The organism is Streptomyces sp. NPDC016845, from assembly GCF_044332585.1.
Lineage (GTDB): Bacteria > Actinomycetota > Actinomycetes > Streptomycetales > Streptomycetaceae > Streptomyces.
Genome location: NZ_JBIRPI010000007.1, coordinates 224,832 through 325,760 on the forward strand (window position 1 = coordinate 224,832; position 100,929 = coordinate 325,760).

Annotated in this window: 84 protein-coding genes, 4 tRNA genes and 1 pseudogene; 37 read left to right on the top strand and 52 right to left on the bottom strand. The window is 71.2% G+C overall.

From position 1 onward, the window contains the following. Nucleotides 1–48 precede the first annotated feature (48 nt). From ACH4RC_RS20570 to ACH4RC_RS20600, 7 genes are all read left to right on the top strand, one after another. Complete coding sequence (locus ACH4RC_RS20570; RefSeq protein WP_398202740.1) at nt 49–1,203, top strand: ROK family protein; 1,155 nt, start codon at nt 49–51, stop codon at nt 1,201–1,203. A gap of 94 nt (nt 1,204–1,297) precedes the next feature. Then, nucleotides 1,298–2,167, top strand: coding sequence for a hypothetical protein (locus ACH4RC_RS20575; protein ID WP_398202741.1), 870 nt, complete (start codon nt 1,298–1,300; stop codon nt 2,165–2,167). 70 nt (nt 2,168–2,237) lie between these two features. Continuing rightward, complete coding sequence (locus ACH4RC_RS20580; protein ID WP_398202743.1) at nt 2,238–3,005, top strand: GntR family transcriptional regulator; 768 nt, start codon at nt 2,238–2,240, stop codon at nt 3,003–3,005. Nucleotides 3,006–3,137: 132 nt separating this feature from the next. Continuing rightward, the gene (locus ACH4RC_RS20585) at nt 3,138–4,220 is read left to right on the top strand and encodes an ABC transporter ATP-binding protein (RefSeq protein ID WP_398202745.1); all 1,083 of its coding nucleotides are present in this window, start codon (nt 3,138–3,140) and stop codon (nt 4,218–4,220) included. Beyond that, nucleotides 4,213–5,124 carry a 2-aminoethylphosphonate ABC transporter permease subunit gene (locus ACH4RC_RS20590; protein WP_398202748.1) on the top strand — a complete coding sequence of 304 codons (912 nt, stop codon included), beginning with the start codon at nt 4,213–4,215 and terminating at the stop codon, nt 5,122–5,124. Before ACH4RC_RS20585 ends, ACH4RC_RS20590 begins: the two co-directional genes overlap by 8 nt. Further along, complete coding sequence (locus ACH4RC_RS20595; protein WP_398202751.1) at nt 5,111–5,908, top strand: ABC transporter permease; 798 nt, start codon at nt 5,111–5,113, stop codon at nt 5,906–5,908. The genes ACH4RC_RS20590 and ACH4RC_RS20595 overlap by 14 nt, the downstream gene beginning before the upstream one ends. 48 nt (nt 5,909–5,956) lie before the next feature. Then, nucleotides 5,957–7,024 (top strand): 2-aminoethylphosphonate ABC transporter substrate-binding protein, encoded by a 1,068-nt coding sequence (locus tag ACH4RC_RS20600; protein ID WP_398202753.1) that lies wholly within the window; start codon nt 5,957–5,959, stop codon nt 7,022–7,024. 27 nt (nt 7,025–7,051) lie between these two features. Here ACH4RC_RS20600 and ACH4RC_RS20605 read toward each other — a convergent pair whose 3' ends face one another. Further along, nucleotides 7,052–7,831 (bottom strand): HAD-IIA family hydrolase, encoded by a 780-nt coding sequence (locus ACH4RC_RS20605; protein ID WP_398202755.1) that lies wholly within the window; start codon nt 7,829–7,831, stop codon nt 7,052–7,054. A gap of 167 nt (nt 7,832–7,998) precedes the next feature. On the opposite strand from ACH4RC_RS20605, the gene ACH4RC_RS20610 reads away from it, so the two are divergent. From ACH4RC_RS20610 to ACH4RC_RS20620, 3 genes are all read left to right on the top strand, one after another. After that, on the top strand, nt 7,999–8,640 hold the full coding sequence (locus tag ACH4RC_RS20610) for a hypothetical protein (RefSeq protein WP_398202757.1): 642 nt from the start codon (nt 7,999–8,001) through the stop codon (nt 8,638–8,640). 9 nt (nt 8,641–8,649) lie between these two features. Continuing rightward, nucleotides 8,650–9,321, top strand: a complete 672-nt coding sequence (locus ACH4RC_RS20615; RefSeq protein ID WP_398202759.1) for a class F sortase — start codon at nt 8,650–8,652, stop codon at nt 9,319–9,321. A gap of 652 nt (nt 9,322–9,973) precedes the next feature. Then, a complete protein-coding gene (locus tag ACH4RC_RS20620; protein WP_398202761.1) occupies nt 9,974–10,975 on the top strand; it encodes a glycoside hydrolase family 6 protein in 1,002 nt (333 codons plus the stop codon). 70 nt (nt 10,976–11,045) lie between these two features. On the opposite strand, the gene ACH4RC_RS20625 is transcribed toward ACH4RC_RS20620, so the two are convergent. The 4 genes from ACH4RC_RS20625 to ACH4RC_RS20640 all read right to left on the bottom strand — a co-directional run bounded on the left by ACH4RC_RS20625 (nt 11,046) and on the right by ACH4RC_RS20640 (nt 16,253). Then, nucleotides 11,046–12,983 (bottom strand): galactose oxidase-like domain-containing protein, encoded by a 1,938-nt coding sequence (locus tag ACH4RC_RS20625; RefSeq protein WP_398202764.1) that lies wholly within the window; start codon nt 12,981–12,983, stop codon nt 11,046–11,048. Further along, on the bottom strand, nt 12,980–14,911 hold the full coding sequence (locus tag ACH4RC_RS20630) for a glycosyltransferase family 2 protein (RefSeq protein WP_398202767.1): 1,932 nt from the start codon (nt 14,909–14,911) through the stop codon (nt 12,980–12,982). Before ACH4RC_RS20630 ends, ACH4RC_RS20625 begins: the two co-directional genes overlap by 4 nt. Nucleotides 14,912–15,269: 358 nt before the next feature. Next, complete coding sequence (locus tag ACH4RC_RS20635; protein WP_398202770.1) at nt 15,270–15,962, bottom strand: FadR/GntR family transcriptional regulator; 693 nt, start codon at nt 15,960–15,962, stop codon at nt 15,270–15,272. A 217-nt stretch (nt 15,963–16,179) separates the two neighbouring features. After that, nucleotides 16,180–16,253 (bottom strand) — tRNA-Lys (locus ACH4RC_RS20640). A 207-nt stretch (nt 16,254–16,460) separates the two neighbouring features. Here ACH4RC_RS20640 and ACH4RC_RS20645 point away from each other — a divergent pair. The 5 genes from ACH4RC_RS20645 to ACH4RC_RS20665 all read left to right on the top strand — a co-directional run bounded on the left by ACH4RC_RS20645 (nt 16,461) and on the right by ACH4RC_RS20665 (nt 21,868). After that, nucleotides 16,461–17,759, top strand: coding sequence for a peptidoglycan-binding protein (locus ACH4RC_RS20645; RefSeq protein WP_398202957.1), 1,299 nt, complete (start codon nt 16,461–16,463; stop codon nt 17,757–17,759). A 71-nt stretch (nt 17,760–17,830) separates the two neighbouring features. Further along, nucleotides 17,831–19,165, top strand: coding sequence for an SPFH domain-containing protein (locus tag ACH4RC_RS20650; protein WP_398202773.1), 1,335 nt, complete (start codon nt 17,831–17,833; stop codon nt 19,163–19,165). Between the two features lie 149 nt (nt 19,166–19,314). Further along, nucleotides 19,315–19,914: a lytic polysaccharide monooxygenase gene (locus ACH4RC_RS20655; RefSeq protein ID WP_398202774.1), complete on the top strand. Its 600-nt coding sequence runs from the start codon at nt 19,315–19,317 to the stop codon at nt 19,912–19,914. A 165-nt stretch (nt 19,915–20,079) separates the two neighbouring features. Continuing rightward, the gene (locus ACH4RC_RS20660; RefSeq protein WP_398202777.1) at nt 20,080–21,747 is read left to right on the top strand and encodes an AMP-binding protein; all 1,668 of its coding nucleotides are present in this window, start codon (nt 20,080–20,082) and stop codon (nt 21,745–21,747) included. A 47-nt stretch (nt 21,748–21,794) separates the two neighbouring features. Then, nucleotides 21,795–21,868: transfer RNA gene (locus tag ACH4RC_RS20665), tRNA-Lys, on the top strand. Nucleotides 21,869–21,938: 70 nt separating this feature from the next. Here ACH4RC_RS20665 and ACH4RC_RS20670 read toward each other — a convergent pair. The 5 genes from ACH4RC_RS20670 to ehuB form a co-directional block, all read right to left on the bottom strand. Further along, nucleotides 21,939–22,718, bottom strand: a complete 780-nt coding sequence (locus ACH4RC_RS20670) for an IclR family transcriptional regulator (RefSeq protein WP_398202778.1) — start codon at nt 22,716–22,718, stop codon at nt 21,939–21,941. A gap of 185 nt (nt 22,719–22,903) precedes the next feature. Further along, a complete protein-coding gene (gene ehuA, locus ACH4RC_RS20675) occupies nt 22,904–23,719 on the bottom strand; it encodes an ectoine/hydroxyectoine ABC transporter ATP-binding protein EhuA (protein WP_398202781.1) in 816 nt (271 codons plus the stop codon). Beyond that, nucleotides 23,709–24,326, bottom strand: coding sequence for an ectoine/hydroxyectoine ABC transporter permease subunit EhuD (gene ehuD, locus ACH4RC_RS20680; protein WP_398202958.1), 618 nt, complete (start codon nt 24,324–24,326; stop codon nt 23,709–23,711). The genes ehuA and ehuD overlap by 11 nt, the downstream gene beginning before the upstream one ends. A 47-nt stretch (nt 24,327–24,373) precedes the next feature. Further along, on the bottom strand, nt 24,374–25,123 hold the full coding sequence (gene ehuC, locus ACH4RC_RS20685) for an ectoine/hydroxyectoine ABC transporter permease subunit EhuC (protein ID WP_398202784.1): 750 nt from the start codon (nt 25,121–25,123) through the stop codon (nt 24,374–24,376). Then, a complete protein-coding gene (gene ehuB, locus ACH4RC_RS20690; RefSeq protein ID WP_398202961.1) occupies nt 25,120–26,025 on the bottom strand; it encodes an ectoine/hydroxyectoine ABC transporter substrate-binding protein EhuB in 906 nt (301 codons plus the stop codon). Before ehuB ends, ehuC begins: the two co-directional genes overlap by 4 nt. Before the next feature lie 131 nt (nt 26,026–26,156). Between ehuB and ACH4RC_RS20695 the strand changes: the two are divergent. Next, a pseudogene (locus ACH4RC_RS20695) lies at nt 26,157–26,672 on the top strand (DUF3830 family protein); the annotation flags it as partial. Nucleotides 26,673–26,749: 77 nt separating this feature from the next. Here the strand turns inward: ACH4RC_RS20695 and ACH4RC_RS20700 are convergent. Together ACH4RC_RS20700 and ACH4RC_RS20705 are read right to left on the bottom strand one after the other, a co-directional pair. Then, entirely contained in the window at nt 26,750–28,147 is a 1,398-nt protein-coding gene (locus ACH4RC_RS20700; protein ID WP_398202787.1) for an amidase, read from the bottom strand. A 17-nt stretch (nt 28,148–28,164) separates the two neighbouring features. Further along, nucleotides 28,165–29,151 (bottom strand): D-2-hydroxyacid dehydrogenase, encoded by a 987-nt coding sequence (locus ACH4RC_RS20705; protein WP_398202790.1) that lies wholly within the window; start codon nt 29,149–29,151, stop codon nt 28,165–28,167. Nucleotides 29,152–29,429: 278 nt separating this feature from the next. Here ACH4RC_RS20705 and ACH4RC_RS20710 point away from each other — a divergent pair, with 278 nt between their 5' ends. The 3 genes from ACH4RC_RS20710 to ACH4RC_RS20720 all read left to right on the top strand — a co-directional run bounded on the left by ACH4RC_RS20710 (nt 29,430) and on the right by ACH4RC_RS20720 (nt 32,416). Continuing rightward, nucleotides 29,430–30,251, top strand: a complete 822-nt coding sequence (locus tag ACH4RC_RS20710; protein WP_398202791.1) for an aspartate/glutamate racemase family protein — start codon at nt 29,430–29,432, stop codon at nt 30,249–30,251. A 3-nt stretch (nt 30,252–30,254) separates the two neighbouring features. Then, nucleotides 30,255–30,986 carry a decarboxylase gene (locus tag ACH4RC_RS20715; protein WP_398202794.1) on the top strand — a complete coding sequence of 244 codons (732 nt, stop codon included), beginning with the start codon at nt 30,255–30,257 and terminating at the stop codon, nt 30,984–30,986. Between the two features lie 332 nt (nt 30,987–31,318). Beyond that, a complete protein-coding gene (locus ACH4RC_RS20720; RefSeq protein WP_398202796.1) occupies nt 31,319–32,416 on the top strand; it encodes an LLM class flavin-dependent oxidoreductase in 1,098 nt (365 codons plus the stop codon). A gap of 39 nt (nt 32,417–32,455) precedes the next feature. On the opposite strand, the gene ACH4RC_RS20725 is transcribed toward ACH4RC_RS20720, so the two are convergent. After that, on the bottom strand, nt 32,456–34,270 hold the full coding sequence (locus ACH4RC_RS20725; RefSeq protein WP_398202799.1) for a putative bifunctional diguanylate cyclase/phosphodiesterase: 1,815 nt from the start codon (nt 34,268–34,270) through the stop codon (nt 32,456–32,458). Between the two features lie 297 nt (nt 34,271–34,567). On the opposite strand from ACH4RC_RS20725, the gene ACH4RC_RS20730 reads away from it, so the two are divergent. Continuing rightward, nucleotides 34,568–35,854, top strand: a complete 1,287-nt coding sequence (locus ACH4RC_RS20730) for a M6 family metalloprotease domain-containing protein (RefSeq protein WP_398202800.1) — start codon at nt 34,568–34,570, stop codon at nt 35,852–35,854. 262 nt (nt 35,855–36,116) lie between these two features. On the opposite strand, the gene ACH4RC_RS20735 is transcribed toward ACH4RC_RS20730, so the two are convergent. From ACH4RC_RS20735 to ACH4RC_RS20765, 7 genes are all read right to left on the bottom strand, one after another. Next, nucleotides 36,117–36,190: transfer RNA gene (locus ACH4RC_RS20735), tRNA-Lys, on the bottom strand. After that, complete coding sequence (locus ACH4RC_RS20740) at nt 36,181–36,813, bottom strand: bifunctional DNA primase/polymerase (RefSeq protein WP_398202803.1); 633 nt, start codon at nt 36,811–36,813, stop codon at nt 36,181–36,183. The genes ACH4RC_RS20735 and ACH4RC_RS20740 overlap by 10 nt, the downstream gene beginning before the upstream one ends. A gap of 160 nt (nt 36,814–36,973) precedes the next feature. Then, nucleotides 36,974–37,330 (bottom strand): hypothetical protein, encoded by a 357-nt coding sequence (locus ACH4RC_RS20745; RefSeq protein WP_398202806.1) that lies wholly within the window; start codon nt 37,328–37,330, stop codon nt 36,974–36,976. Between the two features lie 110 nt (nt 37,331–37,440). Beyond that, nucleotides 37,441–38,799: an AAA domain-containing protein gene (locus ACH4RC_RS20750; RefSeq protein WP_398202807.1), complete on the bottom strand. Its 1,359-nt coding sequence runs from the start codon at nt 38,797–38,799 to the stop codon at nt 37,441–37,443. 2 nt (nt 38,800–38,801) lie between these two features. Continuing rightward, nucleotides 38,802–40,394, bottom strand: coding sequence for a hypothetical protein (locus tag ACH4RC_RS20755; protein WP_398202810.1), 1,593 nt, complete (start codon nt 40,392–40,394; stop codon nt 38,802–38,804). Continuing rightward, nucleotides 40,391–41,572 carry a hypothetical protein gene (locus ACH4RC_RS20760; protein ID WP_398202812.1) on the bottom strand — a complete coding sequence of 394 codons (1,182 nt, stop codon included), beginning with the start codon at nt 41,570–41,572 and terminating at the stop codon, nt 40,391–40,393. The genes ACH4RC_RS20755 and ACH4RC_RS20760 overlap by 4 nt, the downstream gene beginning before the upstream one ends. After that, nucleotides 41,499–42,437 carry a phosphatase PAP2 family protein gene (locus tag ACH4RC_RS20765; RefSeq protein ID WP_398202814.1) on the bottom strand — a complete coding sequence of 313 codons (939 nt, stop codon included), beginning with the start codon at nt 42,435–42,437 and terminating at the stop codon, nt 41,499–41,501. Before ACH4RC_RS20765 ends, ACH4RC_RS20760 begins: the two co-directional genes overlap by 74 nt. Nucleotides 42,438–42,714: 277 nt before the next feature. Here ACH4RC_RS20765 and ACH4RC_RS20770 point away from each other — a divergent pair, with 277 nt between their 5' ends. Continuing rightward, nucleotides 42,715–43,314, top strand: a complete 600-nt coding sequence (locus ACH4RC_RS20770) for a histidine phosphatase family protein (protein WP_398202816.1) — start codon at nt 42,715–42,717, stop codon at nt 43,312–43,314. A 202-nt stretch (nt 43,315–43,516) separates the two neighbouring features. On the opposite strand, the gene ACH4RC_RS20775 is transcribed toward ACH4RC_RS20770, so the two are convergent. After that, entirely contained in the window at nt 43,517–44,938 is a 1,422-nt protein-coding gene (locus ACH4RC_RS20775; protein ID WP_398202819.1) for a tetratricopeptide repeat protein, read from the bottom strand. Between the two features lie 346 nt (nt 44,939–45,284). On the opposite strand from ACH4RC_RS20775, the gene ACH4RC_RS20780 reads away from it, so the two are divergent. Together ACH4RC_RS20780 and ACH4RC_RS20785 are read left to right on the top strand one after the other, a co-directional pair. Continuing rightward, the gene (locus ACH4RC_RS20780; RefSeq protein ID WP_398202822.1) at nt 45,285–45,734 is read left to right on the top strand and encodes a hypothetical protein; all 450 of its coding nucleotides are present in this window, start codon (nt 45,285–45,287) and stop codon (nt 45,732–45,734) included. Nucleotides 45,735–45,807: 73 nt separating this feature from the next. Then, a complete protein-coding gene (locus tag ACH4RC_RS20785) occupies nt 45,808–46,746 on the top strand; it encodes a spermidine synthase (protein ID WP_398202824.1) in 939 nt (312 codons plus the stop codon). 23 nt (nt 46,747–46,769) lie between these two features. Here ACH4RC_RS20785 and ACH4RC_RS20790 read toward each other — a convergent pair whose 3' ends face one another. Next, a complete protein-coding gene (locus ACH4RC_RS20790; RefSeq protein WP_398202962.1) occupies nt 46,770–47,330 on the bottom strand; it encodes a hypothetical protein in 561 nt (186 codons plus the stop codon). A gap of 186 nt (nt 47,331–47,516) precedes the next feature. On the opposite strand from ACH4RC_RS20790, the gene ACH4RC_RS20795 reads away from it, so the two are divergent. The 3 genes from ACH4RC_RS20795 (at nt 47,517) to ACH4RC_RS20805 (ending at nt 51,223) form a co-directional block, all read left to right on the top strand. Further along, nucleotides 47,517–48,236, top strand: coding sequence for a response regulator transcription factor (locus ACH4RC_RS20795; protein ID WP_398202827.1), 720 nt, complete (start codon nt 47,517–47,519; stop codon nt 48,234–48,236). Beyond that, the gene (locus ACH4RC_RS20800; protein ID WP_398202829.1) at nt 48,233–49,621 is read left to right on the top strand and encodes a sensor histidine kinase; all 1,389 of its coding nucleotides are present in this window, start codon (nt 48,233–48,235) and stop codon (nt 49,619–49,621) included. Before ACH4RC_RS20795 ends, ACH4RC_RS20800 begins: the two co-directional genes overlap by 4 nt. Before the next feature lie 150 nt (nt 49,622–49,771). Further along, nucleotides 49,772–51,223, top strand: a complete 1,452-nt coding sequence (locus tag ACH4RC_RS20805) for a cellulose binding domain-containing protein (RefSeq protein ID WP_398202832.1) — start codon at nt 49,772–49,774, stop codon at nt 51,221–51,223. Between the two features lie 150 nt (nt 51,224–51,373). Here ACH4RC_RS20805 and ACH4RC_RS20810 read toward each other — a convergent pair whose 3' ends face one another. From ACH4RC_RS20810 to ACH4RC_RS20840, 7 genes are all read right to left on the bottom strand, one after another. Then, nucleotides 51,374–53,029: a bifunctional aspartate transaminase/aspartate 4-decarboxylase gene (locus tag ACH4RC_RS20810; RefSeq protein ID WP_398202834.1), complete on the bottom strand. Its 1,656-nt coding sequence runs from the start codon at nt 53,027–53,029 to the stop codon at nt 51,374–51,376. A gap of 36 nt (nt 53,030–53,065) precedes the next feature. Further along, nucleotides 53,066–54,769, bottom strand: coding sequence for an aspartate-alanine antiporter (gene aspT, locus ACH4RC_RS20815; RefSeq protein ID WP_398202837.1), 1,704 nt, complete (start codon nt 54,767–54,769; stop codon nt 53,066–53,068). Between the two features lie 12 nt (nt 54,770–54,781). Next, a complete protein-coding gene (aspT, locus tag ACH4RC_RS20820) occupies nt 54,782–56,458 on the bottom strand; it encodes an aspartate-alanine antiporter (RefSeq protein WP_398202839.1) in 1,677 nt (558 codons plus the stop codon). Nucleotides 56,459–56,575: 117 nt separating this feature from the next. Further along, nucleotides 56,576–58,039 carry a GH1 family beta-glucosidase gene (locus ACH4RC_RS20825; protein WP_398202842.1) on the bottom strand — a complete coding sequence of 488 codons (1,464 nt, stop codon included), beginning with the start codon at nt 58,037–58,039 and terminating at the stop codon, nt 56,576–56,578. A 192-nt stretch (nt 58,040–58,231) separates the two neighbouring features. Beyond that, on the bottom strand, nt 58,232–59,149 hold the full coding sequence (locus tag ACH4RC_RS20830; protein ID WP_398202844.1) for a carbohydrate ABC transporter permease: 918 nt from the start codon (nt 59,147–59,149) through the stop codon (nt 58,232–58,234). Nucleotides 59,150–59,152: 3 nt separating this feature from the next. After that, nucleotides 59,153–60,154, bottom strand: a complete 1,002-nt coding sequence (locus tag ACH4RC_RS20835) for a carbohydrate ABC transporter permease (RefSeq protein ID WP_398202848.1) — start codon at nt 60,152–60,154, stop codon at nt 59,153–59,155. An 877-nt stretch (nt 60,155–61,031) separates the two neighbouring features. Next, nucleotides 61,032–62,372 (bottom strand): ABC transporter substrate-binding protein, encoded by a 1,341-nt coding sequence (locus tag ACH4RC_RS20840; RefSeq protein WP_398202851.1) that lies wholly within the window; start codon nt 62,370–62,372, stop codon nt 61,032–61,034. 256 nt (nt 62,373–62,628) lie between these two features. On the opposite strand from ACH4RC_RS20840, the gene ACH4RC_RS20845 reads away from it, so the two are divergent. Beyond that, the gene (locus ACH4RC_RS20845; protein WP_398202854.1) at nt 62,629–63,687 is read left to right on the top strand and encodes a LacI family DNA-binding transcriptional regulator; all 1,059 of its coding nucleotides are present in this window, start codon (nt 62,629–62,631) and stop codon (nt 63,685–63,687) included. Nucleotides 63,688–63,756: 69 nt separating this feature from the next. Here ACH4RC_RS20845 and ACH4RC_RS20850 read toward each other — a convergent pair. From ACH4RC_RS20850 to ACH4RC_RS20860, 3 genes are all read right to left on the bottom strand, one after another. Further along, nucleotides 63,757–63,829, bottom strand: a tRNA-His gene (locus ACH4RC_RS20850). Nucleotides 63,830–63,951: 122 nt separating this feature from the next. Then, nucleotides 63,952–64,554, bottom strand: coding sequence for an oligoribonuclease (gene orn, locus ACH4RC_RS20855; RefSeq protein WP_398202857.1), 603 nt, complete (start codon nt 64,552–64,554; stop codon nt 63,952–63,954). Nucleotides 64,555–64,657: 103 nt separating this feature from the next. Continuing rightward, nucleotides 64,658–65,941, bottom strand: a complete 1,284-nt coding sequence (locus ACH4RC_RS20860) for a GlxA family transcriptional regulator (RefSeq protein WP_398202860.1) — start codon at nt 65,939–65,941, stop codon at nt 64,658–64,660. A gap of 1,122 nt (nt 65,942–67,063) precedes the next feature. On the opposite strand from ACH4RC_RS20860, the gene ACH4RC_RS20865 reads away from it, so the two are divergent. Beyond that, on the top strand, nt 67,064–67,588 hold the full coding sequence (locus ACH4RC_RS20865; RefSeq protein ID WP_398202863.1) for a universal stress protein: 525 nt from the start codon (nt 67,064–67,066) through the stop codon (nt 67,586–67,588). Nucleotides 67,589–67,832: 244 nt separating this feature from the next. Here the strand turns inward: ACH4RC_RS20865 and glmS are convergent, their stop codons facing one another. Together glmS and ACH4RC_RS20875 are read right to left on the bottom strand one after the other, a co-directional pair. After that, nucleotides 67,833–69,650 carry a glutamine--fructose-6-phosphate transaminase (isomerizing) gene (glmS, locus tag ACH4RC_RS20870; RefSeq protein WP_398202866.1) on the bottom strand — a complete coding sequence of 606 codons (1,818 nt, stop codon included), beginning with the start codon at nt 69,648–69,650 and terminating at the stop codon, nt 67,833–67,835. Nucleotides 69,651–69,692: 42 nt separating this feature from the next. Continuing rightward, nucleotides 69,693–69,950: a hypothetical protein gene (locus ACH4RC_RS20875; RefSeq protein ID WP_398202868.1), complete on the bottom strand. Its 258-nt coding sequence runs from the start codon at nt 69,948–69,950 to the stop codon at nt 69,693–69,695. 211 nt (nt 69,951–70,161) lie between these two features. Between ACH4RC_RS20875 and ACH4RC_RS20880 the strand changes: the two genes are divergently transcribed. Next, nucleotides 70,162–71,733 (top strand): purple acid phosphatase family protein, encoded by a 1,572-nt coding sequence (locus ACH4RC_RS20880; protein ID WP_398202871.1) that lies wholly within the window; start codon nt 70,162–70,164, stop codon nt 71,731–71,733. A gap of 24 nt (nt 71,734–71,757) precedes the next feature. Here the strand turns inward: ACH4RC_RS20880 and ACH4RC_RS20885 are convergent, their stop codons facing one another. Next, nucleotides 71,758–72,657: a DUF4429 domain-containing protein gene (locus ACH4RC_RS20885; RefSeq protein WP_398202872.1), complete on the bottom strand. Its 900-nt coding sequence runs from the start codon at nt 72,655–72,657 to the stop codon at nt 71,758–71,760. A 154-nt stretch (nt 72,658–72,811) separates the two neighbouring features. Here ACH4RC_RS20885 and ACH4RC_RS20890 point away from each other — a divergent pair, with 154 nt between their 5' ends. Continuing rightward, on the top strand, nt 72,812–74,443 hold the full coding sequence (locus ACH4RC_RS20890) for a beta-N-acetylhexosaminidase (RefSeq protein WP_398202874.1): 1,632 nt from the start codon (nt 72,812–72,814) through the stop codon (nt 74,441–74,443). A 61-nt stretch (nt 74,444–74,504) separates the two neighbouring features. Here ACH4RC_RS20890 and ACH4RC_RS20895 read toward each other — a convergent pair whose 3' ends face one another. The 10 genes from ACH4RC_RS20895 to ACH4RC_RS20940 form a co-directional block, all read right to left on the bottom strand. Beyond that, on the bottom strand, nt 74,505–76,277 hold the full coding sequence (locus ACH4RC_RS20895) for an IucA/IucC family protein (protein WP_398202876.1): 1,773 nt from the start codon (nt 76,275–76,277) through the stop codon (nt 74,505–74,507). Next, a complete protein-coding gene (locus ACH4RC_RS20900) occupies nt 76,274–76,813 on the bottom strand; it encodes a GNAT family N-acetyltransferase (protein ID WP_398202878.1) in 540 nt (179 codons plus the stop codon). The genes ACH4RC_RS20895 and ACH4RC_RS20900 overlap by 4 nt, the downstream gene beginning before the upstream one ends. Continuing rightward, a complete protein-coding gene (locus tag ACH4RC_RS20905; RefSeq protein WP_398202879.1) occupies nt 76,810–78,090 on the bottom strand; it encodes a lysine N(6)-hydroxylase/L-ornithine N(5)-oxygenase family protein in 1,281 nt (426 codons plus the stop codon). The genes ACH4RC_RS20900 and ACH4RC_RS20905 overlap by 4 nt, the downstream gene beginning before the upstream one ends. Further along, nucleotides 78,074–79,540 carry a lysine decarboxylase DesA gene (gene desA / locus ACH4RC_RS20910; RefSeq protein ID WP_398202881.1) on the bottom strand — a complete coding sequence of 489 codons (1,467 nt, stop codon included), beginning with the start codon at nt 79,538–79,540 and terminating at the stop codon, nt 78,074–78,076. The genes ACH4RC_RS20905 and desA overlap by 17 nt, the downstream gene beginning before the upstream one ends. Nucleotides 79,541–79,717: 177 nt before the next feature. Then, the gene (locus tag ACH4RC_RS20915) at nt 79,718–80,596 is read right to left on the bottom strand and encodes a siderophore-interacting protein (RefSeq protein WP_398202883.1); all 879 of its coding nucleotides are present in this window, start codon (nt 80,594–80,596) and stop codon (nt 79,718–79,720) included. Between the two features lie 4 nt (nt 80,597–80,600). After that, nucleotides 80,601–81,647 carry an ABC transporter substrate-binding protein gene (locus ACH4RC_RS20920; RefSeq protein ID WP_398202886.1) on the bottom strand — a complete coding sequence of 349 codons (1,047 nt, stop codon included), beginning with the start codon at nt 81,645–81,647 and terminating at the stop codon, nt 80,601–80,603. Nucleotides 81,648–81,775: 128 nt separating this feature from the next. Then, nucleotides 81,776–82,930 carry an acyl-CoA dehydrogenase family protein gene (locus ACH4RC_RS20925; protein WP_398202887.1) on the bottom strand — a complete coding sequence of 385 codons (1,155 nt, stop codon included), beginning with the start codon at nt 82,928–82,930 and terminating at the stop codon, nt 81,776–81,778. A gap of 7 nt (nt 82,931–82,937) precedes the next feature. Next, the gene (locus ACH4RC_RS20930; protein ID WP_398202890.1) at nt 82,938–83,882 is read right to left on the bottom strand and encodes a hydroxymethylglutaryl-CoA lyase; all 945 of its coding nucleotides are present in this window, start codon (nt 83,880–83,882) and stop codon (nt 82,938–82,940) included. Nucleotides 83,883–83,994: 112 nt separating this feature from the next. Then, the gene (locus tag ACH4RC_RS20935; protein WP_398202964.1) at nt 83,995–85,956 is read right to left on the bottom strand and encodes a biotin carboxylase N-terminal domain-containing protein; all 1,962 of its coding nucleotides are present in this window, start codon (nt 85,954–85,956) and stop codon (nt 83,995–83,997) included. A gap of 95 nt (nt 85,957–86,051) precedes the next feature. Beyond that, nucleotides 86,052–87,674, bottom strand: coding sequence for a carboxyl transferase domain-containing protein (locus ACH4RC_RS20940; protein ID WP_398202891.1), 1,623 nt, complete (start codon nt 87,672–87,674; stop codon nt 86,052–86,054). A 151-nt stretch (nt 87,675–87,825) separates the two neighbouring features. Between ACH4RC_RS20940 and ACH4RC_RS20945 the strand changes: the two genes are divergently transcribed. From ACH4RC_RS20945 to ACH4RC_RS20960, 4 genes are all read left to right on the top strand, one after another. Beyond that, nucleotides 87,826–88,416 carry a TetR/AcrR family transcriptional regulator gene (locus ACH4RC_RS20945; RefSeq protein WP_398202894.1) on the top strand — a complete coding sequence of 197 codons (591 nt, stop codon included), beginning with the start codon at nt 87,826–87,828 and terminating at the stop codon, nt 88,414–88,416. 116 nt (nt 88,417–88,532) lie between these two features. Beyond that, entirely contained in the window at nt 88,533–89,690 is a 1,158-nt protein-coding gene (locus ACH4RC_RS20950) for an acyl-CoA dehydrogenase family protein (protein ID WP_398202896.1), read from the top strand. 49 nt (nt 89,691–89,739) lie between these two features. Beyond that, on the top strand, nt 89,740–90,627 hold the full coding sequence (locus ACH4RC_RS20955; protein ID WP_398202898.1) for an acyl-CoA thioesterase: 888 nt from the start codon (nt 89,740–89,742) through the stop codon (nt 90,625–90,627). A gap of 20 nt (nt 90,628–90,647) precedes the next feature. After that, a complete protein-coding gene (locus ACH4RC_RS20960) occupies nt 90,648–91,622 on the top strand; it encodes a cation diffusion facilitator family transporter (RefSeq protein WP_398202900.1) in 975 nt (324 codons plus the stop codon). Nucleotides 91,623–91,894: 272 nt separating this feature from the next. Here the strand turns inward: ACH4RC_RS20960 and ACH4RC_RS20965 are convergent, their stop codons facing one another. Beyond that, a complete protein-coding gene (locus ACH4RC_RS20965) occupies nt 91,895–92,698 on the bottom strand; it encodes a phosphatase (protein ID WP_398202902.1) in 804 nt (267 codons plus the stop codon). Between the two features lie 193 nt (nt 92,699–92,891). Between ACH4RC_RS20965 and ACH4RC_RS20970 the strand changes: the two genes are divergently transcribed. Genes ACH4RC_RS20970 through ACH4RC_RS20980 form a run of 3 tightly spaced genes read left to right on the top strand, consistent with a single transcriptional unit; the run spans nt 92,892 to nt 96,454 of the window. Next, nucleotides 92,892–93,734, top strand: a complete 843-nt coding sequence (locus ACH4RC_RS20970) for a nitrilase-related carbon-nitrogen hydrolase (RefSeq protein ID WP_398202904.1) — start codon at nt 92,892–92,894, stop codon at nt 93,732–93,734. 59 nt (nt 93,735–93,793) lie between these two features. Beyond that, nucleotides 93,794–94,765, top strand: a complete 972-nt coding sequence (gene speB, locus ACH4RC_RS20975) for an agmatinase (RefSeq protein WP_398202906.1) — start codon at nt 93,794–93,796, stop codon at nt 94,763–94,765. A gap of 21 nt (nt 94,766–94,786) precedes the next feature. Further along, the gene (locus ACH4RC_RS20980; RefSeq protein ID WP_398202908.1) at nt 94,787–96,454 is read left to right on the top strand and encodes a thiamine pyrophosphate-binding protein; all 1,668 of its coding nucleotides are present in this window, start codon (nt 94,787–94,789) and stop codon (nt 96,452–96,454) included. Nucleotides 96,455–96,498: 44 nt separating this feature from the next. Here ACH4RC_RS20980 and ACH4RC_RS20985 read toward each other — a convergent pair whose 3' ends face one another. The 6 genes from ACH4RC_RS20985 to ACH4RC_RS21010 are packed head-to-tail and all read right to left on the bottom strand — an operon-like array spanning nt 96,499 to nt 100,720. After that, a complete protein-coding gene (locus ACH4RC_RS20985) occupies nt 96,499–97,191 on the bottom strand; it encodes a contact-dependent growth inhibition system immunity protein (RefSeq protein WP_398202910.1) in 693 nt (230 codons plus the stop codon). Between the two features lie 13 nt (nt 97,192–97,204). Next, nucleotides 97,205–97,510: an RNase A-like domain-containing protein gene (locus tag ACH4RC_RS20990; protein WP_398202912.1), complete on the bottom strand. Its 306-nt coding sequence runs from the start codon at nt 97,508–97,510 to the stop codon at nt 97,205–97,207. A 9-nt stretch (nt 97,511–97,519) separates the two neighbouring features. Beyond that, nucleotides 97,520–98,185 (bottom strand): hypothetical protein, encoded by a 666-nt coding sequence (locus tag ACH4RC_RS20995; RefSeq protein WP_398202914.1) that lies wholly within the window; start codon nt 98,183–98,185, stop codon nt 97,520–97,522. 42 nt (nt 98,186–98,227) lie between these two features. Further along, nucleotides 98,228–99,943, bottom strand: coding sequence for an RNase A-like domain-containing protein (locus ACH4RC_RS21000; RefSeq protein ID WP_398202917.1), 1,716 nt, complete (start codon nt 99,941–99,943; stop codon nt 98,228–98,230). Then, nucleotides 99,943–100,254, bottom strand: a complete 312-nt coding sequence (locus tag ACH4RC_RS21005) for a WXG100 family type VII secretion target (RefSeq protein WP_398202919.1) — start codon at nt 100,252–100,254, stop codon at nt 99,943–99,945. The genes ACH4RC_RS21000 and ACH4RC_RS21005 overlap by 1 nt, the downstream gene beginning before the upstream one ends. A 58-nt stretch (nt 100,255–100,312) precedes the next feature. Beyond that, nucleotides 100,313–100,720 carry a WXG100 family type VII secretion target gene (locus ACH4RC_RS21010; protein ID WP_398202920.1) on the bottom strand — a complete coding sequence of 136 codons (408 nt, stop codon included), beginning with the start codon at nt 100,718–100,720 and terminating at the stop codon, nt 100,313–100,315. Between the last annotated feature and the right edge of the window lie 209 nt (nt 100,721–100,929).

Consider the following 100,929-nt stretch of genomic DNA (forward strand, 5'->3'; position numbering starts at 1 on the left):
CTTAAGCAACGCTGTTGCCAAAGGATCGCCGCGAGGGACAATGGAGAGGTGAACAGCGACGCAAGGCCCACCGCGGGCGCCAACCTGGCCGCTCTGCGCGGACACAACGCGGCCCTCGTCCTCGACCTCCTGCGCACGGCGGGCGAGCACGGGATCAGCCGCCTGGAGCTCGCCGAGCGCACCGGGCTCACCCCGCAGGCCGTCAGCAAGATCACGGCCCGCCTCCGCGGCGACGGGCTCGCCGTCGAGGCGGGGCGGCGGGCCTCCACCGGCGGCAAACCGCGCACCGTCCTGCGCATGGTCGCCGGTGCGGGACACGCGGTCGGCCTGCACCTGGACCGCGACGAACTGCGCGCCGTCCTGACCGACCTGGCCGGGACCGTCGTCGCTTGCCGCCGCTCGCCGCTCGACCTCGGCGCGGGCGCCGACGCGGTGCTCGCCGCCACCGCCCGCGAGGTGGACGCCCTGCTCGACGCGGGCCCCGCCGTGGAGGGCGGGCCGTCCGCGCTGGGCGTCGGGGTCGCCGTGCCGGGGCCGCTCGACCACGCGGGCGGGGTGCTGCACCGGGTCACCGGGTTTCCGCAGTGGGACGGGTTCCCGTTGCGGGACGCGCTCGCCGAGCGGCTCGGCCTTCCGGTCGTCGTCGACAAGGACACCAACGCCGCCGCCCTGGGCCTCGCCCTCGCCGCCGAGAGCGAGCCCGCCGTGCGCTCCTTCGCCTACCTCCACCTCGGGACCGGGCTCGGCGCCGGGCTCGTCCTCGACGGCGAGCTGTACCGAGGGGCGCGCACGGGCGCGGGCGAGTTCGGCCACCAGGTCATCCAGCTGGACGGCCCGCTGTGCGGCTGCGGCAACCGGGGCTGCATCGAGGCGCTGTGCCTCGCCGCGCTCGCGGACGGCGCCCCGGAAGGCGTTCGGGAAGCGGCGCGCGTGCTCGGCGAAGGTGCCGGGAACCTGGTCAGCCTGCTCGACATCGACGCCGTGCTGCTCGGCGGCCGGGCCGTCGCCACCGCGCAGGAGCAGTTCGTAGGAGGCGTCGCCGCGGTCCTCGACGCCCGCGCCCGGCGCGAGGGCTGCGGGCCCGCGATACCGGTACGGGCGGCGCCCGGCGGAGCCACCCTCGTCGTCGAGGGCGCCGCGCAGCTCATCCTCGCCCCGCTCTTCGGCCGCGGGAACGAGGCGGCACCCGCTGGGCCCCGGTGAACATCATCTGATCGGAGGGTTGTCGTACGGCCATCGAGCCGTACGAGGTGTGGCGCGCGGGGGCGCTCCGCGCGTGCGTGGCAGATTCCCGGCCATGGTTGTCGCCGCCCGCGGGCTCGCCCCGCTGCCGCTGTTCCTGACCGTCGCCGCCCTCACGATCACCGGCCCCGTCCCGGCCACGGCCGCACCCCGCGAACCGGCAGCCTGCGAAGCGGCCCCCGACAGCCGCGACTTCCCTCTCCGCACCGAGATCCATGACGGGCCCGACAGCTATCGCCCGGGTGGTGGTTGGCAGACCTGGTCGCTCGACCTCACCAACACGACCGGGGTCACGTGCCGCGACATCCATCCGGTCCTCGTCCTCGTCGACGAGGAGCGGAGGCTGCGCCCCGGCCAGATCCGGCTCGACATCTCCGAGGGCGGGCGCGGAAGTGAGCGCCGCCGTCCCCGCCACCGTCCCGTGCCGTTCGAGAGAACCGGGCACGACGAGAGCGTGGGCGTCTTCGACAAGGGACGCGCCGGCTTCACCCTCGGCCCCGGTGAGACGGTCACCGTAAGGGTGCGGCTCGCGTTCACCGCCGACACGCGGCCCGACCACGTCGTGGCGAGCGCCGCGCTCGTGCAGCGCCGCACCGCCGACGACGGCGACTGGGTGGGGGAGTCCCGCGACTACCCGTTCGACATCGTGCCCGGTGACGGCACCGGCTCCGCCTCCGACCCGGACGCGGACGCCACCCGCCCCGGCCACGTCCCAGGCGGCCACGTCCCCGGCGGCGACGGCCACCCCCGCGACCCGGGCCACCCCCGCGACCCCGGCCACCCGCTCCCGGACCAGCTCGCCGCGACCGGCCCGACCGTCCCCACCGGCTCGCTGCTGCGGCTCTCCGGCGCCGCCGCGGCCTGCCTGGCCGGCGGCGCGGCGCTGATGCTCGGCTCCCGACGGCTGGGCACGGGCAGCCGCTGAGCCGGGGCCACACCCCGTTCACCAGGGCCTGCGACCATCCCCGTTCACCACGGTCTGCGACCATCCCCGCGTGGACTATCCGAACGACCAGGCCCCCGGCGCCCCCGTGCGCGACGGCATCCCCGAGCACGGCCGCATCCCCAAGTACTACGCGGTCAAGGCTCAACTCGTGACCCTCATAGGGGAGTTGGGCAGCGGCGAACCCCTTCCCACCGAACGCGATCTCGCCGTCCGGTACGAGGTCTCCCGCGAGACCGTGCGACAGGCCCTGCGTGAGCTGCTGCTCGAAGGGCGGCTGCGACGACAGGGCCGGGGCACGGTCGTCGCGGGGCCGAAACTGGAGCAGCCGCTGTCCCTGGCCTCGTACACCGAGGGTGTCCGGCGGCAGGGCAGGCGGCCAGGGCGCCACCTCATCGGCCTCGACCGCTTCCCGTGCCCGCCCGCGCTCGCCGCCGAGATCGGCCTGGAGCGCGGCGAACCCGTCTGGCACATGGAGCGCGTCCTGCTCGCCGACGACGAGCGGGTCGGCCTGGAGTCCACGTACGTGGCCGTCGCCCGGGTGCCGCGGCTCGACAGCGACTTCGACCCCGACTCGTCCTTCTACTCGTACGTCCACGAACGCCTCGGCATCGACTTCGGCTCGGCCGACGAACGGATCGAGACGGTGCTCGCGACCCCGCGCGAGGCGCTGCTCATCGGGGCGCCGCCCGCGCTGCCGATGCTGCTCATCCACCGGGTCTCGTACGACACCGGGGGCCGGGCCACCGAACGGGTGCGGACGCTGTACCGGGGGGACCGGTTCTCGTTCACCACACGCCTGGGCGGCGACGCGCGCTGAAGTCCGGGGCATTCAGCAGACCCGTACGTATAACAGAAACGTAACGGGTCTAGGCCAAGCTTGGGTGGCAGTTCACCGTCCCGTCGGTGTCCTGACCCCTCCGGGACACCCGCCCCGAGGAGCGTGGCCGCCGTGAGACAGCAGAGCAGCGGCATACGTTTCGACGGGGTCTCCGTCACCTACGGCGGGACCACCGCCCTCGACTCCCTCACCCTGACCGTCGAGCCGGGTGAGGTGATGGCCCTGCTCGGGCCGTCCGGGTCCGGCAAGACGACGGCGCTGCGCGCGGTCGCCGGGTTCGTGCGGCCCACCGCGGGGCGGGTGTTCATCGGCGGGCGCGACGTCACGGACCTGCCGCCGTACCGGCGCGGGATCGGCATGGTCGTGCAGCAGTACGCCCTGTTCCCGCACATGCGGGTCGAGGACAACGTCGCGTTCGGGATGCGCGCCCGCAAGGTCCCCAAGCGCGAACTGCCCGCGCGCGTCGCGGAGGCGCTCGACATGACGGGCATGGCCGCGTACGCCAAGCGCTACCCGCGCGAACTCTCCGGCGGGCAGCAGCAGCGCGTCGCCATCGCCCGCGCGCTCGCCGTCCGCCCCGACGTGCTCCTCCTCGACGAGCCGCTGTCCGCGCTCGACGCCCGGCTCCGCTCCGGGATGCTGGCCGAACTGGCGCGGCTGCACCGCGACCTGCCGGACGTCTCGATCCTCTACGTCACCCACGACCAGATCGAGGCGCTGACCCTGGCCGACCGGATCGCCGTCATGGACCAGGCCCGGCTGCGGGACGTGGGCACGCCGCAGGACCTGTACCGCAGGCCGCGCACCGAGTTCACCGCGTCGTTCGTCGGCAACGCCAACCTGCTGCCCGTGACCGTGGGCGCCGAGCCCGGTTCGCTCTCCTTCGGCCGCGCCGAACTCAAGGTGGCCCCGCAGGACCTGGCCTCCGGCGTCACCGCCACCCTCTGCGTGCGCCCGCACCTCGTCGGGCTCGGCGACGGGCCCAACTCCCTCACCGGCGAGGTCACCGAGGTGCAGTGGCGCGGCTCGACGCACCGGCTCCACGTCGACGTGGACGGCCACCGCGTCAAGGCCGACCTGCGCGAACTGCGCGAGCCGCCCGCGCTCGGCGAACGGGTCACCGTGCACTTCGCACCCGAGGACGCGGTGCTGCTCAGCGCCGGGGTCGGCGCGGGGGAGGGCTCCCATGGCTAGCGCCGCCCTCACCACGACAGCGAAAGCCGTGGTCAAGTCCCGCAGAAAGGCACCCGGCTGGGTCTGGGCCCTTCCGCCGGTCATCGCCCTCACCCTCGTCTTCCTCTACCCCCTCTGCCTCGTCGTCCAGCAGTCCTTCCGGCCCGACACCGGCGGTACGTCCTTCGCGCCGTACGCCGACGTCTTCGCCTCCGCCGCGTTCCGCGAGGCGCTGGGGACGACCGTGTGGCTCGCCGTCGGATCGACGGCCGGCTGCCTGGTCCTCGGGTTCACGCTCGCGCTGGTCATCGCGTTCGTACCGTTCCCGGGCGGCAGGGCCGTCGCCAAGTTCATCGACGTGTTCCTCTCCTTCCCGTCCTTCCTGATCACGCTCGCGCTGCTCTTCGTGTACGGGCGGACGGGCCTGGCCAACGGCGCGTGGACCGGCGTGACGGGCGCGGCCACCGGCCCCTTCCAGTTCCTGACCACGCCGTGGGGCGTGCTGCTCGCCGAGATCACGTACTTCACGCCGTTCGTGATGCGGCCGCTGCTCGCCGCGTTCTCCGGGGTCGACACCGCACAGCTCGAAGTGGCGTCGTCGCTGGGCGCGCGGCCCGCCCGCGTCGTGCGGCAGGTCGTCCTGCCGGAGGCGCTGCCCGCGCTCGCCGCAGGCGGCAGCCTCGTCCTCGTCATGTGCCTCAACGAGTTCGGGATCGTCCTCTTCACCGGCGCCAAGGGCGTCACGACCCTCCCGACGCTCGTCTACAGCAAGGCGATCCTGGAGTCCGACTACCCGGGCGCCTGCGTCGTCGCCGTCGTCAACGTCCTGATCTCCGTCGGCCTCTACGGCCTCTACCGGACGGTGAGCCGCCGCGCCGGAGCGGGCCGGGGCGCACAGGAGGTGTCCTCACGTGCTCGTGCATAGCAAGAAGGGCAAGTGGACGGCGTGGACGGTGTTCTTCGTCCTCTTCCTGCCGGTCTTCGCCCTGCCGCTCCTCGTCGTCGTCGCCGCGTCCTTCGCCACCAACTGGTCCGGCGCCCTGCCCTCCGGCCTCACCGGCAGCCACTACCAGGCGGCCACCAGCGGCGACTCGCTCACCGCCCTCACCACCAGCCTCGTCACCGCCGTCACGGCGAGCGCTCTCGCTCTCGTCGCCGGCGGCTGGGCCGCACTGGCGGCGGCCGGCCTGCGCGAACGGGGGCGGCGCGCCATGGACGCCCTGTTCATGCTGCCCGTCGCCGTACCGTCCGTGGTCGTCGGGCTCGCCGTGCTCGTCGCGTTCAGCAAACCGCCGGTGCTGCTCAACGGCACCCGCTGGATCGTGATCATCGCGCACACCATCCTCGTCACCGCCTTCACCTACCAGTCCGTCTCGGCCGCGATCACCCGCCTCGACCCGGCCTACGGACAGGCCGCGGCATCGCTCGGCGCCCGGCCCGCGTACGTCCTGTTCAAGGTGGAGCTGCCCCTGCTCCTGCCCTCCCTCACCGCGGCCGCCGGCCTCAGCTTCGCCCTGTCCATGGGCGAGTTGAGCGCCACGATGATGCTCTACCCGCCGGACTGGATGCCGCTGCCCGTGCAGATCTACGCGACCACCGACCGCGGCGCGCTCTTCACCGGCTCCGCGATCGCGGTGGTCCTCATGGCCGCGTCGCTGCTCGTGCTGCTCGCCGTGGACCGGCTGCGCACCAGAGCCTCGTACCGCTGACACCCGTACCGACACCCGCTTGCCAGCCTGCTAGGAGTCCACCTCGCCATGCCCACGCACCCGCGCAGCCTCACCACGCTCACCGCCGTCACCGGCAGCCTTGCCCTCGCCGCCACCCTCACCGCCTGCGGCGGCAGCTCGGCCGCCTCGGACGCGAAGGCCGTCACCGTCTACAGCGCCGACGGCCTCAAGGGCGAGAACGGGGACGGCTGGTACGACCAGGTCTTCGAGGACTTCACCAAGGAGACGGGCATCGAGGTCAAGTACGTGGAGGGCGGCTCGGGCGAGATGGTGCAGCGCGCCGTCCGCGAGAAGTCCAACACGCAGGCCGACGTGCTCGTCACCCTGCCGCCGTTCATCCAGCAGGCCGACAGCAAGGGCCTCCTGCAGAAGTACGCGCCCGAGGGGGCGGAGCACGTGGACGGCGCGGACAAGGCCGCAGGCGGTACCTGGACCTCCGTCGTGAACAACTACTTCGGCTTCGTCTACAACAAGAAGGAGCTGAAGAAGGCGCCCACCACGTGGGAGGAGCTGCTCGACGGGTCGTACAAGGGCAAGCTGCAGTACTCCACGCCGGGCGTCGCCGGTGACGGCACCGCCGTCGTCGTCAAGGCCATGCACGACTTCGGCGGCAAGGAACAGGCCATGGAGTACCTGAAGAAGCTCCAGGCCAACAACGTCGGCCCGGCCGCCTCCACCGGCAAGCTCGCCCCCAAGGTCGACAAGGGCGAACTCCTCGTCGCCAACGGGGACGTGCAGATGAACTACGCCCAGTCCAGGACCATGCCGAACCTCGGCATCTGGTTCCCGGGGACCGAGAACGGCAAGCCGACCTCCTTCGCCCTGCCCTACGCGGCGGGCCTGGTGAAGAACGCCCCGCACACCGCCAACGGCAAGAAGCTCCTCGACTTCATGCTGGCCACGAAGCAGCAGCAGGAGGTCAGCTCCATCGGCGGCGGCTTCGCGGCCCGGCAGGACGTCGAGGCCCCCGACGAGAACGCCATCGCGCTGGCCGCCGTGATGGACGGGGTCGAGATCTTCGAGCCCGACTGGGACGACATCGACAAGAACCTCCACACGTACGTGGAGGACTGGAAGTCGGCGACCGGCAGCTGACCGCTCCTCAGGCTTCCCGGCAGGCGCTCAGATCCGGTCGACGAGGTCCGCGATCGAGTCGACCACCTCGGTCGGCCGGAACGGGAACCGGTCCAGCTCGGCCTCGCTCGTCAGCCCGGTCAGGACGAGGAACGTCGTCATCCCCGCTTCGAGTCCGGCGAGGACGTCGGTGTCCATCCGGTCGCCGATCATCGCGCTGGACTCGGAGTGCGCCCCGATCGCGTTGAGCCCGGTGCGCATCATCAGCGGGTTCGGCTTGCCGACGAAGTAGGGCTCCTTGCCCGTCGCCTTGGTGATGAGCGCGGCCACCGAACCCGTGGCGGGCAGGACGCCCTCGGTGGACGGTCCCGTGTTGTCCGGGTTGGTGGCGATGAACCGGGCGCCGCCGTTGATCAGCCGGATCGCCTTGGTGAGCGCCTCGAAGGAGTACGTGCGCGTCTCGCCCAGGATCACGAAGTCCGGGTCGGAGTCGCTGAGGATGTAGCCCACCTCGTGCAGGGCGGTGGTCAGGCCCGCCTCGCCGATCACGTACGCGGTGCCGTCCGGGCGCTGGCTGTCGACGAACCGGGCGGTCGCGAGGGCCGAGGTCCAGATGTTCGCTATCGGCACCTCGAGGCCGATGCGGTTGAGCCGCGCGTGCAGATCGCGTGCCGTGTACATCGAGTTATTGGTCAGGACCAGGAACGGCTTGCCGGAGTCGCGCAGCTTCCTGATGAACGCGTCCGCGCCCGGGATCGGCACACCCTCGTGCATGAGGACGCCGTCCATGTCGGTCAGCCACGACTCGATGGGCTTGGGCTCAGTCATGGGGCGGGCTCCTGCCGGTGTCGAACTCGATCTGGGGACGGCCATCGTATGCATGGTTTCCCCGGGTACCCCAGGATTCGCCCGGCGGCTCTCAGGATGCGGAAACCGGCCGGACGCGTGAACCTTCCAGTGTCAGGAGGTTCACGATGCGTGCAGGACCCTTTGCCGTGAGTGCCGCCGCCGCGGCCGTCGTTCTGGGGGCCGCTCCGGCCACCGCCGACCCTGGTGACGTGGGCGGAGCTCCCGGTGACTCGCGCCGGACCGTCTCCGTCGCCCCCGCCGCCGTACGGGCGGGCTCCGACGTCGAGCTGCGGGTCGGCGGCTGCGACGGCGCCACGGGAAGGGCCCGCTCCGACGCCTTCGCCGCGCCCGGCGTCCTCGGCCCCGCCGCGGACGGGGCCGCGCTCTCCTCCGGTCGGCCCACGCTCTTCACGGAGGCCCGCGTGCGGTCGACGGTCGCCCCGGGCACCTACCGGATCCAGGTGACCTGCGGCGAGACGCGGGCCTCCGAGCACGCCGAGGACGTCCAGGCCGACGAGGTCCGGGCCGAGGGCGTCCTCCGGGTCGTCGCCGAGGGCGGGGCGCCCGCCCCCGCGCCGACGCCGACCGCGCTGGTGCACGCCGGGGGAGGAGGCGCCGCGACGCGGCTCGCCGCGCATGACGACAGCCCGCGGGCGGCCCTCTCGGACGGGCCCGGCACCCGGCACGCCGTCATCGGCCTCGTCCTCACCGCGATCGCGGCGGTCGCCGTCGCCTTCCGCACGGTCCGGCGCCGGCGGATGCCGCAGCCGCCGCGGTCCCCGCGGTAGGGGCGCGCCATGAGCGACCGTTCGCACGGCGTGGGGCGGCTGGTCACCGGTGTGGCCTGGGCGGTGGTCCTGCTCGGCCTGTGGCTGTGGGGCCGCGGCATCACCGACCTGAACCTGTCGTCGCCGACCACCGGGGACGCGGCCGCCGTCGGCCGGCCCTTCCAGGTCCAGCTGCCCGCCGCGCACGAACCCGTCAAGGCGGCGAAGCCGCAGCGCGTCGACATCGCGTCGCTGCGCGTCCAGGCACCCGTCGTCGCCCGCGGCCTGGACGGCGGCGGCGCCGTGGACCCGCCGCCCTACGACCAGGCGGGCGTCGTCGGCTGGTACGGGGGAGGGGCGCGGCCGGGCGAGCGCGGCACGGCCGTGTTCGTCGGGCATGTGGACACCGAGAAGCGGCCCGCGGTCTTCTACCGGCTGAGCCAGGCCCGGTCCGGTGACACGGTGCGGGTGGTGCGAGACGACGGCTCCGTCGTCCGGTTCACCGTCGACGACGTGCAGGTCTTCTCCCGCAAGACGTTCGACGCGCACAAGGTGTACGGGCAGCACCACGAGGGGCGCGCGGAGCTGCGGCTCATCACCTGCGGCGGCACATTCGACAGAACGTCGCGGACGTACACCGCGAACGTGGTCGTCTCCGCCTATCTGACCGGAGTGGACGAGCCACCCGGAAAATCTCCCTGACATATGCGGCACCGAGCCCGGCCGGCGGCCCGCTCCCCCCGGAGCCGCCGACCGGACTGGTCCTCGACCGCGCGCGCAGCGGATTGCGGGAGTAACCCGGCGTCGGCGCGGGAGGTTCGGAGAGAATCCATCCGGTCCTGGAGTCCTGCGGGCCGAGGTCTGGGGCCACTGGCACCGACTGTAGAACGGATGTGCCGCTCAGCCTAGGGGGCGTCTGACGCCACGTGCGAACCCGGTCACCTTTCGTAGTCACCGCAGGTGACGGGCGGTTGCCAAGCGGATCCGGACGCACCGGTACCCGAACCGCCCACAACGCGTCTCGCGGCGCGGCGCGTCCAGCCCGGGTCGGCCGCGTACGAGCCCCGCATCCGCCCCGTACCGCCTCGACCTCGGACGGACGCCGTCCGGAGTGCGTGCGCGGGTCACCGCTCAGCACGCCTTTCGGGCGCGTGTCGGTCTGCTTCTGGCAAATGCGTCTGGCATCTGCCATCTCGCCGCCCTGTACAGCGCGTAAGCATCGTGGCACCGGACACAATGTCGAAAGAGCGGGGCGAAGCCTTTGCGATCGCCGACCCACACCGTTCCGCCGCCTGACCGACGAGGGCCGTATGCCACGATTGGGGATCAGAACAGTGCACCCAAGGGGGAGTGGATGTACCGGAAACTGAGGGCCGGGGCCGTCCTCGTGGGGGCGGCGCTGCTCGTCTCCGCGTGCTCCTCGGGAGGCGGGGACGGCGAGGACTCCGCGAATGAGCCGGTGACGCAGCGGCCCAAGGGCGAGGACCCGTTCTGGGTCAACCCGGAGAGCAAGGCCGCCAAGGCCCTCGCCGGCCTGGAGAAGGACGGCAAGAGCGACGAGGCCGCCGCCGTGCGCACCATCGCCGAACAGCCCAGCGGCGAGTGGATCCTGCCGGAGAACGCGGAGAGCCAGGCGCGCGGCTTCACCGAGGCCGCGCAGAAGGCGGACCGGGACGCCCTGCTCGTCCTCTACAACATCCCGCACCGGGACTGCGGCCAGTACTCGGGCGGCGGCGCCGCCGACGGGAACGCGTACCGGGCCTGGATCGACGAGGTCGCCGCCGGTATCGGCGACCGGCCCGCGACCGTCGTCCTGGAGCCGGACGCCGTCCAGCACATGGTGGACAACTGCACGCCGCAGCAGTTCCACGAGGAGCGCTACGACCTGCTCAAAGGCGCGATCGCCAAGCTGAAGTCGCTGCCGGGGACCACCGTGTACCTGGACGCGGGGAACGCGGGCTGGGGCAAGCCGGACGCGATCCACCAGCCGCTCCAGCGCTCCGGCATCGACCAGGCCGACGGCTTCTCGGTGAACGTGTCGAACTTCTACTCCACCGACGACTCCGTGCGGTACGGCAAGGAGCTGTCGGCCAAGGTGGGCGGCAAACCCTTCGTCATCGACACGAGCCGCAACGGGAACGGGCCGTACACGGGCGGCGCCGCCGACGAGCGCTGGTGCAACCCGCCCGGCCGCGCGCTCGGCGAGACCCCGACCACCGGGACCGGTGACCCGCTGGTCAAGGCGTATCTGTGGGTCAAGAGGCCCGGCGAGTCGGACGGCGAGTGCAAGGGCGGCCCGAAGGCGGGCGAGTGGTGGGGCGCGTACGCGACGAAGCTCGCCGAGGCCAGTAAGTAGCAGCAGTGCGTGCGACAGGGGCGCGGGGTGTCGAACCCCGCGCCCCTGAGCGCTGCAAAGCGCCGTACGGCTACGGCACGTGCACCCACTGCGCCTTGCTGGGCGTGCCCTCGTCGTCCGTCACGAAGAGCATGTACCAGCCCGACTCGACCAGCGACCGGTTCTTCGGCACGGTCACGGTGACCGAGTCGGCGCCCTTCTTCAGGCCGAGCTCGATCGACGTCTGGTCGACGTCCGTGACGTGCGTGGACGCGCTCGGCCTGATCAGCCGCGCCGTCTTGATGGAGGAGGCGTGCCGCGTCGCGTACGTCGCCGAACCGCCCCGCGCGATCGTCTTCTCCCCGCCCTCCAGGGACGGGCGCGAACTCCGGTACAGGTACGGCGGCGTGTAGATCTCCAGGCGCTGCTCGAACTCGCCGGGCTTGGTGTTCGCCTTGTCCGAGTAGAGCGAGTCCGAGCCGAAGAACAGCACGCGTCCGTCGGGCAGGAGCAGCGATCCGGAGTGGTAGTTGCGGCCCACCAGCGGATCGGCGACCCGCTTGAACGACTTGGTCTTCGCGTCGTAGAGGCGCGCCTGGCGGATGTTGGAGTCGCCGCGCCCGCGGTAGTCCTCGGAGCCGCCGGAGACCAGGACCGAGTCGTCGGGCAGGATCGAGGCCTGCGGGTAGCGCGTGCCCTTCTCCAGCTCAGGGCCGTCGACGAAGCGCGGGCTCGCCTCCGTGAGGTCGACGATCCGGGTCTTCTTGCTGGACAGCTCGGACTCGCCGACCCCGCCGCCGCCGATCACCATGTACGTCTGGTTCTGCGCGGGCGGCAGCTCGACGGTGTTGGCCGTCTCCATCATGCCGGGGTCGGAGAGGCCGGGGATCTTGTCGAACTCGTTGGTCGCCAGGTCCCAGACGCCGGGCGTGCGGCCGACGTTGTCGGGGCCGTAGCCCGCGTTGGCGCCCGAGTAGAAGATCTTGCCGTTCTCCATCTGGAACAGCGCCGGGTAGGTCGGGAACTGGCGGATGTCCTTGAGGTACGTCCACTTCTTCGTCTTCGGGTCGTACACCTCGTTCTTGCCGGGCACGAGCTGCCCGATGTCGTCGAGGCCGGAGACGGAGAGGACCTTGCCGTCCGAGAGCGTGGTCAGCGTGGGGTACCAGCGCGCCTCGTTCATCGGGTCGACCTTGATGTACTTCTCGGCGACCGGGTCGAACTCGTAGGAGTCCTTGATCCCCTGGAAATCCTTCTTGTCGAGGGCCAGCTTCTGCGCGATGCCGTACACGTTGCGCGCGTCGGAGCCGGTCCGGCCCTGCACCCGGTAGTTGTCCTGGGTGCCCGTCTCGTACTTCGCGCCGGACTTCTGCGCCTCGACGTAGACGCGGGCGATACCCGGCTCGTTGCGCAGGAACCGGCCCGTGTCCGGGTCGAAGACCTTCTTCGCCCGCTCGACGGTGATGTTGATGTCGGAGACGAACGTCTTGCCGTTCTCCTTGCCGGTGAACCGGGTGCCCGCCTTGATGGTCTTGGGCTCGTCCGGGTCCTCGTTGTGGACGATCATCAGGCCGCCGGCCTTGGTGACGTCGCCCTTGAGCTTCTCGTACTTCTTGGTGCCGCCCGCGATCAGCAGGTTCCCGTTCGCCAGCTGCGTGTGGCCGGTGCAGAACAGGTCGGTCGGCGTGTCGATCTTCTTGATGGTCTTCTTCACCGGGTCGTAGAGCCGGGTGTCGAACTTCTTGGCGTCGAAGTTCTCCTGGTTGTTCCCGGACCCGGCCACGAGCAGGATCTTGCCGGTGTGGAGCAGCGCCGCGTGGATCGTGTTGAGGCGCATGTCCGCGGGGAAGTCGATGACGTCCCACTTGCCGTTCTCGGCCTTGTACTCCGCTCGATCGATCTTGTACGCGTGGTACTTGGCCGAACCGAACCGGTACAGCCAGGGCCCGTTCATTCCCGCGAGCGCCAGGACCACCACGGTGCCGATGGCTATGCGCCGGGCACGGCGGCGGCTCGCACCGTCTTTCACTTGTTACGTCCCCCCAGGGAGATCTGCATGGTCTGTTCGTTGTCCACGTAGCCCTGTCCGGCGGCGTACGTGGGCTTCTGCCGCGGCGCGCCGTGCGGCGGCGGGGCCTGCGCGGACGGCTGGTCGGCCGGCGGCTTCGGCTTCTTCTTCTCCTGGCGGACCATGTACCGCCAGACGGCCATGGGCAGCGCGGTGATCAGCAGGGCGAAGCACGCCCAGGTGACCATCGCCGGGTGGGAGTGCCCGTAGACGAAGCCGGCGGCGATCGACCCGGCGAAGATCAGGATGAAGTACCAGTGGTAGCGGAAGGTCCCGAACCAGCGGTCGGGGCTGGCCGAGTCGCCCTTCGGCGTGACCACGAACTTGCTCTTGCGGCGCAGCGCGGAGTCGATCAGCGCCTTCGCGTAGAGCGGCGCGGAGAGCGCGGACATCACCATGCCGGCGACGCCGCCGGAGCCCTCCGGCTCGTGCGGGGAGACGTTGTGCCGGCGGTTCCAGATGTAGAGGCCGATCTGGAGCGCGGAGGCGTTGCCGTACAGCATCAGCCAGACGGCCGGGTCGATGTTGACGCCCGAGGCGCCGAGCCCGAGGAAGAGCGCGCAACTCAGCGCCGCGAGTATCCAGTTCATCGCGGCCATCGGATAGAAGATGATCATCATCGTGTAGTTGAAGAGCTTGCTCGGCGGGAGCGTGAAGAAGCCCTTCCAGTACTGCTTGAGGATCGTCTCGTACGTACCGCGCGACCAGCGCATCTGCTGCGTGAAGAAGTCCGTCCAGGCGCTCGGCCCCTCACCGACGGCGAGCACGTCCGGCGTGTACACCGAGCGCCACTTCCTGCCGGTGGCCGGGTTCTTGTGGCGGTGGATCTCGAACCCGGTCGCCATGTCCTCGGTGATCGAGTCGTACAGGCCGCCGATCTGCTTCAGCGCCTTGATGCGCACCGCGTTCGACGTGCCGACGAACATGGGCGCGCCGTAGCGGTTGCCGGCGCGCTGGATCAGCGCGTGGAAGAGGAACTGCTGGGACTCGGCGGCCTTGGTGACGAAGTTGTCGTAGTTGCCGTACACCTGCGGGCCGATGACGAAGCCGATGTCCGGGTCGCGGAAGAAGCCGAGCATCCGCTCCAGGTAGTTGGGCATCGGCACGTGGTCGGTGTCGACCGAGGCGAAGAAGTCGTAACCGTCACCGTGCGCGTCCAGCCAGGCGTTGTAGTTGCCGTGCTTGGTCTTCGCGCGGTGCGGTCCCTTGGGCTGGTTCCACTTCGCGACGCCCTTGCGGGAGAAGTGGTGCACGCCCAGGCGCGCGCAGACCTCCTTCACCTCCGCGTCGTCGCCCTCGTCGAGGAGCCAGACGTGGAGCAGGCCCCGGTGGCGCAGCTTGACCGCCGCCTCCAGGGTCTTCGTCACCATCTCGATCGGCTCCTTGCCGGGCACGAACGAGGTCAGGAAGGCGACCCGGGTACCGGTCTCGGGCACCACCGGGACGGGGTCGCGGGCGACGAGCGTGGCGTGCGCGTTCGACAGCACGTTCATGCAGCGGAACAGCTCGATGAGGCCGATCGAGACCAGCATCACGATGTCGAGCGTGGGAAGGAAGTCGTACTCCACGTAGTCGCGCTCGGTCCAGTGTTCGGGCTGGAGCAGCCAGAACAGCAGGACGAGGGAGAGGAGCGGGGCGGCCCCGAGCATCAGGGCCGCGCGTATCCGGTGCGGTTCCTGCGAGAGCAGTGAGCGGTACTGGACCTTGTACGGCTTGTCCGGGTCCGGCTGGGTGAGGGGGCCCGCGAGTCTGCTGTAGTGCTCGTAGTCGTAGCGGGGGAGCGACTTCTTGATGCGTCTGAGACCACTGGAGCGGTGCGACGGTATTCGCAGCTGGGTCGTCTCGGACGGGTCGAATTCAGGCCGGGCGCCTGTCGGCGTCGACGTCATGAGTCATCCCCCAGCACGCGAGTCACCGCGTGGTCGTCGGTCTCGTCCGGGCGGGTCTCCCGCGACCCGGTCCGGACGTATCAGTGGCAGGCCACCGTCCCACACCCGCTAAGACTGGGACCCGAGCCTTCCGGTTGCATGATGCCCCCTCGGCATCGGCCGCCGGACAGGGCCCCACCCCGTGTGCGGCTATTGGGCCGACTGCAACTACCGTGGCCCGAAGGCCCGATTGCGACGCTACTAGGCCATATTGGGCCCTATTGCACCTTATTGACGTTCAATTACGTCATTGACTCCAGATTAGGGTGCTGCGCCCGCATCATGATCGCAAGGGCGTTACGCCCGCAAAAACAGTGCTTCAGTGGTCTTGGCGTGGAGTCGCGGCCAGCCGGAGACGGATGTTGGAGAAGTGGTCGCGTATGGCCCGCTCCGCCCGGACCACCTCACCCGAGCGCACGGCGTCCAGGATCTCCCGGTGCTGACGGCAGGTCACCTCCGGATCCTGCGGCACGTCCACCAGATCCGTACGCACCCGGTGGAACGCCTCCCAGAACGCCTCCATCACCTCTACGAGCAGGGGGTTCCCCAGGCCCCTGTAGAGCGTGGCGTGGAAGGCCCGGTCGGTGCCGGCGCTGACGGCGCCCTCCGGCGCCCTGGCCTCCTTCTCCATCTGTCCGACCAGGGCGTCGAGTTCGGCCAGATCGGTCTCGGGCACGCGCCCGGCGAGCCGCGCCACCAGCCCCGTCTCCACGGCCTCCCGCAGCTCGAGAAGTTGCAGCAGGCTGTCCTCGCCCCGGTAGTGCCCCGCGACGGTACGAAAAGCGAGCCCCTCGATCATCGGCGCCATCGACATCGGCCCCACATAGGTCCCGAAGCCGTGCCGGATCTCGACGATCCCCATCGCCTGAAGCGCCTTCAACGCTTCCCGCACCGAATTCCGGCTGACCCCGAGCAACTCCATCAGCTCGGGCTCGGTGGGCACCGAGGCGCCCGGCGGCAGCCGCCGCTCGACGATCAGCCTCTTGATCCGCTCCTGAAGGTCACGCGCCATGGGGCAACGGTAGCGGCAGGACGAAACACCGAAGGCCCCCGCGCTTGCGCAGAGCCTCCAGCTGTCGGCGCGCCGCCAGGGACTCGAACCCCGGACCCGCTGATGCTGCGTCTCCCGGGGGCAACCCCCGGACCCCCGGCCGTCGGCGGAATACCGGCCCGGGCATGTCGCCCACGCGAAAGGCCCCCCGTTCTCACGGAGGGCCTCTCACTGTCTGTGCGCCGCCAGGGACTCGAACCCCGGACCCGCTGATTAAGAGTCAGCTGCTCTAACCAACTGAGCTAGCGGCGCCTGCTGACCTGCATAACTTTACCCGACCTCCCAGGGTGCTCCTGACCACTCGACGCGCCGGGGTGTAGCCCTATTTGTGTGGATTTCCACCTTTCGCACCGTCAACATGCGTTATGCGTAGACAGTTGAGACGCTTTCCGCGTGCGAAAACGTGGCTCAGAAGTTCAGCAGGCGGCACCGGAGTGTGAGGGGAATCGCATGGATCACATGAAGGCGCCGCTCTTCGTGGAGACCGACCCGCCGAGCGGATGCGACTGCGCGGGCTGTGCCCAGTGGCGCGGCACCCTCACACCCCCGCCGCGCACCAAGCTCGGCCCCCGGCACGCCCTGGCCGTCGCGGCGGCGGCCGGCACCGTCATCGGCGCGCTCCCCACAGCGGCGGCAGCCGTCGAGCACCACGAGGCAAGACCGGGCGACCCGGACCCCGCCGGAGGCCAGAGCACCCCGCAAGGCGGCACCAGCCCCCTCAACGGAACCCCCGGCGCCCCGGGCGCCCCCGCGCAGACCGTGCACCTCGCACAGCAGAGCGCCCTGCGCGCCACCTCCCGCGCCGCGATCATCAGCCGCGCGAAGACGTGGGTGACGGCGAAGGTCCCGTACAACATGAACAAGTACTGGAGGGACGGCTACCGCCAGGACTGCTCCGGCTACGTCTCCATGGCCTGGGACCTGCCCCGCAACGAGTGGACCGGCAGCCTCGCCGCCTTCGGCACCCGTATCACCAAGGCGGAGCTCCAGCCCGGCGACATCCTCCTGTTCCACAACCCGGCGAACCCGGAGAAGGGCTCGCACGTCACCATCTTCGGCGGCTGGACCGACTACTCGCGGACCCGCTACATCGCCTACGAGCAGACCCGCCCGGGCACCCGCACGCAGTCCACCCCGTACGCGTACTGGAGCAATTCCGGCCGCTACGTCCCCTACCGGTACAGGGCGCTGCAGACGGACGGCCCCGTGGGTTCGGGCACGCAGGCGGCGACGGGCGCGAGGTTCCCTGGCGTCACGTCCTTCGGACCCGGCGCGAACAACGCGTACGTCACCCGGCTCGGCAAGCTCCTCGTCGAGCGCGGCGGCAAGCGGTTCTACCGGGAGGGGCCGGACTCGCGCTGGACCGACGCGGACCGCAAGGCGACCCGGGCGTTCCAGCGGGCGCAGGGCTGGACCGGCAAGGACGCGGACGGCCTGCCGGGGCCGGTGACCTGGGCGTACCTGATCAACGGCAAAGGCAAGGACATCCCCGGCGCGGGCTCCTCGGGGACCAAGGGCGTACCGACGTTCCCGGGGGCGGCGAAGTTCCGGCCCGGCGCGGACAACGCCTCGGTGACGCAGCTCGGCAAGCAGCTCGTGAAGAAAGGTTTTGGCACCCACTACAAGCAGGGCCCGGGCCCGCGCTGGAGCGAGGCGGACCGCCGCAACGTGGAGGCGTTCCAGCGGGCCCAGGGCTGGACCGGCAAGGACGCGGACGGCTATCCGGGCCCCGAGACCTGGCGGCGGCTCTTCTCGTGACGGGGCTGTGCGGCAAGCGGATGGCGGTCAGCGGGGGCGACAGCACACCCAACGTGGAGACGAGGACGAGGATGAGCACGACGGCGGACCGGACGGCGGACCGGACGGCGGACCGATCGGAACAGGCCGAGGGGCCACCGGCCCCGGCCATGACGGACGAGCCGGTACGAGAGACGGTGCGGGAGCCGGTACGAGAGACGGTGCCGGAGCCGGTACGAGAGGCGGTGCGGGAGCCGGCGCCGGAGAGGAGCGCCGGGCCCGAGCTCGGGGTGGGCGCGGTCCTGGGCCGCGGGGCCCGGGTCATCCGCAACGAATCGACCACCGAGATCCCCGTGCACCTGCTCTTCCGGGACGACCCGGCACCCGTGGCCGTACCGGTGCGCGCCGCGGTGGTGGGGACGGGCACGCGCGCCCACCCCACACCACCCCCGCACCAGCACCCGCACCAGCACCCGCACCCGCCCCTGGACCCGCATCCGGACACGCGGACGCCCGCGCGCTCCGTGCCCTGCGCCGACCCGGAGCTGGCGGAGCGGCCCGGCCGCGCGCTCCCGGGCGCCGCCGGAGTCCTCGGCGGGCTGACGGGAGCGGCCGGCGCGGTGGCGTCCCTGGGCTGGGCCGGGACGCTGCCGCGGATCATGACGAACGTCGCCGGGCTGCCCGGGTACGAGGGAGCCGGCCTCGGCCCGTACCAGTGGGCGGCGCTCGCGGGCTCCGGCGCGCTCGCGCTCCTCGGCTTCGGCGGGCTCGCCCGGGGCCGGGCGGGACGGGCCTTCGTGCTGACCCTCTTCGGCCGCTACCGGGGCAGTGTGCGCAGGTCAGGCCTGCTGTGGGTGAACCCGCTGCTGCTGCGGCGCCGGGTCGACCTGCGCCTTCGGCACTGGCGCAGCGAGGGCATGCCCGCGGTCGACGCGAACGGGGTCGCGCTGCGCGTCGTCGTCCTCGTCGTGTGGCGGGTCAGGGACAGTGCGCGGGCGGCGCTCGGCATCGAGGACCACGAGGAGTATCTGCGCGAGTGCGTCGAGGCGGCCGTGGCGCGGGTGCTGTCGCAGTTCCCGGCCGACGCGGCGGCCGGGGGCGGTCCCACCCTGCGCAACGCCGAGGCCGTCGGCGATCTGCTCACCCGGCGCCTCGCCGCGGACGCCGAGGCGGCCGGTATCGAGGTGTTCTCGGCGCAGCCGACCCGGATCGAGTACGCGCCCGAGCTGGCGGCCGTGATGCGGCGCCGCCGGATCGCGGCGCTCGACGCGCAGCACCGCGACACCGTACTCACCTCCGTCGTCGACTCGGTCGAGGACACGGTGGCGCGGCTGACCACGCGGGGCCTGGTCGATCTCGACGACTACGAGCGCAAGGCGCTCGTCAAGGATCTGACGGTGGCGTTCTACACCGGGCGCGGGGAGTAAAGGGGGGAGCAAAGGGAGGACCGCACTTTTGTATGGACACGGCCAACCGCCGCCCATACATTGGTGGTTGGTCTAGACCTGAAACACTGAAACTGAACACCGCTGTGCGCACAGCTACCGGTACTCCCCACACCCCCAGGAGCGGCAGCATGCGAAACAAGAAGACGTACGCGGCTTTGATCGGCCTCACGACCGCGGGCGCGTTCGCGCTCTCGGCCGGTGGCGCGAGCGGCCACGGCTACACCGACCTGCCCATCAGCCGGCAGAAGCTCTGCGCCAACGGCACCGTCAGCGGCTGCGGCAACATCCAATGGGAGCCGCAGAGCGTCGAGGGGCTCAAGGGCTTCCCGGCGGCCGGCCCCGCCGACGGCCAGATATGCTCCGCCAACCACGGCGAGTTCGCGCAGCTCAACGCGGCCAAGCAGCCCAACGGGCAGGCCTGGCCGACCACCAAGGTGACCGGCGGGCAGAACTACACGTTCCGCTGGCAGTTCACCGCGCGGCACTCCACCACCGACTTCCGCTACTACGTCACCAAGAACGGCTGGGACGACAGCAAGCCGCTGACCCGCGCCGCGCTGAACACCACACCGTTCCTCACGGTGCCCTTCAGCGGACAGCCGCCGGCCACGCTCTCGCACTCCGGCGCCCTGCCCACGGGCAAGTCCGGCCACCACGTGGTCCTCGCGGTGTGGACGGTCGCGGACACGGCGAACGCGTTCTACGCGTGCTCGGACGTCACGTTCTGAGTCTGAGCCGGTCCCGGAGACCGAGCCGGACCCGGAGCCGGTCCCGGTATCCATAGGGCTCCCGCGCGCCGTCCGCCCCCTCACGGGCGGGCGGCGCGCGGGGGAGACCGGGCCGCGCGCCGCAGCTCTCCCCTTCTGACGGCGCGTCAACTACGGTGCGCCGCCATGGGACCCATGACGCACACCTTCGCGGAGTTCGTCCAGGAGCGCTGGGGCGACCACAGGACCGGACTCGCCTACGGGGACCGGGTCCTCAGCCACCACCAGCTCGCCTCCGGGGCGGCGGCGCGGGCAGCGCTCCTCGCCGAGCTGCTGCCGCGCGGCGTCGCCCCGCACATCGGGGTGCTGCTCGACAACACGCCCGAGTTCGTGCACTGGCTGAGCGCGGCCGCACTCGCCGGGGCGGCCGTCGCCGGGATCAACCCGACCCGGCGCGGCGCCGAGCTGGCCCGCGACATCACCCACACCGAGTGCCGCGTCCTGATCACCGAACGGGCCCGGCTGCCGCTGCTGGAGGGGCTGGCGCTGCCCGGCGTCCGCGTCCTGCTCACGGACGACGCCGCGTACGCCGGTCTGCTCGACCCGTACACGGGCGCGAAGCCGGAGATCGCCGCCGGCGTCGGGCCCGGCACCCGTATGCTCCTCTACTTCACCTCCGGGTCGACGGGCGCGCCCAAGGCCGCGATCTGCACACAGGGCCGGCTCGCGGCGGCCGGACGCTCCCTGGCCGGAACCTTCCGCGTCCAGCCGGACGACGTCCACTACATCTGCATGCCGCTCTTCCACGGCAACGCCGTCATCGCCGACTGGGCGCCCGCCATGGCCGCCGGGGCCGGGGTGGCGCTGCGCCGCCGCTTCTCCGCGTCCGCGTTCCTGAGCGATGTGCGCCGCTTCCGCGCGACCTACTTCACGTACGTCGGCCGGGCCGTGCAGTACATCCTGGCCACCGAGGAGCGGCCGGACGACCGGGACAATCCGGTGCGGGTCGGGTTCGGCACGGAGGCGGGGGCGGTGGACGCGGGCCGCTTCGAGGAACGGTTCGGGGTGCGGCTCGTCGAGGGGTACGGGTCCTCCGAGGGCGGCGCCGCCGTCCAGCGCACCGCCGGCACCCCGCCCGGCGCGATCGGGCGCGGGGTGCCCGGCGACGACCTGGCGGTCCTCGACCCGGAGACCGGGGCCGAGTGCCCGCCCGCGGTGTTCGGCGCGGGTGGCGGCCTGGCGAACGGGGCCGAGGCGATCGGGGAGCTGGTGAACCGGGGGCGCTCGCCGTTCGAGGGGTACTGGCGCAACGACGCGGCGTACGCGGAGCGAGTGCGCGGTGACGGCTGGTACTGGACCGGCGACCTCTTCTACCGGGACGCGGCCGGGTTCCTGTACTTCGCCGGGCGCGGGGACGACAAGATCCGCGTGGACGGCGAGAACCTCGCCCCCGCGATGATCGAGAACATCCTCGCCCGGTGGCCGGGCGCGGCTGCCGTCGCCGTGTACGGGGTTCCGGACCCGGTCTCCGGCGACCAGGTGATGGCGACGCTGGCACTCCGCGCCCGCTTCGCCCCGCGCTCCTTCGAGGAGTTCCTGGCGTCCCAGCCCGACCTGGGCACGAAGACGGCGCCGCGCTTCATACGGCTGGTCGAACGCATGCCCGTGACGGCGACCAACAAGATCCGCCGCGCCGAACTGCGCCGCGCGGGCTTCTGGAGCGGCGGCGACATCTGGTGGCGCCCGCCCGCCGAGACGACGTACCGCCGCCTGACCCCGGCCGCCCACACCGACCTCACCTCGTCCTTCCGCACCCACGGCCGCGCGGCACTCCTGACACCCCCACCCGCCTGATGGTCACAGGCACCCCTCCGGACCAGGTACTATTTACTTGTCAGCAGGCGCCGCTAGCTCAGTTGGTTAGAGCAGCTGACTCTTAATCAGCGGGTCCGGGGTTCGAGTCCCTGGCGGCGCACAGACAGTGAAAGGCCCTCCGTGAGAACGGGGGGCCTTTCGCGTGAGCGACCGCCCGCTCGCGTCCCCGGCTAGATCGTCAACGACAGCAGTACCGGTGCCGCGCTCTTGTTCAATCGTTTCGCCGCGTCGTGCAGGCGGTGTGCTCGCTCCACCGGCAGGGACAGGGCCAGGCAGCCGACCGCGGAGCCTGCCGTGATGGGGACCGCCGCGCAGACCGTGCCCACCGCGTACTCCTGGATGTCGAGGACCGGGACCGTCGCCGGCTGGGTGGCGAGTTTGGAGAGCAGGACCTTCTCGTTGGTGATGGTGCGCGAGGTGAGGCGGGCCATTCTGTGGCGGGAGAGGTGGTCGCGCCGCCCGTTCAGGTCCAGCTGGCCGAGGAGGCTCTTGCCGACGGCGCTGGCGTGCGCGGAGACCCGGAAGTCGACCCACTCGTTGACCGCGGGGGCCTCGGGCCCGGCCGCGTACTGGGTGATGTGGACCTCGCCGTCGATGTACCGGCTGATGTAGACCGCCGCGCCGACGCAGTCCCGCAGCTCGTCGAGGGTCCGCTGGAGCTTGGCGGTGAGCGCCGCCGCGTTCCCGTCGGCGGAGCCGAGGCGGCTCAGGGTCTCCCCGGTGACGTAGGCGCCGTCGGCGGTCTGCTCGATGTACCCCTCCCGGCGGAGCATGCGCAGAAGGCCGGTGAGCTGGTCGGAAGGGAGCCCGGTGAGGCGGGCCAGCTCGGCGTCGGTGCTGCCGGTGGCGTGGTGGGCGACTGCCTCCAGGACGCGCAGAGCGTGCTGCACCGACCGGTGCGGCTGCCGCGGCCGGTGGCCCGGCGCGTCCTGTTCGTGCTTCAGCGCCACGGCATCCCCCTGCAAGGACCGGTTCCGGACAGCTGGCTCCCTCCACGATAGCCGTCAACACCCCCAAGAGGGGCAGGCGTTAAGAGAATTGGTGGCGCGTTCCGTGCCTCTCATCAGGAACGCGCCACCGTGGCATATGTCAGGGTCATGCACCGTACGGGTAAGCGGAGCGAATACGCCCGCGCTTACAGCACCGCGCTGAGGAACTCCCTGGTCCGCGCATGATCCGGCTCGTTGAAGATCTTGTCCGGAGTGCCCGCCTCCAGGACATGGCCCGAGTCGAACATGAGGACCTGGTCCGAGATGTCCCGGGCGAAGTTCATCTCGTGCGTGACGCAGAGCATCGTGATGTCCGTCGTGTGCGCGATGTCGCGGAGCACGTCGAGGACGCCCGCCACCAGCTCGGGGTCGAGCGCGGACGTGACCTCGTCGAGGAGCAGCACCTGCGGCCGCATGGCGAGCGCCCGCGCGATGGCGACCCGCTGCTGCTGCCCGCCCGAGAGCTGCGTCGGGTACGCGTCGGCCCGGTCGCCCAGGCCCACCAGGTCGAGCAGCTCGCGGGCCCGCTGCTCCGCCTCGTCCTTGGAGAGGCCGAGCACGGTGACGGGCGCCTCCATGATGTTGCGCAGGACCTTCATGTTCGGGAAGAGGTTGAACTGCTGGAAGACCATCCCGATGTTCTTGCGGACCTCGCGGATGTGCTTCTCGCCGGCCGGGACCAGCTTGCCGTTCTTCTCCTCGTGGGTGAGGTACTCGCCGCCCACCTTGATCGTGCCCTCGTCCGGCTTGAGCAGCGTCATGAGCAGCCGCAGGATCGTCGTCTTGCCGGAGCCCGACGGGCCGATCAGCGTGACGTGCTTGCCGGAGGCGACGGAGAAGTCCAGCTCGTCGAGGACGGTGTTGCCGCCGAACCGCTTCACGACCTTCTCGAAGCGGATCAGTTCGGTGCCGTCCACCGCCGGATTGGGCTGGTCTTTCGAAAGGTTCGCGTCAGTGGACAAGGCGGCGCTCCAGGGATCGCAGGAGGAGGGAGGCGAGGTAGGAGATGACGATGAAGGCGACACCGACGACCGTCAGGGCCTCCGTGTACTGGAACGTCTTGGCGGCTTCCAGGCGCGACTGCTGGAGCAGCTCCAGGACGCCGATGCCCGCGAGCAGCGGCGTGTCCTTCAGCATGGCGACGACGTAGTTGCCGAGCGCGGGCACGACGCGGCGGATCGCCTGCGGCAGGATGACCGCCGTCCACGTCTTGCCGTAGGGCAGGCTCAGCGCGCGGGCGGCCTCCCACTGGCCGACGGGCACCGCCTCGATGCCCGCGCGGTAGACCTGCGCGGTGTACGTCGAGTAGTGCAGGCCGATCGCGACGACACCGGTGGTGAACGCGGAGAACTGGATCCCCGCCTCCGGCAGCACGAAGTACAGGAAGAACAGCTGGACCAGGAGCGGCGTGTTGCGGATGAACTCCGTGACCGCGCCGACGGGCCAGCGGACGAAGCGGGTGGGCGCCCGGAAGGCGAGCGCCCAGACCAGGCCGAGGCTGAACGAGATCAGCGAGCCGTAGAGGAGGATCTGGAGGGTGACGAGGAGGCCGTCCCAGAAGTGCGGCATGAAGTCGCTGACGGCGGACCAGTCCCAGTTCGCTGCGGCAGTGGTGATCACAGGGAGGCACCTCCTCCGCCGCCCGCGGGGAGCTGAGCGGTCTCGTTCTGCTGGCGCAGGCTGAGCTTGCGCATGAGTCCCGCGCCGCCCTCGGGCCGCTGCCCGATGCCCGCCTTGGTCTTGCGCTCCAGAGCCCGCATCCCGCGGGTGAGGATGAACGCGAGGACGAAGTAGATGACGAGCGTGAGCGAGTAGATCTCGGTGCTCTCGGTGGTCGCGAGCCGCACCAGGTAGGCGGCGAAGGACACGTCACCGATGCCGAGCAGCGACACCAGGGCGGTGCCCTTGAGCAGCTCGATCAGCAGGTTCGAGAACGGCGGGATCATCTCGGGCACGGCCTGCGGCAGCATGATCAGCCGCATCCGCTGCCAGGGCGTGAAGCTCAGCGCGACCCCCGCCTCGCGCTGCGCGGGCGCCACCGCGAGGAGAGCGCCGCGGACGATCTCGGCACCGTACGCGCCGTAGGACAGGCCGAGCGCGAGGACGGCCGCCCACATCGGGACGAGGGACCAGCCCGCGAGCTGCGGCAGGACGAAGAAGATCCAGAACATCAGGACCAGGGCGGACGTGCCCCGGAATATCTCGGTGTAGAGACCGGCGACGAACCGGACGATCCACAGCCGGTGCGTGCGCGCCATACCGACGCCGAACGCGACGACGGTCGCGAGCGCCGCGCTGTACACCGTCAGCTGAATCGTGATCCAGATGCCCGGCAGTACCCAGTGTTCCCACAGTCCGGCGGTCATCGGCACAGCTCCTCGGCGGTCAGCGTCGTCATCTCCGCCTTGGTGAAGCCGAACGGCTGGAGGATCCGGAACAGTTCGCCGCTCTTCTTCATCTTGTGGATCTCGACGTTGAAGGCGTCCCGCAGTTTCGTGTCGGTCGGGCGGAAGGTGAAACCGCCGCCGTCGACGTGCTTCTTGCCGTCGACCAGGGGCGCGAACGGCTCGGTGTGCTCCGCCTTGGTGCTCTTCTTGGTGACCTCGCGGGTGGTGAGCGCGGTGCCCGCGAACACGTCGATGCGGCCCGCCTCCACGGCGTTGAGCCCCGCCACCTGATCCTGGAGGATCACGATGTCGGACTCCTTGTACCCGGCGTCCACGGCGTACGCGATCTCCGCGTACCCGGTGCCGGTGCCGAACTTGGCCTTCGCCTTCACCACGTCGGCGTAGCTGTGCAGGTTCTTCGGGTTGCCCTTGCGCACGATGAACGAGTCCAGCATCTGGTACTCGGGATCGGCGAAGATGACCTGCTGACAGCGTTCCTTGTTGATGTACATCCCGGCGGACACGACGTCGAACTGCTGCGTGTTCAGGCCGGGTATGAGCGAGGCGAAGTCGGTCGCGACCGGCTGTACGTGGCCGACACCGAGCCGTTTGAAGATGACCTTGGCGAGTTCCACCGCCTCGCCGGTGAACTCCCCGTCGTCGTTGATGTACCCGTACGGCACCTCGCCCGCGATGCCCAGGCGTACGGTCCCCTGCCCCTGCAGCCGGGCCAGGGTGTCCCCGTTCGGCACCCGGCTGCATCCCGCCGCTCCCAGAGCGCCCAGTGCGCCGAGCGCACCCGCCCCCGCGAGCAGTGACCGCCGGCGGAGAGTTGGTCTCTCCGCGGGCTCTTTCCTGCGTATTTGAGTTGGTGGAGCCATGGGCGCGCGGCTACCCGGCCCGACTCGACTTATGCCGATGAATTCACGCCGCATTCAGCTGGAGTGTGGTGCGTACACACGGGTGGTGAGGTCTTGACCGCGAGGGGTGAATGAGGCGGAGCATGGGGCGCATGGCTGACTCAAGTGGCGCCCCCGACCGGTTCATCGACGTCACCCTGGCCGCGCGCGGCGTGACCTGCACGGCGAAACTCCTCACCGACCGCGCGCCGCTCACCTGCGCGGCGGTGTGGGACGCCCTGCCGCTCGTCTCCGACGTCTACCACGCCAAATACGCCCGGAACGAGATCTACGCCCTTTTCCCGGCGTTCGCGGAACAGGAGCCACCTCTGGAGAACCCGACGGTCACGCCCATCCCGGGCGACCTGTGCTATTTCTCCTTCAACGGGACGCAGTTGGGATCGCAGTCGTACGGGTACGGGGAGGGCGCCGCACTGGCCGCGGGCGCCCCTGTCGTCGACCTGGCGCTGTTCTACGAGCGCAACAACCTGTTGTTGAACGGGGACGTGGGGTGGGTCCCCGGAATCGTGTGGGGGCAGGTGGTGGAGGGTCTTGAGGGGATGGCGGAGGCGTGTCAGGACCTTTGGCGGTCGGGGGCGACGGGGGAAACCCTGGGATTCGCACGGTCAGCCGGATTCAGCCCCGGTCCGCATCAGCCGGCCCCTCCGGCGATCGAGGAGCGGGGGCCGGGGCAGAGCCCCGTGACCTAGGCGAGAACGGGCCAGGTGGTCCCGGTTGCCCCAGAGACCGCGTGAGCGACCCGCAGCACCAGGTCATCCCGGTGCCGAGCCGCAACCACCTGCAACCCGACCGGCAACCCCTGGTCCAGCCCCACCGGGACGGTCCCCGCCGGCTGCTGCGTCATGTTGAACGGATACGTGAACGGCGTCCAACCGGTCCAGCGCCGCAGGCCACTGCCGCGCGGCACCTCCACCCCCGCCTCGAACGCGGTCACCGGCAGCGTGGGCGTGAGCAGTACGTCGTACGTGGAGTGGAGCAGGCCCATCCGGCGCCCCAGCGCCATCCGCGTGTCGACGGCGGCCAGATAGTCGAGCGCGCTGTAGCGGGCGCCCTGGGCACAGATCTCCCGCAGCCCCGGGTCCATCAACTCCCGCTGCGCGAGCGACAGATGCTGCGTGTTGCGCGCCGCCCCGCTGAACCACAGCACGTGGAACGCGGCGACGGGATCGGTGAAGTCCGGGTCGACCTCCTCCACGTACGCCCCGAGACCGGCGAGCCGCGTCACCGCCTCCCGTACGCGCGCGGCGACCCCGGGCCGCACCGCCACCTGCCCGCCGAGCGTCGGCGAGTACGCGACGCGCAGCCCGCGCACCCCGTCCCGCAGCGCGTCGCGGAGGCTCCCGGGGGCGGGCGCCGAGGCCGACCAGTCGCGTACGTCGGGGCCGGAGAGCACGTCCATCATGAGCGCCGCGTCGGCCGCGCTCCGCGTCATCGGGCCGACGTGCGCGAGCGTGCCGAACGCGGAGGCCGGATAGGCCGGGACCCGCCCGTACGTCGGCTTCAGCGCGAAGATCCCGCAGAACGCGGCCGGGATGCGGACCGAGCCGCCGCCGTCGGTGCCGAGCGACAGCGGCCCCGCGCCGACCGCGACGGCCGCCGCGCTGCCGCCGCTCGATCCGCCCGCGGTGCGCGAGGGGTCGTACGGGTTGCGGGTGATGCCGGTGAGCGGGGAGTCGGTGACGCCCTTCCAGCCGAACTCCGGGGTCGTCGTGCGGCCGACGAAGACGGCGCCGTGTTCGCGCAGCCGTGCGACGGCGGGCGCGTCCTCGTCCGCGCTCCGGTCGGCGCGCACGGTCCTCGAACCCCGCAGGTTCGGCACGCCCCGCTGCAACAGGAGGTCCTTGACCGTCACCGGCACGCCGTCGAGCAGGCCCTGCGGCTCACCGCGGCGCCAGCGCCGCGTGCTCGCCTCCGCCTGCGCCAGCGCGCCCTCCGCGTCGACGCGCACGAACGCGTTCAGCGCGGGTTCCGTCTCCTCGACGCGGGCGAGGACCGCCCGGGTGGCGTCGACGGGGCTGAACTCGCCCTTGCGGTAACCGTCGAGCAGGTCGTGTGCCGTCAGTCGGGTGAGCTCGCTCGTCATCCGGGCCTCCAGGCCAGTCAGTTCCCAGGGACATACCCACGTTTCTTGTCGACTACATTCGTCAGCGTCCGGCCGGACTCCCAGCGCCCGTACAACTCGACGAACTGCCGCCCCAGCTCGTCCCGCCAGCCCACCGTGTCCCCGCTCATGTGCGGCGACACGATCAGACCGGGTGCCGTCCACAGCGGGCTGTCCTGCTCCAGCGGCTCGTGCTCGAAGACGTCCAGGGCAGCCCCCGCGATCCACCGCTTGTGCAGGGCGTCCACCAGATCGGACTCCACGACCAACGGCCCACGCCCTACGTTGATGAACCGCGCGGCGGGCTGCATCACCCCGAACCGGCGGGCGTCGAACATGGAGCGCGTCTCCCCGGTCAGCGGCGCCGCGCACACCACCCAGTCGGCGCGCGCGAGCAGCCGGTCGAGGTCGGCGGGGCCGTGGACACCGGCCCGCGCCCGCCGCCCGACCAGCGCCGTGATGATGCCGAGCGCCTTGAGGTGCCCGGTGATCGCGTGCCCGATGGGGCCCGAGCCGACGACGCACGCGCGCGTACCGGCGATGCGCTGCGTCTCCCGGTGCCGCCACTCGCCCGCCGACTGGAGGGCGAGCGTGCGGGGCAGGTCCTTGCCCATCGCGAGGACGAGCGCGGCGACGTACTCGGCGATCGGCACGTCGAAGATGCCGCGCGCGTTGGTCAACACGGCGTCGGAGGCGATGAGTCCGGGGAACATCAGCCGGTCCACGCCCGCGCTCGCGGCGTGCACCCAGCGCGGCCGCGGCCCCGGGCCCGGCCACGCCTCGCGCACCGCGTCGGACGTGAAGTCCCACACCAGCAGGACGTCGGCCCGGGGGAGCAGGGCGCGAAGGCCGGAGGCGTCGGAGGCGTGCAGCACGCGGGCGCGGCCGGTCAACGCGCCGAGCCGGGGCGGGGGTTCACCGGGGGCGGCGTCCAGGACGAGGACGGTGGGCCGGTCGCCCCCCGCCTCTCCATCAGCACCTGACACAGCGACGAAATCGTTCCGCAACGCAGCTCCGCTTTCCTGGGCACGTTCCTCGGCACGTTCCTTGACATGCGCGGATTGACCACGCTGGCACCTGAACCTACCTTCGTCAACGGAGGACCTGCGTCGGCGCGTTCCTCCTCTCCCCGCAGTTCCCCGCTGTCCCGACGTCCCGGCGACGGACCGCCGGTTCAAGCACCGCATCGGCATCTCGGTACCTCTGCACCTCTGCACGTCAGCACCACGGCACCATCCCGTCGGCTGAACTTGGGGCATGTTCTATGGACGTCTCTTTCGTGGGAGGACCGCAGCCGCAGCGCGGCCTCGGTGTCGTCGCACCGTTCGACTTCGCGCTCGACCGGGAGTTGTGGCGCTGGGTGCCCGACGAGATCTCCCTCCACCTCACCCGCACCCCGTTCGTCCCGGTGGAGGTGAGTCTCGATCTCGCCAGGATCGTCAGCGAGCACGAGACGCTCGACGAGGCGATCCGGGCGCTCGGCGCGGTCGAGCCCGAGGTCCTCGCGTACGCGTGCACGTCGGGCAGTTTCGTCGGCGGCATCGCGGGCGAACACGCGATGTGCGAGGCGATGCGCCGCTCCGGCGCACGGCCGTGCCTCACCACGTCGGGCGCGCTCCTCGAAGCACTGGCCGAGCTCGACGCGCGCCGCGTCGCGCTCGTCACCCCCTACACCCGGTCCGTCACCGAGTCCCTCGCTCAGTTCCTGGCGGAGGCGGGCGCCGCCGTCACCGGGACGGCGTTCCTCGGCCTGACCCGGCGGATCTGGAAGGTGCCGTACCAGGACGTGGCGCGGATGGCGCGCGACGCGGCCGGCACCACGGCGGACGTCCTCTTCATCAGCTGCACGAACCTGCCCACGTACGACGTCATCCCGCAGCTGGAGGCGGAGCTGCGGATCCCGGTGATCTCGGCCAACCAGGTCACGATGTGGGCAGCCCTGCGCCGACTGGGTACGCGAGCGGTGGGGCCGTACCAGGCGCTGCTCGACCCGGCGGCGCGACGCCAGTGGTCCCTGCCGGACGAAGGGCTCCGGCCCGGACACGGCGCTCCGGAACTCCCGGAGGGCCAGGAAGGGTGGGCATAGGACATGACAGCGCTCGGACTTCTCTACCCAGGACACTCGGCCGAGGACGACTACCCGCGCATCGAGATGCTGATCGACAGTGACATCCGGCTGCCCGTCGTCCACACCGACATCGGCGAGGACGCGCACCGGATCGACGCGCTCCTGGAGATGGGCTCGGCGGAGCGGCTCGCGGCGGGCGTCGAGGAGCTGCGCCTCGCGGGGGCGGAGGCGGTGGTCTGGGCGTGCACGTCCGGCAGCTTCGTCCTCGGCTGGGAGGGCGCGCAGGAGCAGGTCAGAACGCTGGCCGTGACCGCGGGGCTGCCCGCCTCCAGCACCTCCTTCGCCTTCGCGCACGCGCTGGGCGAGCTGGGCGCGCGCCGGGTGGCCGTCGCCGCGACGTACCCGGGGGACGTGGCCGATCACTTCGCCGCGTTCCTGAAGGCGGCCGGCGCCGACGTGGTCTCCGTGCGCGGCAGCGGCATCATCACAGCCGCGGAGGTCGGCACATGGGGCTGGGACGAGGTCCTGGCGATGGCCCGCGCGGGCGACCACCCGGACGCGGACGCGGTGCTCCTGCCGGACACGGCCCTGCACACGGCGGCGTACGTCCGTGACCTGGAACGCGAACTGTCCAAGCCGGTCCTCACCGCCAACCAGGTAACGGTCTGGGAGGCCCTGCGCCTGGCGGCCCGCCGAGTGAACGTGCCACAACTGGGTGCCCTGTTCACCAAGGAGCCGGTGGTACAGGTGTAGGGGGCGGGCCCAGGGCGCCGATCGGGGGCGGGGACGATCCCGAGCTCCGGCCGGGGGCGGGAGCAGCCGAGGGGTGCTGGTCGCGGGCGGGAGCAGCCGAGGGGCGCCGGTCGTGGGTGGGGACGATCCCGGGCTCCGGTCGGGGGCGGGAGCAGCCAAGAGGCTCCGGTCGTGGGTGGAGACGATTTCGGGCTCCGGTCACGGGCGGGGACGATCCCGGGCTCCGGTCACGGGCGGGGACGATCGCGGGCTCCGGGTGGGGGCGGGAATATAAGTGGAGCCCGCCTCCGTTAGGCGGGGGTCAGGCAGAACCACGTCTCCAGGAGGACACCGTGCCGGCCAACCACGACGAGATCCGGGGCACAGCCCACGGCACCGCCCCGACCCCCCTCTCCGTCCTGGACCTGGTCACCGTGGGCGCGGGCCGCACCGCCACGCAGGCCCTGCGCACCGGCGTCGACATCGCCCGCCTCGCCGAGAGCCGCGGCTACCACCGGTACTGGGTCGCCGAGCACCACTCCATGCCCGGCGTCGCCTCGTCCTCGCCGGCCGTGATCCTGGCCCACCTCGCCGCCCACACCGACCGCATCAGGCTCGGCTCGGGCGGCGTCATGCTGCCCAACCACGCCCCGCTGGTCATCGCGGAGCAGTTCGGCACGCTGGAAGCCATGGCCCCGGGCCGCGTCGACCTCGGGCTCGGCCGCGCCCCCGGCACCGACGGCGCGACCGCCGCCGCCCTGCGCCGCACCGACCGCCTCAACGAGGGCGCCGACGACTTCCCGCAGCAGCTCGCCGAGCTGACCCGCTTCCTCGACGACGACTTCCCCGACGGCCACCCGTACTCCCGCATCCACGCGGTCCCGGGCCCCGTCCAGGCCACGTCGCCCGGCGGCGTCCAGGACCCGCACCGCCCGCCGCTCTGGCTGCTCGGCTCCTCCGGCTTCAGCGCCCGCCTCGCCGGCGTCCTCGGCCTGCCGTTCGCCTTCGCGCACCACTTCTCCGCGCAGAACACGGTCCCGGCGCTCGACCTGTACCGCGAGTCGTTCCAGCCCTCCGCGGTCCTCGACAAGCCGTACGCCCTCATCGGCGTCTCCGCGCTCGCCACCGACGACGACGGCACCGAGGCCCGCCGCCAGGTCCTCGCCGCCGCGCTCAACATGGTCCGCCTGCGCACCGGCCGCCCCGGCCTGGTCCCGACGCCGGAGGAGGCGGAGGCGTACCCGTTCAACGAGATGGAGCAGGACTTCATCCGCTCCTGGAACGCCAACGTCATCCACGGCACCGTCGACGAGGTCCGCACCGGCCTCGACGACCTCCAGAAGCGCACCGGCGCCGACGAGCTGATGCTCACGGCCAACGCCCACAGCGGCGAGGTCCGCCTCCGCTCGTACGAGCTGATCGCGGACGCGTACGGGCTGCCGCGGGCCTGACCCGGACGGTAGCGCGGTGCCGTCCTCGGCGGCGCCGCGCTACCGGCGTTCCGCCAGCAGCTCCGAGATCCGCTCCGCCGCCACCGGCCGCGAGTACAGGTACCCCTGCCCCGTGTCGCACCCGATGCGGCGCAACCGGTCCGCCTGGTCGAGCGTCTCCACGCACTCCGCGGTGACGGTCAGCCCGAGCCGGTGCGCGAGCTGCACCATCGCCTCCACGATCAGGGCGTCGGCCGGCTCCGTCGGCGCGCTCGCCCCGTCCTCGAAGCCGCGCACGAAGGCGCCGTCCAGCTTCAGCACCGAGACGGGGAGCCTGGAGAGGTAGGCGAGGTTGGAGTACCCGGTGCCGAAGTCGTCGATGGCGATGCGTACACCCATGTCGCTGAGGTCCTGCAGCGCTCGCAGGGGCCGCCCGGTGGAGCCCATGACGGCGGACTCGGTGAGTTCGAGCTGGAGGAGTTCGGCGGGCAGCCCCGTCTCGGCGAGGATCCGGGCGACGTCGGCCACCAGGTCCGAGTCCCACACCTGCCGCACCGCCACGTTGACGCTGACGAAGACCGGCGCCACGTCCGGGTGCGCGAGCTGCCACGCCCGCGCCTGACGGCAGGCGGTCTCCAGGACCCACCGCCCCAGCTGCACGATGGAGCCGTCCTCCTCGGCCAGTGCGATGAACCGATTCGGCGTCAGCAGGCCGAACTCCGGGTGGCGCCAGCGCACCAGCGCCTCGACCCCGCGCAGCCCGCCGTCCTCCAGGCGTACGAGCGGCTGGTACGCGAGGACGAACTCGTCCCGTTCGACGGCCGGCCGCAGCCCCGACGAGAGGGCCTGCCGGGTCACGCGGCGGGCGTTGCGCTCCGGGTCGAACAACGTCCAGCGCGCCTTGCCGTCGGCCTTCGCCCAGTACAGCGTCGTGTCCGCGGCCTGCATCAGGCCCATCGGGCTGGCGTCCGCGACATCCCGTTCGACGACCCCGATCGACGCGGAGACCGAGAGCAGCTGCCCGGACAGGTCGAAGGGTTCACGCAGCGCCTCCAGGACCGTTTCCGCAAGGTCCGCCAGCTGTTCCGTACCGGTGGAGTCCTCCATGAGCAGGGCGAACTCGTCGCCGCCGAGCCGGGCCACCAGCGGGGCGCCGGTGGCGTGCCGGGCCAGGTCCGCGCAGTGGGTCAGCCGCTCGGCGACGGCGGCGAGCAGCCGGTCCCCGACGTGGTGGCCGAGGGTGTCGTTGACCGCCTTGAACCCGTCGAGGTCGAGGTAGCACAGGCCGACCCGGCCGGTCGCGCCCGTGCCCTCGTACGCGCCGGCCTCCAGGGCCCCGGTGAGGCGTTCGAAGAACAGGGCGCGGTTGGGCAGCCGGGTCACGGGGTCGTGCGTCTGCAGGTGGCGCAGTCCTGCCTGGAGGTCGCGGTGCGCGCTGATGTCGTTGAGCGAGAGGAGCACGACCTCCGCGCCGGGCACGGGCGACACCGTGATCCGCACCCACACGGAGTGGCCCGCCGCGTGCTTGAGGCGCCGGGTGCGGCCGAGCGGGGCCTGCCTGCCGCGCAGCACCTCGCGGTAGGCGTCCTGGGTGCGCGGGTCCGAGCCGAGGTCGAGCAGGTCGGCGGCGACACGGCCGACGAGCGGCCCGGTGCCCTCGCCGTGCAGCAGGGCGCGGGCGGCGGCGTTGGCGCCGACGATCACGCCGTCGCGGCCGACGAGCAGCATCGGCTGGGGTGCCGCGAGGAAGGCGGCGCCATGGACGGGCCCCGGCCGGCACTCACGTACGCGCTCACTCTCCGTGATGAACTTGGGGCGGAGGTCGGGTGCGGACACCTCCGCCGCGGTCGTGGGCCCTTCGGGCTGTGCGCTCACCGCTCGCTCCCCATGGTGCGTCGGCCGGTCGCCTGGTGCTGGTGCGGCCGGGGTCCCGGCAGGAAAGTGTGCCGATCATAGAGGCCGGTCGGACGGCCTATCCAGCCTTGTCCACGCGCGGACCCGGCCGAGGGCGCTCCGACCCGCCCTGCCAGATCGTTTCTGCCCACCCCTTTACGGGCTTCTGCCGCACCCCGACCGACTGTGACGGGCTGTGATCGCCCGGGGTGTCGGGACTCACTCGTCCGGGCCAGATAAACAAGGCGAACCAGCACAAACACCAACACTCTGGGTGGGGTGTCTCACTTTCCCTTCCCGGAGGTCGACTTGGAGCGCCCGCAGCCACCCGCGGGAGTGGACAGGCCCCGTCTGCGTGCCGCGGCGGCGGCCCTGACCGCTCTCACCGCCCTCGCCGCCACGGGCCTGGTCGCGGGCCCGGCCGCCGCGTCTCCCCACGGTGACCCGTGCGCCCTGCAACGGACCGCGGCCCATCACTCCGAAGGCCTCGACACCTGGAACGCGGACTATCCGCGGCCCAGGCAGCGGCTCAACGCGGTGATGGTCTTCCTGTCCTTCCCGGACGCGGCCCCGCTGACCACGCCCGAGCAGCTCACCTCGGACTACTTCCCGTCCACGAGCCAGTTCTACGACAGAGCCTCGTACGGCAGGTTCTCGCTCGTGCCGCATGCGCAGCGCGCGTGGCTGAAGATGCCGCGGGCCTCGACCTCGTACCGGATACAGCGGGACTGGGCGCCGGCGGACCGCAGCGCGTATCTGCGGGACGCGCTCGACACGGCGGATCCCTCCACCGACTTCAGCAAGTACGACATCGTCTACTTCGTCGCCGACCCGGACGCGCCCGGTGTCGACTCCGACGCCACGAAGGTCGTCAACTTCGACCGGCCGATGCGGGCCGACGGCACCGAGATCCGGCGCGTCGTCACCGTCTTCGAACAGCACCCGCCGGACCGCAACGTCCTCGCGCACGAGACCGGGCACGTCTTCGACCTGCCGGACCTCTATCACCGGCCGTCCGACGGCAAGGGCGACTGGGACACGTACGTGGGGGACTGGGACGTCATGGGCAGCCAGTTCGGGCTCGCCCCCGACCTCTTCGGCTGGCACAAGTGGAAACTGGGCTGGCTGGAGCCGGAGCAGGTGTCCTGCGTGACCCGTACGGGCGTCACCCGGCTGACCCTGGAGCCGCTCAGCACGGCGCCGCGCACGGCCGGGGCACCGTTCGGCACGGGCGACGGCACGAAGCTGGCGGTCGTCCGCACCGGGCGCTCCAGCGCCGTCGCCCTGGAGGCGCGCGGCGCGGCCGGCAACGACAGCACCACCTGCAGCCAGGGCGTCCTGATCTACCGCATCCACGGCGACTCCGCCTCCGGCGCGGGCCCCGTCCAGGTCCTCGACACCCACCCGACAACAGCTTCCTGCCCCGGCGACTCGGTCTACCCCCCGCTGGCCGACGCGCCTCTGTCCGTGGGCGAGAGCTTCACGATCCCCGGCGAAAACCTCCGGGTGGAGGCGGAGAACCGCACGGAATCGGGGGCGTGGACGGTGAAGGTGACGACGGGGTAGCCCCGGCGGGCCTGGTGGTCGAGGCGCTCATGCCGAGCAGACCCGCACGGCAGCGCAAGCGCCCCAGCCACGCGAAAAGCCCCCCGCTTCCGCGAGGGGCTTCTCACCGTCTGTGCGCCGCCAGGGACTCGAACCCCGGACCCGCTGATGCTGCGTCTCCCGGGGGCGACCCCCGGACCCCCGGCCGGTGGCCGGGCGTCGGTGCGGGCCTGCTGGCCACGTAAAAAGCCCCCCGCTTCCGCGAGGGGCTTCTCACCGTCTGTGCGCCGCCAGGGACTCGAACCCCGGACCCGCTGATTAAGAGTCAGCTGCTCTAACCAACTGAGCTAGCGGCGCCTGCTGACGTCGTAGACCTTAGCATCCTGATCGGCGGCAGGAAAAATCGATATGCGGACGGCGGTGTGCGCGCCGGTGCGGGCGGCTCGGACGCAGGCCCACAGGAGGACCTCGGGGCCGGGCAGCCAGGGGTGGCGGGTGTCCGGGGCGACGACCCAGCGGGACTCGGGGCGGGGCTCGCAGGGCGTCGTGGGGGCGGGGACGGTGACCGCGTCCCCGGTGCCGTGGCAGAGCAGGGGCGGCACGGCGGGGCCCCACTCCTCCCAGCGCAGGAGCGACGGCAGGCGCTGCGCCGTGCCCGGAGCCGTGAAGAGGAGCATGCGGCCACGATGGGAGGCGACGGGGCCGGAGCCGGGCCCCTCGTCCCAGAGGCGGTCTAACATCCGCCGACCGAAGATCGCGGGGACGTTCACCACGTCGAAGACCGAACCGCAGGGCAGCACGACGGGCGCGCTGGGCCGGGACCGCCAGTGGGAGAGCGTGGAGCGCGGATACGTTCCTGCGGAGGCGAGCCATGCCGCGCCGTCCGGGGTGACGCCGGTGACGTCATAGGCGTGGGGGCTGTCGGAACCGTCGCGGGGGGTGCCGGGGACAGGGGCGAAGTGGGGGTGCGCGGTGTTCATGTACACCACCTCTACCGGGGGTGAGGGGGCGGCTCCGCAGAGTTGCCGAAAATTGGGACAGGGGAGAGGTATGCGGAGTATCTTGCCCCTCTGGCATATGCCCAACGATCTTTACGGCGCAACGGTCCCTACGGGGCCTGACCCGGCCCGCGACCACGCCTCACGGCGCCTGCTCCGAACCGCTGCGCAGCAGGTCACGCCCGAACTCGACCATCTTCTTCGCGTAGTCCTCGGTCCAGCCTCCGCGCTCCGCGATGTCGGCCGTCGTCAGCCGGTCGAAGCGGCGCGGATCGGCCAGCTGCGCCGCCGCGACGGCCTGGAACTCCACGGACCGGTCGGTCGCCGCGCGGAACGCGAGCGTCAGCTCGGTCGCGCGGGCGAGCAGTTCACGCGGGTCCTCGATGGACTCCAGGTCGAAGAAGTGCTCGGGGTCGCCGACGGCGTCCGCGGGCTCGAAGATCAGCGGAACGGGCCGCAGCCGTTGTTGCGGGGTACGGGGCCCCTCGGGCTCCGCCATGGTGGTTCCTCCTCGTGCCGGTTGCGGCCCGCCCTGTGCCCGGGCCGCCTTCCATTGTCCGACGGAGCGCAAGTGCGCCTCCGTACGCGCCTCCGTACGCGGGAGAGGCGCTACGGCGTCCACGCCACCCGGTGCTCGGAGAGGCGCGCAAGGACCGAGTGGTTCGCCTCCCAGCCGTCGGGGAACTTCACGTCCACCCCGAGCTGCACGGGCTCCGTCGACGGATGCGCGTCGAGAAGGTCCGCGACCCCGGCGCGGCAGACGACGACGCAGGCGTGCCGGTGCCGTGACGCCAGCACGCACAGCCGCCCCGTCTCCAGGTGGAACGCCGTCGCGTCCGGCCGCCCGGAGAGTGGATGCAGCACGACGGTCACGTCGTACTCCCGGCCCTGCAGACGGTTCGCCGTGTCCACCGTGACGTCCCGTACGCCCAGCCCGGCGAGGGCGGCGCGGACCGCCGCCGCCTGGTCGCGGTGCGCGGTGCCGACGCAGATCCGGTCGGCGGTCAGCGGCGCGGTGTCGTCAGGGCCCCGCTCGGAGCGCGTGACGCCGTCCCGGTCCAGGAGGCGCCGTACGACGAGCGCCACCGCCCGCACCGCCTCCGGATCGGTACGCGGCGTGTGCGCGGCGGGCAGTTCGAGCAGCCCCCAGCCGGCCTTCGCCGCCTCGTCGATCACCCGGTCGGGCCCCGAACCGTCCGACGCCACGCCGAAACCGAGCTCCCGGTCGCCCTCGTCCGTACCGCTGCGGAACTGCGTGAACGGATAGAACGCGCTCGACACCAGCGGCGCCGCCGACGCGGGCAGCCGCCACGACACCGGAAGGCGGTGCTGCGGCAGGTCGGGGTTGTGCGCGAGCAGCGTCGACACCGCCGACGCCGACGGGTCGTACGACAGACCCGCCCACTGCTCGGAGCCGACGATCGCGAACGGGTCGAGCTGGCCCGGGTCGCCCACGAACAGCGCCCGTTCGAACAGCCCGGCCACGGCGAGCAGCGCGTCGGAGCGCATCTGGTACGCCTCGTCGACGATGGCGTGGCGCCACGGCCCGCCCGCGTCGGCGACCTTGACGTGCGCCCACTTCGCGGCGGTCGACAGGACGACCGGCAGCGGCGCGAGATCGCCTGCCTTGGCCGAGGTGCGGACGTTCGGCAGATCGTCGAGCGCCTTGTCGTACGCGTCCGGGTCGCTGCTGTGCAGCCGGCCGACGGGCAGCTCGGGGTTCTTCTCGTGCAGGCGCAGGACGAGGTCGTCGACCTGGGCGTTCGTCTGCGCGACCACCATCAACGGGCGCCCCGCCTCAGCCAGTTCGAGCGCCGCCCGCACCACCAGCGTCGACTTCCCGGCGCCGGGCGGCGAGTCCACGACGACCCCGCGGGCGTCGCCGTGGAGCGTGTCGCGCAGGATCGCCTCGGTCGCGCGCGTGGCGGCGGCCGACGGGCTGAGCGACGCGGGGTCCAAAGGCGTCACGGTCACAGGATGTCCTCCGAGGTCACGGCGTCCGGCAGCGGTGCGGTCACATCGGCGCCGGGCGGGCCGCCGTGCGTCCACGGCGTCTCCTCCGGGTCCGGCAGCCTGGGCCCGCCGCGCTGCTCATGTTCGAACAGCGTCCAGCACACCCGGTCGCCCTTCCGCGGCAAGGACCCTTCCTCCGGCTCCTTGCCGCGCCCCATCTTGTCGAGCACGCGCAGCACGACCGCGCCCCGCGCCTCGCTCTCGTAGGCCACGAACTCGGCGGTCTGCGGCTTCCCGTCGAGCGAGCGGTACACCTTCACGCGCTCGCCGAGGTGCGGCCGGTCGTCGGTGCGGACCGTGACCAGCGGACGCGGCCGCTTCTTGTCGTTGTACGCCGCCACGACCTCGGTCACCTCACCCGCGAACGCCTCCCCGGACAGCCGCCGCCCCGCCATCACCAGCGGATCGTCGAGCGCCTCCTGCGCGTCGAGCCTGGCCTGTTCGCGCTCGCGCGTGGCCAGCTTGTTCGCCGCGGTCACCGCGTCGTCGCGGCGCGGCTGCGGCGGCTCGCCCGCCGCCACCCGGTCGCGGTGCCCGGTGAACGACCAGCGGTCCCGCGTCCAGCGCTCCGCCGCGCGCGGCCCCTCGGGCAGCGTGCACAGCAGGTCCAGGCCCCGCCACACCGCGTCCCAGGTGGGCCGGGTGCGGGACTCGACCAGGCGGTGGATCTCCCGCTCGGCGGCGGTCAGCTCGGCGAGCCGCCCGTCGGCCTCGACCGCGTCCTCGGCCGCCGCCAGGCGCGTACGGGCCCGGTCGTAGCGCTCGATCGCCGGTGCGAGCAGCTTGTTGTCGAAGGCGGGGTCGGTGGCGGGCCCCGCGGGCGGGCACAGGAGCTGGCCGTCCGGGCCCCGGCCCAGCTCGGCGCGGAGCGCGGCCTCGGCGCCCGAGCTGCCCCCGGGGGCGGTGATCCAGGCGAGCAGCGCGCCCAGGTGCTGGTCCTCCAGGCTGGACTGGCCGGTCGCCCAGTGCCGGGACAGCAGGTCCGTCATGGCGAGCAGCAGCGCGGAGCCGGGCACGCGCGCCCGCTCCCCGAAGTGCGTCAGCCAGCGCCCGAGCAGCGGCACGTGCGGCGGCGCCGGGTACGGCGTCTCCGGGTCCTGCTCGGCGGTGCGGCGGAACCGCATCGACCGGCCGAGCAGCCGGACGAGGTCGATGCCCGCGCGGCTCGGCACGATCAGCTGCGGGGCGTCCGCGCACAGCTCGACCTCGACCTTGACCTTCTTGCCGGTCTCCGGGTCGGTCTCGCTGCGCTCGGCGGCCTCGACCTCGCCCGCGAACCCGTCGACGTAGGGCAGGACCGTCTCGGCGAGCCGCGTGAGGAACGCGAAGCGCAGGTCGCGGTCGCGCGGCTGCGGTACGACCAGGAGGCGCGGCGAGGTGCGCTCGGTGCCGACGAGGGCGCCGAGCGGGGCGCCCGTCTCACCCGCGGTCGTCAGCGGCACGAGGACCAGCGGCTTCTGGGAGAGGTGCCGGTGGCGGACGGTGGCGATGGGCTGGGCGCGGCCCGAGCTGGTGGCCTCGAGCCGGGCGAGGTGATTGATCAGGCTCACCGGGCCGCCCCCTCGAACGGCTCGGCCGCCCCGGCGAGGCTCAGCGCCTCGGCCCGCAAAGCCGCCGCCCGGCGCAGCGCCGCCACGGTCGGGTCGTCCGGATCGCCCGTCTCGCCGTGGGCCGCCGCGAGCACCGCGTCCACCGTGGTCAGGCCGCCCAGCTCGGCGCGGAGCGCCCGGCCGAGCGACGTCACCGCGCCCTGTGCGCGGGAGCGCGCGCGGCAGTGGAACGCCAGCTCGCACGCGGCCAGGCACTCCGGCGCGTACGTGGCGGGCACCGACTCGACCGCGGCGGTCAGCTCGGCGGCGGGCCGGTCCGGGTCGAGGACGGTGCCGGGCGGCAGCTGCGCCGCGATGTCCTCGATCCGGGTGAGACGGCGCAGCTGGCGGCGCGTGACGGAGAGCTGCTTGCGGACGTCGACGGCGGAGGCGGCCGGGAGGTTGGAGAAGTCCTTCGGGCAGACCAGGACGGCCCGCTCCCGCACGCGTACGCCACTGTCGGGCAGCCGGGCCGCGACCTCCTCCAGGGCCAGCACGTACACCGCCGACTGGCGGGCCGCCGCGCCCACCTTCGCCGCGTCCGCCGCCCCGTCGATCATCGGGAAGGACTTGATCTCGACGACGGTCCAGGAACCGTCCGGGTGCACGACGACCGCGTCGGGCTCCAGGAAGGCGGGGCTGCCCGCCACGTCGAGCGCGAGCATCGGATGGTCGAGGAACGTCCACATGCCCGGGGACTCCACGGCCTCCCGCAGGGCGAGCGCGGTCCGCGCGGTACGGCCCTCGGGCCCGGCCGCCGACAGATCCGGGGCCCGTACGAGACCGGGGCTCGGCTCAGGCGCGTCGCCGTCCACGCGCGCGTGGACGAGGCGCAGCAGCTGCGCGCCGCCGTCCGCCTTCACCCGTGCTTCGAACACATTGCCGCGCGCCAGGGCGAACTGGGACTGCCCGAACCCGGAGGGCGCGCCGAGCGCGTCCGCGAGCTTGGCCTTGTCCACCCCGGCACCGTCGAGCAGCGCACGTCTGTCGCACCCCGGGTTCGCCGCGAGCGCCGCCAGGGCGCGGGCATCGAGCGGGCGCGGCTGATGGTCGGGGCCGCGCAGCTCAGCGAGCCGGTGCCGCAGCCCCGTCACCGGTGTCGTGCGCGGCGGCCTTGCGCTGTCGGGGTATTCGCTCACCCGCCGCAGTCTGGCACTCCCCACTGACAATCGAGGAACGAGTGGCGGAAGGGGCGGCGGGAGCGGCCCCGACCCCGCTCGCGATCACCGTGTTCGCCCGGTCCCTGATCCGCGCCGCGACCCGCATCACCGGCTTGGTCAGCAGCAGGCCCACGCCCATCACGGCGGCACCGGCGAGCGCGTCGAAGAAGTAGTGGTTGGCCGTGCCCATGACGACGATCGTGGTGATCAGCGGATAGGCGACACCGGCGGCCTTGGCGTACGGGCTGCGGCCGTTGCGCCACAGCATGATCCCGCACCACAGCGCCCACCCGACGTGCAGGCTCGGCATCGCCGCGTACTGGTTCGTCATCCCGCCGAGGCCCTTGGGCGCGCTGGCCGCGCCGCCCCACCAGCCGTACGAGCTGTACTGCGCCATCGTGTCGACGAACCCGTGGCCCGCGCTCAGCAGCCGCGGCGGACACGTCGGCAGCAGCGTGAAGCCGATCAGGCCGATCAGCGTCGACGTCATCAGCCAGGTCCTGGCCGCCCGGTACAGATGGGCGCGGCGCCGGAAGAGCCAGATCAGAATGGCCGGGGTGACCACGTAGTGCAGGGAGGCGTACCAGAAGTCGGCCGGGACGCCGAGCCAGGGCTCACGGGTGAAGAGACGGTTCAGCGGGTGTTCGAGGTTGAGGCCGACCACTTTCTCGGCCCGCAAGATCGCCAGACCGTGGTCGACCGCCGTGCTCACATCGCCCCGGGCGAGCAGCCGGCCCGCCGAGTACGCGCCGTAGACGAGGAGGATCAGCGGCAGCTCGGTCCACCACCGGAGCCGGACAATGGGTGTCGCCTCCGTGCGTGGTGCGTGGTCGATCTGCGACATTCGGGCCGCTCCCCCTCTTCCTCGTCCGGCGGCCTCCGGCCACATTGCCCACCCTAAGGTGTACGAGGGGCGCCGCGTGGCTGACCCCTGACCCTCGTAGACGTCGAGATCAGCGACCGGGTTGCCCGAGGAGCGGTCCCCAATCCGGTTACGCGATGATGGACGGGGCAGCGCCGCCTCTTCGTCCCTTGTTCACCCCGTACGTCCTGTAGCCCCGTCGCCCCGGTCGCCCCGTGGCTCGCAGCTCCGTACGCATGCAGTCGTGAAAGGTCCCCTCATGGCACCGCGCATTCTGTTGGCCCGGCACGGACAGACCGAGTGGTCCCTGTCCGGACGGCACACGGGCAGGACGGACATCCCGCTCCTCGACGAGGGGCGGCGCGGCGCCAAGCTCCTCGGTGAGCGGCTGCACGGCGCGCCCCACGACGGCCTCCCCGGCGCCGAGGTCCGCACCTCCCCGCTCGTCCGGGCCAGTGAGACCTGCGAACTCGCCGGGTTCGGGGAGCGGGCCACCGCCTGGGACGCCCTCATGGAGTTCGACTACGGCGCTTACGAGGGCCTCACCCCCGCCCAGATCCAGGAGCGGCGCCCCGGCTGGTTCATCTGGCGCGACGGCGTCCCCGACGGCGAGACCCTCGACCAGCTCACCGCCCGCGCCGACGAGGTCGTCGCCTGGGCCCGCTCGGCCGACCGGGACGTCCTCGTCTTCGCCCACGGGCACATCCTGCGGACCATCGCGGCGCGGTGGCTCGGGATGCCGGTTGATTTCGCGGCGCGCATCCGGCTCAACCCGACGTCGTTGTCGGAGCTCGGGTGGGCTTATGGGGAGCCGGCGCTGGTGAGCTGGAACGAGACGGGGCACCTGGCGGTGGGCTGAGCGGATACGCGTTCGCGCCGTTGCGGGTGCTTGAGCGTCAGCGACCTCGGCTCTCGTCGTGGCTGGTCGCGCAGTTCCCCGCGCCCCTGGAGCATGCGGCTTCGCCGCAGCCCCATGAAATGGCGCACGCAGTGCGCATTTCGGGGGCGCGGGGAACTGCGCGCTCAGCCACGACGAGAGTCGCGGTCGCCCCACCGGACGGTCACCGGCGTGACGTCGCGTGTTCCTCCAGGAACCCCGAGACCCCGCCCGACCGCCGATGGGGCAGAAGGACGCGCGCCGTCGCGCCGAGCATCGCCTCGATGCGCGACGACCGGACGTCCCGGAGCAACCTCAGAGCCCGCGAACCCGCGGACGCGGCTTCGTCGGGGCGGCCCGCGCGCGCCAGGTCGTCGGCGAGTTCGGCGGTGTAGAGGGCGATGTTGCGGGTGAAGTGCGGGTCCTGGAGGGCGACGGCGCGGCGCGCGTGCTGGGCGGCGCGGTGCCAGGCGCCGAGCGCGGACCAGCACTGGGCCTCCAGGCCCTCCAGTTCGGCCTCGCCGTAGAAGGTCATCCAGTCCGGGTCGGCGTCGGCGGGGCCGCGGGCGAAGAGGGCCTGCGCCTGGGCCAGTGACCGTTCGCAGGTGGCGCGGTCGCCGAGCCCGGCCCAGCCGCCCGCCTCGCGCAGCGCGAGCAGCGAGAGCAGCCGCGGCGACCCGAGCGGCGCCGCCACCCGCATCGCCGCCTGCGCCGCCCGTACGGCTTCGCGGGGGCGCCCGGCGTCGCGGGCGAGGAACGCGGTGTTGCAGAAGGCGTGCGCCTCGAGCGCATCGTCCCCGGTCATACGTGCCGTGGCCAGCGCCTCCGCGTAATGGGAGCGCGCGTCGTCGAAGCGGCCGGAGTCGTGGGCGAGCCAGCCGACGGAGATCGCCAGCTCACCGGCGCCGGCCTGGAGCCGGTCGGTGACGTCACGCCGGGCGGTGCCCGCGTCGAGCAGTTCGAAGGCGGTCCGCAGGGGTTCCGCGGCCCGCCGGTAGAGGCCGTCGGCGCCGTGCCGGTCGTCGTGGAGCCGGATCCGCAGGATCGCGTCCTCCACGGCGCGGGCGCCGGTGCGCGCGGAGTGACGGTCGAGGGGACGGTCGAAGGCGGCGTCCCCGGGCACGGCGGCGGGCGGCGCGGCGAAGGCCGGGGCGCCGAAGGGGGACAGGGTGGTGACGGCGACCGTGGCCGTCGAGCCGGTCATGCCGGCCATGAATGCGCGACGCCGCACATCGCTCTCCTCATGGTGCGTGTGCTCAGGAACTTCGGGGCTTCCGGGGGCGCGGGGGCTCTCGGCGTCGGGGCGCGCGCTCCGGCCCCGTACCGAGGCGCGGGGCGCGAACCCCAGATCCGTGAGCGAGCGGCCGGGGAACATGTGCAGGAACACCCGCTCGTACGCGTAGTTGGGGCAGCGGATGGCGCCGGACTCGACGCGGCCGATGTAGCGCGCGTCGCAGCTGACGCACTCGCCGATGTCGCGGGCCGCGCGCCGCACGGCGGCCGCGAACTCACCCGGTGAACGCGGGCCGCGCAGTCGCCGGAAGGCGAGGTTCGGCCGCGGGGAGCGTGGCGCCGGGGTGTCCGGGGCCAACGGAGACGACGTCATGGGCGGGTCCTCCCGTGCGAACCGTGCCGGACACCGGAGAGGCCGTGGATCGTGGACCCCGGGTGCCGGTGACGCCCGCGGGCCGGTCCGTGACCTCTCATGTCCGGCGAGGCTCGAAGATACCGGCTGTCACGGTGCCGACACACAGCGTTTGCCTACAAACCGGATATCTCACCCTTGATCTGCCATGAACTGCCATCCTTTGCGGCGGCGCGCCGCCGTTGCCGTTGACTCCGCCGAGCGTTGGACCATGTGGCGAAACCCCAACCGGCACCAGTGCCACGTACGCGAGAAGCGAGGAGGGGCCGACGTGTTGGACGCCTCACAACCCACGACGCCACAGCCCGTGCCACAGCCCGTGCCACTGCACACGCCGCAGCCCGCGCCGCAGCCCGCGCCACTGGCCGCGCTGCTGGCCGACGAGCACGCGGGGCAGCCGCCCGGCGCCTGCGACCTGGTGACCGTCGGCTCGCGGCAGGGCCTCGAGGCCGTCGACATCCTGCGCCGTGGCAGCGCGGACCCGGTCGGCCCGGTCCTCCACGACGGCGGCGGCGACACCCTCGGCTTCCTCGTCCCGCCCGGCACCGCCGACGGCTGGGACCTGCCCGGCAGCGCCTGTACGCAGACCGTGGGGAGGGGCCTCTCCCTCGCGCCGCCGGTCGAGGGCAGCGGCTGGCTGCTGCCCCCGGAGCCCGCGGACACGGGCGAGGGCGACCTGGTCACCGACCCGACCGTGCTGCGCGCCGCGCTCGACGAGGCGGCCCGGCTCATCGAGGCCGCTGACAACTGCCGCTGAGCCGTTCCCCTGCATCTGTGAGCCGTTCCGCCGCCCGTGAGCCGTTCCGTCGCCCGCCACGGATAATGGCGGAATGGCGAGGTCACGCGGCAATCAGGGGCGCAGCAAGGGTGCGAAGGGAACTCCGAAGGGCAGTCCGCAGGGAAGCGCGAAGGAGAGCCCGAGGAGCGGCCGGGCATCTCGCGAGCCCGTCGTGCGCGACGTCGACGGCGGCCTCGCCGAGCTGATACCCGACCGCGACCGGCCGTCCGGCTGGACGCTGCTCCTGGACGGCGCCCCGCAGTCGCACGTCGACCTCGCCGACCCGGCGCACCTCTCCTTCGAGTACCAGCGCCGCATCGGCCACGTCCTCGACCTCGCCGCCGACCCCGGCCGCCCCGTGCAGGCCGTGCACCTCGGCGGCGGCGCCTTCACGCTGGCCCGCTACGTCGCCGCGACCCGGCCGCGCTCCACCCAGCAGGTCGTGGAGCGGGACGGCCCGCTGGTTCAACTCGTACGCGGCGAACTGCCGTTGGATGCGGGCGCACGTATCCGGGTCCGTACGGCGGACGCGCGCGAAGCGCTCGCCAAGCTGCCCGACGACTGGGCCGACGTGCTGGTCGCCGACGTGTTCAGCGGGGCCCGCACCCCGGCCCATCTCACCACCACCGAGTTCCTCGGCGAGGTGCGGCGCGTGCTGCGGCCCACAGGCACGTACGTCGCCAATGCCGCCGACGGACCGCCGCTCGCCTACCTGCGCGCCCAGATCGCCACCGCCGCCGCCGTCTTCCCCGAACTCGCGCTGATCGCCGACCCGGCCGTGCTGCGCGGCAAGCGGTTCGGCAACGCGATCCTGGTGGCCTCGGGGCTGCCCCTGCCGGTGGCGGACCTCACCCGGCGCGCGGCGGGCGACCCGCACGCCGGACGGGTCGAACACGGCCGCGCCCTGCTGGACTTCGCGGGTGGCGCCGCGCCGGTCACGGACGCCGCCGCGAAGGCTTCACCCGCGCCGCCGCCGTCCGTCTTCCGCTGAGCAGCGGCCACACCCAGCGGCGTTCAGTACGTCGCGATCTCCACGGACGGGCGGTGGTCGTGCCATGTGCAGAACGCCGACACCCGCTGCTCCCCGGACGTGAACTCGACCCGGATCCAGGTCGTCTGCTTCCACACCTGCACCGACCAGCCGCTGCTCGGCGTCGCGGAGACCAGCGTCGCCGACGTGTCCCCGAGGTCGAACACGGCACGGCCGCCCGCGGTCTCGTAGCTCTTCACGTTCCCGGACGAGGCGGTGCCCGGCGGCGACGAGGAAGCGGTCGCGGGCGGGGACGACGGGGACGGCGGGGTGCTTCTCGACGCCGACGGCTTGGGGGACGGATCGGCCGAGGGCTTCGCGGACGGGCGGGCCGATGTCGCCGACGGCGACGACGGCTCCGGGCGGCGCGTCGACGAGGAGACCGGCAGCGCCGAGTCCGACGCGTCGGCGGCGACCACCGGCAGCGCCCGCGGCGGGTCGTACGCCGTGCCCGACATGACCGTGTGCACGCCCCACCACGACAGCGTCACCGCGGCCCCGGTGGCGAGCAGCCACGCCACCGAGTGCACGAGGCCGCGGCGCACCGGGCGCGGGGCCCGGGGAACGTCCAGCGGTTCGGGCGGCGCGGGCGGCGCGGGGGGCGTGGGCCGGGTCGGTCGCGTCGGTTGCATCGCGGGCCATACTGCACCACACCCCGCGCACCTGTCCCACGTGGCCCGCGGTCACCCGGGCGGGGACCGGGATCAGCCGTATGGCGTACGGTGCGGCCCATGGCAAGTGTGCTCGTGGTCGAGGACGACCAGTTCGTGCGCTCCGCCCTCATCCGGCACCTGACCGACGCCGCGCACACCGTGCGCAGCGTCGGCACGGCCCTGGAGGCGCTGCGCGAGGTCGCCCATCTCCGGTTCGACGTGGTCATCCTCGATCTCGGTCTGCCCGACCTGGACGGGGCGGAGGCGCTGAAGATGCTGCGCGGCATCACCGACGTACCCGTGATCATCGCGACGGCGCGGGACGACGAGGCCGAGATCGTCCGGCTCCTCAACGACGGCGCCGACGACTACCTCACCAAACCCTTCTCGCCCGAGCACCTGTCCGCGCGGATGGCCGCCGTGCTGCGCCGCGCCCGCTCCAGCGCGAGCGCCGAGCCGCCGTCGCGGATCCTCCGGGTCGGCGGCCTGTCCATCGACCCGCTGCGCCGCCAGGCCGAACTGGACGGCGCGCGGCTCGACCTGACGCGCCGCGAGTTCGACCTGCTCGCGTTCCTCGCGGGGCGCCCCGGCGTCGTCGTACCCCGCAAGGAGCTGCTCGCCGAGGTGTGGCAGCAGAGTTACGGGGACGATCAGACCATCGACGTACATCTGTCGTGGCTGCGGCGGAAACTGGGTGAAACGGCCGCGCGACCGCGTTATCTGCACACGTTGCGGGGTGTCGGCGTGAAGCTCGAACCGCCGTACGCCGGGCCGGCGCGTCCGGGGTCCGCGCCGTGAGGTGGGCGCTGGTCAAGGTGTGCCTGGCGGTGACGACCATGGTGGTGGTGGCGTTCGCCGTGCCGCTCGGACTCGTCATCAAGGAGATGGCGCGCGACCGGGCGTTCTCCAGCGCCGAGCGGACCGCCGCCGCCATCGGCCCCACCCTCTCGATCACCACGGACCGCGACGAACTCGCCCGCGCGCTCGCCACCGCGCAGACCGGCGGCGAGGACCGCATGTCGGTGTACGTACCGGCGGCGGGCGACAAGCCCGAGATCCGGCTCGGGAAGCAGCGGGTCCCGGCGGACGAGCTGGACATCAACCGCGCCAGGATCGACGACGTGCCCGGCGGGTCGGTCTGGCTCCAGCCGATCGCCGTCAGCACCGGGAAGATCGCCGTCGTCGAGGTGTACGTGCCCGAAGCCGAGGTCAGCAATGGCGTGACCACCGCGTGGGTCGTACTCGCCGGCGTCGGTATCGCGCTCATCATCGGCTCGGTCGCGGTGGCGGACCGGCTCGGGGTGCGGATGGTGCAGCCCGCGCAGCGCCTGGTGAGCGCCGCCCATGAGCTGGGGGAGGGACGCCTCGGCGCGCGGGTGCCGGAGGACGGCCCGACGGAGCTGCGCCTGGCGGCGGTCGCCTTCAACTCCATGGCGGACCAGGTCGTACAACTCCTCGCGAACGAACGGGAGTTGGCGGCGGACCTGTCGCACCGTCTGCGCACTCCGCTCACCGTCCTGCGCCTCAACGTCGCCTCACTCGGGGACGGCACCGCCGCCGAGCAGACGCGCGTCGCCGTCGCGCAGTTGGAGCGCGAGGTCGACACCATCATCCGTACGGCGCGGGACGCCAAGCCGCAGACCGCCGCGGCCGGTCCCGGCGCGGGCTGCGACGCCGCCGAGGTCATCCGGGAGCGGATGGACTTCTGGTCGGCGCTCGCCGAGGACGAGGACCGCAAGGTGCGGGTCGCCGGGGTCGACCGGCCGGTACGGATCCCGGTCGCGCGGGGCGAGCTGGTGGCAGCCCTCGACGCGCTGCTCGGCAACGTCTTCCGGCACACGCCCGAGGGCACGGCGTTCGCGGTCGACGTGCACAGCGGTGAGGACGCGGTGATCGTGCTCGTGTCCGACGCGGGCCCCGGCATCCTCGACCCGGAGGCGGCGATGGCCCGCGGCAAGGGCTCGGGCAGCGACGGCTCGACCGGGCTCGGCCTCGACATCGTGCGCCGCCTCGCCGAGTCCACCGGCGGCGACGTCCGCATCGGCTCGTCCGTGCTCGGCGGCACCGAGGTGCGGATCTGGGTGCAGCTCCATGGGCACGGCCCGCGCGAGGGGCGGCGCGGCAGCCGTGGACACCGGGGCGGCCGGGAGCGCAGGGGCCGCGCTGCGGCCGCCCATCATTAACCGCTCCCGATCCCTTCCTTAAGCCAACCCTAAGATCCACAACTGCCGTCCCGCTTGCCCGGATTGACGGTTTCGGGGCCGCTAGCGTGCTGCCGCAGTACCCCACCCCCCTCGTACGTACTTTTCCGTACAGCTAAGGCAGGCACGCGAATGAGCAGCACGCACCGGCGCAGGGTCAGCGGCAGGAACAAGGCGATAGGCGGCATCGTCGCGGCGGCTGTCGTGGGCGGCGGCGCGTTCGTCTTCGCGTCCAGCGCGTCGGCGGCCTCGGTCGGGGCCGCGTACACGAAGACCAGCGGCTGGTCCGGCGGCTACACCGGTCAGTACGTCATCACCAACGACACGGACAAGGCCCAGTCCGGCTGGACCCTGGAGTTCGACCTGCCGTCGGGTGCCAAGCTCAGCTCGCTGTGGAACGCCGAGTCGAAGGTCAGCGGTTCGCACGTCACCGTGGTCCCCGCGTCCTGGGACAAGGAAGGCATCGCGGCCGGCAAGTCCGTCACCGTCGGCTTCGTCGTCTCCGGCGACGCGGACCCGACCGGCTGTCTGATCAACGACGCGAAGTGCTCGGTCGAGGGCGGGGAGGCGACGCCGGAGCCGAGCGGGCGCCCGACGGACGCGCCGACGCCCACGCCCACGTCGTCATCCCCGACGTCGTCACCCACGTCCGAGCCGACGGGATCACCGTCCACGGGTACGGGCACGACCGCAGGGGCCGGCTTCGCCCCGTACGTCGACACGTCCCTCTACCCGAAGTTCGACCTGGTCGCCTCCTCCAAGGCCACCGGCGTCAAGGAGTACAACCTCGCCTTCATCACGTCCGGCGGGACCTGCGCCCCCAAGTGGGGCGGCGTGACCGACCTCGCCGCCGACGAGGTGGCCGCGCAGATCGGCGCCCTGCGCGCCGCGGGCGGCGACGTGCGCGTCTCGTTCGGTGGCGCGTCCGGCACGGAGCTGGGCCTGGCCTGCTCGTCCTCCGGTGACCTCGCGGCGGCGTACCAGAAGGTCATCGACCAGTTCAAGCTCACCAAGGTCGACTTCGACATCGAGGGCGCCGCGCTGCCGGACACGGCCGCCAACACGAAGCGGGCCACGGCGATCGCGACGCTCCAGAAGAACAACCCGGACCTGAACGTCTCCTTCACGCTGCCCGTCATGCCCGAGGGCCTGACCTCGGACGGCGTGAACTTCCTCAAGAACGCCAAGGCCAACGGCGTGTCGACCGACCTCGTCAACATCATGGCGATGGACTACGGCGCCTCGTACAGCGGCGACATGGGCACGTACGCCGAACAGGCCGCGACCGCGACGCAGGCCCAGATCAAGAGCGCGCTGGGCCTTTCGGACGCGGCTGCCTGGAAGGCCGTCGCGGTGACCCCGATGATCGGCGTCAACGACGTCACGTCCGAGATCTTCAAGGTCGAGGACGCCACGCAGCTCGTCTCCTTCGCCAAGGCCAAGGGGATCGGCGGCCTCTCGATGTGGTCCGCCACCCGCGACAAGCAGTGCCCCGGCGGCGCCACCGACTCGGCCCAGCCGACGTGCAGCTCGATCACCCAGGACGCGAACGCGTTCCAGAAGGCGTTCGCCGCGTTCAAGTAGGCGAGTGAGCCAGTAAGCCATCTCGGACAACGGGGGCCCAGCCCCGGCCGGAGACCTTCAGGTCCCCCCACCCGGCCGGGGCTGCGGTCATGAAGCGGTGGCTTCGAGCGCGTTCAGCAGGGCGGCGACCGCGTTCGAGCCCGGCGGGGGCTATGAGGAAGTCGTCGCCGTGCGCCACTCCTCCGCGTAGGCGTCGAAGATCGCTCGCAGATGGTGGCCGATCTTCAGGTAGTCCAGGTCGTCGAGGTTGGCCAGGGAGACGCGGACGGACCATTGCGGGCCCTCGAAGCCGCCGCCGTTGAGGAGGACGACGCCGGTCTGGCGGGCCAGGCGGAAGAGGGGGTCGATCGGTTCGTAGTTCTCGGAGAGGTACGTGGCGAACTCCGGGCCGTGTTCCAGCTCCGCCTGGGCCATGAGGTCCAGTTCGATGTAGTAGGCGGCGCGCTGCGGATCGTCGGCGATCTTCATGTGGGCGCCCTCCAGAAGGAGTTCGAGGCGGCCCCGGACGATCGAGCGGATGCGGTCCTTGTACGCCTGGCCCTCGTCCAGCATGTCGAAGAGCGAGAAGAGGGAGAGCATGACCTGCTGGGGGAGGGAGAGCCCTGCCGTGTGGTTGAGGGCCACCTGGCGGGAGTCCGCGACCAGGCGGTCGATGAACCTGATCTTCTCGGGTTCGAGGGTGAGCGTGCCGTAGCGCTTGTTCAGGCGCTCCTTCTCCGCCGCCGGGAGCGCGGTCAGCATCTCGTCGATGACGTTGTCGTCGTTGAGGCCGATCACCCCCAGCCGCCAGCCGGTGCAGCCGTAGTGCTTGGAGTAGGAGTAGACGAGCAGCGTGTTGCGCGGCAGGTCGGCGGCGATGGAGCGGAAGCCTTCGACGAAGGTGCCGTACACGTCGTCGGTGACGATGAGCAGGTTCGGGTTGGACGTCGCCACGATGTCCCTGATCTGGTCGCGGACCCGTGCGCTCAGAGCCAGCGACGGCGGGTTCGACGGGTTGACCAGGCAGACCAGCTTGATCTCCGGGTCCGCGAGCTTCGCCACCTCCTGCTCCGGGTAGCGCCACTCCCGTACGCCCGCCTCCGCGAACAGGTTCGCCTCCACGTACGTGACGTCGAACTCGTACGTGTCCAGCTCGGGGATCTCGATGTACGGCGTGAAGACCGGGACCATCAGAGCGATCTTGTCGCCCTTGTGCAGGATGCCGTTCTTCATCAGCGAGTCGAAGATGTAGCACATGGCGGCCGTGCCGCCCTCGGTCGCGAAGTACGAGAAGTCACCGGCCGGCGGCTCCTTGGCGAACATCTCGTCGCTGATGTACCCGCGGACGATCTCCTGGACGTGCGGCAGGATGCGGTCGGGCACCGGGTAGTTGTCGCCGACCGAGCTGTCGGTCAGTTCGTGGACGAAGGCGTCCTTGCCGAAGCCGAAGCGCTCGATGCCGAGCTGGACGCACTGGGCGAGCAGGTCGATGCCGGGCAGGTCCGGGTGGCGGCGCACGAACGTGTCGAAGCGCTCGTAGGCGCCCCGCTCCTCGGGCATGCCTCCCAGGTTGTCGGCCGTCCACACGCGACGGGACTCCTCCAGGGCGAAGTAGCCCAGCGCGTGGAACGCCTCGCGCGGGCCGGTCGCGACCCAGTTGGGGTTGCCGCGGCCCGCGTTCAGCATCTGGACGCTCGTCTTCCCCTTCTGGCCCGGCTGGTCGGCCTGCGACTCCTTGGCCAGCTCGATGAAGACGTTCTTCAGCTCGAAGGGGGAGAGTGTGGCGTACTGCCGGATCTGTTCGCGGGTCAGGTTCGTCTCGGCCATCGGGTCCCTGCTTCCTGAAGATGCTCGGTGCGGTGCTCAGTGGTGGAGGAGGACGATCACGGCGCCCCAGATGGTCAGCAGGACGTTGCTGACGGCGTACGGGATGGTGTAGCCGAGGGTGGGGACCTGGGATCTGGACGACTCGTTGATGGCGCCGATCGCGGCGGTCGTGGTCTGGCCGCCCGCCAGGACGCCCATCAGGATCGGGAAGCGGATCTTCTGGATGTGGTGGCCGACGAGGAAGCCGACGATCAGCGGGACCACCGTCGCGACCGCGCCGAGGATCAGCAGGCCCCAGCCGGCCGACGAGAGGCCGGAGGTGAAGCTCGGGCCCGCGTTGATGCCGACGACGGCGACGAACAGGCACAGGCCGAGGGTGTCCATGAACCACTGGGCGCCGGGCGGCACGTTGCCGAACGTCGGGTACTTGCCGCGGATCCAGCCGAAGACCAGGCCCATGATGAGCGCGCCCCCGGACGTGGAGAGCGAGATGGGCACGCCGCCCGCGGTGAGCGCAGGGATGCCGATGCAGCCGCCGAGGAAGATGCCGAGCCCCACCCAGATCATGTCGGTGGCGAAGGAGGTGGGCACCGGTTTGCCGAGCGCCTTGCCCGCGGGGTCGACCAGGCGCTTGGGCCCGGTCAGGACGAGCGTGTCGCCGCGCTCGACCTTCGTGGAGAGGCGGTAGGGGAACTCGGCCCCCGACCGGTACACCTTGTCGATGTAGACGCCGACCATGAACGGTTCCTTGCGCAGGTCGCCGATGGTCCGGCCGAGCTGGGCCTTCTCGGCGGCCACCACGTGCAGCGTCTCCGTCTGGTAGCCGAGCAGTTCGACGTCGTCGGTCTCGGCGCCGATGTGCGTACGGGCGTCGTAGCCGACCAGCGAACCGCGCAGCGCGCTCACCGCGACGACGTCGCCCTCGCGCAGGACCGTGTGCTGGTCGTGGTCGAGGATCTGCCCGTCGCGGCGGACCCGGGTGAGGTAGATGCGGTGGCCGAGCCGCTGTTGCTGCCGCTCGAAGTCGTCGATGGTGCGGCCGGCGAGGTCCGGGCGCTGGATGGTGTAGGCGCGCAGGACGACCTCGTAGTAGCCCTCGCGCAGGTCGGGGTCGTCCTCGGGCGCGTCCAGCTCCTTGGCGAGGGCGGCGGACTCGGCGGCGAGGTCCTTGCGGTAGAGCTTCGGGAGAACGTTGGCGAGGAGCATCGCGCAGAGGATCGTGCCGAGGGGGTACGTCACCGCGTAGCCGATCGCGACGAGGTTCTGCTCGTCCTTGACCGCGCTGTGCGACAGGCCCGGCAGGTTGCCGATGGCGTCCTGGGCGACACCGATCACCGCGGACTGGGTCAGGGCCCCGCCGAGCAGACCGGCGCTGAGCCCGGGACCGTAGCCGAGGAGGGCGGCGAAGCCCCAGCACACGAGGAGACCGGCGACGCAGACCACGACGGCGTTGACGACCTGCGGCAGGCCGTCCTTCTTCAGGCCGCGGAAGAACTGCGGGCCCACCTTGTAGCCGAGGGCGAACAGGAACATCGTGAAGAAGAGGTTCTTGACCGTCCCGTCGACCGTGACCTCGAACTGGGCGCCGAGCAGCAGCCCCGCCACCAGACAGCCGGTGACGGCGCCGAGGGCGATCGCCTTGTAGCGGATCTTCCCGAAGAGGAAGCCGATCGCCACGGTGATGAAGACGAGCAGCTCCGGGTGGGGCTGGAAGATGTTCCGGTTGAGGAAGTCGATCACGGGCGGGCCCCCTCAGGATCCGAGGATGCCGACGAGCACCGGGCCCGTCAGCGGCAGCAGGAAGTTGGAGAGGGCGTACGTGATCGTGTAGCCCAGCATCGGCACCGACGACTGCGCCACCTGGGTGACGGCGGTGATCGCCGGGGTCGAGCACTGCTGGCCCGCGATGGCGCCGATCAGGAGTGGCGGCTCGATCTTCAGCAGCTTGCGGCCGATGATCAGCGAGATCGTGGCCGGGATCAGCACCATCGCGATCCCGGCGAACGGCAGCAGCGCCCCGTACTCCTTGATCAGCGGCCAGGCCTGCGGGCCCGAGACCAGGCCGGTGCAGGCGATGAAGACCGCGAGGCCCATGTCCTTGATGGTGGTCGCGGCCTGCGGCGGGAACGCGCCGAAGGTCTGCTTGCGTGAGCGGAACCAGCCGAAGAGCAGCCCCGAGATGAGGCAGCCGCCGCCGGTGCCGAGCGACATCGGCACGCTGCCGAACTTGACGACGACCTGGCCGAGCAGGGACCCCGCCGCGATGCCGAGGCCCAGGTAGATGAAGTCCGTCGCGTCGTTCTTCACGACCGAGCCGAGCTTCGCCACCAGCTTGTTCAGGCCCGAGCGGGCGCCGACCAGGGTGAGGACGTCGCCGCGGTGCACGACCGTGTCACCGGTGGCGGGCAGGTCCGTGTCCGCGCGGGTGACGTCGGTGACGTAGACCCCGTCCTTGAGGAACTCGGCGTTCTCCCGCTGGAGGCGGTCGATGGTCTTGCCGTCGTCGGCCTTACGGGTGATCGACACCTGGGCGGTGGCCAGTGGTGAGTCCAGGCCGGGGACGCCCGGGGTCTCGGGGCCGATGAGGCGGCCCGCCTCGATGGCCTGCGCCCGCCGGCCGACCACGAGGACCAGGTCGGAGAGGGTCAGCACCAGGCCGGGGTCGGCGGCCATGACCTTGCTGCCGCGCTTCACGGACTCGATCGTCACCCGCTCGTCCAGGCGGTCCTCCAGCGCGCCCACCGTCTCCCCGTCGGCGGTCGTCACCAGGTACGTACGGCCGACCATGCCGGGCAGCGCGGGCCGCTCGTCCGACTCCAGGCTGCCGCTGCTGCGCGTGCGCTCCCACAGCTGACGGGCGGAGTCGCGCAGGTTGATCCGCATCATCATCGGCATGAGCTGGCTCGTGTACAGCACGATGGTGATCAGGCCGAAGAGGTAGCAGACGGTGTACGCGGTGGCGACGTTGCCCTGGTACTCGGTGATCTGCTGCGAGGTCAGGCCCGACAGCTTGCCGATCGACTCCGTGGCCGTACCGACCACCGCCGACTCCGTCGCCGCGCCCGCCAGGATGCCGGAGGCCGTGCCGACGTCCAGGCCGAACCACTTGGCGAGGGTGAACGCGATGCCGAGGACGCAGGCCAGCTCGATGGCGCACAGGACGAAGAAGCGCAGGCTCTTCCTGTTGAGGTTGCGGAAGAACTGCGGTCCGGCCATGTAGCCGAGGGCGAAGATGAACAGCGCGAAGAACACCGTCTTCACGTCGTCCGAGACCTGTGCCTTGGTCCAGGCGCCGAGCAGCAGCGAGACGATCAGCGTTCCGCAGATACCGCCGAGCGTGAGCGGCCCCACGCGCGCCTTCCCCACGAGGTAGCCGAGCGCGAGGCTGACGAACAGGACGAGTTCGGGGTGTTCCTTGAGGACGCCCACGGGCGGCTCAGAACCGTACGGCGGCGGAGAGGACGAATCGGGTCATATCGGGAAGGTAATGGCGAGTACGCCGCTCCGCCACACGGCGTACTCTCCCCGGCCCCCGGGCCCCCGGGGTTACGGCAGCGGCGGCAGCTCCCCGCTCCGCGCCGCCTGCGCGTACCAGCGCGCGCTCGACTTCGGGGTGCGCTCCTGCGTCTCGTAGTCGATGTAGACGAGGCCGAACCGCTTGCTGTACCCGTACGCCCACTCGAAGTTGTCCATCAGGGACCACTGGAAGTAGCCGCGTACGTCCGCGCCGTCGGTGATCGCGCGGCGGATGGCGCGCAGGTGGCCGTCGAGGTAGCGGATGCGGTCCGGGTCGTGGACCGCGCCGTCCGGACCGGGCTTGTCGTCGTAGGCGACGCCGTTCTCGGTGACGTACAGCGCGACGCCCGGGGCCTCGGCGCTGTAGTGCATGAGGAGGTCGTGCAGGCCGGTCGGGTCGACGGACCAGCCCATCGCGGTGCGCTCGCCGGGCGCCGGGTGGAAAACGATGTCTTCCGAGCCGGGCCAGGGGGAGTGGTCGGAGGCGCCGTGGCCGTCCGAACGCGGGCCCGTCGGGGCGTCCGGGCCCGGGGACGAGACCACGGTCGGCTGGTAGTAGTTGATGCCGAGGAAGTCGAGCGGCTGGTGGATCGCGGTGAGATCGTCCTCGGAGACGAAGGACCAGTCGGTCAGCCGTACGGTGTCCGCGAGCAGGTCGGCGGGGTAGTGGCCGTGCAGGATCGGGTCGGAGAAGACCCGGTTGGCGAGGGCGTCGATGCGGCGCCGCGCCTCCTGGTCGGCCGGGTCCTCGGTCTTGGCGCGTACGGCCGACGGGTTGAGGCTGATGCCGAGGCGGGCCCGCGCGGGCAGCACCGAGCGCAGCGCCTGGGTGGCGAGCCCGTGGCCGAGGTTGAGGTGGTGGGCGGCGCGCAGGGCGGCGACCGGGTCGGTGCGGCCGGGGGCGTGCACGCCGGAGCCGTAGCCGAGGAAGGCGCTGCACCACGGCTCGTTCAGGGTCGTCCACATCTCGACACGGTCGCCGAGCGCCTCGCCGACCAGGGCCGCGTACTCGGCGAACCGCTCGGCCGTCTCGCGCACCGGCCAGCCGCCCGCGTCCTCCAGCTCCTGGGGGAGGTCCCAGTGGTAGAGGGTGAGGGCGGGGGTGATGCCGCGGGCGAGCAGGTCGTCGACGAGGCCGCGGTAGAAGTCGAGGCCGCGCTGGACGGCGGGGCCGCGCCCGGTGGGCTGCACGCGGGACCAGGAGACCGAGAACCGGTAGGCGGTCAGGCCGAGTTCGGCCATGAGCGCGACATCGTCGGGGCGGCGGCGGTAGTGGTCCACGGCCACGTCGCCGGTGTCGCCGCCGAGGGTCTTGCCCGGGGTGTGGCTGAAGGTGTCCCAGATGGACGGGGTGCGGCCGTCGGCGGTCGCCGAGCCCTCGATCTGGTACGCGGCGGTGGCCGCGCCCCACGCGAAGCCGGCCGGGAACGAGACGGACGCGGGGGCTGCGGCCGAGGGGCCGGTGTTGGGGGCGGCGGAGGTGCCGGAGGTCATGGAAGCGCTCCCATGGGGTTTCGGGGACAGAGGAGAAGAGGGCCGGGCCGCGCGCCCGCGGACGGGCACACGGGGTCAGTCGTTGACCGCGCCCGCGGACAGGCGCAGGGGGTCAATTCTTGACCGTGCCCGCGGACGGGCGCACGGGGTCGGTCGTTGACCGCGCCCGCGGACCGGCATGCGGATGCGGGATCAATTCTTGACCGCGCCCGCGGTGATGCCGCCCACGATGTGCTTGCCGAGCAGGGCGAACACGGCGAGCAGCGGCACCGTGGAGATCAGCGCGCCGGTCAGCACGACGGCGGTGTCCACGGTGTGGTTGCCGGCTCCGAGACCCGCGAGGGAGACCTGCAAGGTGGGCGTGCCGGTGTCGGTGAGCACGATGAACGGCCAGAAGAAGTCGTTCCACGCCTGGACGAAGGTGAGCATGCCGAGCACGGCCATCGCGGGCCGCGCCACCGGGAACACCACGTGCCAGATGATCCGCAGGCTGTTCGCGCCGTCCACCCGGGCCGCCTCGACCAGTTCCACCGGGAGCGCCTCGACGAGGAACTGCCGCATGAAGAACACGCCGAACGCCGCGACGAGCGACGGCATGATCACGGCCTGGAGGGTGTCCGTCCACTTCAGGTCCGTGATGATCTGGTACAGCGGGATCACGGTGAGCTGCGGCGGTACGGTCATCGTCGCCACGACCAGCGCGAGCAGCACATTGCGGCCCTTGAACTGGAGCTTGGCGAAGGCGAAACCGGCGAGCGTCGCGAAGAGCACGGTGCTGATGCTGATGACGCTCGCGACGACGGTCGTGTTGATCAGGGCCACGCCCATGTGGACCTGGTTCCACGCCGTGGACAGGTTGTCCATCAGGTGCGGACCGGGAAGCAGCGGCGCGGGCGCCTGCTGGACGCGCGTGGCGTCGTGCGAGGCCGCGACGACGTTCCAGTACAGCGGGAACAGCGAGACGAACGCCGCCACGGCGAGCAGGACGTACGTGAGCCAGCCCGCCTTGCGCTGATCACCCGCGGCGGGGCCGAAGCGGCGGCGGCGCGCGGGCGGTGGCGTGACCGGAGCGGTCGTCGCGGGGGCGGGCGCCGGGAGTTGGACGGTCATGGATCAGCCTCCCAGCTTCTTGGCGTTGAGACGGGCGGCGAGCCCCTGAATGGCACCGATCAGGAGCAGGATCAGCAGCATCACCCAGGCGATGGCCGAGGCCCGGCCGAGCGAGTTGTTGGTCCAGCCCGTCTGGTACATCAGCAGCGACAGGGTCTGGTACTGGCCGCCACTGCCGCCGCCGATACCGACCGAACCGCCGTACAGCATCGGCTCACCGAACAGCTGGGTCGCGCCGATGGTCGAGACGATGATCGTGAACAGGATCGTCGGGCGGATCGAGGGGATCGTCACGCTGGTGAACTGGCGCCAGCGCGAAGCGCCGTCGAGCGAGGCCGCCTCGTAGAGGTCGTTCGGCACGGCCTGCATCGCGGCGAGGTAGATCAGCGCGTTGTAGCCGGTCCAGCGCCAGGTCACGATGGTGCTGATGGCGATCTGCGCCCACCACTTGTCGGAGTCCCAGCGGATGGGGCCGAGGCCGAACACGTCGAGCAGCGAGTTGATCATGCCGTAGTCGGTGTTGAACAACTGGGCGAAGACCAGCGTCGCCGCGGCGATCGAGGTGGCGTACGGGGCGAGCACCGCGATCCGGAAGAACGCGCGGCCGCGCAGATGCGAGTTGAGCAGGTGCGCGAGGCCCAGGGCCATCAGCAGCTGCGGGACGGTCGAGATGACGCCGATGGTGAACGTGTTCGTCAGCGCGCGCCAGAAGAACTCGCTGTCGATGAGCCAGCTGTAGTTGCCGAAGCCGACCCACTTGGCGTCGCTCTCGGCGCCGAGCTGCACCTGGTGCAGGGAGAGCCAGCCGGTGTAGATCAGCGGGAACAGGCCGAAGGCGGCGAAGCAGAGGAAGAACGGCGTGATGAACGCGTACGGCGAGCCCTTCATGTCCCAGCGGAACAGCCTGCTGCGCCAGGAAGAGGGGTCGGGCCGCCGGGACGACCCGGCGGAGGGCGGTGCGGACGACGAACTGCCGCCGGCATCCGCCTTGACGGAGGTGGCCACGGGGGCGTTCCTTCCGGTTCGGATGTGGTGCGCTTGCGCGAAGCTTGGTGCGGGACGGTGGTGCGGGGTAGTGGATCGTGCGGGCCGGGTCGGAGCGCGGCTGAGGTGACGCGGCGCGGGGTGCGGTGGCGGGCCCGGGGTGCGTTTGGTGCGGGGTGCGCCTGGTGCAGTGGTGGGTCCGGGGTGCGTTCGGTGCGGGGTGCGCCTGGTGCGGTGGTGGGTCCGGGGTGCGTCCGGCGCGGTGGTGCGCCTGGTGCGGTGGTGAGCCGGGGGTGCGTCCGGCGCGGGTTGCGGCTGGTGCGGGCGGCGCTTCGTATCTGCGCCGGGCGGGTTCCTGCGGGGCGGCACCGCGTGCGCCGCGTAAGGCGTGCGCAGGGCACCCGCCCGGCCCGGCGTCCGTCCGGCACCTGTCTTGATCGGTGCTTTTCCGGCCGGACCTCACCTGGGGCCGGTCCGGTTCAGCACCTGTTGCGCTCGGTGCTGTCCGGCCCGACCTCACCTGGGGCCGGTCCGGTTCGGCACCTGTTCTGCTCGGTGCTTCTCCGGCCTGACCTCACCTGGGGCCGGTCCGGTTCGGCACCTGTTGCGCTCGGTGCTGTCCGGCCCGACCTCACCTGGGGCCGGTCCGGTTCGGCACCTGTTCTGCTCGGTGCTTTCCGGCCCCGCGCTCCTGGCGCCGCCGGCCACGTTCACGTGACCCCGGGGGCGGAGCCCCGGTGCCCGCCCGCCTCGCCCCCTCCGCGAGGCGGGCCCCGCAAGGCCTGAAGAGGCCCCGCGGGGGTCTGACCCCGGGTGCGGACCCGGCCCCCTACTGGCCACCGGGGCCGCCCGGGGTCGACAAGACCCCGGGCAAGCCCCACCCGGCCCGCCGGGACGGCTACTGCTCGATCTTGTCGTCGACCAGCTTCGTCACGTTGTCCCACGCCTTCTCGGGGTCCGTGCCGCGCTGCTCGATGTCGAGGATGCCGTTGTCGGTCACGAACGTCTTGACCTGGCCGTCGTTGGCACCGATCGGCGCGGGCTTGATGCCCTGGGCGATCGTCGAGTAGATCTTGCCGGCCGGGGTGTCACCGAAGTACTCGATCTTGGCGGACTCGGTGGCGGTGAGCGCCGCCTTGTTCGACGGGGTGTTGCCGTTGACGCCGAAGACCTTCTCCTGCTGCGCGGCGGCGGTCAGGTAGGCGGCCAGCTCGGTGGCCTCCTCGACGTGCTTGCCGGACTTCGGGACGCCGAGGAAGGAACCGCCCCAGTTGCCGTTCTGCGGGGGCAGGGCGATGCCCCACTTGCCCTTGTCCGAGGGGGCGTTGTCCTTGATGATGCCGGTCATCCACGCCGGACAGGCGACCGTGGCGAACTTGCCGTTCTTGATCGCCGCGTTCCAGGTGCCCTTCTCGTCGAACTGCCGCAGCTTGGCGGTGTAACCGCCCTCGGCGGCCTTGACCGAGAGGTCCCACGCCGTCTTCACACCGGGGCTGGTGTCGTAGACGAGCTTGCCCTTGTCGTCCGAGTACTGCTGCGGCTGGCTGGAGAGGACCGCGTTGAAGAGGCCGCTCGCGGAGTCGGTGAAGGAGGTGCCCTTGGGCGCCTTCTTCTTGTACTCGGCCCCGACGTCGAGGAACTTCGACCAGTCGCCCTGCCACAGCTTGGCGACGGCGTCGGCGTCGTCCGGCAGGCCGGCCTGCTTGAAGTAGTCCTTGCGGTAGCAGATGGCCATCGGGCCGATGTCGGTGCCGAGGCCGACGACCTGGTCGGTGCCGGGAACCGTGGCCTGCTTCGACTTGTAGTCGACGAACGCCGCGGCGTCCGCGCCCTTCGCCTTCGACATGTCGACCCACTTGTTGGCCATGGTGGGACCGGTCGCCTCGGCTATGTAGCCGACCTCGATCGCCTGGATGTCGGCGAGGCCGCTGTTGCGGGACATGCGCAGCTTGAGGGTGTCCCAGTACTTCTGACCGTCCTGGACGTTGTCCTCGACGATCTTGATGTTCGGGTGCGACTTCTCGTACGCGGCGTAGAGATCGGCGCCCTTGTTGTCGAAGCCGAAGGTGCCGAACGTGCCGACATGCAGGGTGATCTTGTCGCCGCTGTCTCCGGCCGAGTCGCTGTCGTCGTCGCTCGCGCTGCAGGCGGTGCTCAGCAGTGCCACCGCGGCGAGTCCTGCGGCGTACGCCATGGTCGTGCGGCGGGCACGGCCGCCGGAGTTGCCCGAAGTGCGCATTGCGTCCTCCAATGTGCTTTCACTGATCTGATGCGCTGACCCCGGCCAACTGCACAGCTGGGCCCGTTGGTTACTACATGCGGCTCGGGCGGGGAGAGTGCGGGTTATGTAGGCATCCGATACGGTGGGAGCGCTCCCACACGTGATGTGTTGAAGAGACTCGCCGCTCGGCCGATTGGTGTCAAGACACCGGGCGGATCCAAGTCGGTTGGGTTACACGGCTGTTAGATTCCGCCTGAGACTTCTGGAGGTAGCAGTGAAGGCGCATCACGGCACGCACAGCAGGCGGCCCACCCTTGAGGAGGTCGCGGCCCGGGCGGGTGTGGGCCGTGGCACGGTCTCGCGGGTGATCAACGGATCGCCGCGGGTCAGCGACCGCACCCGGGCCGCGGTCGAGGAGGCCGTCGCCGAACTCGGCTACGTCCCGAACACGGCGGCCCGCGCCCTCGCGGCCAACCGCACGGACTCGATCGCCGTGGTCGTCCCCGAGGCCGAGTCCCGGTTCTTCTCCGAGCCGTACTTCTCCGGCATGGTCGGCGGTGTCGGCGTCGCCCTCGCCGAGTCCAACCTCCAGCTCCTGCTCACCTTCGCCCGCGGCGAGCGCGAGCAGGACCGCCTCGCCGCCTACCTCGCCGCCCACCGCGTCGACGGCGTCCTGCTCGTCTCCGCCCACGCCGACGACCCCCTCGCCGACCGGCTGCTCCAGATGGACATCCCGACGGTGATCAGCGGCCCGCGCTCCGCGGACGAGCCGCTGCCCTCGGTCGACACCGACAACGTCGCGGGCGCCCGCTCCGCCGTCGCCCACCTGACCTCCCGCGGCCGCCGCTCGGTGGCGATCATCACGGGCCCGCTCGACGTGTACGGCGCCGAGCGCCGCCTCGCCGGGTACGAGAGTCAGCTGGCCGCGGACGAGATCCCGTACGACGAGAAGCTCGTGGCGTACGGAGACTTCACCGAGGAGGGCGGGCGCCGCTGCATGGCCGAGCTGCTCGAGCGCCGCCCCGACCTGGACGCCGTCTTCGCCTGCTCCGACCTGATGGCCTCGGGCGCCCGCCAGGAGCTGCGCCGGGCCGGCCGCCGCATCCCGGACGACGTGGCCCTCGTCGGCTTCGACGACTCGGTGATCGCCCGCCACATGGAGCCGGGCCTGACCAGCGTGCGCCAGCCCACCCGCGACATGGGCCGGGCCGCAACCGAGCTGCTGCTCGACGAGATCGCCCTGGCCGCCGAGGGCAAGCGCTCCTCGGTCCGGCGCGGCGCCGAGCGCCACGTGGTGCTCCCGACGGAGCTGGTGATCCGCGCCTCCTCGTGAGGGGAGGCCCCTTTGCGGGCCAACATCAAGGGCCCCGGTTCTCTCGAACCGGGGCCCTCGGTCAATCAGGGTGAGTGACGGGACTTGAACCCGCGGCCACCTGGACCACAACCAGGTGCTCTACCAACTGAGCTACACCCACCATGTCCGGTCTTCTGTCGTTCTTCCGACCGGCCGAGAAAAAGTGTACAGGGTCCGAAGGGGTGCTCGCGCACCCGTTTTCCGGACCCCGTACGGGTGGACACGGGACAGCCGCGAAACCGGCTATTCCGCAGGCAGGACGTACTTCGCCGCGATCGTCTTCGCGGTGTCGGAGTCGGGCCCGGGCTGCGGCACGAAGACCGCCTCGCGGTAGTAGCGCAGCTCGGCGATGGACTCGCGGATGTCGGCGAGCGCCCGGTGGTTGCCGTTCTTCTCCGGACTGTTGAAGTACGCCCTCGGGTACCAGCGCCGGGCCAGTTCCTTGACCGAGGACACATCGACGATCCGGTAGTGGAGGTACTCCTCCAGTGTCGGCATGTCACGCAGCAGGAAACCGCGGTCGGTGCCGACCGAGTTCCCGCAGAGCGGGGCCTTGCCCGCATCCTTGACGTGCTCACGTACATAGGAGAGAACCTGCTCCTCGGCGTCCGCGAGCGTCGTGCCGCCCGCCAGCTCGTCGAGGAGACCGGAGGCGGTGTGCATGGTGCGCACCACCTCCGGCATGGTCTCCAGCGCCTCGTCCGGCGGGCGGATCACGATGTCCACACCGTCGCCGAGTACGTTCAGCTCCGAATCGGTGACCAGTGCGGCCACCTCGATGAGCGCGTCGTTCGCCAGCGAGAGTCCGGTCATCTCGCAGTCGATCCACACCATGCGATCGTTCATGCGACCAACCCTACGGGTCGGACCTTCGCGCTGGCAGACGACGGTCGTCAGCTCTCGTTCCGGACGGCTGTTCTCGTGGCGCCGCCCCCTGCTCCAGGCGGCTCTACGGTGCCGAGCGCTGCCCGGGCAGGCTCGCCCGGCCCGGCGCGAACGCGTCGGACGCGGGTTTCCCGCCCTCCGCGTGCCCCGTCGGCCCTGACGGACCCCCCGGACCCGTCGAGACCGACGTGGTGGGCGCCCCGAGCGCGTGCGCGGCCGCGGTGCGCCGGGACTGCGCGGGCACGGGCCCGTGGCCGGGCGGCTCGTGCCCCGCCACCGGAGCCAGCTCCACCGGCTTGTCCGGCTTCCCCGCCCCCGTCTCGCCCGACTGCGGCCGGCGCGCGCGGTACGCGGTCCGGTACGCGGCCGGGGACGAGCCGAGCTGGCGGCGGAAGTGCCCGCGCAGCGCGACCGGCGAACGGAAGCCGCAGCGCCCGGCGACCTCGTCGACCGAGTAGTCGGAGGTCTCCAGGAGCCGCTGGGCCTGGAGCACCCGCTGGGTGATCAGCCACTGCAGCGGCGCGCTCCCGGTCAGGGAACGGAATCGCCGGTCGAACGTGCGACGGCTCATGTAGGCGCGGGCCGCCAGCGTCTCCACGTCGAACTGCTCGTGTAAATGCTCCAGGGCCCAGGCGACGACCTCGGCCAGCGGGTCGGCGCCGATCTCCTCGGGCAGCGACCTGTCGAGGTAGCGCTCCTGGCCGCCGCTGCGGCGCGGCGGGACCACCAGGCGGCGGGCGAGCGCCCCGGCCGCCTCGTTGCCGTGGTCCGTGCGCACGATGTGCAGGCACAGGTCGATACCGGCCGCGGTGCCGGCGCTCGTCAGTACGTCCCCGTCGTCCACGAAGAGCTCGCGCGGGTCCACATGGACCGACGGGTAACGCTTGGCGAGCGTCGGCGCGTACATCCAGTGTGTGGTGGCCGGACGGCCGTCGAGCAGCCCGGCAGCGGCGAGCACGAACGCTCCGGTGCACAGGCCGACGATGCGCGCGCCTTCCTCATGGGCGCGCCGGATCGCGTCAAGCGCCTCCTCCGGTGGCGGCGAGGTGATGGACCGCCAGGCAGGCACGACGACCGTGCCGGCCCGCGCGATCGCCTCGAGTCCGTGTGGTGCGGTGAGTTCCAGTCCCCCTGTGGTCCGCAGGGGGCCCTCTTCACCGGCGCACACGAGCAACCGGTACCGGGGAACTCCCGCGTCCTGACGATCGATGCCGAACACGGAGAGCGGAATGGAACTCTCGAAAATAGGTCCGCCGCTGAACAGGAGTACCGCGACGATCTCTCGTCGGCGGCGCCCCGCCAGCTTGCGAGCCGCCGCCTCCGGCGCGGTGGTGGAGTCGTGGCTCATCCTGCTAAGCCCCCCTCGGTGATCGCGGCTCCCTCAATACTTTGACGGGCTGTTCGCTCCTGCACGTTTCCCCTCGGTCCTGCACGAAGTCCCCCGCCGCCTACAGATCAGACAGTCATGATCGAATCTACTGTGTCCCGTGGTGCCGTCGTGACCAGTTAAAGACCTGGCACATTGTCGACATGGCAACGTGGCGTGAAGCAGTCGATCACGAAGCGTTGCACTCGCGGGCGTTGGTGGGAAGTGCGCCTGTCCTCAGTGGCCGGTCCCCGTAGGGTGCAAGTGGCCTCCGCGGTCCTTTCGGCCCTGGTGGAACGGGGGTTGGAGGGCCCCCGAGGCAAGGGGTGCCCTCTGGCGTGAAGTTGGCTGAAAATATACGGGGTGGCATGCGGCTACCGGTCACTCCACCGGCGCACTCCGATCCGCCCGATGCCCGCCCCTGTGCGCCCCCGAGGGGCTTCGTCCATGGCGGCCACGATGGCGGCAATACTGTTCACTGTGCAACTGTTCTGCGCCACGTTCCGAGCGGCGGAGCAGTATCCGGCAGACGGCGGTGACGGCGACGAGGCCGAGGGCGGCGCCGGCGGTCCCGGCCGCCGAGATGCCGTACCCGACGAGCACGACCGGGACCACGACACAGCTGAAGGCCGCCCAGCGGACCACGGCGTCGGCTCCGTCGGCTCCGTCCGCTCCGTTCGCCCCGTTTCGTGGGGCGGGTGCCGAGTCGTTCCGGGCGTGCGTCGGGGCGGCGCGGTGCGCGCGGGTCGGTCCGGGCACGGAGTGCTCCCTGTGTCTTCGGTTCGGGAGTTCAACGCGCGGCCGTCGCCGCGGTCACTTGGCGCGCCCCGGACAGGGGCCACAAGAGTGCGCAAACCGCCTGTACGGGGCAGCAACCATTGCCATACGGGCGTGCCTCGTGCATGCTCCCCTGAACGCTGCGGAGCGTGACCCCCACGGCAAGCGGGGTGCGGGCCTGGCAGCAGGCCGGATTCTGGGCTAAGGAGGAGTGCCGCCGTACCCTTGGGGGTATGGCATTGGGAAGATGATTCCCGGACACAGCTCCGCCGAGTCCGTTGTCGTCCCCTCATTCCAGAGGCTCACGGAGTACACGCCGAGACACTCATGGCCGGTCACGAGATTCCCGAACCCGCGGACCGCAAGCGGCAGGTCGCCGAACCCACGGAGACCCCCCTCGCGGCGGAAGAGACACGTCACCCCTGTGACCCCGCGTTCCAGCACGGTGTCGTCGTCGGCTTCGACGGCTCGACGTCGAGCGAGCGCGCCCTCGCCTACGCGATCGGCATGGCCCATCGCTCGGGCTCCGGGCTGATCATCGTGCATGTGGCCAACCGGCTGCCGACCACGGTGTGGGCCGGCTGCGAGCCACCCGTCTTCGTCGACGTGCCGGACCACCGCACCGAGGTGCTCGGGCTGGAGCTGGCCTGTGCGGAGTATCTGGCCGAGGTGCCCTGGATCCTCGTCGAGCGCGGCGGCGACATCTGCCACGAGCTGGAGGAGGTCGGCCGCGAGTACTCCGCCGACGCCATCGTCGTGGGCTCGACCCACGGGCTCGTCGGACGGATCTTCGGCTCGGTCGCGGGCCGGCTCGCGCGGCGCGCGCAGCGGCCCGTCATCGTCATCCCGTAGCGGTCCCGGCGGTTCCGCCGAACCTACTCACGCGTACGAGGTGCCTTGTGCCTTTGTGAAGGGTACGAATGGAACGCGGGAGAATGCACGCGGGAGATTGCGCGCGGGAGATGCGACGCGGGGGAGCGACCAACTGGCGGCTGCGGCCGGGGTAATGGGCGACCCCGGCCATGCGGGAACGGGTTCCATGCGCAGGGTGGCGCGCATGGGGCCCGTTCGTCTGTCCGCACCGTGAGCGTGGTGGCTACTCCACCGTCACGGACTTGGCGAGGTTGCGCGGCTTGTCGATGTCCCGGCCGAGCGCCAACGCCGTGTGGTAGGCGAGAAGTTGGAGCGGGATGCCCATGAGGATCGGGTCGAGCTCGTCCTCGTTCTTCGGGACGACGATGGTGCGGTCGGCCTTCTCCTGCTCCTGGTGGGCGACGGCCAGGATGCGGCCGGAGCGGGCCTTGATCTCCTCGAGCGCGGCGCGGTTCTTCTCGAGCAGGTCGTCGTCGGGGACGATCGCGACCGTGGGGAGCGCCGGCTCGATGAGGGCGAGCGGGCCGTGCTTCAGCTCGGAGGCGGGGTAGGCCTCGGCGTGGATGTACGAGACCTCCTTGAGCTTCAGGGACGCCTCGCGGGCGACCGGGTAACCCCGGACGCGCCCGATGAACATCATCGAGCGGGCGTCCGCGTACTCCTTCGCGATCTCCTCGATCTCCGCCTCCTGCTCCAGGATCGCGGTGATCTGGGCGGGCAGCTTGCGCAGGCCCTCGATGATCCGCTTGCCGTCGGCGACGGACAGGTCGCGGATGCGGCCCAGGTGCAGGGCGAGCAGCGCGAAGGCGACCGTGGTGTTGGTGAAGCACTTGGTGGAGACGACGCAGACCTCGGGGCCCGCGTGCACGTAGACACCGGCGTCCGACTCACGCGCGATGGCGGAGCCGACCACGTTCACGACGCCGAAGACCCGGGCGCCCTTGCGCTTCAGCTCCTGGACGGCGGCGAGCACGTCGTAGGTCTCACCGGACTGCGAGACGGCGATGTAGAGGGTGTCGGGGTCGACGACCGCGTTGCGGTAGCGGAACTCGGAGGCGGGCTCGGCGTCCGCGGGGATGCGGGCCAGCTCCTCGATCATCTGGGCGCCGATCAGACCGGCGTGGTACGAGGTGCCGCAGCCGAGGATCTTCACGCGGCGCACGGAGCGGGCCTCGCGGGCGTCCAGGTTCAGGCCGCCCAGGTGCACGGTGGAGAAGCGGTCGTCGATGCGGCCGCGAAGGACGCGGTCCACGGCGTCGGCCTGCTCGAAGATCTCCTTGTGCATGTACGTGTCGTGGCCGCCCATGTCGTAGGAGGCGGCCTCGTACTCGACGGTCGTCGGGGACGCGGTGGTGCGGGTGCCCTCGGTCGTGTACGTACGGAAGTCGTCGGCCTTGAGGGTGGCCATCTCGCCGTCGTCGAGGGTGACGACCTGGCGGGTGTGGGAGACGAGCGCGGCGATGTCGGAGGCGACGAACATCTCCTTGTCGCCGATGCCGAGGACGACCGGCGAGCCGTTGCGGGCCACCACGATGCGGTCGGGGAAGTCGGCGTGGACGACCGCGATGCCGTACGTGCCCTCGACGAGGCGGAGCGCGTCGCGGACCTTGTCCTCCAGGTCCGTCTGCTGGGAGCGGGCGATGAGGTGGGTGAGGACCTCGGTGTCCGTCTCGGAGAGGAACCCGACGCCCTCGGCGGTCAGCTTGGCGCGCAGTTCGGCGGCGTTGTCGATGATGCCGTTGTGGACGACGGCGACCTTGTCGTCGCCGGACATGTGCGGGTGCGCGTTCTCGTCGGAGGGGGCGCCGTGCGTGGCCCAGCGGGTGTGGGCGATGCCGGTGGTGCCCTTGAAGCGGGCCGGGACCCTGGCCTCCAGGTCGCGGACGCGGCCCTTGGCCTTGACCATCTTCAGGCCCGCGGCCTTCGGGCTGGTGATGACGATGCCCGCGGAGTCGTAGCCGCGGTACTCCAGACGCTGCAGCCCCTCCAGGAGGAGCGGGGCCACGTCACGCTTGCCGATGTAACCGACAATTCCGCACATAGGTAAGAAAGGTCCCCTCTGGTTCTTGGCGGGATGCGGCGGTCAGCCGTAGACGATCCGGCGGAGCTGTCTGAGGGACAGCTCCGGCGGTGCGACCGCCCGGTACCGCAGATCCGCCCGGATCTGTTCGAAGATCGCCGCGTTCACCAGGCCCCGGGCCTGGAGTTCGCGGTGACGGCGGCGGACGTAGTCCTCCGCCGACTCGTCGAAGTAGGCGAGCACGTCCTGGATCACCCGCAGCGCCTCGCCCCGTCCCAGGGGCGTGCTGCGGGTCAGGTGATCGACGAGTTCCTCGTGCACTCGGACGATCCTGGGGCAGCGCCGGGGCTTTCGCAAGAAATCTGCCCGATATCGGGCAGGGTTCGCCGGAGTGGCATACGAGTCGGTGCGGTTCGCGCGGATATGATCATGACTTGAACCGGGCTATGCCGTTTGTTCGGGCCGCGTTCACGCCACGTACCCGACCGAGATGGATGCCCCCAGCAACTTTCAGGCCATGGACATTCCACGTATGGGCGTACCCGATGAGCTGGCCGGCCGGAGCCTCGCCGAGCAGCACGAGTACCTGCGCTCCAAGTTCTCCCGCCGCACGATGATGCGCGGCGGCGCCGTCACCCTCGGCGCGGTCGCGGGCGGCGTCTTCGTTCCGGGCGCCGCGAATGCCGCGGCCCCCGCCTCCACCACCGCCACGAGAACGTCGCACGACCACGTGGACGGCGCGCTCGTCGCCCCCTTCGGCCGCCACCTCTCCTACGGCAGCGACCCGCGCACCGAGATGACGGTGTCCTGGCAGGTGCCGGTCCCGGTGAAGGACCCCTTCATCCGCGTCGGCGCGCACGCCGGCGACCTGTCGCGGAAGATCCAGGCCGAGGTCCGCGCCCTCCACACCCCGGCGGGTGTCGGCACGAGCGCCGACCACACCCAGTACTACGTGCACGCCGAGCTGACCCACCTCAAGCCCGGCAAGACGTACTACTACGGCGTCGGCCACCAGGGCTTCGACCCGGCGGCCCCGAAGTTCGCGGGCACCATCGGCACCTTCACCACGGCACCCGCCCGCTCGCAGCCCTTCACCTTCACCGCCTTCGGCGACCAGGGCGTCAGCTACCACGCCCTCGCCAACGACAGCCTGATCCTCGCCCAGGGCCCCGCCTTCCACCTGCACGCCGGTGACATCGCCTACGCCGACCCGTCGGGCCAGGGGAAGACCACGGACACGTTCGACGCGCGGACCTGGGACCAGTTCCTCGCGCAGACCGAGTCCGTCGCCAAGTCGGTGCCGTGGATGGTCAGCTACGGCAACCACGACATGGAGGCCTGGTACTCGCCGAACGGCTACGGCAGCCAGGAGGCCCGCTTCGCGCCGCCGCGCAACGGCCCGGACCCGCGGAACCTGCCGGGCGTGTACTCGTTCGTGCACGGCAACACGGCCGTCATCTCGCTCGACGCCAACGACGTGTCGTGGGAGATCCCGGCCAACCTCGGCATCTCCGGCTCCACCCAGACCAAGTGGTTCGAGGCGCAGCTGAAGAAGTTCCGCCGCCACGGCTCGGGCATCGACTTCATCGTCGTCTTCTTCCACCACTGCGCGTACTGCACCGCCACCGCGCACGCCTCCGAGGGCGGCGTGCGCAAGGAGTGGGTGCCGCTGTTCGAGAAGTACACGGTCGACCTCGTCATCAACGGCCACAACCACGTCTACGAGCGTTCCGACGTGCTCAAGGGCGAGAAGGTCACCAAGGAGCTGCCGATCGGCGGCACCGCCTACCCGGAGACCGACGGCATCGTCTACGTCACGGCCGGCGCGGCTGGCAAGAGCCTGTACGCCTTCCCGGTCGAGGACACCTACCAGGGCCACGAGAAGGAGACCGACCCGTTCCAGTCGTACGTGGTCCAGCCCGACGGCTCCAAGAAGCCGGTGACCGTCGACTGGTCGCGGGTGCGGTACACCAACTACTCGTTCCTGCGGGTCGACGTGGAGCCGGCGCCGGCCGGCCGTACCGCGAAGCTGACGGTGCGCGGACTCGCGGAGACCGGCGAGGAGATCGACCGGTTCGTCGTGGCCCGCAAGGTGCGCCGCTGACCCGATGACCGGCGCCGGGTGAGGTCACAGCCGCTTCAGGACCGCCCCTTTCGCGGCCGTGAACTCGTCGTCCGTCAGGACCCCGGCCCGGTGCAGCTCGCCGAGTTCGCGCAGGCGCCGCAGCAGCGCGTCGTGGTCGTCCTCGGCGGGGGCGGCGGCGGGGGCGGACTGAGGCGCCGGGGCCAGGGCCTCGGGGGCGGCAGGGACGGCCGGGGCGGCGGGCGCGGCCGGGTGCGGCAGGCGGGCCTGGACGGCCGCCGCGACCAGCGCCATCAGCGGGTCCTTCTTGAACCCCCACAGCTCGACCGAGTTCGGGTCGTACTTCGGCGGCGCCTTCGTCGGCGACGATCTGACGACGAAGCGCAGACAGCCGTTCTCCAGGCCCACGGCCGGCTGCCACTCCACCGCCGCGATGTCGGCGATGGCGAGCATCCGCGCCCCGGCGGCGGCCTTGGCGTCGTCCGTCTTCCAGTTCCACTCCAGGCGTATGTGCTCCCCGTCGAAGCCGACCGTGCCGTCCCCGGCCGAGACGGACAGCGGTACGGCCGGGCCCGGCAGGACGTAGGCGGTGCAGGGCGTCGCCGGGACCTGTTCGAGCAGCAGCGCGTTGCGCACCTCGTCCACCAGGTACTCCGCGACGCCGTACCGGTCCGACTCGACCGTGAGCTGGTACGGGTCCGAGGCGTCCGTCAGCTTGCCGCCCGACGCCTGGAGGAGCGGGTCCGCGCCGTCGCGCAGCCGCAGCCGCAGGCGGCCCGTCTTCTTGCCGTGCTCGAAGGAGATCCCCGCCAACGCCTCCAGGGGGACGACGAGTTCGCCCAGCGTCTTGCGGAGCAGGCCGACGTTCTTGTCCCGTCCGGGCGTGAGCCGCAGGGCCTCACCCTCGAACGTCCACGTGCCGTCGCGCTGGATGATTTCCGCCATGGGGCGATTCTGACATCAGGCCCCCGGGGAATGGTCTACACCTTGACCGGTCGCGGGGCGGGGGGTACGCATGGTGACCGATCGGTTGCACCTACGCACGCACGAAACGCTCGTACGACGAACTCCGCAACGACCACCGTCGAAGGGACCGTTCGTGAGGACGCACCACAGATCGCACACCAGGCCCGCCGTAGCCGTGCTGGGCTCGCTCCTTCTCGTCGCCGCCGGAGCCGGGGCCGTCGGAGCCGTCCCGGCCGCCGCCTCTCCCACCGCCGCCGCGCCCGCCGCCGCGATCCCGCTCGGGCAGATCGTCCCCGCGCCCGCGAAGGCGACCGCGGGCGGATCCGCGTACCGGATCACCGCCTCGACCCGGATCCGGGTCGAGGACGGCTCGCGCGACGCGCGCCGGGTCGGCGACCACCTCGCCGATGTCCTGCGCCCGTCCACCGGCTACAAGCTGCCCGTCACCGACGATGACGGCCGCGACGGCATCCGCCTTGAACTGAACCGCAAGGACGGCAGGCTCGGGGCGGAGGGGTACCGGCTGACCAGCGACGGGCGGTCCGTCACCATCGTCGCGCGCGAGGCCGCCGGGCTCTTCCACGGCGTCCAGACGCTGCGCCAGCAGCTGCCCGCGAAGGTGGAGGCGAACAGCAGGCAGTCCGGGCCGTGGCTGGTCGCGGGCGGCACCATCGAGGACACCCCGCGCTACGACTGGCGCGGCGCCCACCTCGACGTGTCCCGCCACTTCTTCGGGGTCGACCAGGTCAAGCGGTACATCGACGAGCTGGCGCTCTACAAGGTCAACAAGCTGCACCTGCACCTGAGCGACGACCAGGGCTGGCGCATCGCCGTCGACTCCTGGCCGAAGCTCGCCACGTACGGCGGGTCCACGCAGGTCGGCGGAGGCGCGGGCGGCTACTACACCAAGGCCCAGTACAAGGAGATCGTCCGGTACGCCGCCTCCCGCTATCTGGAGGTCGTGCCCGAGATAGACATGCCGAGCCACACCAACGCGGCGCTCGCCTCGTACGCCGAGCTGAACTGCGACGGTGTCGCGCCCCCGCTCTACACCGGCACCGAGGTCGGCTTCAGCTCGCTGTGCGTCGACAAGGACATCACGTACGAGTTCGTGGACGACGTGGTGCGCGAGCTGGCCGCGATCACGCCCGGCAAGTACCTCCACATCGGCGGCGACGAGGCCCACTCCACCAGCCACGAGGACTACGTCACCTTCATGAACAAGGTGCAGCCGATCGTCGCCAAGTACGGCAAGACGGTCGTCGGCTGGCACCAGCTCACCGCCGCCACCCCGGCCAAGGGCGCGCTCGCGCAGTACTGGGGCACGGAGGGGACGAGCGCGGCCGAGAAGGCGCAGGTCGCCGAGGCCGCGAAGAACGGGACCGGGCTCATCATCTCGCCCGCGGACCGCACGTACCTCGACATGAAGTACGACAAGGACACCCCGCTCGGCCTGTCCTGGGCGGGCTACGTGGAGGTGCGGCGCTCCTACGACTGGGATCCGGGGAACTACCTGACCGGAGCGCCGGCTTCGGCCGTGCGCGGGGTCGAGGCGCCGCTGTGGTCGGAGACGCTGACGAAGACCGCGGACATCGAGTACATGGCGTTCCCACGGCTGCCGGGCGTGGCCGAGCTCGGCTGGTCGCCCGCGGCCACGCACGACTGGGACACGTACAAGGTGCGCCTCGCCGCGCAGGCGCCGCGCTGGGACGCGCTCGGCATCGGCTACTACAAGTCGCCGCAGGTGCCGTGGCCGACAAAGTGAGTTGTTGAGAAAGGGGCTCGGGAGGACCGTCTCCCGAGCCCCTTCCGGTCTCATACGGCCGTCACGCGATCGGGTTATCCAGATCGCCGACCAGCTGCAACGCGCCAGACGGGTCCGCCAGGTCCACCATCTGCGCGTTGTTGCGCAGCTGGAGCCGGTTGAGGGCGGACAACGCGAACGTCGGGGCGAACATGTCGTACCGCTTGAACTTGTCCGCCAGGTGCGGCGCGGAGTCCTGGTAGTCGCGTACGCAGTCGGCGACCGCCGACCAGAACGTGTCCTCGTCCAGGACGCCGTCCTCGACCAGGTTCGCCGCCAGGAAGCGGAAGAAGCAGTCGAAGACGTCCGTGAAGATCGACAGCAGCTTCATGTCGTCGGGGACCTCGACGCGGATACGGTCCACCTTCGGCGGAAGCACCGCGTCCACGTCCATCACCGCGATCTCCTCGGCGATGTCCTTGAACACCGCCCGCCGGACGGCCCCGCGCTCGTCCAGGACCAGGATGACGTTCTCGCCGTGCGGCATGAACACCAGGTCGTAGGCGTAGAAGCTGTGGAGGAGCGGCGTCAGGTAGGCCGTGAGGTAGGGCTTCAGCCACTCGCGCGGGGTCAGGCCCGAGCGTTCGATCAGGGCGCCCGCGAAGGAGCGGCCCGCGCGGTCCACGTGCAGCAGCGACGCCATCGTGGCGAGCCGCTCGCCCTCGGCGAGGGACGCGACCGGGGACTCGCGCCACAGGGCGGCCAGCATCTTGCGGTAGGGCGAGTAGCGGTCGGTGGCGGCCTCGTACTCCAGGTGCCGGTAGCCGACGGCCGCGCGCTCGCGGATGATCGTCAGGCCCGTGCCCCTGAGCACCTCGTCGCTCTCGATGAGCCCGGCCAGCCAGTCGTTGATGGCGGGCGTCGCCTCCATGTACGCCGCCGACAGGCCGCGCATGAAGCCCATGTTGATGACGGACAGGGCCGTCTTCACGTAGTGCTTCTCGGGGGAGGTGGCGTTGAAGAACGTACGGATCGACTGCTGCGCCAGGTACTCGTCGTCGCCCTCGCCCAGGCAGACGAGGCGGCGCTGGGCGACCTCGGCGGCGAAGGTGACGGACAGCTTGTTCCACCACTGCCACGGGTGGACGGGGATGAGGAGGTAGTCCGCCGGGTCGAGGCCATGGTCGCGGAGGGTGGCGTCGAAGCGGCCGCGGGTCTCCTCGCCGAGTTCGGCGCGGAGCAGCGACTCGTAGTCGAGGCCGACGCCCGCCGTGAACGCGGCCCGCTCGCGCGTCGCCGCCAGCCAGATCAGCCGTACGGGGCTCGCGGTCTCGGGCGCGTACGAGAGGTACTCGTGGATGCCGAAGCCGAGGCGGCCGTTGTTCGCGACGAAGCAGGGGTGGCCCTCGGTCATGCCCGTCTCGATGTCCTGGAAGGACCCGGAGGCGGCCAGCTCGGCGGCGGTGACGTCGGGCTTCGTCAGCTTGAAGCAGGTGCCGGACAGGGTGGAGGAGATCTCCTCCAGGTAGACCGGCAGGATCGCGTCGGACAGGCCGAGCGCGCCCTTCAGCTCGGTGAAGAACTCCAGTGCCTGGAGAGGGAGTCCGGTGCCGTCGCGGTGGCGGGTGATCGAGCCGGCGGCGATCTGCCAGTGGTCCAGGCGCAGTCGGCGGGCGCTGAACTCGTAGCGGGTGGTGCCGTCGTCGCTGCGGACGACGTAGCGGCCGTCGTCGAGCGGCTCGGGGGTGAGGAGGCGCTCGTGGGTGAACTCGGCGAGCGCCTTGCGGATCAGGAGGCGGTTGGCCTCGGCCCAGCGCTCGGGGGAGAGGTGGGTGACAGTGTCGGCGAGCGTCATGCGCGCACCTCCGTCTGCTGAGTGGCGGCTTCGAACCGGGCGCGCGTGCAGAAGCTGAGCAGCGCCCTCTTCTCCGGCTTGTCGATCTCCCGGGCGGGGACGAAACCGACGGCCTCGTTGAGCGCGTGCACGGCCTTGTTGCTGACGTCGGGCTCCACGACCACGCGCTCGACGCGCGGGTCCGCGAAGAGGTGCGCCATCACGGTGGTGATCACGGCGCGGGTGAAGCCGTGCTCGGGGGTGTCGGTCGGCGCGACGAGGAAGTGCATGCCGATGTCGCCGGGCTCGGGCTCGTACAGGCCGACGAGTTCCACGTGGCGCGGGTCGTAGCTCTCCATCAGGAAGACGGGGACGCCGTCGCGCTCGCCGATGAACGCGTCGTGGTGCTCGGCGGCGGCGACGGACAGGTACTCGCGCTCGACGTCCGGCAGCGTCGCGTCCCCCATCAGCCAGAACGACGCCTTCGGGTGGGTGACCCAGCCGTGGACGAGTGCGGCGTCCCGCGTCGGATCGAGGGGGCGTATCGCGAAGGTCATACGGAGAACTCCTGGAAGGCGATGGTCTTCTCGACGGGGTAGTACTCGGAGCCGAGCAGCTCGCCGATGATGTAGCTGTTGCGGTAGGCGCCCATGCCCAGGTCGGGGCTGGTGACGCTGTGCGTGTGCACGCCCGCGTTCTGCAGGAAGATGCCGCGCCCGGTGGTGTCGATGGCGTAGTTGCGGGCGACGTCGAAGCGGCCGCGGCCGTCGAAGCGGATACGGTCCCTGACCGGCTCCAGGAACGCCGGGGCCTGGTACTTGTAGCCGGTGGCGAGGATCAGGCCCTCGGTGTGCAGCTCGTACGCCTTGTCCTGTTCCTCCTGGTGCAGGCCCAGGGTGTACGTGCCGTTCTCGTAACCGGCGCTGACGAGCGCCGAGTTGGTGAGGAGCCGTGTCTGTACGGGCCCGCCGAGCTTCTTCTGGTACAGCAGGTCGAAGATCGCGTCGACCAGCTCGCCGTCGATGCCCTTGAACAGGCCCTTCTGCCGCTCCTCCAGGGCGTACCGGGTGGTCTCCGGCAGCGCGTGGAAGTAGTCGATGTAGTCCGGGGACGTCATCTCGAGCGTCAGCTTGGTGTATTCGAGGGGGAAGAAGCGCGGGGAGCGCGTGACCCAGTTCAGGCGGTAGCCGTGGACGTCGATCTCGCTGAGCAGGTCGTAGTAGATCTCGGCGGCGGACTGGCCGCTGCCGACGAGCGTGATCGACTCCTTCTGCTGCAGCTCCTTCTTGTGCTGGAGGTAGCGGGAGTTGTGCAGGTAGTCGCCGCCGAGGCCCTGGACGGCGTCGGGGATGTGCGGCGGGGTGCCGGTGCCGAGGACCAGGTGCGGGGCGCGGTAGGTGGTGCCGCTCCCGGTGGTGGCGGTGTAGAGGCCGTCGCCCTCGTCGTACGTGACGGACGTGACCGTCGTGCCGAAGCGGATCGAGGAGACCTTGGCGGCGGCCCAGCGGCAGTAGTCGTTGTACTCGACACGCAGCGGATAGAAGTTCTCGCGGATGTAGAACGAGTACAGCCGGCCGGACTCCTTCAGGTAATTGAGGAAGGAGTAGGGGGAGGTGGGGTCGGCGAGCGTGACCAGGTCCGACATGAACGGGGTCTGGAGGTGCGCGCCCTCCAGGAACATCCCGGAGTGCCACTCGAAGTCCGGCTTGGACTCCAGGAAGACACCGTTCAGCTCGGCTATGGGTTCGGTGAGGCAGGCGAGGCCGAGGTTGAACGGGCCGAGTCCGATCCCGATGAAGTCATGCGTGTCACGGGGTTCAGGAAGCGCGGTCAAGGGTGTCTCCCAGGTACTGCTCGGCGTGGCCGGCGATGAGGTCGAGAACGGCCGAGATGTCGGCGAGGGTCGTCTCGGGGTTGAGCAGGGTGAACTTCAGGTACTGGCGGTCGCCCACCTTGGTGCCCGCGACCACCGCGGCACCGGAGGCGAACAGGGCCTTGCGGGCGTGGAGGTTGGCGCGGTCGATCTCCGCGGGGTCGGTGACGGCGGCCGGTATGTAGCGGTAGACGAGCGTGGACAGGCTCGGCTCCACGACGACGTCGAAGCGCGGGTCGGCGGCGAGCAGCTTCCAGCCCTCGTGCGCGAGGTCGCACACCTCGTCGAAGAGGTCGCCGATGCCGTCGGCGCCCATCACGCGCAGCGTCATCCACAGCTTGAGCGCGTCGAAGCGGCGGGTGGTCTGCAGGGACTTGTCGACCTGGTTGGGGATGCGCTCGGCGAGCGTGCGGCGCGGGTTGAGGTACTCGGCGTGGTAGGTCGCGTGGCGCAGGGTGGCGCCGTCACGGACGAGGATCGCGCTCGAACTGACCGGCTGGAAGAACGACTTGTGGTAGTCGACGGTGACGGAGTCGGCGCGCTCGATGCCGGTGAGCCGGTCGCGGTTCTTCGGCGAGACGAGCAGGCCGCAGCCGTACGCGGCGTCCACGTGCATCCACGTCTCGTACCGGTCGCACAGCTCGGCGATCTCGGGCATCGGGTCGATGGACCCGAAGTCGGTCGTGCCGGCGGTGGCGACGACGGCCATGGGGACGAGGCCGTCGGCGCGGCAGCGCTCCAGCTCGGCGGCGAGCGCCGCGGTCCGCATCCGCTTGTCGCGGTCTACGGGGATCGACACGACGGCGTCGGCGCCGAGGCCGAGGAGCCGCGCGGACTTCTGCACGCTGAAGTGGCCGGCCTCGGAGGCGAAGACGCGGAGCTTCGCGAGTGGGGCCGGGCCTTCCCAGCTCTCCGGGCCGGTCTTGGCCTCCTGGCGGGCCAGGAGCAGCGCCTGGAGGTTGGACTGCGAGCCGCCGGAGGTGAAGACGCCGTCGGCGGCGGGGCCGAGGCCGACGCGCGCGGTGGTCCAGTCGATGAGTTTGCGCTCGATGAGCGTGCCGCCCGCCGACTGGTCCCAGGTGTCGAGCGAGGAGTTGACGGCGGAGAGGACGGCTTCGCCGACGACGGCGGGGATCACGACCGGGCAGTTGAGGTGCGCCAGGTAGCGGGGGTGGTGGAAGTAGACGGCGTCGCGGAGGTAGACGTCCTCCAGCTCGTCGAGCACGGCCATGGTGTCGTGGAGCGGCGTGTCCAGGTCGACGGCGTCGATGGTGGGGGCGAGGGCGTCCGGGGTGACGCCGGTGAACGGCTTCGTGGTGGTGGCGAGTCTGGCCGCCACCCGCTCGATTCCCTCGGTCACGGAGCCGCGGTAGAGCTCCGCGGTCGTGTCATTGAGCAGGTGCGAGCGCATGAACGGTTCCTCCGGGGTGGGGGTGGGGTGATCCCGGGCGGGACACGAGAAAGGGCGAGGTCGCGAACTCGTCGTTAGGTTAGCCTAACCTAACTTCAGCTCGCGAACTCGCCCCAGGTGTGTGCCCGGATCGCCCGCACTTGCCGGATGGTGACCGGCTCGCGCCGCCGTCGTGCGTTACGCGGCGGCCGGCTGCTCCCGCAGCGCGTCCTCGCTCAGCCCGCGCTTCCAGTACCCGACGAACGTCACCGCCCGCTTGTCGTACCCGCGCTCCCGCACGAGATGCCTGCGCAGCTCCTTCATCGTGCCGGACTCACCCGCGAGCCAGGCGTACGGCCTTGCGCAGGGCGGGAGTTGAGCTCTGCTGAGCGCGTCGAGCGCCGTCGCGCAGCCCTCCTCGCGCACCAGCCACTCCACGGTGACGTCGGCGGCGGTCACGACCGGCTGGACGTCGCCGCGGCGCGGGACCTCCAGGACCACGTGCGCGGAGACGGTCGACGGCAGCCAGGCGAGCACGCCGAGCGCGGCGGGCAGCGCCGTCTCGTCGCCCCACATGACGATGTGGTCGAAGTCGTGCGGCGGACGGCAGCGCACCGCCGCGTTGTCGGCGACCGCCGGACCGAGCACGGCGGCCAGGTCGCCGGGGCGCGCGCCCTCCGCCCAGCGGCAGGCGGGCCCGGCGACGGCCGGACCGTCGTTGTGCAGGACGAAGTCGATGTCGATCTCTTCAACGTGTCCGGGCCGCGCGCGGCGCTGGCCGCTCAGCGTGTACGAGCGCATCACCGCGCGCTCGTCGGCCGGGATCGCCCGGTAGGCCGCGTGCCAGGCGCGGCCGTCGTCACCCGCCTCGACGGGCGGCAGGACCGGTGCGTGCCGGCCCGGCTGCGGCAGGAAGAGGGAGAGGGACTGGTCGCGCCCGCCGCCGTGGAAGGCGGCGAGCTCGTCCCCGGTGAAGGTGACCCGTAGCAGTGACGGGCCTAGGCGCCTCGTGCGCACCACTCGCAGATCGAAGAATCGGAAGGGGGCGACTGCGGGGGCTTCGGCCGTCACGGTCATGGGATCAGGACACCTTCTTCGCCGTCTCGATGGCCTTGGCCAGGTTCTCCAGGAGCGGGGCGCACTTGTCGTAGGACAGGATCGGCTCGGGGGAGCGCGGGATGACCTGCCCGGCCTTGACGGCGGGCAGCTGCTTCCAGGTCGGCTCGTCGATGTCGGCCGGCTGGATGGTCTGGGTGCGGTCGTCCATCATGATGATGTCGGCCTTGTGCTTGTCGACGTTCTCCCAGCTCAGGTTCTCGAACCAGCCGCCGGACTCCTTCTTCGCGGCCTCCGTCGGCTCGACGAAGTTCACGCCGAGGGCCTTGAAGTACTCCAGGTCGATGGAGAGGTCCGTGCCGGACACGTAGAAGATGTCCTGGCTCGCCGAGCCGGCGAGGACCTTGATGTCGGGGTGGGCCTTCGCGGCCTTGCGCAGGCGGGCCGCCGCGTCCTCGAACCGCTTCTTCGCCGCGACGACCTTGTCGGCCTTCATGTCGGCGCCGAGCGACTCGGCCAGCGCGTACATGCGCTCGAGCGGCTGCGTCATCTGGCGGTCGAAGACGGAGATCGCGACGCTCGGGGCGAGCTTGGCGATCTTGTCCTTGGACTCCTCCGGGACGGACCACAGGGTGCCCGCGTCGTCGAACGTCGTGGTGACGAGGACGTCCGGGGCGAGGCCCGCGTACTTCTCGATGTTGAACTGGCCCCAGGCGTTGCCGAGGACCGTCACCTTGGTGACGTCCATGTCGCCGGCCTGCACGTCCGGCTTGCCGCCCTTGGTGGTGGTCGGGCCGAAGACGCCCTTGACCTGGACGCCGTAGTCCCACAGGGCGGCGCCGACACCGGTGAAGGCGACGATGTTCGCCGGGACCTTGTCCAGCTTCACCGTGGTGGAGCGGTCGTCCTTGAACGACCAGGGGCCGGACTCCGCCTTGGCGGTCGAGCCCGAGCCGCTGTCTTTGCCGCCGTCGTCATTGCCGCAGGCGGCGAGTGCGACACCGAGGCCGAGGGCGCCGCCTGCGGCGAGGACGCCGCGGCGGGTGGGGCGGGACAGTCGGGCGTTGGGCATCTCGTACTGCTTTCGGACGTGCCGGACCGGCGCCGGGCGGGGCTCTGGAACTGAGGGAAGGTTAACCTAAGTTCCCGGCATGTCCAGGGGGCGGGGCCTGTGATCTGCGCCAGGCCCCGCCACGGCTGCTACTGGGCGACCCCCAGCTCCCGCGCGATCAGCATGCGCTGCACCTCGCTCGTGCCCTCGCCGATCTCCAGGATCTTGGAGTCCCGCCACATCCGGGCCACCGGGTACTCGTTCATGAAGCCGTAGCCGCCGTGGATCTGCGTCGCCTCGCGCGCGTTGTCCACCGCCACCGTCGACGAGTACAGCTTCGCGATCGCCGCCTCCTTCTTGAACGGTTCACCGGCGACCATCCGCGACGCCGCGTCGTACCAGCCGACCCGGGCCATGTGCGCCCGCATCTCCATGTCCGCGAGCTTGAACTGGATCGCCTGGTTCGTCCCGATCGGCTTGCCGAAGGCGTGCCGCTCGGCCGCGTACTTCACGGACTCGTCGACACAGCCCTGTGCGAGCCCCGTGGCGAGCGCGGAGATCGCGACGCGGCCCTCGTCGAGGATCCGCAGGAACTGGGCGTACCCGCGGCCCTCCTCGCCGAGCAGGTTCGCCGCGGGCACGCGCACGTCGGCGAAGGACAGCTCGCGCGTGTCCGACGCGTTCCACCCGACCTTCGAGTACGGGGCCGCGACCGTGAACCCGGGCGTGCCGGAAGGGACGATGATGGCTGAGATCAGCGGGCGGCCGTCGGGCTTGCGGCCGGTGACGGCGGTGACCGTGACAAGGCCGGTGATGTCCGTCCCCGAGTTGGTGATGAAGCACTTGGAGCCGTTTATCACCCACTCGTCGCCGTCGCGCACGGCCGTCGTACGGGTGCCGCCCGCGTCCGAACCGCCGTCCGGCTCGGTCAGCCCGAACGCGCCCAGGACCTCGCCCGAGCACAGCCGCGGCAGCCACTCCCGCTTCTGCTCCTCGGTGCCGAACAGGTGCAGCGGCATGGCGCCCAGCGAGACGCCCGCCTCCAGGGTGATCGCCACCGAGGAGTCGACGCGGGCCAGCTCCTCCAGGGCGATGCCGAGCGCGAAGTAGTCGCCGCCCATCCCGCCGTACTCCTCGGGGAACGGCAGGCCGAACAGGCCCATGCGGCCCATCTCGCGGACGATCTCGTACGGGAACTCGTGGCGCTCGTAGTAGTCGCCGATCTTCGGCGCGACGACGTCGTGCGCGAACGCCTCGACCGTGCGGCGCAGCTCTTCCAGCTCGGGGCTCAGACGGTGGTCCATCGTGTACTCACTGCTCCTGGTGGGTCAGGGCGCGGACGGTGCGGGACGGGCTCGGTCGGCCCAGTTGTTCGGCCATCCACGCGCTTGTGGCGGTGAGGCGGCCGAGGTCGACTCCGGTCTCGACGCCCAGCCCGCGCAGCATCCAGACGAGGTCCTCGGTGGCGAGATTGCCGGTGGCGCTCTTCGCGTACGGGCAGCCGCCCAGGCCGCCCGCGGAGGCGTCCACGGTGCTCACGCCGTGTTGCAGCGCGGCCAGGGTGTTGGAGAGGGCCTGGCCGTACGTGTCGTGGAAGTGGACGCCGATGCGGTGTGTTCCGACTCCGGCCTCGTTCAGCGCCGTCAGCAGGGCTGTCACGTGGGCCGGGGTGGCGACGCCGATCGTGTCGCCGAGGCTCAGTTCGTCGCAGCCCATGTCGATGAGCGCCTTGGCGGTGGAGACGACCTGGGGGACCGGGACCGCGCCCTCCCAGGGGTCGCCGAAGCACATGGAGAGGTAGCCGCGGATGTGGGCGCCGTGTTCCTTGGCGCGGGTCACCACCGGGTCGAACATGTCCAGGGACTCGGCGACCGTGCGGTTCAGGTTGGCCTTGGCGAAGGACTCCGTCGCGCTGGCGAAGACGGCCATGCGGCTCGCGCCGAGGGCCAGGGCCCGGGTGAGGCCCCGTTCGTTCGGTACGAGTACGGGGAGGTCGGTGTTCTCGAGGTCCTGGAGGGCGGGGAACAGGGTCTCCGCGTCCGCCAGTTGGGGGACCCACTTGGGGTGGACGAAGCTTGTCGCCTCGATGGTGGTGAGGCCGGCCTCGGCCAGGCGGTGGATGAACTCGGCCTTGACCTCCGTAGGGACCAGGGATTTCTCGTTCTGGAGTCCGTCCCTGGGGCCCACCTCGTGGATACGTACCTGTGCGGGCAGGTTCTCGGCCCTGACCACCATGGGGAGGGAGGGGGTGGTCATACGGGTGCCTCCTCGCCGTTGGCGGCCTGCGTCTCTGGTGGGTGCGGCGCCGTTGTGGCTGGTCGCGCGGTTCCCCGCGCCCCTGGCGGGGTTGTCGTCGTGCCGGGGGTGATCATGCTGACGCCTCCTCGCCGTTGGCGGCCTGCGTTTCTGGTGGGGCGGTCTCGTCAGCGGTGTCCGATGGCTCCACCACCGCCAGCACCTGGTCCATGGCCACCGTCGTGCCCGGCATCACGTCCAGCTCCGTCACCACTCCCGCGTGCGGGGACGCGATGACGTGCTCCATCTTCATCGCCTCGACGACGAGGAGGCTCTGGCCCGCGGTCACCTCGTCGCCCACCGCCACCTTCACCACCGTCACGGTGCCGGGCATCGGGGCCGTCAGGGAGCCCGCGCCGCCCGAACCCGCGCCGGTGAGACTCGCCGCTACCGGGTCGTGGTCCTGGACGTGCCAGGCGTCGCCGTCGAGGGCGAGCCAGTCGCCGGCGACGGCGGTGGGGCGGGCCGGTTCGGTGGGGGCGCCTGACACCAGGATCTCCGTGCCGCGTACGCGGACCTCCACCGGGTCGTGGCCCGGGACGCGTACGTGGTGGACCGTCCAGGCCGGTTCGCCGCCGAGGCGCCAGCCGTCGGGGCGGGCGAACGGGTCCGACCAGCCCGGCCGCTCGGGCGGCGCGAGGCGCTGCTGGCGCAGGGCGCCCGCCGCCGCGTAGACGGACGGGGGGACTTCGGAGTCGACCAAGGCGTCCGCCGCGCGCTCCACCAGGCCCGTGTCCAGCTCGCCCGACACCACGTCCGGGTGGGCAAGGAGGCGGCGCAGGAAACCGGCGTTCGTCGGCACGCCGAGCGTCACCGTCCGGGCCAGCGCGGCGCGCAGCCTGCGCAGCGCGGTCGCCCGGTCGGGGCCGTACGCGATGACCTTCGCCAGCATCGGGTCGTAGAGGGAGGAGACCTCCGTGCCCTCGCTCAGGCCCGAGTCCGTGCGGACCCCGGTGCCGGTGGGCTCGCTCAGCGCGAGGACCGTGCCGCCCGAGGGAAGGAAGCCGCGCGCCGGGTCCTCGGCGCAGAGGCGGGCCTCCACCGCGTGGCCGGTGAGCGTGATGTCGTCCTGGGTGAAGGGGAGCGGCTCGCCCGCCGCGACCCTGACCTGCCACTCCACCAGGTCCAGGCCCGTGATCAGCTCGGTGACCGGGTGCTCGACCTGGAGGCGGGTGTTCATCTCCATGAAGCAGTACGCGGACGGGTCCTCGCCGGGGACGATGAACTCGACCGTGCCCGCGCCCCGGTAGCCGCAACTGCGGGCCGCCTCGACGGCCGCCGCGCCCATCTCCGCGCGCGTGGCCTCGTCGAGCAGGACGCTCGGTGCCTCCTCGACGATCTTCTGGTGGCGGCGCTGCAAGGAGCATTCGCGCTCGCCCAGATGCACGACGTTGCCGTGCGCGTCGGCGAGGACCTGGATCTCGATGTGCCGGGGCCGGTCGATCCACCGCTCGACCAGGAGTGTGTCGTCACCGAAGGAGGCGCGGGCCTCGCGCCGCGCGGCCGCGATCTCGTCGTCCAGGGTGGTCAGGTCGCGGACCAGGCGCATGCCCTTGCCGCCACCGCCCGCCGAGGGCTTGAGCAGGACCGGGGCGCCCAACTGGCGTGCCGCTTCCGCCAGTTCCGGGTCGCGGCCGCCCGGGACCACCGGGACGCCGGCCGCCGACACCGTCTCCTTGGCGCGGATCTTGTCGCCCATCAGCGCGATCGCGTCGGCGGACGGGCCGATGAAGACGAGGCCCGCCTCTTCGCAGGCGCGCGCGAACCCGGCGTTCTCCGCGAGGAACCCGTACCCCGGGTGCACCGCCTGCGCGCCGGTCCTCGTCGCGGCCTCGATCAGGCGTTCCACGGAGAGGTAGCTCTCGGTCGCCGGGGGCGGGCCGATGCGCACCGCCTCGTCCGCCTCGCGCACGTGCCGCGCGTCCGCGTCGGCGTCGCTGTGGACCGCGACCGAGCGGATGCCGAGTTCGCGCAGCGTGCGGATGACGCGGACGGCGATCTCGCCGCGGTTGGCCACAAGCACCGTCTCGAACAATGTGGTTCCCCTGGTCGTAGCCGTCGTAGCCGTCGTAGCCGTCGTAGCCGTCGTGGCCGTCGTGGCCGTCGTGGCCGTCATGGACTTCATGGCCGTCACATCCGGAAGACGCCGAAGCCGCCGGACTTCTCCGGCAGCGGCGCGTTGGCGCAGGCGGTCAGGGCCAGGCCCAGGACCTGGCGGGTCTCGAGGGGGTCGATCACGCCGTCGTCCCACAGGCGGGCCGTCGCGTAGTAGGCGCTGCCCTGGGTCTCGTACTGGGCGCGGACCGGGGCCTTGAACGTCTCCTCGTCCTGCGCCGGCCAGTCCTCCCCGCGCGACTCCAACTGGTCGCGCTTGACGGTGGCCAGCACCGACGCGGCCTGTTCGCCGCCCATGACGGAGATCTTGGCGCCGGGCCACATCCACAGGAAGCGCGGTGAATAGGCGCGGCCGCACATCGAGTAGTTGCCCGCGCCGTACGAGCCGCCGATGACGACGGTCAGCTTCGGCACGCGCGTGCAGGCCACCGCGGTGACCATCTTGGCGCCGTGCTTGGCGATTCCGCCCGCCTCGTAGTCCCGGCCGACCATGAACCCGGAGATGTTCTGCAGGAAGACCAGCGGGATGCCGCGCTGGTCGCACAGTTCGATGAAGTGGGCGCCCTTCTGGGCGGACTCGGAGAACAGGATGCCGTTGTTGGCGACGATGCCGACCGGGTGCCCCTGGATGTGCGCGAACCCGGTGACCAGGGTCTGCCCGTACTCGGCCTTGAACTCGGCGAACCGCGAACCGTCGACCACGCGCGCGATGACCTCGCGAACGTCGTAGGGGGTGCGCGAGTCGACCGGCACCGCCCCGTACAGACCCGCGGGGTCGACCTTCGGCTCCACCGCCGTCTTCACCGACCACGGCAGCGGGCCGCGCTCGGGGAGCGTGGAGGCGATGGTCCGCACGATGCGCAGCGCGTGCGCGTCGTCCTCCGCCAGGTGGTCGGTGACGCCGGAGACGCGGGAGTGCACCTCGCCGCCGCCCAGCTCCTCGGCCGTCACCACCTCACCCGTGGCCGCCTTCACCAGCGGCGGACCGCCGAGGAAGATCGTGCCCTGGTTGCGGACGATCACGGCCTCGTCGCTCATCGCGGGCACGTACGCGCCGCCCGCCGTGCACGAGCCGAGGACCGCCGCGATCTGCGGGATGCCCGCGCCCGACATCCGCGCCTGGTTGTAGAAGATCCGCCCGAAGTGCTCCCGGTCGGGGAAGACCTCGTCCTGCATCGGCAGGAACGCGCCGCCGGAGTCCACCAGGTACACGCACGGCAGCCGGTTCTCCAGGGCCACCTCCTGCGCGCGCAGGTGCTTCTTCACCGTCATCGGGTAGTACGTGCCGCCCTTGACCGTCGCGTCGTTCGCCACGATCACGCACTCGCGGCCCGCGACCCGGCCGATCCCGGCGATCACCCCGGCGGCCGGTGCCTGCCCCTCGTACAGCCCGTCCGCGGCGAGCGGTGCCAGCTCCAGGAACGGCGAGCCCGGGTCGAGCAGCGTGTCCACGCGGTCGCGCGGCAGCAGCTTGCCGCGCGCGGTGTGCCGCGCCCTGGCCCGCTCGCCGCCGCCGAGCCGGGCGGCCGCGATCTTGCTCCGCAGCTCCTCGCCGAGCGCCCGGTGGGCCGCCTCATTGGCCCTCCAGGCCTCCGACGCGGGGTCCGCCGCGCTCGTCAGCTCCGGTGCCTCGTGCATCCTGCGGTCTCCTCGTCAAGCAATGAGCGTTGCCGGCCCCCACGTCACGCATGACGCATGTATGACCGGGGGGCCGCCGAGAACGTTAATGACCGTTAACCTGTTGCGGTAAGGTTAACGGTCGCTAACTCCCCTGTCTAGAATTGGTTCCATGGCCACCAGAACCGACGCCCCCACCCGCCGCGAGCAGATCCTCAAAGAGGCCGCGCGGCTCTTCGCCGAGCGTGGGTTCCACGGGGTCGGGGTCGACGAGATAGGAGCCGCGGTCGGCATCAGCGGCCCCGGTCTGTACCGGCACTTCGCGGGCAAGGACGCGATGCTCGCCGAGCTGCTCGTCGGGATCAGCGGGCAGCTGCTCACCGGCGGGAAGCGGCGGGTCACGGAGGCGCACTCCGGCCCAGGGGCGCTGCTCGACTCGCTCATCGAGGGCCACATCGACTTCGCGCTCGACGACCGCGACCTGATCACGCTGCACGACCGGGAGCTGGACCGGCTGCGCGACAGCGACCGCAAGCTGGTGCGGCAGTTGCAGCGCCAGTACGTGGAGCTGTGGGTGGACGCCGTGCGCAAGGTGTACCCGGACCTTCTGGAGCCCCACGCGCGCGTGGCCGTGCACGCGGTCTTCGGTCTGCTGAACTCCACGCCGCACCTCAGCCGCCCGGGCGCGCTGCCCGGCCGTGCGGCGGCCGCCGCCATGTTGCACAAGCTGGCGCGCGGGGCGTTCGCGGCCGCCGCGGAGTGATGTGTATCTCTGGACGCTCCGGTGACTGGCCGGTAACGTTTCTCTGAGCAAGCGCTTAGTAGCGTATGCCCGACAGGACACACGCCGTAGAGACCGTCGTAGAGGGAGAGTTCTCCGTGCGCCGTACCGTTTTCAATGAGGACCACGAGGCGTTCCGGGAGACCCTGCGCGCCTTCATCGAGGCCGAGGTCGTCCCGCACTACGACGAGTGGTTCCAGCAGGGCGTCGTGCCGCGCGAGCTGTACGCCAAGATGGCGGAGCTCGGCCTGTTCGGCATCAACGTGCCCGAGGAGTACGACGGCGCGGGCCTGGACACCCACAAGTTCGAGGCCATCCAGTACGAGGAGACCGCGCGCGCGGGCGTCTCCTTCGGCGGCTCCGGCGTGCACGTCCTGCTCGCCCTTCCCTACATCAAGATGCTCGCCACCGACGAGCAGAAGAAGCGCTACCTGCCGAACTTCGTCTCCGGCAAGGAGATGTGGGCCCTGGCGATGACCGAGCCGGGCACCGGCTCCGACGTCGCGGGCATGAAGACCACCGCCAAGCTCTCCGACGACGGCACGCACTACGTGCTGAACGGCGCCAAGACCTTCATCACCGGCGGCGTGCAGGCCGACCGCGTCATCGTCTGCGCCCGCACCTCCGCTCCGCGCGAGGACGACCGCCGCTTCGGCATCTCCCTCTTCGCCGTCGACACCAAGTCCGAGGGCTACTCCGTCGGCCGCAAGCTCGACAAGCTCGGCCTGCGCACGTCCGACACCGCCGAGCTGGCGTTCGTCGACGTGAAGGTGCCCGTCGAGGACCTCCTCGGCGAGGAGAACAAGGGCTTCGGCTACCTCGGCACCAACCTCGCCTCCGAGCGCTGGGGCATCGCCTACGGCGCGTACGCGCAGGCCAAGGCCGCCGTGCGGTTCGCCAAGGAGTACGTCCAGGAGCGCACCGTCTTCGGCAAGCCGGTCGCGTCCTTCCAGAACACCAAGTTCGAGCTGGCCGCCTGCCAGGCCGAGGTCGACGCCGCCGAGGCCGTCGCCGACCGCGCCCTCGAAGCGCTCGACGCCGGTGAGCTGACCGCCGCCGAGGCCGCGTCCGCGAAGCTGTTCTGCACCGAGGTCGCCCACCGCGTCATCGACCGCTGCCTCCAGCTGCACGGCGGCTACGGCTTCATGAACGAGTACCCGATCGCCCGCCTGTACGCGGACAACCGCGTCAACCGCATCTACGGCGGCACCAGCGAGGTCATGAAGATGATCATCGCGAAGAACATGGGCCTGTAAGCCCTGAACGCACCAGGACCCGTGAACAAGGCTCTGTGAACCAGGCTTCATGAATCAGGCACTCGCGTCCCTGCTCGATCTGCTCGACCTGGAGCGGATCGAGCAGGACGTCTTCCGCGGCCAGTCCCGGTCCGCCGTGGTCCCGCGCGTCTTCGGCGGGCAGGTGGCCGCGCAGGCCCTCGTCGCCGCCGGACGCACGGTCCCGGCGGACCGGTTCGCGCACTCCCTGCACGCGTACTTCCTCGTCGCGGGCGATCCGGGCGCGCCGATCGTCTACACCGTCGACCGGATCAGGGACGGCCGCTCCTTCACCACGCGCCGCGTCGTCGCCATCCAGCACGGGCAGCCGATCTTCCACCTCTCCGCGTCCTTCCAGACGTACGAGGAAGGGCTCGACCACCAGGCCGCGATGCCGCCCGCGCCCGACCCCGAGACGCTGCCCACCGCCGCCGAGATGCTGCCGCGCCACGCCGGTGCCTTCGTCGACCCCGGTGTCGTCGACCGGCTCCTCGAAGCGCGCGAGGCGGTGGACCTGCGGTACGTGGGGGCGCCCCCGTTCGCCTTCGTGGGCGATCCGCAGCCGCCGCGCTCCCAGGTCTGGTTCCGCACCAACGGCAAGCTCGACGGCGCCACCGAGGGCGCCGAACATCTGCTGCACGTCTGCCTCGCCACGTACGTCTCCGACATGACGCTCCTGGACTCCGTCCTGCTCGCGCACGGGCGCGGCGGCTGGGCCGTCGGCGACGTGGTCGGCGCCTCGCTCGACCACGCCATGTGGTTCCACCGGCCCTTCCGCGCCGACGAATGGCTCCTCTACGACCAGGAGTCGCCGTCCGCGTCCGGCGGGCGCGGGCTCGGCCAGGCCCGTATCTACACCCAGGACGGGCAGCTCGCGATCACCGTCATCCAGGAAGGCGTCGTTCGCGTCCCGCGCTGATCGGACATAACGTCCCGTACATGGATGTTCGGGATGAGCAACGAGAAGATGCCGGCGGGGAGAGCGTCCTCACCGTCCTTGTCGCCGCCGGGGCGAACCTCGGGATCGCGCTCGCCAAGGCGGTCGCCGGTGTCATCAGCGGCTCCAGCGCGATGCTCTCCGAGGCCGCGCACTCCTTCGCCGACACCGTCACCGAACTGCTGCTCCTCACCGCCCTCAAGCGCAGCGGGAAACCCGCCGACGAGGAGCATCCGCTCGGGTATGGGGGCGAGCGGTACGTGTGGGCGCTGCTCGCCGCGGTCGCCACGTTCGTGGGCGGGGCGGTGTTCTCGCTCTACGACGGCATCCACACGTTGGTGGCGGGTGAGGAGCTGGGCGATCCGCTCGTCTCGTACATCGTGCTGGCCGTGGCCTTCGTCCTTGAGGGCTTCTCGTTGCGAACCGCCGTCAAGCAGGCGCGGGGCGAGGCGCACCGGCTCCGGGCGCCCTTCCGTACGTACCTGCGGCACACGCCCGACACCGCCGTGAAGGCCGTCGTCCTGGAGGACAGCGCGGCGCTCGCCGGCCTGCTCCTCGCCGCGGGCGGGTTGCTGGGCGGGCAGCTCACCGGGTCCGGGGTCTGGGACGGAGTCGCTTCGCTGTGCATCGGTGCCCTGCTGCTCTGGGTCGCGTGGGTTCTCGGCCGCTCCAACGCGCAGTTGCTTGTGGGCCGCCCCCTTCCCAGGTCCGTCCGGGCCGAGATCCGGGAGCTGCTGCTGGCCGGTGAACACGTCGAGGCGGTGCTCGAACTGACCACTCTTGTGCAGGGGCCCCGGGAGGCGCTCGTCGCGGCGAAGGTCGATTTCCGCGATGCGTCCACCGCCGCGCAGATCGAGTGGGCCTGTGAGGATGCGGCTCGGCGGTTGCGGGAGCGGTTTCCTGCGGTGCGGAGGGTGTACCTGGATCCGACGCCAGGGTTCGCGCAGCGGCGGGAGGAAGGGTTGCGGCCGTTCTAGGGGTTCGCCGGGGCGCCGTAGGGGGTGCGGACTGTGTGCGACTGCGGGTGCGTCGTGGTTGCTCGCGCAGTTCCCCGCGCCCCTGAGATGCGCACTTCGTGCACCATCCCAGGGCGCCCGTCATGGGCGTGCGCTGTCTCAGGGGCGCGCGTCGTCATCGGGGAAGGCGCGGCGAAGCCGCATGCCTTCAGGGGCGCGGGGAACTGCGCGACCCGCCACGACAGCGCGGCAGTCGCACACAGCCCGCACCGCCTACGGCGACATGGCGGCGTTCAGCCCAGCAGGCCCGCGGAGTCCAGCAGGTACGCCGTCATCGGGTCATAGTGGCGCGGGCTCGTGACATGGTCGTCCAGGGGAACGGTGACCTGCATCGTGCCCTCCGCCTCCGCGAGGAACAGCGCCGGGTCGTTGCAGTCCGCGTAACCGACGGAGTCGAGCCCGCGCTGGGCCGCGCACCCGGCCCAGCCGTGATCGGCGACGACCAGGTCGGGCAGCGGACGCCCCTCGCGGAGCAGCCCGTCGAGGATCCGGGCCATGGGCTCGGGCGCGTGCGTGTGCCACAAGGTGGCCCCGCGCTCCAGCATGGCGATGTCGGCGAACTGGAAGACCATGCCCTCGTCGGTGGCGAGCCCCTCGGGGATCACGACGATCTCGCAGCCGGCGGCGCGCAGCGCGACAGCGGTCGCCCGATGGACGTCGAGCAGGCCCCCGGGGTGCCCGGTGGCGAGAAGCACCCGCTGCCGGTCCTGCGCGGCCTTGCGCAGACGCGCCGCCATCCGCTCAAGGGCGTCGACGGTCAGCTCGGGGTCGATGGTGTCCTGCCCGTACCGGTGCTCCGGATCGTCGACGACCCCGCAGCGCTCGGCCATCACGGCGAGCACGTCCTGCTCGTCGCTCCAGCGGTCGCCCAGTTCCAGGCCCAGCCAGTAGTGCCGGTCGCCGTTCGCGAGCTTGCGGTAGTGGGAGAGGTTGTTCTCGCGAGGGGTGGCCACATCGCCCGCGATACGGGTACGGACGAGGTGCTCGATCAGGGCGGCACGGGTCGGACTGTCGCTGGGGATCCCGGGTATCGGCATGGGTCCATTGTGCCCAGGGCCGCGGGAGGCCGTTGATCGGTTCCGCAAGGTGGACGGGGGTGGACGGGCCCCGTGGCTGTACAGGATGTCTAGGTGGGGCGGCGTAATGTGCCCCGGAGGCGTTCGGAGGGGCCGCCCGGCGCAGGCATCCTGGGAGCGTCCAGATCAGTGACGTCAGCGAAGGTACTGAAGCGTGACGACGACCGTGGCCCGTACGACGACCGTGGCCTGTGCGCAGCTCGCCCTCGCGGTGGGCGACACCGCCGGTAACCTCGCCGCCGCCGAGGAGGCGGTCCGCGCCGCCGCCGACGCCGGAGCGCGCGTCGTCGTGCTGCCGGAGCTGGCCAACAGCGGCTACGTCTTCGCCGACCCGGCGGAGGCCCGCGCCCTCGCCGAGCCCGTCGAAGGACCGACCGTCACCGCCTGGTCCGCCGCCGCCCGCAGGCACGGCGTGACGCTCGTAGCGGGCTTCGCCGAGCTGGACGAGGACGGGCTGGTCCGTAACTCGGCCGTGCTGATCGACCCGTCCGGCACCGTCCGCGCCGTCTACCGCAAGGCCCACCTCTTCGGCACCGAGAAGACCTTCTTCGTACCCGGGGACCAGGCCCCGCCCGTCGTCGACGTCGAGGGAGTCGGCCGGATCGGCGTCATGGTCTGCTACGACGTCGAGTTCCCCGAGTGGGTGCGCCGCACCGCCCTGGCCGGCGCCGAACTGCTCTGCGCCCCCGTCAACTGGCCGCTCTTCCCGCGCCCGGAGGGCGAACGCCCCGGCGAGGTCGTCCGCGTCCAGGCCGACGCGGCAGTCAACCGGATGTACGTCGCCGCGTGCGACCGGGCCGGGGAGGAGCGCGGCGTCCCCTGGACCGGCGGCTCCGTCATCGTCGACCCGGACGGCTTCCCGCTCGCCGGGCACACCCCCACCGAGGGCCCCGCCCTGCTGCTCGCCGACTGCGACCTCGCGACCGCCCGCGACAAGCGGCTCGGCGAGCACAACGACGTGTTCGGGGACCGCCGCCCCGAGCTGTACGGCGACTGACCGACGCCGCGTCCCGATTCTCGTACGTTCTGGAAAGGCACCCCGTGACCAGGAACCCCGTGACCAGCGAAAACAACCCTGTCGGCCCCGTCGACTCCTCCCGCGTCCCGCGCTACGCGGGCCCCGCCACCTTCGCCCGCCTGCCCCGCCTCGACGAGGTCGGCGCGGCGGACGTGGCCGTGGTCGGCGTGCCCTTCGACACGGGTGTCTCCTACCGCCCCGGCGCACGCTTCGGCGGCAACGCGATCCGAGAAGCCTCGCGCCTCCTTCGCCCCTACAACCCGGCGCAGGACGCGTCGCCGTTCGCCCTCGCCCAGGTGGCGGACGCGGGTGACATAGCGGCGAACCCGTTCAACATCAACGAGGCCGTCGAGACGATCGAGGCGGCGGCGGACGACCTCCTCTCCTCCGGCGCCCGCATGATGACGCTCGGCGGCGACCACACCATCGCGCTCCCGCTGTTGCGTTCGGTCGCCAAGAAGCACGGCCCGGTCGCCCTGCTCCACTTCGACGCGCACCTCGACACCTGGGACACGTACTTCGGCGCCGAGTACACGCACGGCACGCCGTTCCGCCGCGCCGTCGAGGAGGGCATCCTCGACACGTCCGCGCTCTCCCACGTCGGCACGCGCGGCCCCCTCTACGGCAAGCAGGATCTGACCGACGACGAGAAGATGGGCTTCGGCATCGTCACCTCGGCGGACATCTACCGCCGCGGCGCCGACGAGGTCGCCGACCAGCTCCGCCAGCGCATCGGCGACCGCCCGCTGTACATATCCATCGACATCGACTGCCTCGACCCCGCCCACGCCCCCGGCACGGGCACCCCCGAGGCGGGCGGCATGACCTCGCGCGAGCTGCTCGAGATCCTGCGCGGCCTCGCCTCCTGCAACCTCGTCTCGGCCGACGTGGTCGAGGTGGCGCCCGCGTACGATCACGCGGAGATCACCGCCGTCGCCGCCTCGCACACCGCGTACGAGCTGACGACGATCATGTCCCGCCAGATCGCGGAGTCCCGTACGGCCTCCTGAACGACGTCCGAGGAGTCTTGGATGACCCACGACCACGACCTGGTCCTGCGCCCGACACCCCGCCAGACGGAGGCGGCGCTCAACCCGCCACCGGGGCGCACGGGCGGCGACCTGGTCGTGGAGGCGCTCGCGGGTCTCGGCGCGTCCACCGTCTTCGGCCGGACCGGCCGCCACGCCCTCGGCCTCTTCGACGCGCTGCACCGCTGCGACCTGCTGCGGTACGTGGGTCTGCGGACCGAACCCAGCGCGGGGTACGCGGCGGACGCGTACGGCCGGGTGACCGGCGAGGTCGCCCCGCTGTTCGTGTCGACGGGCCCCGGCGCCCTGCTGACGCTGCCCGCGCTCCAGGAAGCGGCGGCGTCGTCGGCCCCGGTGCTGGTGGTGGCGAGCCAGGTACCGATGTCAGGAGACCGCCGAGGCCACCTGCACGAGCCGCGGAACCAGCAGGCGGCGTTCCGCGACGTGGTGAAGTCCGTCCACGTGGTCCGCACGCAGTCCCAGATCCCGTCCGCGATCGCGGCGGCCTGGGAGTCGGCGCTGAGCGTGCCGCACGGCCCGGTGTACGTGGAGATCCCCGCGGACGTCCTGGAGGCCCCGACCACCCTCCCCGTGCTGTCGGCGGCGGACGCGTTCCCGCACGAACTGGCCCCGGCACCCGAACTCACCGCCGTGGCGGCAGACTTGCTCTCCCGCGCGGAACGCCCCGCGATCATCGCGGGCGGCGGCGTGATCCGCGCGGACGCGTCGGGCAAGCTGCGCACGCTGGCGGAGCGGTTGTCCGCCCCGGTGGCGTGCACGTACGGCGGCAAGGGCGCGTTCCCGTGGGACCACCCGCTCTCGCTCCGGTCATGGCCGGAGGACCGGCACATGACGGAGTTCCTGGCGGACGCGGACGTCCTGCTGGTGATCGGCTCGGGTCTCGGCGAACTGTCGTCCGGTCACCACACCTTCACCCCTCGCGGCAGGGTCGTCCAGATCGAGGCGGACGCGGCCAAGCTGGAGGCCAACCACCCGGCCCTCGGCATCCACGCCGACGCCCGCCTGGCGCTCCAGGCGCTCCTGGAGACGGTGGAGGAGGAGCGCGAGGACGCGGGGGCGGCGGTCAGGGTCGCCGAGGTCCTGAAGGCGGTCGGGCAGGGATCGGGCCCGGAGCAGGAGCTGCTGTCCTCGATCCGGGCGGCGCTCCCGCCCCGCTCCCCGTCCTTCTGGGACCTCACGCCCCTGACGCACTGGGCGTGGGCCGCCTGGCCCGGCGCCATGCACTCCGCCCAGGGCGCGGGCGCCCCCGGCTACGCCTACCCGGCCGCACTCGGCGCTGCGACGGCCGACCCGACGACCCCGGTCCTGGCGGTCTCCGGCGACGGCGGCGCCCTGTACGCGCTCGCCGAACTGGCCACGGCGAAGCAGGAGTCCTTGAACGTGACCTGGCTGATCGTCGATGACGGGGGCTACGGAATCCTGCGCGAGTACGCAACGGACGCGTACGGCTCCGCCATGGGCACGGATCTGACCGGCCCGGACTTCGTGGCCCTGGCGGAGTCCTTCGGCGTACCGGCGGTGCGTACGTCGCCGGAGGCGCTGCGGGAGGACCTGGTGGCGGCGCTGAAGGCCCCCGGGCCGCGGGTCGTCGTGCTGCCGGCGCGGTTGCGGATGTTCGCGCCGACACATCCGGAGCCCGGGGCCGGCTGACCGTGGCCGGTGGTCGGGAGCGCTCGGTGCTCCCGTCGGCTCGCTCAGTCGTCGCCCTCGGGCTGCGGCCCGTACACCGGGGCGGGCATGCTCAGTCGCGACGAGACCTGCGCCAGCCACCCGCCCGGCGTGTACGGCACCGGCGGGTCCACCTCCATGCCCAGCTCGGCAACTGCCTGGGCGTAGACGGCCTCGTCGAGGTCGAGCGCGAACAGTTCGCCGAGTTCCCCGGCGAGGCGGGCGACGAGGCTCGGCTGTGTACCGGCAACGTAGTCGGCGATCGCCGCCTCATGGGTGTCGAATTCGTCGGGCATGTCCTGCGAGAACCATCCGCCCAGGAACTGGCCCATCTCCGGGAAGCGGGCATGCCACTCCCAGTGGGTCTCCGGAACTGCTGGAGGCGGTACTTCACCCTCCTCGACGCTGCGCCGGATGTGGTCGGCGAGGAGGAACAGCCAGTCCTGGATGCCGTCCTCGGCCAGACCGACGTCCGGGACCGGGTAGAACTCGCCGAGTCTGAGACGCAGGCGCCCCGGCGGGTTACGGGCGTACTCGCGCACCTGCGACTCGGCGACGGCCAGCGCCCAGGGGCGGGTGTGCCAGGTGTGGCGCAGATACGCGGTCAGAGCGGCGCTCGGCTTGTCCTCGGTGTCGTCGGCGGGCTGACCCACGTACGCGCGCAGCACCTGGTCCAGCTCGCCGTAGCGGTGATCGTGTTCGAGGGGACTCATCGGCATGACGGACGGACCTCTATACGTAGATCGGGAACGAGGCGTGCACGATGAAGCCGTGCGGGCCGGCGGGCGCCCGCCGCAGAATGACCCGGGCCGCCCGTACATCGACGGGCTCGCGCCCCGCCAGCATCATCGCCTGCAACAACACCCGGCCCACCGGGTCGGGCCGCGACGGCCAGGACGCCTCGACCGTCAGTCGTGGGCGCGTTTCCTGGGCGAGCCAGCGGTGGATCGCCTGCTCGTTGGCAGTGACGACCTGCTGGGTCGCCCATTGCGCGGTCTCGCGGTCGGGGTAGGAGGCGGAGCGGTTCGGCTGAAGCATGTACTGACCTCAGTGGGCTTCGAGAAGGTGCGTGGACGAGTGACGCAGGACTTCGCGCACCACTGGAGCAGTTGCCCAGGGAATGAGTGAACGAAGAGCGGCGACGGATGCTGAGTCGCCTTCCAGCAGCAAGGCGGCGTGGCACTCCGAGATCAGCTGAGGGAGCCAGTACGCGCAGCCGTAGGGATGCTCACTGGCGACACCGGCCAGAACGCCGTCCTCGAACGTGTCGTACTCGTCCCCCTCCACCCACCAGGCGAAGTCGTGCAAACGGGCGTAGTACGCCTCGGCCTCCCACTTCGAAAGCGGAAGGTCGTCGAACCGCCTGATACCGGCGCGCTGTGAGGTCCGGAGAGCCAGGGCCGTGTCAGCAAGGAAGGTGGAGACATCCGTCCCGGCCGCGACCGTGGCCACTTCGAGTTTCTCCGTGAAAGTCTTGGAGAGCCGATCGTCGGGTCGTGCGGACACCTCCTCGGCGATCAGATCCACGAGCGCCGACAACGTCGCGCTCGGCATCGCCGTGGCCACGCTCGCGGAGCTGCTCAACAAGCGGTTGACGCGGTCGATCTCGTCCCGCTCGGAAACCTGTGGCGACGCGGTACGCGCGGCTACAAGGATGTCGAGGAGCTTCGCCACCATTCCGTTCTCGAAAACAGCGGCCGTGTAGAGAGTCACGGCGGTCAACGTTCCTTTCGTCTGGGGCGGGGCTCAGCGCCTTCACGCCGTAGGCATGGACGTGAGCACGATAAAGGGCGGATCGATGCCTCGTTTGTACCGCAGGACCACGTTCACGCCGTGCGCGTCAGTAGCGGCGGCATTGAGGCCGTCCCGGTCGTAAACGCTGCGGCTGACCGTGCGTCCCGTCACTTCGGTGAAGGACTTGTCGAGCGTCAACGTGGAATTCTCGTTGGGAACTGGTTGCTGTGCGAGTCGGTCCAGCCATCTTTCTATCTTTTGGGCATTCTCTATGTCGTCGATCGTTCCTTGAGTGAGTCGCTGCGCTGAAGTGAGATCCGTGAACGAGGAAGCGGCCAACGGCCGAACGGACCCGTCCGGCCGGGTGATCTGCTGGTCCCGCAACCGCTGGGCGAGCTGCTCGTCGGTCTTCCCCACGTGTTTGTCCACGCTGTGGCCACCGTAGAGACCTTCGGCGTTGGCCAGGTCGATGGCGTAGAAGTGATTCTTCTCGTCCCCGTCGACGGTGTATTTGTGTTCCTGCTTGAAGTCGTTGAGCGCACGAGCCCCGAAGGCTTCGGCCCGTGCCTCCTCGGCCGCGTAGGTGGGGGCGCTGTGATACGCCTCGTCCAGCGCTCCCATCAGCGCGGTGAGGCGTGGTGTGAGGGCGTTGACGCGGCCGTTGTACTTCTCCACCACGGCATTCAGAGCGGCCGTATCGATGTTCAGCGTTATTTCAGTGCCGAGTTCCGCGCCTCCCGTGACCACCCCCTTCAGGAAACGGCCGACGCCCTTGGCGCCCTCCTTGAGGTCCTTGAGGTCGACGCCGTCGCTGAAGTCGATGTCGCCGACGGCCTGCTTCACGGCCTTGTAGTAGATGTCCCACACATCGCCGTTCAGATCGACGGCGGCTTCGGCGTAGTCGTGCAGCAGGTCGCTGATCTTCATGGCGGTGTCATGGAGCACCGCCATGACCGGGTGCGTGGCGGTCTGACTGGAGGCGCTGTCGTGTCTCCACTGGTAGTTCGCGGTGGGCTGCCCCCATGCCGTGCTGCCCCAGAGCGAACTGCAGAACTGACGCATGGCGTCGTGCCATTCGCTGTTGCTTTGCTGAGTGATGCTTCCGACCAGTCCGTCCAAGTTGCCCATCGCCATCCCCAGCGGGACGGTGGAGTCTCTCCAGGCCTCGGACAGGGACTGCAGATAGTGCTGCTGTGGAAACGGATAGACCTCGGCGACCTTGCCCCAACGGAACGCGTGCTCCAGAAGCGGGCGAATGATGTGCCAGACGACGTCCGGTATCCACTCCAGCAGCGAGCGGATGAAGTCGTCCCCGCCGTCGTCATCGCCCCATCTGAGGTCAGGGACGGACTCGTACTTCGGCGGTTTGTCGATGACGACGGGCGGCTGCTGTACCTGAGCCTGGGTCTGACCCGAAGGGTCGTTCGCTGCCTCCGCCTTGGAGTAGTTGTTCGCCGTCGTCGCGAAGCCGACCGCCCCGCCGCCGATGCTGGCGACGGACTTGGCCCATACCTCCAGGTACCGATTGCCGACCTTCACGTATGCGCTCGCGAAGGCTTGGGGCGCGGCGCCGTAGCCGCCCGCGTCCGGGTGCTCCTTGAGCGCGGTGAGGAGATCCTTGGCGCCCTTGTCGAACGGTGTCTGCTGGCCGGCGAAACCGCCCGCCACCTGGTGCAGCGTGGAGGGCTTGACGTCTATCGTGCCGCCTTGCGACGGTGAGGAGGGCGGGCCCGCCATCAGGCGCCTCCCCAACCGCGCAGGACGGCGCGATGAGCCGCTGCGTAGTTGACGTGGCCGGTGGCCACGACTTCGTGCAGCCACTTCTGGGACGCCCGGAGGTCCTCGGCGGACCTGCTCCATTCATCGAGCTTGTCGATGAACGCTTCGCGGGCCTCGCCGCTCCACGACAGGACGACGGGCTCGACGCGCTCGTACAGGTCGTCGAGCTTTCCGTTGAGCTGTTTGAGGATGTCCTCCAGCTCTTCGGACAGGTGTTGAAGGGTCGCCAACTTGACGGTTATGTGGTCATCGCCGGTGCTCGGCGGCATGCAGTCCCCCCGTGTGTTGCGCTGCGATTGGTGTGCCGACACCAGCGGTCGCTGGTACTCACAGGCCGTCGAGGCCGCTGCGCGGCCGAGACTCAATTTCGGCGGCGGCCGGGTTCGGGGTGGACAGGCGGGCGACCTCGCTTTTGACGTCGACCACGATGCCGCGCATCCGCGCCAGCACGTCCAGCTCCCGTTCTGTGAAGCCGTCACGGCTCATGCGCACCGCTGATTCGATGACCTTCATGACTTCGCGGATGCGCACCGCGTCCTCGGCAGCGGCCCGGTGGAAGTCCCTGTAGGACGAACCCGCCGGCCCCTGCCATCCCGCTTCGATGGCGTCGACGACAGCGTCCATGCGCTGCACTTGACGGGTCAGGTGTTCCTGCATGCCATCGAGGTCGTCCGCGAGTTTGGTGAGGTCCTCGTGCTTGGCCCGCAGGTCCTTCGGAGTTCTGTGGTCGCCCACTGCCTACCCCCCGGTTGGCTGCCACTTGTTCACGTGATGCCCAGGCTGCTCTTGCTGCACCCTATTCGCACAAGTGAGCCTATCTAACAGCGGCGGGGAGGGGGCATGGGTTCCCCCGCGAGTCGTCGTGGGGGGGGGGGAGGGGGCCCCCCCCCCCGGGCCGGGGGCCGGGGAGGGTCGGGCCTGGCGGGGGGGGGGGTGTTAAACAG

Bases quoted from the DNA above. Each gene is read 5' to 3' on its own strand.
- ACH4RC_RS20980 (WP_398202908.1), top strand. From the start codon at position 94,787: ATGACCCACGACCACGACCTGGTCCTGCGCCCGACACCCCGCCAGACG.
- ACH4RC_RS20840 (WP_398202851.1), bottom strand. From the start codon at position 62,372: ATGCGCACTTCGGGCAACTCCGGCGGCCGTGCCCGCCGCACGACCATG.
- ACH4RC_RS20745 (WP_398202806.1), bottom strand. From the start codon at position 37,330: ATGGCGGAGCCCGAGGGGCCCCGTACCCCGCAACAACGGCTGCGGCCC.
- ACH4RC_RS20770 (WP_398202816.1), top strand. From the start codon at position 42,715: ATGGCACCGCGCATTCTGTTGGCCCGGCACGGACAGACCGAGTGGTCC.
- ACH4RC_RS20765 (WP_398202814.1), bottom strand. From the start codon at position 42,437: ATGTCGCAGATCGACCACGCACCACGCACGGAGGCGACACCCATTGTC.
- ACH4RC_RS20945 (WP_398202894.1), top strand. From the start codon at position 87,826: ATGGCCACCAGAACCGACGCCCCCACCCGCCGCGAGCAGATCCTCAAA.
- ACH4RC_RS20710 (WP_398202791.1), top strand. From the start codon at position 29,430: ATGGACGTCTCTTTCGTGGGAGGACCGCAGCCGCAGCGCGGCCTCGGT.
- glmS (WP_398202866.1), bottom strand. From the start codon at position 69,650: ATGTGCGGAATTGTCGGTTACATCGGCAAGCGTGACGTGGCCCCGCTC.
- ehuB (WP_398202961.1), bottom strand. From the start codon at position 26,025: ATGGCTCCACCAACTCAAATACGCAGGAAAGAGCCCGCGGAGAGACCA.
- ACH4RC_RS20915 (WP_398202883.1), bottom strand. From the start codon at position 80,596: ATGACCGTGACGGCCGAAGCCCCCGCAGTCGCCCCCTTCCGATTCTTC.
- ACH4RC_RS20700 (WP_398202787.1), bottom strand. From the start codon at position 28,147: ATGACGAGCGAGCTCACCCGACTGACGGCACACGACCTGCTCGACGGT.
- ACH4RC_RS21005 (WP_398202919.1), bottom strand. From the start codon at position 100,254: ATGCCGCCGAGCACCGGCGATGACCACATAACCGTCAAGTTGGCGACC.
- ACH4RC_RS20830 (WP_398202844.1), bottom strand. From the start codon at position 59,149: ATGACCGTCCAACTCCCGGCGCCCGCCCCCGCGACGACCGCTCCGGTC.
- ACH4RC_RS20900 (WP_398202878.1), bottom strand. From the start codon at position 76,813: ATGACCTTCGCGATACGCCCCCTCGATCCGACGCGGGACGCCGCACTC.
- ehuD (WP_398202958.1), bottom strand. From the start codon at position 24,326: ATGCCGCACTTCTGGGACGGCCTCCTCGTCACCCTCCAGATCCTCCTC.
- ACH4RC_RS20880 (WP_398202871.1), top strand. From the start codon at position 70,162: ATGGGCGTACCCGATGAGCTGGCCGGCCGGAGCCTCGCCGAGCAGCAC.
- ACH4RC_RS20655 (WP_398202774.1), top strand. From the start codon at position 19,315: ATGCGAAACAAGAAGACGTACGCGGCTTTGATCGGCCTCACGACCGCG.
- ACH4RC_RS20620 (WP_398202761.1), top strand. From the start codon at position 9,974: ATGTACCGGAAACTGAGGGCCGGGGCCGTCCTCGTGGGGGCGGCGCTG.
- ACH4RC_RS20925 (WP_398202887.1), bottom strand. From the start codon at position 82,930: ATGGACCACCGTCTGAGCCCCGAGCTGGAAGAGCTGCGCCGCACGGTC.
- ACH4RC_RS20590 (WP_398202748.1), top strand. From the start codon at position 4,213: ATGGCTAGCGCCGCCCTCACCACGACAGCGAAAGCCGTGGTCAAGTCC.
- ACH4RC_RS20575 (WP_398202741.1), top strand. From the start codon at position 1,298: ATGGTTGTCGCCGCCCGCGGGCTCGCCCCGCTGCCGCTGTTCCTGACC.
- ACH4RC_RS20805 (WP_398202832.1), top strand. From the start codon at position 49,772: ATGAGCAGCACGCACCGGCGCAGGGTCAGCGGCAGGAACAAGGCGATA.
- ACH4RC_RS20825 (WP_398202842.1), bottom strand. From the start codon at position 58,039: ATGACCTCCGGCACCTCCGCCGCCCCCAACACCGGCCCCTCGGCCGCA.
- ACH4RC_RS20740 (WP_398202803.1), bottom strand. From the start codon at position 36,813: ATGAACACCGCGCACCCCCACTTCGCCCCTGTCCCCGGCACCCCCCGC.
- ACH4RC_RS20785 (WP_398202824.1), top strand. From the start codon at position 45,808: ATGGCGAGGTCACGCGGCAATCAGGGGCGCAGCAAGGGTGCGAAGGGA.
- ACH4RC_RS20605 (WP_398202755.1), bottom strand. From the start codon at position 7,831: ATGACTGAGCCCAAGCCCATCGAGTCGTGGCTGACCGACATGGACGGC.
- ACH4RC_RS21000 (WP_398202917.1), bottom strand. From the start codon at position 99,943: ATGGCGGGCCCGCCCTCCTCACCGTCGCAAGGCGGCACGATAGACGTC.
- ACH4RC_RS20985 (WP_398202910.1), bottom strand. From the start codon at position 97,191: ATGCCGATGAGTCCCCTCGAACACGATCACCGCTACGGCGAGCTGGAC.
- ACH4RC_RS20795 (WP_398202827.1), top strand. From the start codon at position 47,517: ATGGCAAGTGTGCTCGTGGTCGAGGACGACCAGTTCGTGCGCTCCGCC.
- ACH4RC_RS20635 (WP_398202770.1), bottom strand. From the start codon at position 15,962: ATGGCGCGTGACCTTCAGGAGCGGATCAAGAGGCTGATCGTCGAGCGG.
- ACH4RC_RS20600 (WP_398202753.1), top strand. From the start codon at position 5,957: ATGCCCACGCACCCGCGCAGCCTCACCACGCTCACCGCCGTCACCGGC.
- ACH4RC_RS20660 (WP_398202777.1), top strand. From the start codon at position 20,080: ATGGGACCCATGACGCACACCTTCGCGGAGTTCGTCCAGGAGCGCTGG.
- ACH4RC_RS20865 (WP_398202863.1), top strand. From the start codon at position 67,064: ATGGCCGGTCACGAGATTCCCGAACCCGCGGACCGCAAGCGGCAGGTC.
- ACH4RC_RS20930 (WP_398202890.1), bottom strand. From the start codon at position 83,882: ATGACCACCCCCTCCCTCCCCATGGTGGTCAGGGCCGAGAACCTGCCC.
- ACH4RC_RS20960 (WP_398202900.1), top strand. From the start codon at position 90,648: ATGGATGTTCGGGATGAGCAACGAGAAGATGCCGGCGGGGAGAGCGTC.
- ACH4RC_RS20965 (WP_398202902.1), bottom strand. From the start codon at position 92,698: ATGCCGATACCCGGGATCCCCAGCGACAGTCCGACCCGTGCCGCCCTG.
- ACH4RC_RS20940 (WP_398202891.1), bottom strand. From the start codon at position 87,674: ATGCACGAGGCACCGGAGCTGACGAGCGCGGCGGACCCCGCGTCGGAG.
- ACH4RC_RS20885 (WP_398202872.1), bottom strand. From the start codon at position 72,657: ATGGCGGAAATCATCCAGCGCGACGGCACGTGGACGTTCGAGGGTGAG.
- ACH4RC_RS20955 (WP_398202898.1), top strand. From the start codon at position 89,740: ATGAATCAGGCACTCGCGTCCCTGCTCGATCTGCTCGACCTGGAGCGG.
- ACH4RC_RS20920 (WP_398202886.1), bottom strand. From the start codon at position 81,647: ATGCCCAACGCCCGACTGTCCCGCCCCACCCGCCGCGGCGTCCTCGCC.
- ACH4RC_RS20650 (WP_398202773.1), top strand. From the start codon at position 17,831: ATGAGCACGACGGCGGACCGGACGGCGGACCGGACGGCGGACCGATCG.
- ACH4RC_RS20645 (WP_398202957.1), top strand. From the start codon at position 16,461: ATGAAGGCGCCGCTCTTCGTGGAGACCGACCCGCCGAGCGGATGCGAC.
- ACH4RC_RS20990 (WP_398202912.1), bottom strand. From the start codon at position 97,510: ATGCTTCAGCCGAACCGCTCCGCCTCCTACCCCGACCGCGAGACCGCG.
- orn (WP_398202857.1), bottom strand. From the start codon at position 64,554: ATGAACGATCGCATGGTGTGGATCGACTGCGAGATGACCGGACTCTCG.
- ehuC (WP_398202784.1), bottom strand. From the start codon at position 25,123: ATGACCGCCGGACTGTGGGAACACTGGGTACTGCCGGGCATCTGGATC.
- ACH4RC_RS20615 (WP_398202759.1), top strand. From the start codon at position 8,650: ATGAGCGACCGTTCGCACGGCGTGGGGCGGCTGGTCACCGGTGTGGCC.
- ACH4RC_RS20810 (WP_398202834.1), bottom strand. From the start codon at position 53,029: ATGGCCGAGACGAACCTGACCCGCGAACAGATCCGGCAGTACGCCACA.
- ACH4RC_RS20630 (WP_398202767.1), bottom strand. From the start codon at position 14,911: ATGACGTCGACGCCGACAGGCGCCCGGCCTGAATTCGACCCGTCCGAG.
- ACH4RC_RS20775 (WP_398202819.1), bottom strand. From the start codon at position 44,938: ATGACGTCGTCTCCGTTGGCCCCGGACACCCCGGCGCCACGCTCCCCG.
- ACH4RC_RS20895 (WP_398202876.1), bottom strand. From the start codon at position 76,277: ATGACGCTCGCCGACACTGTCACCCACCTCTCCCCCGAGCGCTGGGCC.
- ACH4RC_RS20860 (WP_398202860.1), bottom strand. From the start codon at position 65,941: ATGAGCCACGACTCCACCACCGCGCCGGAGGCGGCGGCTCGCAAGCTG.
- ACH4RC_RS20715 (WP_398202794.1), top strand. From the start codon at position 30,255: ATGACAGCGCTCGGACTTCTCTACCCAGGACACTCGGCCGAGGACGAC.
- desA (WP_398202881.1), bottom strand. From the start codon at position 79,540: ATGCGCTCGCACCTGCTCAATGACACGACCGCGGAGCTCTACCGCGGC.